Source organism: Rhodoplanes tepidamans (assembly GCF_030813915.1).
Classification (GTDB): domain Bacteria; phylum Pseudomonadota; class Alphaproteobacteria; order Rhizobiales; family Xanthobacteraceae; genus Rhodoplanes; species Rhodoplanes tepidamans.
Genome location: NZ_JAUSUJ010000002.1, coordinates 56740 through 170320, shown reverse-complemented (window position 1 = coordinate 170320; position 113581 = coordinate 56740). Strand labels below are relative to the sequence as shown.

Below are 113581 nucleotides of genomic sequence, written 5' to 3'. Positions count from 1 at the left end.
TTCATCCTGCAGGAGGTCTTCTCGCGCGCCGGCATCCGGGCCGATCTACGCTTCGTCAGCGACGGCGAGCAGATGCTCGACTATCTCTACCGGCGCGGCGCCTTCGCGGCGCCCGGTACCGCTCCGCCGCCGAGCCTGGTCCTGCTCGACCTCAACATGCCGCGGCTCGACGGCCGCAAGGTGATCCGCTTCGTGCGGGCCGACGAGACTCTCCGGCACCTGCCGGTGATCGCGCTGTCGACCTCGGAAAGCCCGAAGCACATCACCGAAGCCTACGCGATCGGCATCAACGCCTATCTGATCAAGCCCGCCAACATCCCCGACTACGTCGCCAAGATCTCCTCGCTCTGGGACTTCTGGATGTCGGCCGCGTCGCTCCCGTCCATGGAGGTCCGGCCGTGAGCGTCTCGACGCGGGCCATGCTGGTCGACGACGCCGAGATCGAGTTCCTGACGCTCGAACGCATGCTGCGCCGGCTGCCGGGGCCGAAGCGCGAGCTCGACTGGGTTCCGAACTACACGGCCGGGCTCGCCGCCATGGAGCGGGGCGAGCACGACATCTATTTCGTCGACATCCGGCTCGGACCGGACAGCGGCCTCGGCCTCATTCGCGAGGCCCGCAGGCGCGGCGTCCTGACGCCGATGATCGTCATGACCGGCTTCGGCAGCGACGAGGTGGATCGCGCCGCCACCGAAGCGGGCGCCAACGACTATCTGGTCAAGGGCGAGTTCGACCACGTGCTGCTGGAGCGTACGATCCGCTACGCCGAGCGCAACGCCCGCGACCTCGTCGAGCTCGACCGCCGCCTGGCGGAGAGCGAGGCGGCCCGGCGCGAGCTGAAGATCCAGACCGAGCGCCGGGCGCGCGCCGAGGCCGAGCTGTCCGAGGTCCTGCGCCGGATCGTCGGCGACCAGGAGACCGAGCGGCGGCGCGTCGCGCGCGAGCTGCACGACAGTCTCGGCCAGTCGCTCACGCTGCTGCAGCTCGGCCTCGACGCGATGGCGCGGACGCTCGCCGGCGGCGGCGACGTGCGCCGCGAGATCGGCTCGCTCAAGGATCTCAGCGTCCGCATCAGCGAGGAGGTGAACCGGCTCGCCTGGGAGCTCCGGCCGACGGCGCTCGACGATCTCGGCCTGCAGGAGGCGATCCGGCAGGTGCCGGCCGACTGGCAGTCGCGCTGCTCGCTCGCCTTCGAGACGCATCTCGCGCTCGACCGGCGGCTTCCGCCCGAGGTGGAGAGCGCCCTCTACCGCGTCCTGCAGGAGGCGATCACCAACGTCGTCCGCCATGCCGGCGCCAGCCGGATCGGGATCATCCTCGACGGGGCCGCCGACGCGGTCCGCCTGATCGTCGAGGACGACGGATGCGGATTCCCGGCCGACGACGCGGCGGCGGCGGACGCGCCGTCGCGGCGCCTCGGCCTGCTCGGGATGCGCGAGCGCCTGTCCTCGGTCGGCGGGTCGCTGGAGATCGAATCGAGCCGCGGCCGCGGCACCACGCTGTTCGCCCGCGTCCCGCTCCGGACCTGACCGGCCGCATCGGGCCCGGCATAGTCCTTCGGGACAGGATCCTCATCCCCGGGATGTAGGGGCCAAAGCCCCTACATCCGTCTGCCCCGTGTCCCTATGGTCGTCCGACACGCGGATGCAGGTGCCGGTCTCGCGTTCCGGTACCCGCTCCGGCGTCTCCCGGAGCAGGACATGGGTGGGGTCGCGCGAGTCCGGTGGACTCCAGAAACGCTGATCGTCGGCATCGCCGTGGTGATGCCCGACGGGACGCTGCGCGACCAGAACGCGGCGTGGCGATCGATGGACCGCCCGCGCGATCGCGGCGATCCGGCGATCGACCGCGACTCCGAGTTCCTGCGGACCGTCTGGATCGACCAGGCGCGGCACTTCCACGAGGTGATCGCCGGTCGATGCAAGCTGTTCACCTGCCTGGCGGAGGATCGGACCTCGGAGGGCCGGACCCTGCTCGTCGCGATGCCCCGCGGAGCGGAGCCCCCCCACCCGCTGACCCTGCTCCGGCTGAGCATGGCGGGCCTGCTCCCGATCGATCCGATCGGCGCCGAATCGGCGACGGCGAGCATCCCGGAGCCGCGGTTCGTGATGGACCTGATCGTCCGGACCATCGAGCAGACGATCCGGACCGCCATCTCGTCCCGTCCGGCCGTGGCGGAGGACCGCGTCTCGTCCGGTGTCGCGGACGGCACCGCGGTCGACGACGCCCACACGGCGATCCTGCGGTTCCTGACCCCGCGTCAGCGCGAGATTCTCCGCCTCATGGGGATCGGACGGTCCAATGCCGAGATCGCCGCCGAGCTCGGCATCTCGATGAACACGGTCAAGCTCCACGTCTCCGCGATTCTCCGCCGGCTCGACCTCGGAAACCGGATGCAGGCGATCGCGATCGGCGCCCGCATCTGCGACCGCCGCCTCGGCGACTCGTGACCGAATCGAACGGCGCGGGCCGGCATGCTGGATGCCGCCGCCCCCCGGCCCCGGCGTCTGCGCCGCCCGGACTTCGTGTCCCACGCCGAAATTTTAGAGGAATGGCGGTCCCGACAGGACTCGAACCTGTGACCTTCGGTTTAGGAAACCGCTGCTCTATCCGGCTGAGCTACGGGACCGACGGGACCCGACTAGCATAATCCTCGGCGACGTGCATCCTGTCGGCGGGGCGGCAGACCGGCGATGCCCGTCCGGTGCCGCCGTCCGCTCCCGCTGCGGCCATGGCACCTCTCCGGTCCCGCTCCCGACGGCGCGCCGTCCTGACGGCCGCGCTGCTCGCCGTGACGGCCCTGCCCGGATCGCCCGGCCCCGCGGCGGCACAGCCGGCCGGCGGGACGCCACCGCCCGGGGCCTCCATCGCACGCTCCGCCACCGCTGCGCCCGGGCCGCCCGCACCCGCCGCCCTGTCCTGCCCGCTCCGCACCGTCGCGACCGCTCTGGTCGCCGCGGTGCCGGACGGCCGGACGCTGCGGCTCGCCGACGGCCGCGAGGCCGTGCTGGCCGGGATCGAGGTGGCGCCGGCCGCCTCGGCCGCCGGGGCGGCGTCCCGCGACGCGCTCGCCGCGCTGGTCGCCGGACGCGAGGTCGACCTGCGGCAGGGCGTGCCCCTGCCCGACCGCTGGGGCCGCCTCGCCGCCTGGGCGAGCGTCGAGGAGGGCGCCCGCTCGCTCCAGCTCGTCCTGCTGGCGCAGGGACACGCCCGGGTGGCGGCCCGGGTCGAGGACCAGGCCTGCATGCCCGCCCTGCGGGCGGCCGAGCGGGCCGCCCGCGCCGCCCTTCTTGGCCTGTGGTCGGACCCCGTCTATGCTGTGCTCGCGGCCGAGCGGCCGGCCGAGATCCTGAAGCGGCGCGGAGAGTTCGCCGTGGTGGCCGGCCGCGTCGATTCGGTGCGCGAGAGCGGCGCCACCATCTACGTGAACTTCGGCCGCCGCTGGTCCGAGGCGTTCGCCGCCACGATCCCCAAGAGGATCGAGCGGGCGCTCGCCGCGGCCGGGCTCGATCCCGGGCGGCTCGCCGGCCGCCGGATCGAGGTGAGGGGAGTGGTCGAGCAGCGGGGTGGGCCGCGGATCGAGATCCTGCGGGCCGAGCAGCTCACGGTCGGGGGACGGCCGGACGAGACCCGCTGAGCGCGGCAGCGCCGCGTGTCGACGACGGACGCGGCATCGCCGCATGGTCCTGCGACGGGCGCGGCAGCGCGCGCCGGGGACCGACGAGCGTGGCACGGCCGTGCCACAGGGACGGGACGGTGGGAGCGGTCGAGGGGCGCGACGGGAAGCGGCTTCGGTGGCAGGACGCCAGGGTGCGTCTCGCCGCCGTGCTGCTGTTCGCGCTGGCGCTGCCCGGCTGCTCCTCCTGGGTCGCGACGCTCGACGACCAGACCGGCAGCGTCGCGGCGCCGCGGCGCGAGACCGCCGCGCCGCTCACCCCGGCGCAGCGCGAGCACCGGCGCATCCTCGCCTCCTATGGCGGCGCCTATCACGACGCCCGGCTGGAGGCGATGATCGCCGGCATGGTTGAGAAGCTGGTCGCCGCCTCCGAGCGGCCCGATCTCCGCTACCGGGTGACGATCCTCAACTCGCCGTCGATCAACGCCTTCGCGCTGCCGACCGGCGACCTCTACGTCACCCGCGGCCTGATCGGCCTCGCCAACGATTCGGCCGAGCTCGCCGCCGTGCTGGCGCACGAGATGGCGCACGTGCTGGCCCGCCACGCGGCCATCCGCGAGGACCAGGCCCGCCGCGTCGCCATGGCGAGCGCCGCCGCGGCCGACCCGACCGACACCACCGGCGCGCTGGCGCTGGCCAAGACCAAGCTCGCGCTGGCGAGCTTCTCGCGCGCCCAGGAGTTCGAGGCGGACGGCATCGGGGTGGGGATCGCGTCGCGCTCCGGCTACGACCCGCACGGCGCGCCCCGCATCCTCACCGCCATGGGCCGGTTCTCGGCGCTGCGCTCGGCGAGCGGCACCGATCCGCGCTCGCTCGACTTCCTGTCGTCGCATCCGGCGACGCCGGAGCGCATCGAGAACGCGCTCGCCAACGCCCGCCAGCACAATCCCGGCGAGCGCGACCGCGCCGCCTTCCTGGCCGCCGTCGACGGGCTCGTCTACGGCGAGGACCCGGTCGAGGGCTTCGTGCGCGGCCGCCGGTTCCTGCATCCCAAGCTCGGCTTCACCTTCACGGCGCCGGAGGGCTACACGCTCGAGAACACGGCCCAGGCGGTGATCGGCAGCCGCGACGGCGGCGACCAGGCGCTGCGGCTCGACATCGTGCGGCCGCCCGCGGACCAGAGCCTCACCGCCTATCTCAACGCCGGCTGGATCGAGAACATCGAGCCCGGCTCGGTGGAGGAGACGACGGCCGGCGGATTTCCGGCCGTGACGGCGACCGCCAAGGGCGATCCGTGGTGGTTCCGGATCGTGCTGGTGAAGAACGGCGCCGAGGTCTACCGCTTCGTCTTCGCGACCCGGTCGCGCAACGCCGAGATCGACCGCGGCTTCCGCGAGTCGGCCGGCTCGATCCGCCGGCTGTCGCTCGCCGAGGCGAGGAACGCCAAGCCGCTGCGGCTGCGCGTCGTCACGGTGCGGCCGGGCGACACGGTGGAGAAGCTCGCCGGCCGGATGGCGCTGATCGACCGTCAGGTCGAGCGCTTCCGGGTCCTCAACGGGCTCGGCCCGACCGACACGGTCCGGCCGGGCGACAGGATCAAGATCGTCGTCGAGTAGTCCGGCCGCCATCCGCGCGGCCGACGGATCGCAGGACCGGGTCGGCGCGTTGACGGCACCGGGAAGATCCTCTGCGGACGATCCCTCCGCGAGACCGAAATGCCCTCCGGGCGGCCCGGCGGAGCAGGTTTTTTCGTTTTTCGCGCCGTGAGTTGTCCAGAGAGAATGGATCTTCTAAGCAGGCGGACGAAACCGCCGGCCCGGCCCGCCTGCCGGGCCCGCGAGCCCGTCGAATTGTCCAGGTCGAACGCTTCAGTGGAGACATGCCATGGCCGAACCCGCGCTGAAACCGGTGCCGTCGTCCGAGCTGCGGACCGCGGGTCGCGGACGCGTCTACGATTCGATCACCGAGACCATCGGTGACACCCCGCTGGTGCGCCTGAACCGCCTGCCGCAGCTCCAGGGGGTCAAGGCCCACATCCTGGCCAAGCTGGAGTTCTTCAACCCGATCGCCAGCGTCAAGGACCGCATCGGCGTCGCGATGATCGACGCCCTCGAGGCCGAGGGCCGGCTCACCCCCGACTCGGTGCTGATCGAGCCGACCTCCGGCAATACCGGCATCGCGCTCGCCTTCGTGGCGGCGTCGCGCGGCTACCGGCTGATCCTGGTGATGCCGGAGTCGATGTCGATCGAGCGCCGCAAGATGCTGGCGCTGCTCGGCGCCGAGCTGGTGCTCACCCCGGCCGCCCAGGGCATGAGCGGCGCCGTCGCCCGCGCCGGCGAGCTGGCGCAGGAGATTCCGAACGCCATCATCCCGCAGCAGTTCAAGAACCCGGCCAATCCCGAGATCCACCGCCGCACCACGGCCGAGGAGGTGTGGAACGACACCCACGGCGCCATCGACGCCTTCGTGTCGGGCGTCGGCACCGGCGGTACCATCACGGGCGTCGGCCAGGTGCTCAAGAGCCGCAAGCCGTCGGTGAAGATCGTCGCGGTGGAGCCGGAGGACAGCCCGGTGCTGTCGGGCGGCAAGCCCGGCCCGCACAAGATCCAGGGCATCGGCGCCGGCTTCGTGCCCGACGTGCTCGACCGCGCCGTGATCGACGAGGTGGTGACGGTCGGCAACCAGGCCGCCTTCGAGACCGCCCGGGCGCTCGCCCGCTACGAGGGTATCCCGGCCGGCATCTCGTCCGGCGCCGCCGTCGCCGCCGCCCTCAAGATCGGCGCCCGGCCCGAGTTCGCCGGCAAGACCGTGGTCGCGGTGCTGCCGTCCTTCGCCGAGCGCTATCTCTCGACCGCGCTGTTCGAGGGGCTCTGACCGGCGGGCGCCGACCGGCCGCCGTCGCCGGCCGCGCCGGTTCGGCGCGGCTCCGACGGCGCCCTCTCCGGTGAGGACATTCTCGACGACGATACCCCCGACGCCGGCCGGTCCTCGCCCGAGGGCCGGCCGCTCCGCTGTCCGGGGTTCGACCGGTCGCGGCGGAGCGCGACGAGCTGCCAGACGCCGAGCGCCACCGCGGTCCCGGTGAACAGCACCTCGATGGCGACGAGCGGCCAGTCCATCGGGCCGGCGGCTCAGCCCCGGCGCGCCGGGTCGGAGGCCTCGGGCTTCGGCCTGTCCCGCTTCACCCCGCGCAGCTCGCGAATCGCGAACCAGAACACCACACCGAGCACCAGCACGAGCTCGATCAGCACCAGCGTGCCGGACCCGCCGTCGCCATCCATGACCGCCTCGCTTCCGTTCCGTCCGGCGTCTCAGCGGGCGCCGCGTATCGGCGCCAGACCGCCGTCGGGCGGCGTGCTGTCGTTGGCGGGCGCCCCGACGAATGCCGGCAGCGCCGTCGCATCGGCGCCTTCGCGCGGCGGTGCCGTGTCCGCTGCCGCGGCGGCGGCGCTTTCGGCGATGGCGAGATCGCTCGTGCGGTAGCCGATGCGCCAGCTCATGAACGCCCCGTAGCCGGCCAGCACGGCCAGCACGCCGGCGAGGTCGAAATACGAGAGCTGCTCCTCGCCGCCCAGCATGACGAAAAGCACCAAGGTCTTCACCGCCGCATAGGCGAGGAAGAACAGGATGACGGGCCGCATGATCTCGCCGAAGGCGGCGACCGAGCGCAGGCCCGGCTCGGCCGGCAGGATGCCGCGTGCCGCGGCGGCCGCGCGGGCCGCCAGGACCCTGCGCTTGTGGGCGAGCCCGGCGATCACGAAGCCCGCGGCCGCAGCGAAGAAGACGACGCCGATCCAGTACCTCATGCTGCGCTCCCGCTGTCTCGACTCGGGTGTCCGCGGCCAGCGCACCACACGGCTGGAGCGAAGGCAACTCACATGCACGCGTCCCTGCACGCGCCGGCATGGGCCATAAGGCCGCGCCCCGGCGTGGCCCGGCGGAGCCGGCCAACGCGCCGCCGAGCGCAGGACGGGCTTCGCGCTCTCCCTGATTGTTTTTGTTTTTTCTAGTTCTAGCATTCCTCCTGCGGGGGTCGCCTCCGCTGTGTCCGGTACGACCGAGCCCCCGCCCGTCCGGATCCTCGACCGACAGCGCTGGCGTTCCACAACGTTGGACATGAGGAGAGGAACATGACGAGATGGCTGCGGGGCCTCACCGTCGTCGTCGCCGTGCTGGCGGCCGGGACGCTGTCGTTCGACGCCGTCGCCCAGGGCGCGAAATCGAAGCAGAAGCAGCGCACCCCGACGATCAGCTTCCAGGAGGACATCGTCCCGATCCTGAAGGGGCGCTGCGTCGACTGCCACCAGCCGGGCGGCGCCGGCTTCGACACCTCGGGCCTCGACCTGCGCACTCATGCCGGCGTGATGAAGGGCACCAAGTTCGGCCCCATGGTGGTGGCCGGCGATCCCGAAGCGTCGAGCCTGATGGCGCTGCTCGACTGGCGGGTGAAGCCCGAGATCCGCATGCCGCACGGCATGAAGAAGCTCTCGACCTGCGACCGCGACGCGATCCGGCGCTGGATCCGCGAGGGCGCGCTGAACAACTAGGCCGCGTCACCCATCGACACCCGGGTTCCGTGGATCGCGAGGTCACGCCGGAGCGCAGCGGCGCCGCGACGACATGTCGGCACGCCCGGCCGGCCGCGCTCCGCGACGGCAGAGGAGGAAGAATCGCCGGCGCGGCGCGCGGCGCGGCATTTCGACCCGACGCGCTTGCGCGGATGCCGGCCGGTGCGCACCATCCGCGCACGGCCGGGCCGGCGCGGGCCCGGACGGCCAACCGAACGTTAACGGCGGCGGGCTAGGCTGGCCGCCCGGCAATCGCGGCGGCGGAGGGAAGGCGTGGCGTCGAACGAGACCGACCACCGCGGCTCGTCCGTCGCCCGGCTCCCCGCGCGCCTCGTCGCGCGGCTGATGGCGTGGCGGAACGACGACAGCGACCGCTCGGTGGCGCAGCGCTCGGCCGGCGCGGCGTTCCTGATCCGCGTCGCCAGCGCCGGCATCGTGTTCGTCACCCAGATCCTGCTGGCCCGCTGGATGGGCCGCTACGAGTTCGGCATCTATGTCGCCGTGTGGGCCTGGGTCAGCGTGCTCGGGCCGATCGGCCCGCTCGGCATCGCCTATTCGGCCCAGCGCTTCATCCCGCAATACCGCATGCGCGAGGACGGCGCCGGCCTGCGCGGCTTCCTGCGCGGCAGCCGCTGGCTCTGCCTCGCCTTCGGCACCGTGATCGGCGGCCTGCTCGCCGGCGGCGTCTGGCTGCTCGCCGGCCGGGTGCCGGCCGACCACGTCGTGCCGTTCCTGATCGCCGCCCTGATCCTGCCGGTGTTCACGCTCGGCTCCGCCCAGGACGGCATCGCCCGCTCGTTCGACTGGATCGACCTCGCGCTGGTGCCGGTCTACATCCTGCAGCCGGTGCTGATCCTCGCCGTCATGGGGGGGCTGTACGCCTCCGGCGGCCCGATGGACGCGGTGGCGGCGCTCGCCACCGCCTGCGCGGCCATGTGGCTGGTGACCCTGGTGCAGGCCGCGGTGATGAACCGGCGGCTGCGCCGTGCGGTACCGTCCGGGCCGCGCCGCTACGAGATCGGCGTCTGGCTGAGGACCGCGCTGCCGATCTTCCTGGCCGACAGCTTCTTCCTGATCCTGTTCTACGTCGACATGTTGATGCTGCAGCTCTATGTCGGCCCGCAGGAGATCGCCGTCTACTACGCCGCCAGCAAGACGCTGTCGCTCGTCCATTTCGTGTCGTTCGCGGTGGGCGCCGCGGTGGCGCACCGCTTCAGCGCCTATCACGTCGCCGGCGAGCGCGAGAAGCTGGAGAGCTTCATCGGCGACGCGGTGCGCTGGACGTTCTGGCCGACGCTCGCCTTCGGGGCCGTGCTGGTGGCGCTCGGCAAGCCGATCCTGATGCTGTTCGGTCCCGGCTTCGACGCCGGCTATCCGCTGATCTGGATCATCGTGACCGGGCTCGTGGCCCGCAGCGCCGTCGGCCCGGCGGAGCGGCTCCTCAACATGACCGGGCAGCAGCCGCTGTGCGCCGCCGTCTACGCGGCCGCACTCGTCGTCAACGTCACGCTGTGCGTGATCCTCATCCCGCGGCTCGGCATTCTCGGCGCCGCCTGGGCGACCGCGACCGCCGTGATGGTCGAGTCGGTCCTGCTGTTCACGGTGGTGAAGTGGCGCCTCGGCCTGCACGCCTTCGTCTGGCGCCCGCGGCGGCGCGGCTGACCATGGGACCGGACGGCAGCCCGTACCGGACCGCATGGGTGCCGCTCGCCGATCTCGCGGCGCGCCGCGATGCATGGGCGGCGCTGGCCGCCGGCGCCATCGTTCCGAACGTCTTCTATGCACCCGCCTTCGCTCTCGCGGCCACGCCGCTCCACGGCCGCGGGGTGGGCGCCATCGTGATACGCGACGCCGAAGACCGCCTCGTCGGCCTGTTCCCGATGCGGCTGTCGCGGACCCGCTGGGGCGTGCCGCTTCCTCTGATGGTCGGCTGGACGCATCCGTTCGCGCCGCTCGGCACCCCGCTGCTCGATCCGGGCGACCCGGCCGGCGTCGTCGGCGCGGCGGTCGACCACCTGGCCCGGGCACATCCCGGCGTGCCGCTGCTGCTTCCCTGCTGTCCGGCCGACGGCCCGGTCGCCGCCGCGCTCGACGCGGCGATCGCCCGGCGCGGCGGCCGCCAGGCGGCGTTCGGCGTCCATGCGCGGGCCGAGCTGAGGTCGCCGTCCGGGCCGGACGCGCCGCCCGCGATCCTCGATCCCCGTGCCAAGGAGCACGCCCGCCAGCGCCGCCGCCTCGCCGAGCGCGGCGCGCCGACCTTCGATCTCGCCCGCGGCCCGGCGGCGCGCGAGGCCTTGGCCGACTTCTTCGCCCTGGAGGCGCAGGGCTGGAAGGGGCGGGCCGGCACGGCCGCCGCGTCGCGGCCCGCCGAGCTGGCCATGATGACCGAGGCGGTGACGGGGCTCGCCGAGACGCCCGGCGCCGGCGCCCTGGTGGCGCGGCTGCGGCTCGACGGCCGGCCGATCGCCGCCGGCGTCGTGCTGACCAGCGGCCGCGCGGCGTGGTTCTGGAAGACCGCCTACGACGAGACGCTGGCGAAGTTCTCCCCCGGCGTCCTGCTGACGCTCGACCTCTCGGCGGCGCTGCTGCGCGAACCCGACATCGACGTGGTCGATTCCTGCGCGGTCGAGAACCATCCGATGATCGACCGCCTGTGGCCCGGGCGGCGGGCCCTGTCGGACCGGCTGATCGGCCAGTCGACCGGCCCCGGCTTCGCTCTCGCCTGCCGGCTGGAGACGCTGCGGCGCAGGCTGATCACGACAGCCAGGCAGGCCCGCGACCGGCTGCGGGGACGGTGAAGAACCCCCTCAGCGGATCGACAGCTGCGGCATCGGCATGCCCCAGCGGTGCGGCTGGCCCGGACCGGCCGCAGCCGGACCTCCGGCCGGGCCCGGACCCGCGTCGGCGCGCTTGTCGGGCGCCGCCATGATCAGGGCCCAGAACACCTTGTACTTGGTGCCGGGGGCGTAGACGGCGCCGATGCCCATGTGGGTCGCGCCCTTGGCCAGCATGTTGGCGCGGTGGGGCGGCGAGTCGCGCCAGCCCGAGAACGCCTCGGCCAGCGTGTGATAGCCGGCCGACACGTTCTCGACCGCCATGCTGGCGTCGAATCCCGAGGTCGAGATCCGGGTCTTGAAGTCGCGCCCGACATTGTGGTCGAGCTTGTTCTTCGCCGCCATCGCCTGCGCCTGCTCCTCGGCGAGCCGCATCAGGGTCGGGTCGAGCGACACGGCGCCGAGCCCGTTGTTGCGGCGATAGCCCGAGATCATCGAGGCCGCGGCGGCCGGATCGAGCTGACCGCCCTTGGCGAGGTTCTGGTAGAAACTCGGCTCGCCCGCCGGCGGATCGCGATCGCCGGCGCAGCCGGCGAGCAGGAGCGCACCGGCGCCGGCGCCGAGCGCGGCGAGCCGCAGGACGGCGCGCCGGTGCGGGCGGGCGGAGGCGGGGAACGGACAGGCGGACGTCATCGCTTCGCTTCCTCGAGCGCGGGCTCTTCGAGCAGGGGTGGACCCGGCACGCGCTCCTCGTGGATCGGATAGGGGATCTTGATGCCGGCCTCGCGGAACTTCTGCAGCACCGCGACGTGCAGGTCGCTCTTCACCGAGAGGCCGTTCTCGACATTGGAGAGGATGCAGCGCAACTCGAAGTCGAGGCCGATCTCGCCGAAGCCGAGCAGGAAGACGCCGGGCGGCGGCGCCTTCAGCACCAGCGGGTGGGCGCGGGCGCAGCCGGCGAGGATCTCGCGCACCTGCGCGACGTCGCTGTCGTAGGCGACCCGCACCTTCAGCGTGACGCGGCCGAGCGTGTTGGCGTGCGTCCAGTTCTTCACCGAGGAGGTGATGAACTCGGCGTTCGGGATGATCACGCTGGCGCGGTCGAAGGTCTCGATCTCGGTGGCTCGCACGCTGATCTTGCGCACGAAGCCCTCCTCGTTCTTGACCACCACCCAGTCGCCGACCCGGATCGGCCGCTCGGCGAGCAGGATCAGGCCGGAGACGAAGTTCTGCACGATCGACTGCAGGCCGAAGCCGATGCCGACCGACAGCGCGCCGGCGATCAGGGCGATCTTCTGCAGGTCGATGCCGATCGCGCCGAGCACCGCGGCGAGCACGCCGATCAGGCCGGCATATCCGAACAGCGCCGCGATCGAATGCTGCAGGCCGGGATCGAGCGCGGTGCGGGGCAGGAAGCTCGTCTGCAGCCAGCGCTGCGCGCCGCGCACCGCCAGCACGCCGATCAACAGGATCGCGATGGCGCCCAGGATGGTCTGGATCGAGATGGTGACGCCGCCGACCTGCCAGCCGAAGGCCGCTTCGGCGACGCGGCTCAGCACGTCGTCGGCGAACACGCCCCACGGACCGAGCACGGCCAGGATGACGAGGAGCAGCAGCGCGACCCGGATGATGCCGGAGAGCAGCGTCGAGATGAGATCGAGGCCGCGATGCGACAGGCCGAGCAGCGCCGCGACGGCGCGGCCGCGCTCGCTGGTGCTCGACAGCACTTGCCCGAACAGCGCGTCGACGAAGGCGTCGAGCACGATCAGCGCACCGGTGAGCGTCAGCACGATCACCAGCCGGCTCGCCACGAAAGCGGAGAGCGCGATGTAGCCCGTGGCCAGCGGAATCAGCATGCCGGCGACGAAGACGGCGAGCACGACCCGGATCCGGATGCCGCCCTGGCCGGGGCCGGGCTGCGCGTCGGCGACGACGCTGCTGCGGGCGGTGCGCCACATGAAGTGGAAGGCGATCGCCGCGGTGACGAGCGCCAGCAGGGCGCTGGTCGCGACCGTCAGGGCGATCGGCGCCGTCGTCGTCCTGTGCAGCAGATTGAGGAAGGCGGCGAGGCCGAGCATGCGGGCCGCCCAGGTGAGATGGCTGGTGGCGCGCGCCGCCTCGGCGTCCGACCAGGCGAACAGGCGCCGCCCCGGCTCGCCGGGCGCGAACAGCGCCAGGGCGACGGCGCGGCCGGTGCTGGCCGCCAGCACCGCGAGCGCGAGGCCGACTCCGATCGCCTTGATCCAGGCCGGCATCAGGCCGAAATTCTCCAGCACCAGCACGGTGACCAGCACGGCGGCCGGCATCGCCGCGGCATGCACGACGAGCACCAGCAGGGCCTGGAAGGCGCGGCCGAACGATGCCGCCAGGCCTTCCTCGACCAGGCGGTGGCGCAGCCAGCGGATCAGCAGCACGGCGGCGAGTGCGAACCCGGCGAGCGTCAGGAGCGCGCCGACCACGTTGGCGGCGCTGGCCGCATTGCTGGCATAGAGCCACCAGGCGCGGACGAGCTGGACGACGCGCCCGGTCTCGGACGGGATGCCGTCCGAGAGGTCCGACCAGAAGGTGCGGTTGAACAGGCCGGGGCTGCGGGCGAGCAGCTCCTTGGTGAACAGGCCGCGGCGCAGATCCGTCACCTTGGTCGAGGCGTCGTCGGCGCGCTGGATCAGCAGGCGGGCCTGCTTGAGCGCGGCGTCGACCTCGCTCTGGCGCTTCTGCAGCTTCGCGCGCTCGGCGGCGAGGCCGGCGTCCTCCTTGGGCTCGTCGCCCTCGGGCGCGTCGCCGAGCTGCTTGAGCTGGGCCGTGACCTGGTTGAGCTCGTCCTCGAGGGCCTGGGCGGCGTCGCGCAGGTCGGAGCGCATCGGGGTCAGCCGCCGGCGCATCTCGGCGAGCGTGTCCTCGAAATGGCTCTCGGCGGCGAGCGCCTTCTCGATCTCGTCGAGCGCGGCCCGGTTCGTCTCCAGGCTGGCGGCGGCCGGCGTGTCGGGCTTGGCGGCGGGCGGTGGCGTCGGCGCGGTCTTCTCCGCGCCGGCCGGTTTCTTCGCCGCCGCGGGCGGCGCCGTGCGGGTCGGCTGCTGTGGCTGCGGCTGGGATTGCTGCTGCTGCGGTTGCGCGGCCGTCTGGGCTGCCGCGTCGGGGCCGGCCGCGAGGGCGCCCATCAGCACGGCGGCGAGCATCAGCCACGCCGCCGTCATCGCCCGGCCGACGCCGAGTGTCCGGCGCCCCGGCCGTTCCGTCGATCGCATTCCCCGCCCCCGTTCGTCCCGTTCGTTCAGCGACGCCGCGCCCGTGCCCCGATCCGGACCGGCACCGGCTCCGCCGTGTCCGTCACCGGCGCCGCAGCCGCGCGGCCGGGGCCGCCCTCGCCGTCGCCGAGCCGCATGATCGCCGAGCCCATCACCCAGCTGCCCAGCGTGATGGCGAAGCCGAACAGCAGCAGCCCGACCGCCACCACGGGCGACTGGTCGCCGAGAATCAGCGAGCGCAGCCGGTGGGCGTCGAGCGCCAGCAGGCCGGCGACCGCCAGGACGGCGATCACGAGGCCGATCGCGAGGTTGATCGCGAGCAGGCGCAGCAAGGGCTGCCGCAGCAGCCGGACGATGTGCCGCTCGGAACGCACGGGCATGGTCGGGGTGGAATGCAGGGCCATCGTGGGGGTCCTCCGCCGGCGGCCCGCGCCGGCGGGCCCCGGTTCCTTATGGCCCAACCCGGAAAGCCGTGTCGAGCCGCCCGTCCGGGTGGACCGGATTCGCGGCCAAACCAAGGAGGCGGCCGGGCGGCGCCCGGCCGGGGACGCCGGCCGGGCACGCGCCGAGCCGCGTCCGCCCGGCCATGCGGCCGGAGGGCACGGGGTCCGGGAGACGTCGCGGAGGGGTCGTGAAGGAGGGGAGAGCGCGTGCCGGCCCGCGGACGCGGTCAGTTGCCGCCGCCGGAGAAGACGGCGCGCAGCTCGCGGTCGGGACCGAGGTCCTCGATGCTCTCGATGGCGAGCAGCTCGGCCAGCCGGGTGCGGGCCCGGTTGACGCGGCTCTTGATGGTGCCGACGGCGCAGCCGCAGATCTCGGCCGCCTCCTCGTAGGAGAAGCCGGAGGCGCCGACCAGCACCAGCGCCTCGCGCTGATCGGCCGGCAGCTTGTTGAGGGCCTCGCGGAACTCCTCGAACTCGACGCGGCTCGCCTGCTCGGGCTGGGTCTTCATCGAGTCGGCATAGGCACCGTCCGAATCCGGCACCTCGCGGCGCCGCTTGCGGTATTCCGAGCGGAACAGGTTGCGCAGGATGGTGAACAGCCACGCCGACATGTTGGTGCCGGGCTCGAACGAATCGAGATTGGCCCAGGCGCGCAGCAGCGTCTCCTGCACCAGGTCGTCGGCGCGGTCGACATTCGCCGAGAGCGAGATGGCGAAGGCGCGCAGTGACGGCACCGCCGCGAGCATCGCCTCGCGCACCGACGCGTCGTCACGCGACGTGACGCTTCCGGGGGCGCTCCGACTCATTCGCCGGCGTCCTTGTCGGCGATCTTGGCCCGCGCGGCCTGGCTGTCGAGATTCCGCAAGAGCTCGGCGAAGCGGTCGGGCACTCCCTGGTCGACGACATCGTCGTAGATGGCCCGGAGCTGCTGCCCGATCTTGGTCTGGATTTCCCGATTCAACGCCGGATCCGGCCTCGCCGAGGAAGACCTCACCTGGACCGCCGATTCCGGCCGCAAAGACTTTCTTTCTTTCATCACTTCCTCACACCGGCGCCCCGCGACCGGGACTGCCGGACCCCGCGAACTTTTGAACCAACTCCGGAAACCTGCCATAGTTCCGGGCTACGGAACTTTTATATCCGCGAGGCGTTCCCTCAGTCTCGCCACTCAGGCCCGGCCCCTGCCGGGCCCTCGACTTCAACATTCGGGAGTTCCAGCTTTGTCGTCGGCGCAAATGGTTGCTCACCATCTTCCGTATCTGCGCCGGTATGCGCGCGCGCTCACCGGCAGCCAAACCTCGGGAGACGCCTACGTCGCCGCCACGCTCGAGGCCATGATCAAGGAGCCGTCGATCATGGGCGACGGCGACAGGCCGAAGGTCGCCCTGTTCCGCTGCTTCACGGCGATCTGGAACTCGCTTCCGGTGAACGGGACCTCCGACCTCGCCGAGCCGGACAGCCCGGCCGAGCGGCGGCTCGGCCAGCTCACCCCCAAGGCCCGGCAGGCCTTCCTGCTGGTGTCGCTGGAAGGCTTCTCGGAGGAGGACGCCGCCGCGATCCTCGACATCGACCTGCCGCGCCTGCGCGCCCTGGTCGAGGAGGCCGGCCGCGAGCTCGCCGCCGAGATCGCCACCGACGTCCTCATCATCGAGGACGAGACCTTCATCGCCCTCGACCTCGAGGGGCTGGTCGAGAGCCTCGGCCACCATGTCGTCGGCATCGCCCGCACCCACAGCGAGGCGGTGCAGATCGCCCAGAAGAAGCGCCCCGGCCTGATCCTGGCCGACATCCAGCTCGCCGACGGCAGCTCCGGGCTCGACGCCGTCAACGAGCTGCTCGACACCTTCGAGGTGCCGGTGATCTTCATCACCGCGTATCCGGAGCGCTTCCTCACCGGCCAGCGGCCGGAGCCCGCCTTCCTGATCGCCAAGCCGTTCCAGCCCGCCACCGTCTCGGCCGTGGTCAGCCAGGCGCTGTTCTTCGAGCGCAACGCCACCCGGCGCGAGCGCCGCATCCCGGCCTGATCCAGAGCCCGTTCCCGTTCCGCCCGGGGGTGGCCGTGACCACGGCCGTCCCCCGGCGCGCGGAACGCCGGCCCCGAGGCTTGCGTCCGGCGGGGCGACCGTGCTCCGCTGGCGCATCCGCTGCTGGCGGCGCTGCTCGGTGGCGCGTGCGAGTGGGCGGCCGGCGCCGTCGGGACTCCCGGAATGAACCCTCCGGGGCCCCGGCCGCCACGAACAGGGCCGCGGTATGGTCCGCGGCTAGGCATCCCGTCCGGATTCGATGAAGACGCCCCTCACCGCCTCCTGCGCGCCGGCCCCGACCGCCGGACAGAGAAAAGGCGTGGTTGACGGAGTCAACCACGCCTTAAATGGCCGGCCGAGCACGGGGGGGGAGGGGGAATGGCGGCCGGTCACAGGGGAAACCGGCGACGGAGCGTTTGGTTCCAGGCTCCGTCGATTTTTTTTGAATTCTTTTTGGGCCCGGTTTCGGAGGCTGCCGTCGGGTGATGCCACCCGGCCTTTTGCAGGAGAAACCAACGGCCGCGCGACCGCGTTCCGCCTCCACGGGACATTTTGGCCGATCACGCCTGTTGCGGCTCCGTCCGGCCCCCAGGGCCTCCGCCGCCGCCAGGCGCTTGCCGGATATCAAGGCGGCGGCGGCGCGGACCGGCAGGATCGCATCGGCCCGAGGCCCCGGAGGGAGTGCAGGTAATGAGCGGCATCGTCGAACGGCTCGGCGTCGGGCCGGAGGGGCTGCCGGCTGCGGCCGACGGCGGGCCGACCGCTCTCGGCGCCCTGCAGCTCACGACCGAGGCGTTCATCGCCTTCAGCTTTCTCGGGATTCTGTTCGGCCTTGTGTGGATCGTGCGGCGCCGGCCGGACCTCGGCCGGGAGTATCGGGCGCTGATCTGGGCCGGTGGCCTGTTCCTGCTCGCGTCGAGCGCCGCCCATCTGCTGGCCGCCATCTCGGCGGTCCTGCCCTGGGCGTGGCCGGCCCGGATCGCCAGCGGCGCCGTGGCGGTTCTGGCCTCCGCCACCGTGGTGCTGCTGCTGCCGCTGCTGCCGCGACTGGCCCGCGCGCCCTCCACGGCCCAGCTCGCCCAGGCCAACGACAGCCTGCGCCGCGAGGTCGCCGGCCACGAGGTGACGCTGCGCGAGCTGGAGACCGTCCAGCGCGAGCTGGAGACCCGGGTGCACGATCGCACCCGCGAGCTCTCCACCGTCAAGGCGCGGCTGGAGACCGCCCTGCGGGGGGCCTATGTGCACGCCTTCTCCCAGGACCGCGAGCTCCGCTACGTCTGGGTCTACGATCCCGGCGGCCACGCCGTCGACGCCATGATCGGCCACACCGACGAGGAGATCTTCCCGGCCGGCGAGCGCGAGGTGATGGCCGCGGTCAAGCGGCGGGTGCTCGACACCGGAACGGCCGAGACCTGCGAGCTCTCCGCGGTGACGCCGCACGAGCGCGCTCTCTATACCGTGCACCTGGAGCCGTCGGTCGGGCTCGACGGCCGGATCGAGGGGCTGACCGGGGCGGCGATCGACATCTCGCGGCTGCGCTCGCTGGAGAGCGAGCAGCGCCGCCTCGCCGACGAGCTGCGCACCGCCCTGCAGCGCTACGAGATCGCGCTGCGCGGCTCGCACATGACGCTGTTCACCCAGGACCGCGAGCTGCGCTTCACATCGATCAGCAACCCGTTGTTCGGACGCGATGTTTCCGAGATCGTCGGACGCACCGACGAGGAGATCCTGCCGGCCGAGAGCCTCGCCCAGTTCGGCGCGCTGGCCCGCAACGCGCTCGCCACCGGCAAGGCGCAGGGCGGCGAGGTCAGCGTCAAGGAGGGCGGCGACACCCGCTGGTACGAGCTGCACGTCGAGCCGCTGCCGGACGCCGACGGCGCCATCACGGGGGTCGCCTGCGCGCTGTTCGACATCACCGAGCGCAAGACCGGCGAAAGCCATCTGCGCCTGCTGATGCGCGAACTGACGCATCGCTCCAAGAACCTGCTGGCCGTGATCCAGGCGATGGCGCGGCAGACCGCCCGCCACGCCGGCAGCATCGAGGCCTTCCTGGACGGCTTCGGGGCCCGCCTGCAGGCGCTCGCCACCTCGCACGACCTGCTGGTCCAGGAGGGCTGGTACGGCGCCTCGCTCGGCGACCTGACGCGGCGGCAGCTCTCCAAGTATCTCGACGGCGCCGCCAGCCGCGTCTCGGTGCAGGGGCCGGCCATCCATCTCAAGCCCGCCGCCGCCCAGAGCTACGGCCTCGCCCTGCACGAGCTCGCCATGAACGCCGAGCGCTACGGCGCCCTCTCGGTGCCGAGCGGCCGCGTCGACGTCGAATGGCACATGCGCCCCGCCACCGCCGAGACCGAGGAGGCGGTCGAGATCCTGTGGGCCGAGACCGGCGGGCCGGACGTGACGGCGCCGGCGAGCCGCGGCTTCGGCAGCCTGGTGGTCGAGAAGAACCTGGCCCGGGCGCTCGACGCCGAGGTGGAGCTCGACTTCGATCCCGGCGGAGTGCGCTGCCGCATGGTGATCCCGGCCACGCATCTTCTGGCGGCGCGCTGACCGCGCCGCCGGCGGAGCATCCCTCCCGGCCCGACGCCCCGCCCCGGGCGCGCCGCCGCAGGACTCCCTGCCGCAGGGCTCCCTGCCGCAACCTTCACGAATCGCCCCGTTGAACCTCACGCGGGCGTGAAGGAACCAAGGAGTTAAGAAGTCGTTATCAGGTCGGACCGTTCACGGGGGCGGTCTGTCGCACGGGGCCTTCTCGGCATATTGGGGCAAACCCATGTGCAAGACGAAAATCCTTTCTGTTGTCGGTGTTTCCGCGATCATCGCCTGGGCCGTCGTGACGGTCGGAGGGGAGCCGGTGTTCGGCGGAACCAGCGCCGAGGCGCAGGCCCGCACGGCCGCGCTGGCGGCGCCCATCGATCGCACACGGAAAAGTGATCGCCTCCCGACGGCCGCGACCACGCGCCCGGAGGCCAAGATCATCTCGACCGTCGAGGTGGTGGGCGTGCGTGACGCCGCCATCGTCTATCGCGACCGCGACGGCCGCGTCCTCTACAAGAGCGACCCGCTGACCAACGCCACCGTGGTGACCAAGGGCGTGGTGCTGCCCGAGGTGACGGTGCGCGAGACCCAGCAGAGCCCGGTCCGCCCGGTGGCGACCGACGCGATCCCGCCGCGTCCGGCCCTGCCGAACCAGCCGGCCGCCAGCTCGAACGCGCCGGCGAAGCCTGCCGCCGCGCCGGCCGGCCGGCCGCGCATCCCGGAAGGCTGCGACCCGGCCGCGAGCCCGATCGCCGCGCCGCAGCTCGCCCACATCCTCAGCAAGTGCCTGGTCGAGGCGCCGACCGCCACCAACGTGAAGCTCGCCGCGCTGATGTGAGCGTGAGGCACCTCACGGTTCGTGCCGGACGGATCTGATCTGAAGACAGCCGGGCGAAAGCCCGGCTGTCTCGCGTTTCGACGTGCCCGATGATCCGCGCACGGGCGATCGGGAGTCCTCCTCCTACGCTGTCCGGCAGATCGCGCGGTCCCGGCCTCTCCCCGCTGGGGAGAGGTGAAGGCCGTGCCACGGGCGAGTCTCAGAACTGATCACCAAACCGGATTACGCCTCCTGATCAGGTCGTCTGATCACGTCGTGGTTCCGACTTTCTGCGATCGCTTTAACGCATGCTTAATTTTCGTCGTTAACGGCACGGAACTCTTTCGCGAGTCGTCCGTTGTAGATGCGGCAGTCGGACTGCCGGGGAACAAGCAGGGGGGATGGACATGGCTCGCTCCGCGAAGCTTTCTCTCGTCATCGGCGCGGTCGCGGTTCTGGCCGGGGCCTCTCTCACGGCCGCCAGGGCCGAGCCGCTCTCGCTGTTCGCGCCGGACGGCTACCGCTCGTCGTCGATCGACCGCTACATCCGCGACGACCGCGTCGACCCGGCGCCGCGCGCCGGCGTGCCGGCGCATCTGCGCCGTCAGGTCGTCGCCTATTCGGGCCCCGAGGCGCCCGGCACCATCATCATCGACACGCCCAACACCTATCTCTACCTGGTGATGCCGGGCGGCAAGGCGATGCGCTACGGCATCGGCGTCGGCCGCGAGGGCTTCACCTGGTCGGGCGTCGAGCACGTCACCCGCATGGCCGAGTGGCCGGACTGGCATCCGCCGGCCGACATGCTGCGCCGCCAGCCCTACCTGCCGCGCTTCATGGCCGGCGGCCCCGGCAATCCGCTCGGCGCCCGCGCCATGTATCTGGGCAGCTCGGTGTATCGCATCCACGGCACCAACGCCCCCGAGACGATCGGCCAGCGCGTGTCGTCCGGCTGCATCCGGCTCGCCAACGAGGACGTGATCGACCTCTACGGCCGGGTGAAGACCGGCGCCAAGGTGGTGGTCATGCCGATGAGCTCGCGCGGCGTCGCCGGCATCTCGGCCCCGCCGGCCCGCACGGCGGACAGCCGGCTCGGCGGCCGCATCAACTGACGCGTTTCCACGGCGGCGGGATCTTCGGACCCCGCCGCTCTTCGTTTCGACTGCCGATTTCGATCAGCCCCTTTCGGCCCGCCCGGTTTCGGGTCCGCAGGCCGCGGCGACAGCGATGATCTCCAGGCTTTCCCCTCCGGCACGCGCGGTGCCGGCACACACGGTCCTGGCAGTCGCGGTCCTGGCGACCGCCCTCGCCTGGCCGATGGCCGCCGCCGCGCAGTCCTGGACGCCGGCGTCACCGGGCGGCGTCTTCGCCACCATCTTCGGAAGCGCCGGCCCGTTCGCGCCGCGCGACGCCCGTGCGGTCCCGGTGATGGCCTATGCACCGCCGGGCTCGCCGGGAGTCCCGGGCCTTCCGGGCACGCTGCCGCCGGGGGTGACGCCGCCCGAGGCGCCGCCGGCCGCCACGGCCTACTGCGTGCGGCTGTGCGACGGCCGCTTCTTCCCGCTCTCCGCGCCGGCCGCGATCTCGCCGGCGAAGCTGTGCAGCGCCTTCTGTCCGGCGAGCCGAACGAAGGTGTTCGAGGGCGCCGGCATCGACCAGGCGACGGCGCCGGACGGCAGCCGCTACGCGTCGCTGGCGACCGCGCATCTCTATCGCAAGGAGCTGGTCGCCGGCTGCACCTGCAACGGCCGCGACGCCTTCGGCCTCGCCAAGGTGGACATTGCGAACGATCCCACCCTGCGGGCCGGCGACGTGGTCGCCACCCGCGACGGCCTGAAGGTCTTCCAGGGCGCCGGCGGCACCCGGCACCGAGCCGCCGACTTCACGCCGATCCGCCGCTCGCCGCTCGTCTCCGACGACCTCCGCCGCAAGCTGCGCGGCCTGCGGGTCGCCAAGGATCTCGGCGCCCCGAAGCGGGGGCTGTGAGGCCACCGCGTGCCTGGCGAAGGCACAGCCTCTCGATCGTCGTCGCCCCCGCGCATGACGGTTTGCATGCGCGGCGCACGATGGGTGCATCCCATGGCGCCTTCGCGGAGCACGACGACGGAGAGGCTCCAGGCGCCTCTCGGCGCCCATGGGGTCGCGCCCGGCGACGACACCCTGGAGCGGCGACGCTCTGCTCGCCGCGTTTTCAATAAGTCATTCACCCTTTCCGGCCCTCCCGGCATCCGTGCCCGACCGTCCTTGACTCCCGTCGGGCTTTCCGGAATCGATAAGAACAAATAGAGAACACAGAGGGCCGATCGTGACCGTGCCGCCCCGCGATCCGGGCGAGATCCTGCGTGCGCTCCGCAGCCGGGTGGCCGCCCTCGAGGCGCACCGGCCGGCGCCCGACGCCGAATCGGTGCTCGCCTTCGGGGTGCCGGGGCTCGACCGCGCGCTCGGCGGCGGGCTGGCCCTCGGCGCCCTGCACGAGATCGTGCCGGCGGCGCCGCGCGACCTCGGCGCGGCGGCCGCGACCGTGCTGGCGCTCGCCGTGCACGCGCTCGGCCGCGTGCACCGCTTCGCCCGCCGCGAGGTGCTGTGGATCCAGCCGGAGCTCGCCGGCCGCGAGGCGGGGCGGCTCTACGGGCCGGGTGTCGCGGCGCTCGGCCTGTCGCCGGCCCGGCTGATCGAGCTGCGCCTCGCCAGCGAGCGCGACGGTGCCTTCGCCATGGAGGAGGCGCTGCAGTGCCGGGCGCTCGCCGTGGTGGTCGGCGAGTTTTCCGACGACCGCGTCCTCGATCTCGTCGCGCTGCGCCGCCTGTCGCTGGCCGCCGGGGCCGGCGGCGGGCTCGGCCTGCTGCTGCGCCATCGCGCCGCGGCGCTGGCGAGCCCGGCCGCGACCCGCCTCGCGATCGCCGCTGCGCCGGGCCTGCCCGACGGCCTCGGCGGCCTCGGCCAGCCGGCCATCCTCCTCTCCGTCCTGCGTAACCGCCGCGGCCCGACCGGCCGCTGGCTCCTCGTCTGGGATCACCATGAGCACGTCTTCCGCGAGCCCGCCCTGCGCGAAGCGCCGGTTCCTCTCCCTGTGGCTGAGGCGCCTGTCGACCGACCGCATTCTCCGGACGACGCGGCCGCCCGGACGCGCCGGGACCGGCGCCGGGCCGGATGAGCCTCTCGTCACCGCCGAGACGATCAAGTCGGCGCAGCGCATCGCCGCCCTCGACGACGCGGCGGCGCGGCTCGGGCTGACGATCGGCACCACCGTTGCGGACGCCCGCGCCCGCCATCCCGGCCTCGCCGTGGTGGAGCACGACCCGGCCGCCGACGCCGCGCTGCTCGAGGCCGTCGCCGAGGCGTGCGACCGCTTCACGCCCCTGGTGGCGCTCGATCCGCCCGACGGGCTTCTGCTCGACATCACCGGCTGCGCCCATCTGTTCGGCGGAGAGGCAGCGCTCGCCGCCGACCTGCACGGCCGCCTCGCCGCCGGCGGCCTGGTGGCCCGCATCGCCGTCGCCGACACGCCGGGCTGCGCCGCCGCGGTGGCGCGGCACGGAGCTGATCACATCGTCGTCGTCCCGCCCGGCGCCCAGGACGCGGCCCTCGCGCCGCGGCCGCTCGCGGCGCTGCGGCTGCCCCGGGCCATGGTCGTGTCGCTCGCCGAGGTCGGGCTGAAGCGCATCGCCGACGTCCTGAACATTCCGCGTGCGACCCTCGCGGCGCGCTTCGACGGGCTGCTGGAGAAGCTCGACGCGGCGCGCGGGCTCGCCGACGCGCCGATCTCGCCGCGCCGGCCGATGCCGGCCTGCGTCGCCGAGCGGCGCTTCGCCGAGCCCGTGCTGCTGGAGCGCGACGTGCTCGGCACCCTCCTGCGCCTCGCCGGCCGGCTCGCCCGCCTGCTGGAGACGCGCGGCGACGGCGCCCGCATCCTCGAGGCGGCGCTGTTCCGTACCGACGGCCGGGTGGTGCGGATCGCGGTCGGCACCGGTGCGCCGCTGACCGATCCCGAACGCATGGCGCGGCTGTTCGCCGACCGGCTCGCCGTCGGCGATCCGTGGGATCCGGGCTTCGGCTTCGACCTGGTGCGGCTCTCGGCGCTCGCCACCGAGCGCTGCGACCCGGTGCAGGGCGGGCTCGACGCCTCCGACGGCACGGCCGAGCTCACCCATCTGGTCGACCGGCTCTCGACCCGCTTCGGCGCCCGCCGCGTCACCCGCCAGGTGCTGCACGACGCGCACGTCCCCGAATTCGCCGCCGCCGCCCTGCCGGCCCAGGTGCTTCGCGTCGCGGGGGGGCGGCCCGGCGCCTTCACCGCTCCCTCCACGCGCCGGGAGAGGGTTTCGGAGCCCGCGGCTTTCACCGATCCGCCCGACACCCTCGTGCCCTGCCGCCCGCTGCGGCTGCTGGAAAGGCCCGAGCCCGTCGAGGCGATGGCCGAGGTGCCGGACGGGCCGCCGGTGCGGTTCCGCTGGCGCCGCGTGCTGCACGCCGTGGCGGCCGCCGAAGGGCCGGAGCGCATCGCGCTCGCCTGGTGGCGCGACGCCGACGGCACCGCGCTGACCCGCGACTACTTCCGGGTCGAGTGCCGCGACGGCTTTCGCGCCTGGCTGTTCCGCGAGGGGCTGTTCGGCCGCGAGACGCCGCGCCCGCGCTGGTTCCTGCACGGCCTGTTCGGGTGAGACGATGAGCCGCTCGTCACCGAGGCTATGCGGCGCCGGCGATCTTTTCGCGCGCCGCCTGCGCCAGGAAGGCCGAGCGAGTCAACCCGCGCGCGGATGCCGCATCGTCGATCTGATCGACCAAGCCTTTATCCAGCGACACGTTGATGCGCACGGTCCGGCCGGCATCACTCAAAAGCGGCACGGCGATCAGCAGCGCGCCGGCGGCGAGCGCCTCGCTCACGTCCGCATCCTCTCGCACCTCGTCAAGCGCACGCGCAGAAGGCACAGGTCGGCCCGCGCTTTCCAGCGCCTCCACGTGCTGACGCAAGGCCGCGGCCGCGTTGGCGGCGGCCTCGGCCAGCGTGTCGCCGGCCGAGAAGCAGCCTTCGACATCAGGGAACCAGACACCGAAGGCGCTGTCCGGATCTTTCTCGACGATCGCGACATACTGGGGAGTCATACTGCGCCTCTAGGGTCGCCATCCGGCCAGCTTGTAGATCCGCCGCACCAGACCGACCGGCAGATCCCGGCGCGGGTGCGTGACCGTGACGAGAACCGGTCGCTGCGGATGCTTGAAGGTGTGATGGTCACCATTCACACGCTCGAGAACCCAGCCGTCCTTCTCCAGCATCCTGATCAGCTTGCGGCTGTCTTTCTCCATCGGACCACGCTTCACGACGAGCCGACCGAGTATCGGTCTACACGCATCCGGAGCGAGGGGCGGCCGCACAAATATATACACACGATCCAAGCCCGGCAACGCCCATGACCGCCTATGCCGAGTTCGCCGCGACCACCAACTTCTCGTTCCTGCGCGGGGCGTCGCATCCGGAGGAGCTGGTGCAGCAGGCGAAGGCGCTCGGGCTCGCGGCGCTCGGGGTCGCCGACCGCAACTCGGTCGCCGGTGTGGTGCGGGCGCACGAGGCGGCGAAGGAGCACGGCGTGCGGCTCGCGGTCGGGGCGCGTCTGGCCTTCGCCGACGGCACGCCCGACATCCTGGCCTATCCGAAGGACCACGCCGCCTGGACCCGGCTGACCCGGCTGCTGACGCTCGGCAAGCGTCGCGCCGAAAAGGGGCAGTGCACGCTGGTCTTCGCCGATCTCTGCGCCCATGCGGAGGGGTTCAACCTGATCGTCCTGGCGGACGGGCGGCGGAGGATGACTCCACCCGCCGACTCCAAAGAGGAAAGACGCGCCCGCCAAGCACGGTCCTCACCCTCTCCCCTCGTGGGAGAGGGTGGCTCGGACCGAAGGTCCGAGACGGGTGAGGGGGCCCTCCACAATCTCCGAATTCGCGGGACGCCCCCTCACCCGCCTCGCTTCGCTCGGCACCCTCTCCCACGAGGGGAGAGGGTCGGCACGACCTCGGAGCTACGGAAAGCCATTCCTCTCCTCCTCCGCGACGCCGGCGCCCGCGTCTGGCTCGGAGCGCGGATGCTCTATCGCGGCGACGACGCGCGACGGCTGGCGCGGCTCGCCGCACTCGGCGCCGAGACCAGGACGCCGCTGATCGCGGTCGGCGACGTGCTGTTCCACGCGCCGGAGCGGCGCGCTTTGCAGGACGTGATCACCTGCGTGCGCGAGCACACGACCCTCGACGCCGCCGGCCGCCTGCTGGAGGCGAACGCCGAGCGCCATCTGAAAGCGCCGGACGAGATGGCCCGCCTGTTCCGCGCCGCGCCCGAGGCGGTGGCGCAGACGCTGATGTTCCTGGAGAACTGCCGCTTCTCGCTCGACGAGCTCGCCTACGACTACCCCGACGAAGTGCGCGAGGGTTTTTCGACCCCGCAGGAGGCGCTGGTCGCCTTCGCGGAGGAAGGCGCGGCGCGCCGTTATCCCGACGGCGTGCCCGCGAAAGTGCGGCACGCGCTCGACCACGAATACGCGCTGATCGGCGAGCTCCGCTATGCGCCGTACTTTCTCACCGTACACGACATCGTCCGCTTCGCTCGCTCGCGCGGGATTCTCTGCCAGGGCCGCGGCTCGGCGGCGAACTCGGCGGTCTGCTGGTGTCTCGGCATCACCGAGGTCGACCCGGAGCGCAACGATCTCCTGTTCGAGCGCTTCGTCTCGGCCGAGCGGCGCGAGCCGCCCGACATCGACGTCGACTTCGAGCACGAACGTCGCGAGGAGGTGATTCAGTACATCTACGGCCGCTACGGCCGCGCGCGCGCCGGCCTCGCCGCCACGGTGATCTGCTATCGCGGCCGCAGCGCCATCCGCGACGTCGGCAAGGTGTTCGGGCTCACCGAGGACGTGATCGGGTCGCTCGCCGGCACGCTGTGGGGCTTTTCGCGCGAATCGATCTCGGACCAGCATGCCCGCCGCACCGGGCTCGATCCCGCCGACACCCGGCTCGCGACGGTGCTCGCGCTGGCGCGCGAGCTGGTCGGCTTTCCGCGCCACCTCTCCCAGCACGTCGGCGGCTTCGTGATCACACGCGGCCGGCTCGACGAGCTGGTGCCGATCGAGAACGCCGCCATGGCGGACCGCACCGTCATCGAATGGGACAAGGACGACCTCGACACGCTGCGGATTCTCAAGATCGACGTGCTGGCGCTCGGCATGCTGACCTGCCTGCGGCGGGGACTGGATCTGCTGCAGCGGCATTATCCGCAGGCACGGACGCGGCCCCGACCTCCGACACCCTCTCCCCTCGCGGGAGAGGGTGGCTCGGACCGAAGGTCCGAGACGGGTGAGGGGGGCCTCCACGAGCTCCGAGTCTGCGGGACGCCCCCTCACCCGTCTCGCCGCTTTGCGGCGATCCACCCTCTCCCGCGAGGGGAGAGGGAAGAAGCGCCGTGCTTCGAGGAGCCGCCGAACGACACCCTCGACCTCTCCGTCATTCCGGCCGAGGAGGAGGCCGTCTATCGCATGCTGTCGCGGGCGGATTCGATCGGCGTGTTCCAGGTCGAGAGCCGCGCCCAGATGACCATGCTGCCGCGGCTGAAGCCGAAGACGTTCTACGACCTCGTCATCGAGGTGGCGATCGTGCGGCCCGGGCCGATCCAGGGCGACATGGTGCATCCGTATCTGCGCCGCCGGCAGGGCCTGGAGCCGGTGAGATTCCCGTCGCCGGCCCCGGAGCACGGGCCCGCCGACGAGCTGGCGCAGGTGCTGGGCAAGACGCTCGGCGTGCCGCTGTTCCAGGAGCAGGCGATGCGCATCGCCATCGTGGCGGCCGGCTTCACGCCCTCGGAGGCCGACCGGCTCCGCCGCGCCATGGCGACGTTCCGGCGGGTCGGCACCATCAAATACTTCCGGGCGAAGCTGATCGACGGCATGGCGGCGCGCGGCTATCCGCGCGACTTCGCCGAGCGCTGCTTCGATCAGATCGAGGGCTTCGGCGAGTACGGCTTCCCGGAGAGCCACGCGGCGAGCTTCGCACTCCTCGTCTATGCCTCGGCGTGGATCAAGTGCCGGTATCCGGACGTGTTCGCGGCGGCGCTGCTGAACAGCCAGCCGATGGGCTTCTACGCACCGGCCCAGATCGTCCGCGACGCGCAGGAGCACGGCATCACGGTGCAGCCGATCGACGTGAGCTTTTCCGGCTGGTACAACGGGCTGGAGGCGTTGCCCGATGAGACAGCCGCGTGTGCGGCAGCGACCGTGAGACACGTCCACCCCCGCCACGCCGACATGGCGGGCGACATCCGCTCCACCCATGCGGTGCGGCTCGGGTTTCGTCAGATCGCCGGCCTGAAGGAGAACGACGGACGGCTCATCGAAGCGGTCCGCGGCGAGGGCTTCGACTCGATCCGGGATCTGTGGCTGCGCACGAAGCTCTCGCCGGCCGTGCTGGAACGGCTCGCCGAGGCGGACGCGTTCCGCTCGCTCGGGCTCGACCGGCGGCAGGCGCTGTGGGCCGTGCGGGCGCTGCGCCGCGCCGGCGACAAGGACGACCTGCCGCTGTTCGCCCGCGTGGCGACGCCCGAGCGGGAGCCCGACGTGGCGCTGCCGCCGATGCGGCTCGGCGAGCACGTGGTGGCCGACTATCGCCACCTGCATCTGTCGCTGAAGGCGCATCCGGTGGCGTTCCTGCGCGGCGATCTCGACCGCCGCCGCATTCTCCGGAACGAGCGCCTCGCGACGCTGCCGTCGGGCCGGCGCGTCAGCGTCGCCGGGCTCGTGCTGGTGCGTCAGCGCCCCGGCACCGCGAAGGGCGTGATCTTCGCGACCATCGAGGACGAGACCGCCGTCGCCAACATCATCGTCTGGCCGCAGATGTTCGAGATGTTCCGGCCGATCGTGCTGGGCGCGCGCCTCGTCGCCGTCACGGGCCGGCTGCAGAACGAGCAGGGGGTGATCCACGTGGTCGCGGAGCGGCTCGACGACCTCACGCCGCTCTTGAAGACGCTCGCCGAGGAGGCTGGCTGCATCGAGACGCTGGCGCGCTGCGACGAGTTCAAGCGGCCGATCCCGGAGAACCGCCAGCCGGTGCGCGCCGGCACCTCGCTGGTCGCCCTCCTGCGCGAGACGCCGGATCTCGGCGACGAGCTGTCCCCCGCCGCCCGGGTCCGCAGCGTGATGCCGAAGGGACGGAATTTCCGGTGAGCCGCGGCGCCTTCCTTTCACCTCTCCCCGACGGGGAGAGGTCGACGCGCGGCGGGTGAGGGGGTGCCGAGGCCCATCGTCGAGGCATACGCCCCTCACCCCGGTCACGAGCTGCGCTCGCGACCGACCCTCTCCCCACGGGATAGGGTGAGAGATGGTGGCTCCGCCGAAACTGACAGCGATCCGTCAGAGGAGCCCGGTCATGACAGAGAAATTGAGAGCCCGAATGAGGCTCACCCCACGCAGCGCGAGGCCGGGAAGGCGTAGAGCCGGTTGTCGCCGATCAGATGGGCCGTGAAGCCCGTGCCGTCGAACACGGTGTCGAACGCCGCGTGGCGCACGTTGAGCCCGCCCGTGTAGGCCCCGAAGGCCGGCATCACCAAACGGTGGCCGTCGGTGGCGAAGCAGCGCCGCGTCAGGCTGCGGCCGCGCTGGACGACGCGGGCGCAGGGGTGCAGATGACCGGCGATCTCGCCGACCGTGCCGAGGCCGGCCGGCTCGTGCCGCAGCACCAGCGGACCGAACCGCAGCACGCGGGCGAACGCGCCGCCGACGTCGCGCCCCGGCTCGGGATCGTGATTGCCGGCGATCCACACCCAGTCGCGCCCGCGCTGGAGCGAGGCGAGATGCGCGCGGTCCTCCGGCGCGAGGCGCTCGGTGCCGGCGGTGTCGTGAAAGCTGTCGCCGAGCGCGACGACGACGGAGGGGCCGTAATAGGCGACCACCCAGGCGAGGCGCTCCAGCGTGTCGGCGGTGTCGAACGGCGGCAGCAGCGATCCCCGCGCCGCGCAGGCCGAGCCCTTTTCCAGATGCAGGTCGGCGACCAGCAGCATGCGCCGCTCCGGCCACCACAGCGCGCCCGACAGATCGGCGACGAGCTCGACACCGGCGACCACCAGCACGGCGCCGGCGACCGCACGCCCCGCCGACGCATCGTCGCCCGCGACGCCCCACCCGGCCGCACGGACGTCCATCATCGGAACGGCTCCGGCACCGCCGCAGTCCAGTCTCGCGATCGAGGTGACGGCCTTGCGTACGCGACGTCCCCTGCCCTCACCCCATCGCCTCCCTGACCAGATCCGCCTCGGCTTCCGCCAGCAGCGCCTCGGACGCTTCGCCGGCGACCCGTTCGCGGCCGATCTCCAGCATCACCGGAACAGCGAGCGGAGAGACGCGCGACAGCGGTTCGTGGACGATTCGCCCCCTCACCCGCGAGAGCAGCAAACCGAGCCGCCGGATGTCAAGCAGCCCGGTCGCGGCCTCGGCCCGCGCGGCGCGCAACAGCATGTGATCGGGCTGATGTCTTCGCAGCACGTCGTAGACCAGATCGGTCGAGATCGTCACCTGGCGCCGGCTCTTTTCCTCGCCGCCGCTGCGTCGCTCGATCAGGCCGGCGATCACGGCGCACTGGCGAAACGTGCGTTTCATCAGCGCCGATTCGGCGAGCCACGCCTCGAGATCGTCGCCCAGCATGTCCTCGTCGAACAGTTCCGACAGGCGCAACGCCCCACGCTTCACGGCGAAGGAGAGGTCGCCCAGCCCCCACACGGCGAGCGCATACTCGTTGGCGACGAAGCCGAGCGGCCTCTGCCGCGCCCGCTCCAGGCGCCGCGTCAGCAGCATGCCGAGCGTCTGATGCGCGAGCCGCCCCTCGAACGGATAGCAGACCAGATAATGCTTGTCGGAGCGCGGAAAGGTCTCGACCAGCAGCTCGCCGGGCTTCGGCAGGCGCGAGCGCGCCCGCTGCAGGTCGAGCCAGCCGTGCACCTGATCAGGAAGCCGCCGCCATGTCGACGGGGACGCCAGCATGTCGCGCACCCGCGCCGCCAGATAGGTCGACAGCGGAAACTTGCCGCCCGCATAGATCGGGACCTTCGGATCCTCCGCAGTCGCGCGCGACACGTAGGCGGAGTCCTCGGCCAGGGCCTCGTAGCGCAGCACCTCGCCGGCGAACAGGAAGGTGTCGCCCGGCACCAGCCCCTCGACGAAATACTCCTCCACCTCGCCGAGCAGTTTTCCGCCGCGCCCGATCGCGCCGGCCGGTCCGCGCGTCGCTGCACCGCGGGCCTTCACGAGCCGGATCTTGATCATCGGCTCCTCGACGATGGTGCCGACATTGAGCCGATAGCGCTGCGCGACGCGCGGATGGGTGACGCGCCAGCACCCGTCGGCACCCTTCCGGATCTTGGCGAAGCGCTCGTAGGCCTTCAGCGCGTAGCCGCCGGTGGCGACGAAGTCGAGCGCGCTGTCGAAGTCCCGGCGCGTCAGCGCGGCATAGGGCGCGGCCGCCCGCACCTCGTCGAACAGATCGTCGGCGAGGAACGGCGCCCCGCAGGCGCAGCCGAGCACGTGCTGGGCCAGCACGTCGAGCGCGCCGGTGCGCAGGGGCGGCGTGTCCTGCGCATTCTCCGCGACCGCGTCGATGGCGGCGCGGCACTCCAGGACCTCGAAGCGGTTGGCCGGCACCAGCACGGCGCGCGACGGCTCGTCGAGCCGGTGGTTGGCGCGGCCGATGCGCTGGGTCAGCCGCGACGCGCCCTTGGGCGCGCCGACATTGATCACCAGATCGACGTCGCCCCAGTCGATGCCGAGATCGAGCGACGAGGTGCACACCACGGCGCGCAGCCGGCCCTCGCCCATCGCGGCCTCGACCTTGCGGCGCTGGGCGACGTCGAGCGAGCCGTGATGGAGCGCGATGGCGTGGCCGTCCTCGTTGATGCGCCACAGCGCCTGGAACAGGAATTCGGCCTGGCTGCGCGTGTTGACGAACACCAGCGTGGTCCTGTGGCGGCCGATCAGGCCGTAGATCTCGGCGAGCGCATGGGCGGCCGAATGCCCCGCCCACGGCAGGTGCTCGGCCGTGTCCAGCATCTCGACGATCGGCGCCGCACCGGCCGCCGCCTGCACGATCTCGGCCTGCGCCACGCCGTCCCGCTGCGGCACCAGGAAGCGCGCCAGCTCTTCGGGGTCCGCGACCGTGGCCGAGAGACCGACCGTCGTGAGACCCGGCGCCGCGGCGAACAATCGCGACAGGCCGAGCGACAGGAGATCGCCGCGCTTGGACGTGACCAGCGCATGCAGCTCGTCGAGCACGACGCGGCGCAGGCTGCCGAACAGATAGGGCGCGTCGGCGCTGGCGAGCAGCAGCGCGAGCTGCTCCGGCGTGGTGAGCAGGATGTCGGGCGGATCGCGGCGCTGGCGGGACCGCCGGCTCTGCGGCGTGTCGCCGGTGCGCGTCTCGATGCGGACCGGCAGCCCCATCTCGGCCACGGGCCGCTCGAGGTTGCGGGCGATGTCGACGGCCAGCGCCTTGAGGGGTGAGATGTAGAGCGTGTGGAGGCCGCCGGGGCGGCGGTGCGCCGCTCCGAAGAGCCCCCCACCCCCGGCGGGCGGCTTCGCCCCGCGGCGACGCGTCTCGAACAGCTCCACCAGGGTCGGCAGGAAACCGGCCAGCGTCTTGCCGGCGCCGGTGGGGGCGATCAGCAGGGCCGAGCGGCCGGCCTGCGCGGCGGCCAGGAGGGCGAGCTGGTGCGGCCGCGGCGCCCAGCCGCGTCCCGCGAACCAGCGGGCGAAGGGCTCCGGCAGGTCCGGCGCGGGCGTTTCGAGGGGCGCGGGCTCGCTCACCCCGCCGTGGTAGCGCGCCGGGGCGGCCGATCCAAGCCGGCCGAAAACCTCGGATCATGGTTAACGGACGGTAAACGACTTTCCGCTACGGCTTGCCGACGACACCCGGAACCGGAGCCGGCCATGAATCGTCGCGACCGCCGGGCGGCGGCCAAGCAGGGCAATGCCGAGGCGATCTGCGCCGCCGCCGCGGCGCTCAAGGCCCAGGGTCGGTTGGAGGCCGCGGTCAAGCGGTACCGCGAAGCGATCGAGGTGGCGCCGCAGTCGGTGGTCGCCCACAACAACCTCGCCAATGTCCTGACCGAGCTCGGCCGCACCGACGAGGCGGTGGCGCATCTGCGCGCCGCTCTCGCCGCGGCACCGGCCGCGGTCCAGGTGCACAACAATCTCGGCAATGCGCTCAGGCGCCAGGGCGACACCGCCGCGGCGGTCGCCTACTACCGGCAGGCGATCGCCCACAAGCCGGACTTCGCCGAGGCGCACCTCAATCTCGGCTCGACACTCGCGGCCCTCGGCGACACCGCCGCGGCGCTCGCCCATCTCGACCGGGCCGTGGCTCTGCGGCCGTTCCATGCCGAGAGCCGGATCCGGCTCGGCCTCGCGCTCGTCGAGGCCGGCGACACCGCGGCGGCGCTCGGCTGCGCCGAGGTCGCGGCGCGCACCGCGCAGGAGCCCGGCTTTCCGCTGCGCCTGCTCGGCCTCCTGCTCGCCCGCTGCGGCGCCACCGAGCCGGCCCGCGCCTGCCTGGAGGCCGTGCTGGCGCGAGACCCGGAGGATCGCGATGGCACCCGCCTGCTGCTGGCCCGGCTGGGCGCGGTCCCCCTCCCCGAGCGGGCGAGCGACCGCCAGATCGAGTCGCTCTACGCCGCCCGGGCGGCGGGCTGGGACGCCGGGGCCGGACCACACGCCTACCGGGGCGCGGCGCTGGTCGCCGACGCGCTCGCCCGCACGAGCCCGGAGGGCCTGCTCGACATCGCCGACACGGGCTGCGGCACCGGCCTGGTCGGCGTGCTGGTGAAGCACCGGGCGCGGCGGCTCGACGGCGTCGACCTCTCCGCCCCGATGATCGCGCAGGCGCGCGCCAAGGCTCTCTACGACACGCTGCACCAGGGCGACCTGGTCGCCTTCCTGCTGGCGCGGCCGGCCGCGTTCGACGCGGTCACCTGTGCCGCCACCCTGATCCATTTCGGCGACCTCGCCCCCGCGCTCGCCGCCGCCGCGACCGCGCTGCGCGACGGCGGCGTGGTGGTCGCGACGCTGTTCCCGAACGCCGACGATCCGGACGCGGTCGCGGTCGGCAGCCTCGACGGCCTCGCCCAGGGCGGCTGCTTCGTGCACGGCCGCGCCTATGTGGAACGGACCGCTGCCGCGGCCGGCTTCGCGGTCGAGATCCTGGAGGAGGCCGTGCACGAGCACCAGGCCGGTCGCGACCGCACCGCGCTGGTCGTCGGGCTGCGACGCCGTTCACGCGACAGCTGACCGGCAGCCTTGCGGGCCGGCCCGTTCCCGGCCGCGACGCGCGGCGCTACGGTTCGCCCCTCACCATGGGCGGTCCGTCATGTCCCTCTACACGCTGCTGCGTCCGGCCCTGTTCCGGCTCGATCCCGAGCGGGCCCACCATCTCGCCATGGCGGCCGGCGCCCGCGCCGGCGCCGCGGCTCCGCTGATGCGCGCCGTCACGGCCGTGACGGATCCGCGGCTCGCGGTGACGATCGACGGCCTGCGCTTTCCGAGCCCGATCGGCCTCTCGGCCGGCTTCGACAAGAACGGCGAGGCGGTGAGCGCGCTGGCCGGGCTCGGCTTCGGCTTCGTCGAGATCGGCTCGGTGTCGGCCGAGCCCTCCGCCGGCAACCCGCCGCCCCGGCTGTTCCGCCTGCCGGCGGACCGCGCGCTCGTCGTCGCCTACGGGGTGCCCAACGAGGGCGCCGAGGCGGTGGCGCACCGGCTCGCCGGCACCCGCCTGCCGGTGCCGCTCGGCATCAACATCGTCGCCACCAACCGGGGCCGCGGCGCACCGCCGATCGGCGACGACGCACTGATCGCCGAGTACATGCGGGCCGCGACCGTGCTGGCCCCGGCCGCCGACTACCTGATGTTCAACCTGAGCTGCCCGAACACCACCGACGGCTGCGACTTTTTCGCCGACCCGGGCCGGCTCGACGCCTGGCTGACGGCGCTCGACGCGACGCCCTACGCGCCGCGGCCGTCGTTCCTCAAGGTGTCGCCGCTCGGCGGCGTCGCGATGATCGAGCAGCTCCTGGAGATCGTCGGGCGGCACACGAAAATCTCCGGCCTCATGTTCAACCTGCCGAGCGTCAAGCCGGCCGGCCTCGTCACGCCCGAGGCGGTGTGGAAGAGCTGGCCCGGCGCCGTCTCGGGGCCGCCCAGCGCCGCGCTGCTCGACCACTGCCTCGTCGAATGCTGGCGGCGCATGGACCGGAACCGCTTCGTGCTGTTCGCCTCGGGCGGCGTGTCCTCGGCCGCGGACGCCTATGCCAAGATCCGCAAGGGCGCCTCGCTGGTCGCGCTGCTGACCGCGCTGATCTACGAGGGCCCGGGCGTGGTGCGGCGCATCACCCGCGGGCTCCTCGACCTGCTGGACCGCGACGGCGTGAAGCACGTCTCCGAGGCGGTGGGCGTCGACGTGCGGTAGCCCGGCGGGTGACGGAACGAGCGTGGCGACGCGCCCGGGGTGAGGGTTTACGGCGCCGGCTGGATGGCTCGGCACCCCCTCACCCGGATCGCTTCGCGATCCGACCTCTCCCCGCAGGGGAGAGGTGAAGCGAGGTGGTGCCGTCCTCCTCTCGCATCGTTCGCCGCAATGCCTATCTTGCGAACATGCGTCCCGAAAACCTGCTCGTCCCGACGCCCGCCGGCCTGTGCTGTCCCGAGGGCGCCTTCCACATCGATCCCGTGCGGCCGGTCAAGCGGGCCCTGATCACGCATGCGCATTCCGACCACGCGCGGGCCGGGCACGGCGCCGTGCTGGCGACCGCCGAAACGCTCGACCTGATGCGGCTGCGCTACGGCGAGGGCTTCGCCGGCACGACCCAGGCGGTCGCCTACGGCGAGCGCCTCACGATCGACGGCACGACGGTGAGCTTCCACCCGGCCGGCCACGTGCTGGGCTCGGCCCAGATCCGCGTCGAGCGGAACGGGCTCGTGATCGTCGCCTCGGGCGACTACAAGGACGTGCCGGACCCGACCTGCGCGCCGTTCGAGCTGGTGCCGTGCGACGTGTTCATCAGCGAAGCGACGTTCGGCCTGCCGGTGTTCCGCCACGGCGACATCGCGACCGAGATCGGCAAGCTGATGCGCTCGCTGGCGCTGTTTCCGGACCGCGCGCATCTGGTCGGCGCCTATTCGCTCGGCAAGGCGCAGCGGCTGATCGCGCTCCTGCGCGCCGCCGGATACGACCGGCCGATCTTCCTGCACGGCGCCATGGAGGCGATCACCGGCTACTATGCGGTTCGCATGGATCTGGGCGATCTGCGGGCGGTGCGCGACGGGCAGAAGGCGGAGTTCGCCGGCGCCGTGGTGCTGTGCCCGCCCTCCGCGCTCGGCGACCGCTGGACGCGGCGCTTCCCCGATCCCATCGCGTGCTTCGCCTCGGGCTGGATGCGCATCCGGGCGCGGGCCCGCCAGCGCGGCGTCGAGCTGCCGCTGGTCGTCTCCGACCATTGCGACTGGGACGGGCTGACCCGCGTCATCCCGGCGACCGGCGCGCGCGAGATCTGGCTGACGCACGGGGCCGAGGAGGCGCTGGTGCACTGGTGCGCGACGCGAGGCCTGCGGGCGAAGCCGCTGCATCTGGTCGGCTACGGCGACGAGGAGGAGGTCGAGGTCCTGGAGGCGGCGACGGCGAGTTCTGATCAGGACGCGTCCGCTACGGACGAGTCCGCGGCGGGCGAGCCCGCATGAACCGCTTCGCCGCCCTGCTCGACCGCCTCGCCTACGAGCCCGGCCGCACCGCCAAGCTGCGGCAGATGACGGACTACTTCCGCACCACGCCGGATCCCGAGCGCGGCTTCGCGCTCGCCGCGCTCACCGGCGCGCTGTCGTTCCAGCACGCCAAGCCGGGCCTGATCAGGACCCTGATCGCCGAGCGCACCGACCCGGTGCTGTTCGAGATGTCCTACGACTATGTCGGCGACCTCTCCGAGACGGTCGCGCTGATGTGGCCCGCTCCGCCCTCCCCGCCCGACCCTCCCCCTCCGGGGAAGGGTGGAGAGGAGGCCGCCGCACCTCCATCCATCGGCCACGACAGCGCACATCTCACGCCTTCCCTCGCCGACGTGATCACGACGCTGCAGACGCTCGGCAAGACGGAGCTGCCGAGGACGCTCGCCCGCTGGCTCGACGGGCTCGACGAGACCGGGCGGTGGGCGCTGCTGAAGCTCGTCACCGGATCCTTGCGCATCGGCGTCTCGGCGCGGCTGGCCAAGACCGCGGTCGCGGCGCTCGGCGACAAGGAGCCGGACGAGATCGAGATTCTCTGGCCGGGTCTCGCGCCGCCCTACGAAGACCTGTTCGCCTGGATCGAGGGTCGCGCGGACAAGCCGGCGGCCGAGGATCCGGCGAGCTTCCGGCCGCCGATGCTGTCGCACGCCATCGGGGCCGACGACTTCAAGATCCTCGACCCGGCCGACTTCGTCGCCGAATGGAAATGGGACGGCATCCGGGTGCAGGCCGCGGCCGGCGTCTGTCCCGACGGGCGGCGTGTGGCGCGACTCTATTCGCGCACCGGGGAGGACATCTCGGCATCGTTCCCGGATCTGATCGAGGTCCTGAGCTTCGACGGCGCCATCGACGGCGAGCTGCTGGTCGTGCGCGACGGGCGCGTCCAATCGTTCAACGTGCTGCAGCAGCGGCTCAACCGCAAGGCCGTGACGGCGAAACTGATCGCCGCGTTTCCGGCCCACCTGCGCGCCTACGATCTGCTGGTCGAGGGCGACGAGGATCTCCGCGAGAAACCGCTCGCGGCGCGCCGCGCACGCCTCGCCGCGCTGGTCGAAAAGCTGTCCGAGCCGCGCATCGATCTCTCCGCAGAAATCCCGTTCGCCGACTGGGACGCGCTCGCCCATGCGCGCGCCAACCCGACCACAATCGGGGCCGGACCGGACGCCGAGGCGATCGAGGGCGTGATGCTGAAGCGCCGCGACGCGCCCTATCTGCCGGGCCGCCCCAAGGGACTCTGGTGGAAGTGGAAGCGCGACCCGTTCATCGTCGACGCCGTTCTGATGTATGCGCAGCGCGGCCACGGCAAGCGCTCCTCCTACTATTCCGACTACACGTTCGGCCTGTGGCGCACGGGCGAGGACGGCGAGGAGCTGGTGCCGGTGGGCAAGGCCTATTTCGGCTTCACCGACGAGGAGCTCTTGAAGATCGACCGGTTCGTGCGGCAGAACACCGTGAACCGCTTCGGCCCGGTGCGCGAGGTGACGCACGACGCGGAGACCGGCCTCGTATTCGAGGTGGCGTTCGAGGGGCTGCAGCGCTCGACCCGGCACCGCTCCGGCGTGGCGATGCGCTTCCCCCGCATCAGCCGGCTGCGCTTCGACAAGCCCCCCGGCGAAGCCGACCGGCTCGACACCCTGACGACGATGCTCGACGCCGCCGAGCAGACCCCCTCCTCCGGCGGCCGCGTGCTGGATCCCGGCTTGGCACGAACCGGGAAACGCAAGGGGGGATGAGAGCAGGCGCGCCGTTGGCGCGCACGGTCTCTCGATGGTCATCGTCCGCGAAGGCGGACGATCCAGTAGTCACCGGCTTTCGAGACGGACCCGAGGCGCTGCGGCGTGCTGGGTGCTCCGCCTTCGCGGAGCACGACCACCGAAAGGCTGCGGGTCTCGGCGGAGCGTTCCGGGATGACGGATCGAAATTTCCGCCCCCGTGTCGGATTCGGCTAGGCTCCGGCGTCCTTGGGCCACGGAGGGATCCCCGATGCTGTACGCCATCCTGTGCTACCACCAGGAAGACATCGTCTGCTCCTGGAGCAAGGAGGAGGACGACGCCGTGATGGCGCGGCTGGCGCCGATCCAGGAGCGGCTCGCCCGCCAGGGCAAGCTCGGGCCGGTGGCGCGGCTGATGCCGACCACGGCGGCCACCACGCTGCGCAAGGACCGCGATCCGCCGCTGGTCATCGACGGGCCGTTCGCCGAGACCAAGGAGCAGCTCCTCGGCTTCTATCTGGTCGACTGCGACTCGCTCGACGAGGCGCTCGCCATCGCGAAAGAGCTCGGCGAGGCCAATCCGGGCGGCTCCTACGAGCTGCGCCCGGTCGCCTTCTTCAACCCGGCGACGTCGCCCCCTGCGAAAGCGAGCGCCTGATGGACGTCGACTGGCTCGGCGCGACTCTCCAGGCGGCGCGACCGCAGGCGCTGGCTGCTCTGCTGCGCGCGTTCCGGGATCTCGACACGGCCGAGGAGGCGCTGCAGGAGGCCTGCCTGCGTGCCCTGAAGACGTGGCCGCAGAACGGCCCGCCGCGCGACGCCGCCGCCTGGCTGATCATGGTCGGCCGCAACGTCGCGATCGACACGGTGCGGCGCCGGAGGCGCGAGGCCCCGCTGCCCGACGAGGAGGTGCTGTCCGAGCGCGACGACGCCGAGGCGGTGCTCGCCGAGGAGCTCGACGAGAGTCACTACCGGGACGACATTCTTCGTCTGCTGTTCGTCTGTTGCCATCCCGATCTGCCCAATGCCCAGCAGATCGCGCTGGCGCTGCGCATCGTCTCCGGCCTGTCGGTGAAGGAGATCGCCCGCGCGTTCCTCACCACCGAGGCCGCCATGGAGCAGCGCATCACCCGCGCCAAGCGCAAGGTGGCGAGCGCCGACGTGCCGTTCGAGGCGCCGAGCCCGCCGGACCGCGCCGCCCGCGTGGCCACCGTCGCGGCGGCGATCTATCTGCTGTTCAACGAGGGCTATGCGGCGAGCGGCGGCGACGCCCATCTGCGGCTGCCGCTGTGCGACGAGGCGATCCGGCTGGCGCGGCTGCTGCTGCGCCTGTTCCCGACCGAGCCCGAGATCATGGGCCTGACGGCGCTGCTGCTGCTCCAGCACTCGCGCGCCGCCGCGAGGCTCGACGCGGCCGGCGACATCGTGCTGCTCGACGAACAGGACCGCGGCCGCTGGGATCGTCGGCTGATCGCCGAGGGACTCGCTTTGCTCGACAAGGCGATGCGGCATCGCCGCCCCGGCGCCTACCAGCTCCAGGCCGCGGTCGCGGCGCTGCATGCGCGCGCGGCCCGGCCGGAGGACACCGACTGGGCCCAGATCGAGCTCCTCTACGGCGCACTGGAGCGGCTGCAGCCCTCGCCCGTGGTGTCATTGAACCGCGCGGTGGCCACCTGGAAGGTGCGCGGACCGCAGCCCGCGCTCGATCTGATCGGCCCGCTGCGCGGCGCACTCTCCGGCTACTTCTACTTCCACGGACTGGAAGGCGCGCTGCTGGACAAGCTCGGGCGGACCGCCGAGGCGCGCGTCGCCTTCGACCGCGCCATCGCGCTCGCCCATTCGCCGGCCGAGGCGGCGCACATCCGCCGCCAGCTCGACCGGCTGAACGCGCCGGCCGCGACGACGCCGGCCGCGCCGCCCCACTGAAAATACCTCTCGTCGAAAAATTTCGGAGTCAGTGTCGGGACCGCGGCTCGCCGTCCGTCTTCATGGCGAGCAACGGACGGCGAGCGACGAAAGGGAGGACCCCGATGGACATGATGGGCAAGTATGTCGACAGCTACGTGCTGCCGGTTCCGAAGGCGAAGATCGACGACTATCGCGCCCTCGCGGCCAAGGCCGGCGCGATCTGGCGCGAGCACGGCGCGCTCGCCTATGTCGAATGCATCGCCGAAGACGTGAAGCCCGGCACCCACACCTCGTTTCCGCAGGCCGTGAAGCTCGGGCCGGACGAGACCGTGGTGTTCTCCTGGATCGTCTACGCGTCGCGGGCCGAGCGCGATCGCATCAACGCGGCCGTGATGAGCGATCCGCGCCTCGCCGACATGCCGAAGGACGGCATGCCGTTCGACGGCAAGCGGATGTTCTGGGGCGGCTTCGACGTGCTGGTCGAGGCGTGATGCGGCATTCGGCCCCCGCGGGCCTCACACAATCCACCGACGGGAGACTGCCATGAAGGTGATGGTCATCGTCAAGGCGAGCAAGGCGTCGGAAGCCGGCGAGATGCCGTCGACCGAGCTGCTCGCAGCGATGGGACAGTACAACGAGGCGCTGGTCGAGGCCGGCATCATGCTGGCCGGCGAGGGCCTGCATCCGACCGCGAAGGGCAAGCGCGTGCGCTTCGACGGGGCCACCCGCACCGTGATCGACGGCCCGTTCGCCGAGACCAAGGAGCTGATCGCCGGCTACTGGCTGTGGAACGTCGCCTCGATGGAGGAGGCGGTCGACTGGCTGAAGCGCTGCCCCAACCCGCACGACGAGGTCACAGAGGTCGAGATCCGGCCGGTGTTCGAGGCCGAGGATTTCGGCGAGGCCTTCACGCCGGAGCTGCGCGCCCAGGAGGAGCGCCTGCGCGAGAAGCTGGGCGGGTGAGGGGCCGCAGAGACCACTCCACACTCCGCTCATTCCCGCGAAAGCGGGAATCCAGGACGTCTCGCCGCGTCGCCCTAGGTCCCCGCCTTCGCGGGGACGAGCGGAGAAACGAAGGCGCGCTTCACTCCACCCTCGTCATGCCCGCGCTTGTCGCGGGCATCCACGGCCTTGCCGAAGGTCGGCTGCGAAGGACGTGGATGGCCGGGACGAGCCCGGCCATGACGGACCATGCGGCGGATACCTGTCTCGCGTGAATGATCAGAAATCGCAAAGCTGGAGCACCCCCGATGAGCACCATGATCTTCGTCAACCTGCCGGTCGCCGACCTGCCGCGGTCGATACGCTTCTTCGAGACGCTCGGCTACACGTTCAACAGGCAGTTCACCGACGACACGGCGGCCTGCCTGGTGATCTCCGACACCATCCACGCGATGCTGCTCACCCACGACAAGTTCAAGCAGTTCACCGACAAGGAGATCGCCGACGGCCACAAGTCCAAGGAGGTGCTGATCGCACTGTCGGCGGAGAGCCGCACCGCGGTCGACGCGCTGGTCGACACCGCCGTGACGGCCGGCGCCGGGGAGCCGCGTCCCGCCGCCGACTACGGTTTCATGTACTACCGCGCCTTCGACGATCTCGACGGCCACACCTGGGAGATCATGTGGATGGATCCGGCGCACCTGCAGCAGGCGCCGGCCGACGCCGCCGCCGCGGCCGCCTGATCCGCATGCCCCGCGTGGTCTTCACGCAGAACATCCAGCGCCATGTCGCCTGCCCCGAGACGGAGGTTCCGGGGCGGACGGTGCGCGAGGTGCTGGAGGCGGTGTTCGCCGAGAACCCGCAGGCGCGCGGCTACGTGCTCGACGACCAGGGGGCGCTGCGCCGCCACATGACCGTGTTCGTCGACGGCACCATGGTGCGCGACCGCCAGACGCTCGCCGAGCCGGTCGGCCCGGCCGGCACGATTCACGTCTTCCAGGCGCTCTCCGGAGGCTGATCGACGAGGTTCCGCGGACGCCCCTGGCTGTCATTCCGGGACGGCGCGCAGCGCCGGACCCGGAATCCAGCCACACCGACCGATTTCGCCGCTGGATTCCGGGTTCGGGTCTGCGACCCGCCCCGGAATGACCACCAACTGATCAGGGGGATTTGGTGACATGAGCGACACGCTTCTCGTTTCCACCCGCAAGGGGCTGTTCACGGTCGCCCGCACGGTGCAGGGATGGGACGTCGCCGACGTGGCGTTCCTCGGCGACAACGTCACGCTCACGATGACGGACCCGCGCGACGGCCGGCGTTACGCCGCGCTCGACCACGGCCATTTCGGCGTCAAGCTGCACCGCTCCACGGCCGCCGGCGGCTTCGAGGAGATCGCGACGCCGACCTATCCCGAGAAGCCGGAGGGTCACGAGGAGCTCGACATGTGGGGCCGACCGCTGCCGTGGAGCACGGTGCGGGTCTGGGCGCTGGTGCCGGGTGGCGCCGACGAGCCCGGCACCATCTGGTGCGGCACGCTGCCGGGCGGGCTGTTCAAGTCGAACGATCACGGCGCGAGCTGGTCGCTGGTGCGGGCGCTGTGGGACCATCCGCTGCGGCAGAAGTGGGGCGGCGGCGGCGCCGACCTGCCCGGCCTGCACTCGATCTGCGTCGATCCGCGCGATTCGCGGCGCGTGTCGATCGCGGTGTCGACCGGCGGCGTGTGGGCCACCGAGGACGGCGGCGAGAGCTGGGCGCTGCGCGGCGCCGGCATGCGGGCCGAGTACATGCCGCCCGAGCAGGCGGGCGATCCGATCGCCCAGGACGTCCACTGCCTGGTGCAGTGCCGCGCGGCGCCGGAGCGCATGTGGGTGCAGCACCACAACGGAATCTTCGTCTCCTCCGACGAAGGCCACAGCTTCACCGAGATCACCGCGGCCGGCCCGTCGACCTTCGGGTTCCCGGTCGCCGTGCACCCGGACGAGCCCGACACGGCGTGGTTCGTGCCGGAGATCAAGGACGAGAAGCGCATCCCCCGCGACGGGCGGCTGGTGGTGACGCGAACCCGCGACGGCGGCCGGAGCTTCGACGTGCTGACCGAGGGCCTGCCCCAGAAGCACGCCTACGACGTCGTCTACCGCCACGCCCTGGCGCTCGATCCCGGCGGCGAGCGGCTCGCGCTCGGCTCGACCACGGGCGGCCTGTGGGTGAGCGAGGACCAGGGCGACCGCTGGACCTGCGTCAGCCATACGCTGCCGCCCGTCTACGCCGTGCGGTTCGGCTGAGCGGCCGGCGTCGGGCGACTCCGCCCTGCGTCCTTCACCTCTCCCGGTTCCCGGGACGAGGTGAAGGCCCACGGGACGAGGTGAAGGCCCCTTCCCGCTCCGGCCCGCCCCTGTGGTAAGCTGCCGTCGCAACAGGCGCGGCACCAGCCCGGGGAAAGCAGGCCATGGCGATGCGGGATCCGGAGCGGCGGCCGTCGATCGATTACGGGGACGGCATGCAGCAGCGCTCTTCCGGCAGTCTCGAACGGTTCCTCGGCGGCTCGCCGGGCGCCGTGGCGGTGCGGCTCGTCCTGCTGTCGGTCCTGGTCGGCGTCATCATGTCGGCGATCGGGCTCGACCCATGGAACATCATCCAGAGCGTCGAGCGCCTGCTGCGCAGCATCTGGGACATGGGCTTCGACGCCGTGGTCTGGCTGTGGCGCTACTTCCTGCTGGGCGCCGTGCTGGTGATCCCGATCTGGCTGGTCCTGCGGCTCGCCAAGGGCGGCCGGTGACGCGGGCGGCGGGCCGCCGGAGGGTGGCCCGGAGAGCGGCCCTGGTGCGCCAGTCGAAACGCTTGGCAGACCCAGGCTAAAATTCCTATACTGGCGCTGTTCCCACGTGGCCCCGGCGTTCCGCAGGAGGTCCCATGCTGACCCATGCCCAAATCTGGACGGCGCTCGACCGGCTGGCGGCGCGCGCCGGCCTGTCGGCGTCCGGACTCGCCAAGCGGGCCGGACTCGACCCGACCACCTTCAACAAGTCGAAGCGCATCACCCCGGACGGCCGCGCCCGCTGGCCGTCGACCGAATCGGTGGCGAAGTCGCTCGCCGCGACCGGCACAACGGTGGAGGAGTTCGTCCGCCTCCTCGGCGACGGCGACTCGGCGGCCGAGCAGGCGGTGCCGCTGATCGGCTTCGCCGAAGCCGGCTCGGGCGGCTATTTCGACGACGGCGGCTTTCCGGTCGGCAAGGGCTGGGACGAGATCGCCTTCCCGGCGGTCGAGGACGAGCACGCCTACGCGCTCGAAATCTCGGGCGACTCGATGCAGCCGGCCTACCGGGACGGCACCGTCATCATCGTCTCCCCATCGGCGCCGATCCGGCGCGGCGACCGCGTCGTGGTGAAGACCCGCGAGGGCGAGGTGCTGGCCAAGGAGCTGCGCCGCAAGACCGCCAAGACGCTCGAGCTACGCTCGCTCAACCCCGAGCACGCGGACCGGGTGCTGCCGGCCGAGGACGTGCTGTGGGTCGCCCGCATCGTCTGGGCGAGCCAGTAGCCCGCCGCGGCACAGGGCCGCTTGTGGCGGACGCGCCGCATCCGGCCGTGGCCGGCCGTGGGCCGGATGCGGCGAGGGCCCGGGCAGGCGCCCCTGCCTGCTCACTGCACCGGCGGGCCGGCGCGGCAGGCCGCATAGCCCCAGGTGGGAATGTCGCATTTCGAGCAGCCGGCGAGGCCCAGCCCCAGGCCGACCACCAGCACGAGCAACACGGCACGCATAGACCTCGCAACTCCCTGCGAACCCGATCCGCGTCCCCGCAGCCGTCATAGGCCCGTCACACGCGCCCGCGCCATCCTCTTTACGTTGCGTTTACATTCGGATTACGGAGTGTTGCCGCCGCGCCGCACACGGCCTCACCGGTCAGCCGGTCAGCCGCCGGCGACCAGCACGGCACCGCGCCACAGATAGACGACGCCGATGGCGAGAATGATCCAGCGGGTCCAGTTGCGGAACCCGTGGTCGGTCATCCGCTCCAGCACCCGCACGGCGAGCGACGTGCCGGTGATGCTGAGCAAGAACGCCGGCGCGATCGCCCACCACGGCTCGATGGTGGCCTCGCCCGCGAACGAGGCGAAATAGGTCGCCCGCAGCACGTGGCTGAAGGTCTGGGTGACGGCCTTGGTCGCGACCGTGGTCCGGCGGTCGATCATGCTCTTCTGGAAGAACATGTCGAGGAACAGGCCGCCGACGCCGGACAGGAACTGGACGACCGTGGTGATCAGGCCGGCCACGAACGGCATGCCGCGCCACTCGATGTTGGGTCGCGCGTTCCTGGGCAGCAGCTCGACCAGGAAAGGGATGGCGCCGAGCGCGAGATAGACGGCCGCCTTGTCCGGGATGAAGGCGACGAGCCGCATCGCGACGAAGGCGACCAGCGCGCCGCCCGCGTACCACCAGAAGATCGGCCAGCGCACATGCGCCCGCCACATCACGGCGCGCCAGCCGTTCGCGGCGAACTGGATGATCGAGAACAGCACCATCGCGGTGGCGACGTCGTACAGCGTCAGCAGCACGCCGAGCAGGATCATCCCGCCCGCCATCCCGAAGATACCGGACACGAAGGACGAGACGACGATGGTGGCGCCGATCAGGGCGTAGGCGAGCACGGACATGCAGCCGGTCTCGTAGCACACGGCCGTGCCACCGCGCATCGTGGCGGTGGCCGGAACGGGTCGGGGCGTGCAGGGCACGACGGGGGGCACCGGGTCCGCCCGCGTCGCCCCGACCCGGCGGGACATGTCAGACGCCGTGACGGACGGCGGCGCCCTCGTGGTCCCGCACCCCCGGCCGGGGATGCGATCCCCGTCCGGGTGCCGGCGTCGTCGGCGGGTCCGCCCGTTCGGCCGCTCGTTCGGCCCGATGGTCGCCGGCGATCAGGGTGTAGAAGGTCGGCAGCACGAACAGGGTGAACAGCGTGCCGATCAGCATCCCGGTCACCACCACGATGCCGATCGCGAACCGGCTCGCCGCGCCGGCCCCGGTGGCGAACAGCAACGGCACCAGCCCGGCCACCATGGCGGCGGTGGTCATCAGCACCGGGCGCATCCGCACTCGCGCCGACTCGACGATGGCGCGGCGGGGATCGAGCCCGTCGCGATGCTGGATCTCGTTGGCGAACGCCACCATCAGAATGCCGTGCTTCGAGATCAGCCCGATCAGCGTGACGAGGCCGATCTGGGTGTAGATATTGAGGGTCGTGTAGCCGAGGTAGAGCGGAACGAGCGCCCCGCAGATCGCCAGCGGCACCGTCACCAGGATGACCAGCGGATCGCGGAAGCTCTCGTACTGGGCCGCCAGAACGAGAAAGATGACGATCAGCGCGAGGCCGAACGACACCGTCAGTCGGTTGCCCTCCTGCACGTACTGCCGGCTGTCGCCGAGCCAGTCGATGGTGATTCCGGGCGCCCGCGGCACCGCTTCCATGAAGGTGACCGCCTGCCCCATCGTCACGCCGCGTCGCAGCACCGCGGACAGCGTCGCCGCGTTCATCTGATTGAACTGCGGCAACCGGTTCGGGCTCGGCGTCACGTCGACGGACGCCACCGTGGACAACGGGATCATCGCCCCCGAACGGGTGCGGATCTGATAACGACCGAGGGCCTCCGGGGTCAGCCGGTCGGGCCGACGGACCTGCGGGACGACGTCGTAGGAGCGGCCGTGGTAGTTGAAGCGGTTGACGTAGTTCTCGCCGACCAGCACCGCCAGCGTGTCGGCGATGGCCTGCATGGTGACGCCGATCTCGCCGGCCTTGGCGGTGTCGATGCGCACCCGCGCGGTCGGGCTGTCGAAGGCGAGGTCGCTGTCCACGAAGGCGAACAGCCCGCTCCGTCGCGCCGCGTCCTTGAGGGCCTCCATCTGGTCGAAGACGACGTCGAAACCGGCCGGCGAGCGCAGCACCATCTGGAACGGCAGGCCGCCGGTCGAGGCCGGCAGCGCCGCCGGCTGGAACGGCGTGACCGAGGCGCCGTGGACGGCGCCGACCGCCCGGAACAGATGAGACTGGACCGCGTCGGACGAGCGCGACCGCTCGCTCCACTCCTTCAGGATGATGCCGCCGAAGGCGTTGTTCAGACCGTCGGTGCCGACCACGAAGAAGTTGCCGAGATACTCCGGCAACGACATGAAGATCCGCTGGACGGCGGCGGCCGCCGTCGCGGTGTAGTCGAGATTGGCGTATTGCGGCGCCCGCACGGCGGTGAACACGTAGCCCTGATCCTCGGGCGGCGAGAGCTCGCGCCGCGCGCCAAACAACAGCACCACGATGGCGGCCAGCATGGCGACGGCGATCACCAGCACCACCGGGCGCATCGCCAGGGTGCGCTCGAGCAGGCGGGCATAGCCGTTCGACGTCACCGTCAGGGCCCGCTCGATCGTCGCGGCGAAGCGCCCCTGCGACTGCTGCGCGCCGAGCAGCTCGGCGCTCATCATCGGCGACAGGGTGAGAGCCACGACGCCGGACACCACCACCGCGCCGGCCAGCGTGAAGGCGAACTCGCGGAACAGTCCGCCGGTCAGCCCGCCCATCAGGCCGATCGGCGCATAGACGGCCGCCAGCGTGATGGTCATGGCGATCACCGGCCCGACGATCTCGCGAGCGCCCGACAAGGCGGCGTCGAACGGCGACTCGCCGGCCTCGATGTGGCGGTGGATGTTCTCGACCACCACGATGGCGTCGTCGACGACGAGGCCGATCGCCAGCACCATGGCGAGCAGGGTCAGCAGATTGAGCGAGAAGCCGAAGGCCAGCATCAGGGCCGCCGATCCGACCAGCGACAGCGGGATGGTGACGACCGGGATGATCACGGCGCGCAGCGAGCCCAGGAACAGGAAGATCACCACCACGACGATGACGACCGCCTCGATCAGGGTGCGCCGCACCTCGTCGATCGAGGCGTGGACGAAGTGGGCGACGTCGAACTGGTTCTCCACCACGAGGCCGGGCGGCGCGACCTGCTGCATCTGCGGGATCAGCGCCTTGACGGCGGCGACGATCTCCAGCGGATTGCCGTCCGGGGTCGGCCAGATCTTCAGATAGACGGACCGGCGGCCGGCCGCCCAGCCGATGGTCTTGCGGTTCTGGCTGCCGATCTCGACGTCGGCGACGTCCGCGAGCCGGACTAGCCCGTCGCTGCCGGTCTTGATCACCATCCGGCGGAAGTCCTCGACCGAGCGGGCGTCGGTCGTGGCGCTGATGTTGCCGACCGACAGCTCGTTCTCGACCTGGCCGGGCGCCGCCTGCACGTTGTTGGCGCGCAGCGCGGCGGCGACGTCGGCCGCGGTCAGGCTGCGGCCGGCGAGCTTGACCGGATCGAGCCACACCCGCATGGCGAGCGCCTGGGCGCCGGCGAAGTCGGCCGAGGCGACGCCCTTGACCGAGGTCACCAGCGGCTGGCCGACTCTCGTGACGAAATCGGTGATCTGCGGAATCGTCAGCGTGTCGCTGATGAAGGCGACGTACTGCACCGCGGTGGCGCCGTCGGTGACCTTGGTGACGACCGGATCGAAGGCCCCCTGCGGCAGCCGGTACTTGACCTGCTGGACCTTGGCCAGCACTTCGGTCATCGCGCGGTCGGAATCCGCGTCGAGCACCAGCTTGGCCTTGATCAGGCTGAGGCCCATGGTCGAGCTGGAGGTCAGGTACTCGATGCCGCTCGCGGTGGCGATCGACTGGGCGATCGGCGTCGTCACGAAGCCCTGCATCACCTCCTGAGTGGCGCCCGGGAACATCGTCTCCACCGTGATGGTGGCGCTCTCGAGCTTGGGATACTGGCGGACCGGCAGCGAGACGAGCGCGGTGGCGCCGACCAGCAGCAGCAGCAGGCTGACGACGATCGACAGCACCGGCCGGCGAACGAACAGATCCGTGACGCTCATGACCGTCCCCTCCGACCCGCGGGGTCGCCCGCCGGGGCCGGTGCCGCCGCGGGGGGCGGATCGTCGCCCGTCGCCACCGTGACGGGCGCGCCCGGGCGGATGCGCAGCTGACCGCTGGTGACGACGACGTCGCCGGCCGACAGGCCGCGCTCCACCACGATGCGGGGGCCGACCTGCCGGCCGGTCACCACCGGCACCGGCACGGCGCGCCCCTCGCGCAACACCAGCACGCTGTCGCCCGAGGCGGTGGCCTGGATGGCGGTGGTCGGCACCAGGATGGTGTCGGGCCGCGGCGGCTGGGCGATCTCGACCGTGACGTAGAGGCCGGGGCGGAGCAGCCCGTCCGAATCCGACAGGGTGGCCTGCGCGGTCACGTTGCGGGTGTCGGTGCCGACCCGCGGCTCGATGGCGTTGATCACCGCCCGAAAGCGGCGATCCGGCCAGGCGTCGCTCACCACCTCGACGTCGCCGCCGACCCGCAGCTTGGCGAGATCCTGCTGGGGCACCGTGAAGTTCACATAGAGCCGGTCGAGCGCCACCAGGGTGGCGATCGGCTCGCCGGCATTGACGTACTGGCCGAGATTGACGCGGCGGATGCCGATGCGGCCGTCGAACGGCGCGCGGACGGTCTTCTGCACCAGACGGGCGTCGATCTGCGCGATGGCGGCGGTCGCCTCGGCCAGCTCGGCCTCGCGCTGCTGGAGCCGCTGGAGCGTCTCGGCGCCGGTCGGCGACAATTCCCGCGAGCGTTCGAGCTGATTTCGGGCGAAGCCGGCGCGTGCCACCGCGGCGTCGCGGTCGGCCCGCTCGATCGCATCGAACAGTTGCACCAGCGGCGCCCCTTCGGCCACCACGGCGCCCGCCTCGAACCGGATGGCGACGACCCGGCCGGCCACCTCGGGCGCCAGCACCACCTCCTGCACGGCCTGGAGCGAGCCGGTCGTCCGCAGCGAGAGCGGCAGCGTCTCGACCGCCACCGCCGCAGCCGCCACCGCGACCGGCGTGGGACCGCCGCCGCCGGTCGCGGCGAGCCGCACCGAGCGCCACAACGCGACGCCGCAGAACACGAGCGCCAGCACCAGCAGCGCCATCAACAGGGGCAGGACGCGACGAGACGTGGTGGTGGGCCGGGGGTCGAGCGTGCGCTCGCCCCCCGAGACATCGATGTGTGTCGACATGTCGGCCTCCGCGAACTCACCCACGGCCGGGCCGCGGGAGCTTGCACGAGCAAGCCGACACCACCTATAAGACCTCGAGTATAGTTGAGGTCAAGATGATACCGTCACCCCCGTCCAAGCGCGCCGAGCTGACCGTCGGCGAGGTCGCCAGACGCAGCGGCGTCGCCGTGTCGACGGTGCATTTCTACGAGGCCAAGGGGCTGATCCGGGGGTGGCGGACGGAGGGCAATCAGCGCCGCTATCCGCGCGCCGTGCTGCGGTTGATCGCCATCGTGCGGCTCGCCCAGCGCGCCGGCATCCCGCTCGCCACCGTCAAGGCCCATTTCGACGAGATCGCCACCGACCGCGCCATCACGCTGTCCGAATGGCGGCGGCTGTCGCTGTCCTGGCAGGACATCATCGAGGACCGCATCATCAGCCTGCAACAGCTCCGCGACGAGCTCGATCACTGCATCGGTTGCGGCTGCCTGTCGATCACCGAGTGTCCGATGCACAATCCCGAGGACTCCCTGGCGCGGGAGGGCGCCGGGCCGCGCCGGCTGATCACCAAGGCGCTCGCCCGGATGGCGAAGCGGACCGACGGCGCGGCCGATGCCGCTCCTCGGCGCTCCCGCCGACGCACCCGCGGCGACGCGCAGGACGGCTAGCGCCTCGTCCTGCCGACGCGGAGCCCGGTTCGCCGCCGCCGCGATGCGGCTCTGTAACGACGCTCGCGCGGTTCGATCCGGTCGGACCGGGCGCTCACGCGCTCCGCGCGAGCGCGCCGTCGATCATGTCGACCGTGTTCTTCAGGCCGTAGATGGCGACGAAGGAGCCGAAGCGCGGGCCCTTCTCCTGGCCGAGCAGCACCTGGTAGAGCAGGTTGAACCAGTCGAGCGAGACGCCCGGCTTGCCGTCCTTGCCCTTCTTCTTCTCGTCGAGGAACGGCGGCCGCCGGCCGACCTCGTAGACGACCTCCTGGATCGCCTCGGCGGTGGCGTCGTCGGGCAGCTGGGACAGCGCCTCGCGCAGATCCATCAGCGCGGCGCGCTCGGACTCCACCGGCTCGCGGAACCGTTTCGCGGGAAGCACGAAATCGCGAAAATAGTGGATCGCGTACTCGACCTCGCGCTGCAGCCGGGGGTGCGACTGCGGCGTCACGCCCGGCCAGTAGCGGCCGATGAAGCCCCACAGCGTGTCGGCGTTCTCGGCGTTCGAGGCCGACACGAGGTTCAGGAGCATCGTGAACGAGATCGGCACCGAGACGGCGGGCGGCGCCCCCGCATGGATGTGCCACACAGGGTTGGTCAGGCGCTGCTTGGCGTCCTGCCGTCCGTAGCCGTCGAGGAACTGGGCGTACTCGTCGACGGTGCGCGGGATCACGTCGAAGTACAGCCGCTTCGCCGCCTTCGGCTCGCGATACATGAACAGCGACAGGCTCTCCGGGCTCGCATAGCGCAGCCACTCGTCGATGGTCAGCCCGTTGCCCTTCGACTTCGAGATCTTCTGTCCCCTGTCGTCCAGGAAGAGCTCGTAGGTGAAGCCCTCGGGCGGGGTGCCGCCGAGCACCCGGCAGATCTCGCCCGACAGCTTCACCGAGTCGATCAGGTCCTTGCCGGCCATCTCGTAGTCGATGCCGAGCGCCGTCCAGCGCATCGCCCAGTCGGCCTTCCACTGGCACTTGACCATGCCGCGCGTGACCTGGGTGGTGACGCGCTCGCCCGTCTCGGGGTCCTCGTAGGTGACGGTGCCGCGCTTCGGGTCGCGGGCCACCATGGGCACCTGCAGGACGAGGCCGGTGCGCGGATCGACCGGCAGGAACGGCGAATAGGTGGCGCGCCGCTCCGGGCCGAGCGTCGGCAGGATGATCTCCATCACCCGGTCGTAGTGCTCGAGCATGGCGAGCAGCGTCGCGTCGAAGCGGCCAGCCTTGTAGTAGTCGGTCGACGAGGCGAACTCGTAGTCGAAGCCGAACGCGTCGAGGAAAGCCCGCAGCCGCGCGTTGTTGTGGGCCCCGAAGCTGTCGTGGGTGCCGAACGGGTCGGGCACGCGGGTCAGCGGCTTCCCGAGATGGGCGGCGACCAGATCCTTGTTGGGGATGTTGTCGGGCACCTTGCGCAGCCCGTCCATGTCGTCCGAGAAGGCGATCAGCCGGGTCCTCACCCGGTCCTCGGTCAGCACCCGGAACGCGTGGCGCACCATGGTGGTGCGCGCCACCTCGCCGAACGTGCCGATATGCGGCAGCCCGGACGGCCCGTAGCCGGTCTCGAAGATCACCTCGTCCTTGGGATGCGCCTTCAGCCGCGCGACGATCTTCCTCGCCTCCTCGAACGGCCAGGCCGTGGAGGATTCAGCGAGCGCGCGCAGGGCGGCGGGATCGAGATCGGCAACGGGATCGGACATGCGTGGTCTCCGGCAGGGCCGGGGCGCGCAAGCCGCGTCGGGGCGGCGCAGCGGAAAACCCGGCCCGCCTCGTCTAAGGACCGGGGCGGCCGGGGTCAAATGTTTGCGCGCCGCGAGGGCCTCAGCCGAGCGTGAACGCCTCGTGCACGGCCGATTGCAGTGCGCCGCCCGTCACGGCGCCGCCGCCCGCGACATAGATCCAGTCGCCGATCAGCGCCGCCCCGACGGCGTGGCGCGGCGTCGGCATCGGGGCGTGGCGCTGCCAGGCGTCGGTCGCCGGATCCCAGCTCTCCATCTGGCCGAACACCTTGCCCTGGACGATGCGGCCGCGCTCGATCAGCCCGGCCTCGCCGCCCATCGCGTAGAGCCGCCCGCGATAGACCACGAGCCCGTGGCCCGAACGGGCGGTCGGCAGCGGGCTGCGCTCCTCCCAGGTGTCGCGGTCGGGCAGGTACACGTGGTGGAGCGGCGTGTTGTACTCGAAGGTGTTGAAGCGGCCGCCGATCACGTGGATGCGGCCGTCATGGACGACGCAGCCGACATGGTCACGGGCGCCGGGCAGCGGCTTGCGCAGCGACCACCTGTCGGCCTGCGGATCGTAGACCTCGTGCCAGCCGATCGAGGCGCGCTCGGCGGTCGGCTCGGCGGCGCCGCCGATCAGGTGGATGCGGCCGTCCAGCACCACGGCGGCGGCGGCCCCGCGCGGCCGCGAGAGCGGGGCGATCGCGGTCCAGCGGTCGCTCGCGACGTCGTAAAAATAGGCGTTGGGGTCCGGGTTGCGGTTCTGCTCCAGGAAGCCGCCCAGCGCATAGACGCGGCCGGCATCGGCGCAGACCGCGACGTGGTTGGCGCCGCGCGGCAGCGGCGCCGCGTCATGCCAGCGGTCGGCGCCGGGGTCGTAGACGTGGTGGTAGGCACGGTCGACCCGCCCCTCGCCGTAGCCGCCGACGATGTGCATGCGGCCGCCCCAGGCGGTCGCCCAGGCCATCTCGCTGCGCGGGAGCGGCAGCGCCGCCCGCGGCTCCCAGCGGCCGACCGGACCCGCCGGCGCCGGGCTGTCGACCACCCGCTGCGCCTCCTGCTCGGGCGTCAGCGCCGCGACCGGCTCCCCGCCCTGCAGCCGCGAATAGGGCTTTTCGGCCGACGGCGCGTCCTTCAGCGGCGCGGCCGTGCCGTAGCCGTGACCGGCGTGCTGGGCGAGCGCCGGCGTCGCGGCGAGCGCGGCGGTTCCGGCCAGAAACATCCTGCGGTCCATGGGGGTCCTCCGAACGTCGTCGCGTCCGAGCGGCGAGGTTGGGGGACGAACGTGGCGGACCGCGGACCGGTTCGGCCTCAGAACGGGTTGACCGGAAAATACTTCAGCCAGAGGTCGGCGAACTTGCCCTTCTCCCACAGGCGGAACAGGGCCCAGTTCATGGCCAGGCGGAGCTGGTCGTTGCCCTTCTTCACCGCGATGCCGACGCCCTCGCCGAAATAGCGGCTCTCGACGAAGGGGCCGCCGACGAAGCTGCAGCAGCCGGCCGCCTCGGAGCCGTTGAGCCAGAAGGCGAGGGCGTAGCCGTCGCCGAACAGGAGGTCGACCTCGCCCTTCTGCAGCGCGGCGCGCGCCTCCTCGGGCGTCGGATAGGGCTTCAGCTCGGCCTCGGTGAACAGCGCCTTCAGATACGCCTCGTGGGCCGTGCCGGCGACCACGGCGATCTTCTTGCCCTCCACCCGCTCGGGCAGCAGCGTGTCGAGGCCGGCGCCGCGCCTGGCGGCGAAGCGGGCCACCGGGCGGTAGTAGGGATCGGAGAAGTCGACCTTCTTGCGCGTCTCGGCCGACACCGCCATCGAGGCGATGGCGGCGTCGCCGCGGTTCTCGGCGAGCGACTCGACCAGGGTGTCGAAGCGCCGCATCTGCATGGTGCAGGCGATCTTCAGCTCGTCGCAGATGGCGCGGGCGAGATCGACGTTGAAGCCGGCCGGGTTGCCGTCCGCCCCGGCATAGTTGAACGGCGGGTAGTCCACCTCGCTCATGAAGCGGATCAGGGTGAGGCGCAGGTCCGGCCGCTCGGGCCGCCGCTTGGGGTCCCAGAACCCCGGGATCGGCAGGCCGGGCGAGGCCGTCTGGGCCTGGGCCGGCGCCGGCGCGAGCGGCCCGCCGGGTCCGCCGACGATGCAGGACACGAGCGCGGCTGCAATCAGCGCGCGCCAGACGTCGCGCTTGCGCGCAGAGAGTCGCAACCAAGAGCTGTTTCGGGTAGTCTTCTGAGGCATCCGGCCGTCCGGGCTGTTTCCAGGCACGGGACGCGAAAACCGCACCCGGGCCGCGCCCTTATAGACGAAGTCCCGGGCCGGAGCAGCGGCGAAGTGGCGTTGCAGTGGCGTGCCGGCGGGGGCCGGCCCGGAGGCGTGATGCTCGATCGCGGCGACGACCCGCGACCGCGGGAAGGGAGTTCGGTCCGGCCGGTCGGCCAGATGGCGCCGGCCCCATTGGCGCCGGTCCCGTTGGCGCCAGTCCCATCGGCACCGGCGCGGGGACGACCGAACGACCTGGTCCGCCGCGTCCGCAGCCCCTGTCCCGAACTCGACTGCGTGCGCGACCGGCTTTCGCCCGCCGTGATCGCCTTCGCCGAGCGCCGGGCGCGCGAGATCGGCACGACGGCCGACCGGGTGCTGGTCGCGGCCGGGGTCCTGAGCGAGGACGACTATGTCCGGGCCCTCGCCCGCCACATCCAGGTGCCGTTCGCCCCGCTCGGCGGGCTGCCGCGCGGCGCCTCTCCGCTCGACGACGATGCCCTGGTCGACGCGGCCGCCGCCGGCATGATGCCGATCCGCGGCGACGGCGCGCTCGAGGCCGTGGTGGTTCCGCGCGGCGCCGCGGCCCGCCGGCTGGTCGAGCTCGCCGGCTCGCCCGCCGCCCCGCGCGGCCTCCGGCTGACCACGGGCGAGCGTCTGCGCGGCTACGTCCTGCGCCACGCCGCGCCGGCGCTCGGGCGACGTGCGGCCTTCGGGCTCGCGACCGAGCGCCCCGACGTCTCGGCGGCGCCGCGGCCGTGGCGGCCGGTCCGGCTCGTCGCCGCCGCGGCGGCGCTGGCCGGTCCCGCGCTGGCCTGTCCCGACATCGCCGCGACCGTGCTCGGGATCCTGCTGGCGCTGGTGTTCCTGGCCTGGACGGCGCTGCGCCTTCTCGCCGTCGCGCTGCCGGCGCCGGTCGCGCCGCGCCTCGCGCGACAGCCGGACGGCACGCTGCCGCTCTACACCGTCGTGGTCGCGCTTCATCGCGAGGCGGCCACCGTGCCCCAGATCGTCGCGGCGCTCGACGGGCTCGACTGGCCGCCCGAGAAGCTGCAGGTCATCGTCGCGCTGGAGGCCGACGACCGCGAGACGCAGGCCGCCTTCGCGGCGCAGTGCCTCGGCCCGCACTGGGAGATCCTGGTCGTCCCCGACATGGGACCGCGGACGAAGCCGAAGGCGCTGAACGCCGCGCTCCCCTTCGCGCGCGGCGCTTTCCTCGCCGTCTACGACGCCGAGGACCGGCCCGAGCCCGACCAGCTCCGCCGCGCCGCGGCGGCCTTCGCGGCCGGTGGCGAGCGGCTCGCCTGCGTGCAGGCGCGGCTCTCCATCGACAACACCGGCGACGGCCTGCTCACCGCGCTGTTCACGGCCGAGTATGCCGGGCTGTTCGACGTGTTCCTGCCGGTGCTGGCGCGGCTGCGCCTGCCGCTGCCGCTCGGCGGCTCGTCGAACCACTTCCGCACCGCCGCACTGCGGGCGGCCGGCGGCTGGGACGCCTACAATCTCACCGAGGACGCCGATCTCGGCATGCGGCTGGCGCGCTGCGGCTTCCGCATCGACGTGATCGCCTCGACCACGCAGGAGGAGGCGCCGGCGCGGCTGGCGCCGTGGCTGCGCCAGCGCACCCGCTGGTTCCAGGGCTGGATCCAGACCTGGCTGGTGCACATGCGCACGCCGCGACGGACGCTGCGCGATCTCGGCCCCGCCGGCTTCGTGACGCTGCAGCTGGTGGTCGGCGGCACCGTGCTGGCCGCCCTGGTGCATCCGGTGTTCTCGGCGCTGCTGATCGGCAAGCTCGCCGGCGAAGGGCTGCCGCCCCTCGACGATCTCGGCACCGTGCTGCTCGCCGGCCTCTATGGCAGCACCTTCGTGGCCGGATGGGCCGCCTCGATGCTGCTCGGCCTGTCCGGCCTCGCCCGACGGCGCCTGCTCGGCACCGCCTGGGTGCTGCTGCTGGTGCCGGTCCACTGGCTGCTGTTGTCGCTCGCGGCGTGGCGGGCGCTCATAAAATTCTTTCGCGATCCGTACCGCTGGGACAAGACCGAGCACGGCCTGGCGCGGACCTCGCGCAGCGCGCCTCAGCGCGGCGCCGTGCCGGAGGAATCGACCGGGCGCGGGGCCCGCCGCGGCTTGAAGAAGCCCGAGGTCGAGCCGGCGACCAGCCAGTAGGCGAGGCCCGCCGCGAGGCCGGCGGCGACCAGGCTGATCGGCGTCGAGAGCGCCCGCATGCCGCCTTCCGTCGCCGCCAGCGACCAGCCGATCCCGGCGGCGAGCCCGCCATTGGCGGCATGAAAGATACACGAGCGCACCGCGAACACCTCGGCGATCAGCACGCCGACCGCGGCGACGGCGAGCGCATAGGTCGCGGTGGCCGCCAGCATCATCATCAGTTCGGGGGCGGCGGTGACGAGAGCGATGAAGAAGTCGCCCTGCCGCTCCGGATCGGCGGCGGCGAGCGTCTGCACGGCGCCCCAGTTCGCCGCGACGACGACGGCGATCGCCACCATCAGGGCGATCAGCCCGCCGAGCGGAACCAGGAGAAAGCGCAGAAGCAGGCGGCCGACGTCGTCCATGGGATGATCACACTCCCGAGCATCATGCGTCGACCGGTGCGACGGGCCTGAACCCTCTCCCCTCGCGGGAGAGGGTGGATCGCCACGGAGCGGCGAGACGGGTGAGGGGGGCCTCCACAAGCTCTGAGCCCGTGGCTCGCTCCCTCACCCGCCCGAGCTTCGCTCGGGCACCCTCTCCCGCGAGGGGAGAGGGAAAAGGACGGGCGAGCCCTCTCACTCCGTCATCGCCATGGCGCGCAGCGCCATGCGCTCGCGCGCCGAGAGCTTCTCGGTCGCGCTCTTGAGCTGGCCGCAGGCGGCGAAGATGTCGCGGCCGCGCGGGGTGCGCACCGGCGACGAGTAGCCGGCATCGAACACGAACTCGGAGAACTTTTCGATCTGGTCCCAGTCCGAGCATTCGTATTTGGTGCCGGGCCAGGGATTGAACGGGATCAGGTTGATCTTGGCCGGGACGCCCTTGAGGAGCTTCACCAGGGCGCGGGCGTCGGCGAGCGAGTCGTTGACGCCCTTCAGCATCACGTACTCGAACGTGATGCGCCGCGCATTGTTGAGGCCCGGATAGGCGCGGCACGCCTCCATCAGCTGCGCGATCGGATACTTGCGGTTCAGCGGCACCAGCTCGTCGCGGATGTCGTCGCGCACGGCGTGCAACGACACCGCCAGCATCACGCCGATCTCGTCGCCGGCCCGCACGATGTTCGGCACCACGCCCGAGGTCGACAGCGTGATGCGGCGCTTGGAGATGCCGATCCCCTCGCCGTCGGCGACGATCAGCAGGGCGTCGCGCACCGCCTCGAAATTGTAGAGCGGCTCGCCCATGCCCATCATCACGATGTTGCTGATGAAGCGGCCGCCGTCGGTGGGCACCAGCCCGTCGGTCGGCGGCGTGCCGCCCGGCCAGTCGCCCAGGCGATCCTTCGCCACCAGCACCTGGCCGACGATCTCGCCGGCCGTGAGGTTGCGCACCAGGCGCTGGGTGCCGGTGTGGCAGAACGCGCAGGTGAGCGTGCAGCCGACCTGGCTGGAGACGCACAGGGTGCCGCGGTCGGTCTCCGGGATGTAGACGCATTCGACCTCGTGCGGCGTTCGGGATGCGCCGGCGCCCGGCAGGCGCAGCAGCCATTTGCGGGTGCCGTCGGTCGACACCTGCTCGGCCACCACCTCGGGCCGCGCCAGGGTGAAATGCGTGGCGAGCGACGTGCGCAGATCCTTCGACACGTTGGTCATCGCGTCGAAGTCCCGGGCGCCGTGCACGTAGATCCACTGCCAGAGCTGCTGGACCCGCATCCGGGCCTGCCCGGCCGGCACCCCGATGCCGACCAGCGCGTCGCGCAATTCGGTGCGCGAGAGGCCGACCAGCGACGGCCGGTCCGGCGCCACGTAGGTCTCCAGCGCGGTTTTCTCCAGCGCGGCCAGAGGCATGGTGGCGGGGGCGGAGGCCGTGGCGGGGGTCGTGTCGAGCGAAGCAGTCATGGTCTCTTCGGGCGGTTCTTTGCGGGCGTCGCCCGGATTTTTCGGGATGTCGGACACGGGCGCAGGGCCCCGGCCGCCCCGTTATGTAGGCGCTCGCGTCGAAGATGTCCAAACAGGCGCTGGACTTGGCCCGCCCCAAGGACCTGGAGCCGCACCGCCGTTCACCCCCTCATGGTGAGGAGCGCCGAAGGCGCGTCTCGAACCATGAGGCCGCCCTCGCCCTTCGAGACGGCTGCTTCGCAGCCTCCTCAGGACGAGGGCGGAAGGGAAGGAGTTCACTCGAGTTCGCCCCAAGACGACAGCCGTGCTGCAGGTCACCTTCCTTTCGGCGTTCCCCCGATCCCCTCCAGCGCCGCCATGGCGTCGTCCGGCAGTGTCAGCGCCGCGGCGGCGAGGTTTTCGTGCAGGTGGGCGAGCGACGCGGTGCCGGGGATCAGGAGAATGTTCGGCGACCGGCGCAGCAGCCACGCCAGCGCCACCTGCATGGGCGTCGCGCCGAGCGTCTTCGCGACAGCGTCGAGCGTCGAGGACTGCAGCGGCGAAAAGCCGCCGAGCGGGAAGAACGGCACATAGGGAATGCCGTCGCGGGCGAGCGCGTCGATCAGGGCATCGTCGGCGCGGTGCGCGAGGTTGTACTGGTTCTGCACGCAGACGATCGGGACGATCTTCTGCCCGTCGGCGACCTGCTTGGCGGTGACGTTGCTCAGCCCGATGTGGCGGATCAGGCCCTTCTCGCGCAGCTCGGCCAGCACCGTGAGCTGCGGCTCCAGCGAGCCCTCGGCCGGGCCGTGGACATCGAGCATGCTGCGGAAATTGACCACCTCCAGCACGTCGAGGCCGAGATTCTTCAGGTTGTCGTGCACGGCCTGGGTCAGCTCGGCCGGCGACATGGCCGGGATCCAGGAGCCGTCGGCACCGCGCCGGGCGCTGACCTTGGTGACGATGACGAGATCGTCCGGATAGGGATGCAGGGCCTCGCGGATCAGGATGTTGACGACGTGCGGGCCGTAGAAGTCCGAGGTGTCGATGTGGTTGACGCCCTGGGCCACCGCAGCGCGCAGCACCGCCCGGGCGGCGTCGCGGTCCTTGGGCGGGCCGAACACGCCGGGCCCGGCGAGCTGCATGGCGCCGTAGCCGAGCCGCCGGACGGTGCGGTGGCCGAGCGTGTGGGCGCCGGACGGGTCGAGGGTCGCCATGGTCGATCTCCTGTGTGGGTCGCCACACAACTACGCTTCGGCGGGGTGTGCGAGAACCCGGATCGATTCGCACGGGCCGTGCGGAATTCCGAACAGTCGGCGTAAAGCCGTCCGACCGCGGCGATCACACAATGTCGTGGTTTCAGACGATCAGCTGAACGTCCGCGGCGCCGCCGAGATCACCTCGCCGCCGGCCGTGGTGACCTTCAGCACGGCGAGGCCGCGCTGGTTGGTGCCGTCCTGGCGGAACCGGAACACCCCGTCGATGCCGGCGAAGCCGGACGGGTTGGTCAGCATCTCGTCGGTGATGCGGCCGCCGCCCTGCGCCTTCAGGAGCGCGGCGACCAGCGCGACGGCGTCGTAGGCGAGCGTCGCGGTGCGCACCGGATCCTGGCCGTAGCGGATGCGGTAGCGGCCGGCGAAGCCGCGGAAGCCGGCCGAGTCGGGGGCCGCGAACCAGCCGCCGTCCATGGCCGGGTCGGAGAACACCCGCTGGTCGTCCCACAGGCCGGTGCCGATCAGCTGCAGGCGCTTCGGGTCGACGCCGGCGCCCTGCAGGGCCTGGACGCCCCGCGGCAGCGCGTCGCCCGAATCGGCGAGGAACAGCGCGTCGGAGCGGCTCGCCACGTCGGCGACCTGGCGGGCCGGCGCCTGCAGGCTGGCATCACCCGGCTTGTAGCGCTCGATCGCGGTGACGCGGCCGCCGCGGCGCGACACCGCCTGCTTGAACGCGGCCTCGACGACGCTGCCATAGGGGTTGTCGGGCAGGAAGGCCGCGAAGGAGCGCTTGCCCTGCTGGGCGGCGTACTCGACGATGCGGTCGACGTCGGATTCGGGCAGGAAGCTCAGGAGATAGACGCCGCGCGAGGCGACGTTCGAATCGGTCGAGAAGGCGATCATCGGCACGCGCCCGCGCGCCACCTGGGCGGCGGCGCCGACCGCATGGGCGAACAGCGGCCCGAGGATCACGGCCGCTCCCTCCTCCAGGGCCTGGCGGGCGGCGGCCTGCGCCCCCTGGGCCGTGCCGGCGTCGTCCTTCACATCCAGCATGACGTCCGGATTGTTGAACTCGGCGAGCGCCAGCTCGGCGGCGTTCTTCATCGACTGGGCGGCCGCCCCGGCATTGCCGCCGGCCGACAGCGGCAGGATCAGGGTGACGCGGGTCTGGCCGGGAGCCGCCGGCGTGGCCGGCCCGCCGCCGGGCGGCGGCAGCGGCTCGGCCGAGACGCCCGGCGTCTCGCCGGGGGCGGGCGGCGGCATGTCGCCCGGTCCGCGGCCGCTCCCGCCGAGGTCGATGCCGGCACAGCCGGCCATCAGCACCGTGGTGCCGAGGCCCAGCCCCCGCACCACTCCGCGTCGCGTCGGATTCTTCGAGGCTGCCATGACCGGAACTCCCCCGCGCGACGGCGCAGGCATGAAAAGACGTTTGCCAACAGCGCCACAGCCCAACCGCCGGGTCAATCCTTCGAGGCGCGCGAAGGGGGTTTCGACACCCGGTCCGCACCGAAATCCGGCTCCCCCGCGTCGCCAACATGCTCTAGAACCGCGTCATGAGCGACGATGCGACCGATGATCCCGGCACGGCCGACGCGCCCGGTTCCGATCCGGCGATCGCCGGCGACGGGGAGCGCAGCTTCGTGCTGTTCGGCGCGGCGCGGCGGGCGCCGCCGCTGCCGGGCGGGCTGCACGTGGTCGCGACCCCGATCGGCCATCTCGAGGACGTGTCGCTGCGGGTGCTGGCGACCCTGGCGGCCGCCGACCTGATCGCCTGCGAGGACACGCGGGTGACCCGCAAGCTGCTCGCCCGCTACGGCATCGCCCGGCCGCTGACCGCCTATCACGAGCACAATGCCGCCCAGGCGCGGCCGAAGATCCTCGCCCGGCTCGCCACCGGCGAGGCGGTGGCGCTGGTATCGGATGCCGGCACGCCGCTGGTCTCCGATCCCGGCTTCCGGCTGGTGCGGGAGGCCCGCGAGGCGGGCTTCGCGGTGACGGCCGTGCCCGGCCCGTCCGCCGTGCTGACGGCACTGACGATCGCCGGCCTGCCGACCGACCGGTTCTTCTTCGAGGGGTTCCTGCCGCCGCGCGGCGGCCCGCGAAAGAGCCGGATCGCCGAGATCGCCGGCATCCCGGCCACCCTGGTGCTGTTCGAGACCGGCCCGCGGCTCGCCGATGCGCTCGCCGATCTCGCCGCCGGGCTGGGCCCGCGCGAGGCGGCGGTGTGCCGCGAGCTGACCAAGCTGCACGAGGAGGTGCGGCGCGGCGACCTCGCGGAGCTCGCGGCCGTCTATGCCGCCGGCGCCGAGACCCGCGGCGAGGTGGTGCTGGTGATCGGCCCGCCTTCCGCCGACGCGCATGTCTCGCCCGCGGAGATCGACGACAAGCTGGTCGCGGCGATGCGCACGGCTTCGCTCAAGGATGCGGTCGCGGCCGTGGCGGCGGCGACCGGAGAGCCGCGCCGCACCGTCTACCAGCGGGCGCTGGCGCTCGGCCGGGAGGCCTCGGATGAGCCGTGACGACGACAGGCCGGCCCGCAAGCCGGCGCGGGCGGTGCCGACCGGGACCGGCCCGGGCGAGCTGCGGGCGACCCGCCGGCTGAAAGGCCCGGGCGAGATCGCCGAGGCGCCGGCGCCCGGCGGGGTCGCGGCCGCCGGCCCGGCGGCCACGCCGGACGAGGTGCCGCTCACGCCGAAGGGGCGCGTCGCGCGGGCGCCGACGGCCCCCCCGGCGCCGGCCCGGCAGGCCGCCCAGAAGCTCGGCCTGTCGGCCGAGAGCCGGGCCGCCGCCTATCTGATGGCCAAGGGCTACCGGATCGTCGCCCGCCGCTACAAGACGCCGGTCGGCGAGATCGACATCGTGGCGCAGCGGCTCGGCACCGTGGTGTTCGCCGAGGTGAAGGCGCGCGGCTCGCTCGACGCGGCGGCCGAGTCGGTGTCGCCGCGCCAGCGCGCCCGCATCATCGACGCGGCGCAGCACTGGCTGGCGGCGCACCCGAAGGCCGCCGGCCTGCCGCTGCGCTTCGACGTGATCCTGATCGCGCCGGGCCGCCTGCCCCGCCACCTGCCGGGCGCCTTCGACGCGAGCGACTGACCCGCGCCGGGCTCGGTCCGGCCGATCACGCGGCGCGGGTCTGCTCCTGGCGGAGCCGGCCGAAGAAGTCCTCGACGGCGCGGGCGAGCGCCTCGGTGTCGCGCGACAGGCCTCCGATCTTGTCGAGCACGCCCGCCGCCGAGCGGCTGGTCTCGTCAATCGCCCCGGTGACGCCGGCGATGTTGCCGACCAGGCCGGTATTGCCGTGGGCGGCGAGCTGGGCGCTCTGCGAGATTTCGCGCGAGGCGATGTCCTGCTGCTCGACCGCGGTGGCGATCGTGCTCGTCACCTCGGAAATCTGCCGCATGGCGGCGCCGATCTCGCCGACCGCGGTCGCGGCGCTGCGGGTCGACGACTGGATCGCGGCGACCTGCTCGGAGATCTCGGTGGTGGCCTTGGCGGTCTGGCCGGCGAGCGACTTGACCTCCTGGGCGACGACCGCGAAGCCCTTGCCGGCCTCGCCGGCGCGGGCCGCCTCGATGGTGGCGTTGAGGGCGAGCAGGTTGGTCTGCGCCGCGATCGCCTGGATCAGCTGCATGACGTCGCCGATCCGCACGCTGGCGGCCGCCAGCCCCTCGATCTCGCCGATCGAGCGCTCGGTCCGGGCGGTGGCGTCGGCGACGATCGTCGTCGCCTGGCCGACCTGCCGGCCGATCTCGCCGACCGAGCTGGTCAGCTCCTCGGCAGCGGCCGCGACGGTCTGGATGCTGCCCGAGGCCTGCTCGGTCGCCTGCGACGCCGAGGCGGCCTCGCGGGCGGCGTCGGCCGCCATGCCGGTGATCGATTCGGCGGCGCTGCGCATCGCGGTGGCATCGTCCGCCACCGACTTCAGAATGTGCGCGACCGAGCCGTGGAAGGCCTCGATCGCCTCCTCGACGCGCCGGTTGCGTCCGGCCATCACCTCGGTCTGCGCCTTGACGGCGATGCCGAGCTCCTTGTTGCGGGCCATCGCGGCGCTGAACACGCCGACCGCGCGGGCGAGCGCCCCGATCTCGTCCTGCCGGTCCGTGAACGGGATGTCGCCGGAATGGCGATCCTCGGCCACCGCCTCGATGGTCCGGGTCATGGCCGAGAGCGGCCGCGCCACGGCGCGCCAGATCACCAGCATGCCGATCCCGGCGAGGACGAGGGCGAACACCGCGATCATGTCCTGGAGCAGCTGGCTGTTCGCGGTCGCGGCCTCGAGGTCGCGGGCGCGGTCGGCGCGGACCGCGTAGACCTTGCCGAGCTCCTCGAGATCCTTGTTGAGGGCGGAGCGCACCGCCCGGTTGGCGTCGTTGTCGCCCCATTCGCGCCCCGCCGCCGGCGAGATCTCGTTGGCCCGCCGCACCAGCTCGGCGCGGAACTCGCGGAACTGCTGGACCCGCTTGGCCAGGGTCTCGAACTGGGCGGCGTCGTCGACCCGGACGATGCCGCGCCACTCCTTCATCACGCCGTCGATGCGGTCGTTGAACCGGAGCAGGCCCTCGCCGTAGCGCTTCACCACCTTGGGGTCGGTCGACATGTAGATGCCGCGCGACTCCATCACCACGGCGTAGACGAGTCCGTTGACCCGCTCGATGTTGCGGGCGCCGCGCGCGGCGGCGTCCATCTCGGCGGCGAGCTGGGTCTGCAGGGACGCGCTGCGGTTGCCGACGAAGGCGAGCGCCGCGAGGGCGACGCCGAGAACGGCAAAGATGGTGTAGAGCTTCGCAGCGATGGACACTCGCGCAAACGCATGCAACACGGAACCGGCCTCCGGAATGGATTTAGACGAACTGTCCACATCCTGCCCACCGGCCGTTAAGTAACCGTTGTCCTGCTCTTAGAATTGGCACCCGAAGATGAAATATCGCGTCGCCGTTCAGATGGATCCGATCGAGAGGATCAATATTCGGGGCGATTCCACCTTCGCCCTGCTGCTTGAAGCGCAGGCGCGCGGCCACGAACTAGCCTATTTCACACCAGAACGACTTATACTTCGCGATGGAGATGTGTTCGCGCGGACTAATCCTTTGTCCGTAAGGGACGAGCCCGGCAACCACTTCACGCTCGGCGAGGAGCGCCGCGAGCCGCTGTCCGCCTACGACGTGATCCTGATGCGGCAGGATCCGCCCTTCGACCTCGCCTACATCACGGCGACCCACCTGCTCGAGCGGGTGCACCCCCGGACCTTCGTGGTCAACGACCCGGCGCATGTGCGCAACGCCCCCGAGAAGGTGTTCGTCACCGAGTTCCCCGACCTGATGCCGCCGACGCTGGTCACCCGCGACCGCGCCGAGATCCAGGCGTTCCGGGCCGAGCACGGCGACATCGTGATGAAGCCGCTGTACGGGCACGGCGGCGGCGCGGTGTTCCGGGTGACCCGCGACGACCTCAATTTCGGCTCGCTCTACGACATGTTCTCGGTCACCTACCGGGAGCCCTGGGTGATCCAGAGATTCCTCCCGGCGGTCGCCAAGGGCGACAAGCGCATCATCCTGGTCGACGGGGTGTTCGCCGGCGCCGTCAACCGGGTGCCGGCGGCCGACGACCTGCGCTCCAACATGGTGCGCGGCGGCGCCGCCCAGGCGACCGAGCTGACGCCGCGCGAGCGCGAGATCTGCGAGCGCATCGGCCCGGCGCTGCGGGTGCGCGGCCTGCTGTTCGTCGGCATCGACGTGATCGACGGCTGTCTCACCGAGATCAACGTCACCTCGCCGACCGGCATCCGCGCCATCAAGAATCTGGGCGGCCCCGACATCGCCGCGCTGATCTGGGACACGATCGCCAAGAAGCGGGGCGGCTGAGGCCGGCGCTTACGACGACGCCGAGAACCTGTGCCGCACTCGGCCAGGCCCGAGAGCGGTGGCCCCATCGCCCTTCGTGGCTCGCCTTCAGGCGAGCACCTGCAGGGTGACGGAGAGCCGGCCCGGGATTCCCTTCACCTCGCCGAGAACAGGTCCGGCTTCGCCGCCTCGCGGCCGAAGGCGAGGCGATACCAGGCGCGCGGCGAGCCCTTGACGGTGTCCAGCAGGGTCTCGATGTCGCAGGCGGAGGCCTGCGCCTCGAGCCGTGCCTTGCGGGCCTGCTGCAGCTCGAGTTGAAGCGTGCCGACGTCGATCATGAGGGGCGCTCCGGGTCACCAGGGATGGTGTCGTATTCATAATGGACCCCGTATGTTCTGTAAATGTTTTCTGTTTGCTACCTCGAAGTGTGTCCGGTTGTAGCAATTCCGCAAACGTTCTCAACATTACCGCACCATCGCACCGAAGCAGGCCGTTCGGGCGCGTCGCGGGAGCTCACCGCGGCGACGCGGGACCTGCCTTCAGCCGGGCGATCGCGGCCCGGATCGGCGCGAACGGGCCGTAGGTGTGCTGCTGCTCGGAGAAGCCGTCGGCATAGGGCCCGTAGGGGGTGTCCACCGGCTTCGCGAGGAGGTCGGGAAAATCCTTGTCCAGGCCGGCCCGGCGCGGGCGCGGCTGCGAGATCATGTAGGCGGCGACGTCCCAGGCGTCCTCGACGGACAGGCGCGGATCCAGATAGTCGGTGCCGTGCGGCATGTTGAAGTGGAGGAAGTTGGCCGCCGTGATCAGCCGCGCCATGCCGGCACCGTCGTTGAAGCTGTCCGGCCCCCACAGCGGCGGCACCATGTAGCCGAGGTCGGTGGTCGGCAGGCTGCGGCGAAGCCCCTGGCCGTCGGTGTTGTGGCAGTCGAGGCAGGCGCGGGCATAGACCGCCTTGCCGCGCACCGGATCGGCGGCGCGGTCGAGCTCCGGCATCGCGCCGGCGCCGAGCCCGGACACCGGCCTGTCCGGCGGGTAGCCGATCGAGAGGAACCGGACATAGGCGACGAAGGCCTTCATCTCCGGCGAATCCGCCGGCAGCGGCCGGCCGTTCATGCTGCGGGTCATGCAGCTGTCGATGCGGTCTTCGATCGTGATCTCGGCCCCGGCACGGGCGCTGTACTGCGGGAAGCGGGCGAACAGGCCGTAGATCGGCAGGCCGAACTTCTTGGTGCCGGCGTGCAGATGGCAGTTGCCGCAGGCGAGATTGTTGCCGGCGAAGCGCTTGGTCGGGTCCGCGACCTCCGGCCCGATATGGGCGTAGGTCGCAATGACGAGGTCGCGGCCGCGCCGCACCAGCCGGCCGGTCTCGTCGTCCGGCAAGGCCCCGGTCTCGGGGACGGTCAGGATCCGGTCCGGCCCCGGCGGCGGGGCGGTCTGCGCGAGCGCGAGCCCGGCGACCGTGAGAGCGACGAGCGGCAGCGACAGCACGACGAGACGGCGCATCGGGGGCTCCGGGGGTTCGGCCGGACGGGGACGGGGCCGGTGCGCCAGTGTGGCCGATCGCGGTGACGAAAGCATCAACGACGGCGGCGCCGCCGTCACAGCGGCGGCTCGTAGGCCTCCGCCTTGCAGGCGATGCTGGCCTCCTCCAGGTCGAGCTCGCGCTCGATGCGGCGCCGCGATTCGTCGGTGATCTCGCCGTCGCGCTCCAGCTTGTGGAGATGCACGCGCTCGGCCTCGATCAGCTCCAGCCTGAGCCGGGCGCCGAGCTTGGCGGCGGCGAAGTCGGCGTCGGCGTCGAGGCTGCGCGGCACCACCCGGGCCCGCTGCTCGTTGCGGGCCTCCAGCAGGGCCGAGACGTCCTCGTCGATCGGCAGGTCGCCGCGGTCGGTCAGCGCCGCGAGGCGCTCGCGGGCGGCGTCCGAGGCCGAGTGGCGGGCCCGCAGCTCCTGCTCGCGGATGACCCGGTTCTCGGCCGTGCCGATGGCGGCGAGCCCGAGCCAGCGCATGACGCGCGGCATCATCAGGCCCTGCCCCACCAGGGTCATGACGATCACGCCGAACGTCACGACGACGATGAAGTCGCGATACGGGAACGGGTCGCCGTTCTGCAGCACGAAGGGCAGCGCCAGGGCGGCGGCGAGCGAGACGACGCCGCGCACGCCGACGAAGGCGATCATGAAGGGGCGCTGCCAGACCGGCGCCGGATCGCGCGCCTGCAGCGGCGGAATCAGCCAGCGCGGCAGGTAGATGGCCGGGAACACCCAGACGAAGCGGGCGACGATGCAGATCGCCGTGGTGACCAGGATGCCGACCAGGATCTCGGTCGGCGAATGCGACTGGATGCGCTCGATCAGGGTGCGGGCCTGCATGCCGGTGATCAGGAAGATGAATCCCTCGATCAGGTAGACCAGCAGGTCCCAGAAGAAGATGCCCTGCAGCCGGGTCGCCGAGGAGATCAGCAGCGGGCCGTTCCAGCTCACATAGAGCCCGGCCGCCACGGTGGCGAGCACGCCGGAGCCGCCGAGATGCTCGGGCACCCAGTAGCAGAGATAGGGCGTCATCATCGACAGGGTGATCTCGACCCGCGGATCGCGCGCCCAGTGGCGCAGCCGCAGGCTGATCCAGCCGACCGCGATGCCCCAGCCGATCTCGCCGACCACGATGGCCGCGAAGGTGCCGGCGGCCTCCGGGAACGAGAAGGCGCCGGTGCTCACCGCCGCCACCGCGAACCGGTAGAGGATGAGGGCGGTCGCGTCGTTGGCGAGGCCCTCGCCCTCCAGCACCACGACGACGCGGCGCGGCAGGCCGAGCCGGCGGGCCAGCGCGAGCGGCGCGACGACGTCGGGCGGCGACACGATGGCGCCGAGCACGAAGGCGACCGGCCACGGCAGGCCGATGATGTAGTGGGCGCCGGCCGCCACCGCGACCGTGGTGAACACGACGCAGCCGAAGGCCAGCAGCGAGATCGAGCGCAGGTTGAAGCGGAACTCGCGCCAGCTCATGGCGACGCCGGCCAGATAAATCAGCGGCGGCAGCACGACCAGCAGCACGAACTCGGGGGCGAGCTCGATCGGCGGCAGGCCCGGCACGAAGGCGACGGCGACGCCGGCGATCACCAGGATGATCGAGGGCGCGACGTTCAGGCGGCGGGCCAGCACGGCGACCGCGACCAGGACAGCCAACAGGAGCAGGAAGGTCTGGATGATCGCGGTCATGGCGCGGAAACTGGTCGAGTTCTGCCGGCGGTGCAAGGACGCCGCCGCATCGGGACGCTAGGATGTTCGGATGAGCCTTACCATCGCACCGAGACGCTGGTTTCGCCGCCCCGCCGGCCTGCGCGGCTGGCTGGCGCTGGCCGCCGTCGCGGTCCTGGCGCTGCTGCTGCTCCCCTATCTGCTGACGCCGTTCTACCTGGCCGGGCGGCCGGTCTCGACCCTGATGCTCGGCCGCTGGCTGACCGGGCAGCGGGTGGAGCGCACGTGGGTGCCGCTCGCCGACATCGCGCCGGTGCTGCCCGTGACCGTGATCGCCTCCGAGGATGCGCGGTTCTGCCGGCACCGTGGCGTCGACCTCGCCGAGATCCGCGACGCCATCGAGGACGACGGCCTCCTGGGAGCGCGCGGCGCCTCCACCCTCTCGCAACAGCTCGCCAAGAACCTGTTCCTGTGGCCGGGCCGCAGCTTCGTGCGCAAGGCGCTGGAGGCGCCGCTGGCGATCTGGCTCGACCTGGTGCTCGGCAAGCGGCGGGTGATGGAGATCTATCTCAACGTCGCCGAATGGGGCCCGAACGGCGAGTTCGGTGCCGAGGCCGGGGCGTGGCGGGCGTTCGGCCGCTCGGCCCGCGATCTCTCGGCCGGGCAGGCCGCCCTGATGGCCGCGATGCTGCCCGACCCGCACCGGCGCAACGCGGCGAGGCCCGGTCCCGGGATGCGCCGCCTCGCCGGCATCCACGAGCGCCGCGCCTCGCGGGCGCTGGCGAGCTGCGTGGTGGCGCGGCGGAGGTGAGCGCCGCTGGAGATACGGCGAGGCACTCGGCCCTTACCCTCTCCCCTCGCGGGAGAGGGTGCACGCGCGCAGCGCGGGCGGGTGAGGGGGCGTACCGCAAACTCCGAGTCTGCGGAGACCCCCCTCACCCGTCTCGGTCTCGCTTCGCTCGCCCGAGCCACCCTCTCCCGCGAGGGGAGAGGGAAGAAAGCGCCGTGTCGAACGCCGTCACTCCGTCCCCGCCGCGGGCGGCGCCCGCATGCCGGCGGTGAGGAACGGCATCGCGTATCTCAGCGCGCCCGCGCTGTCGGAGAGGCTGACGCCGGGACCGAACAGATGCTGCAGGCGGCCGTTGTCGGCGCGGATGTACATCATGGCGCCGTAGACGCAGGCGATGCGCCAGAACAGCTCGTCCTTCGACAGGTCCGGACAGGCGGCGGCCGCCGCCTCGACGAAGCAGCGGCCGACCGAATCGTAGACGCCGAAGACGATGCGGCGGACCTCCGGGTTCGGATCGGTGGACGATCGCCCCGCCAGGAGATTGAAGCGGTGCCCCTCCTCGGTCGCGCCGAGGCGGAGCGTCGGGCCGATGAAGGCCTCCAGCACGTCGGCGATGTCGGGCCGGCCGCCGGCGGCGGCCACGCACTCCGCCAGCAGGCGCTCGCGCTCGGCGTTGACGCCGTCGAGCCGGCGCTTGAACACGGCCTCGAGCAGCGCCTCCTTGGAGCCGAAATGGTAGTGCGCCGCCGCGGCGTTGGAGCGGGCCGCCTCGGCGATGTCGCGGGTCGAGACATTGGCGTAGCCGCGCTCGGCGAACAGCCGCTCGGCGGCGTCGAGCAGGCGCTCGCGGGTCTCGTCGCCCGGGACGGTGGAACGGCGGCGGCGGGAGGCGGGGCTGTTCAAGAGTTCTCTCGGTTCATCAGAATGTTACATTTATACTCAAGCACATGCTTCAAGCAACTGCTTGACCTTCTGGGCGGAGCGTGGTGTCGTGCATCACCCTCCCGACATTGGCCGGCGGCACCGCCGCCGTCGAGCGTTCCGCCATGCCCCAGCGCATCATCGACCTTTCGATCAGCATCGACGCGGACGTGCCGAGCGATCCGCCGATGGCGCGGCCGAAGGTCGCCTATCTGCACCACGGCCAGACCTTCGACCGCCTCCTGCCGTTCTTCCCCGGCCTGACGCCCGACCGGCTGCCGGACGGCGCCGCCTGGGCGATCGAGAAGGTGGAGCTGACCACCCACAACGGCACGCATCTCGACGCCCCGTGGCACTTCCACCCGACCATGAACCATGCGCTCGTCCCGGGCGGCGAGCGCGCCGCCACCATCGACGAGATCCCGCTGGAGTGGTGCTTCAAGCCCGGCGTGAAGCTCGACTTCCGGCACCTTCCCGACGGCGCCGTGGCGACGGCGGCCGACGTCGAGGCCGAGCTCGCCCGCATCGGCCACATCCTGCAGCCGCTCGACATCGTGCTGGTCAACACCGCGGCGGGCGGGCGATTCGGCACGGACGGCTATCTCGACGCCGGCTGCGGCATGGGCCGGGAGGCGACCCTGTGGCTCACCTCGCGCGGCGTGCGCGTGGTCGGCACCGACGCGTGGTCGTGGGACGCGCCGTTCGCGGCGACGGCGAAGCGCTTCGCCGAGACCGGCGACGCGGCGCTGATCTGGGAGGGCCACAAGGCCGGCCGCGAGATCGGCTACTGCCACCTGGAGAAGCTGCACAATCTGGAGCTGCTCCCGGCCATCGGATTCACGGTCGCCTGCTTCCCGGTGAAGATCCGCGGCGCCTCGGCCGGCTGGACCCGCGCCGTGGCCATCCTCGACGCCTGACGGAGACCCCGACACGCCGGTGCGCCGCCCCCGGCGCTCGACCGCGCCGGCCGGACACCAAGGTCATCTCACGACAAGCAAGAAGGACGATCATGGGACGAACGCTGCACTCCAAGAGCCTCGCCGCCCTCGCGCTCGGGCTCGCCGCCGCCGCGACCGCACCCGCCCAGGCCCAGGCCCAGGCCCAGACCCAGAGCTGGGCGACGCGCCCGATCGAGCTGATCGTGCCGTGGACGGCCGGCGGCGGCGTCGACATCGTCGCCCGCGCCATGGCCCAGGCCATGACCGGCGATCTCGGCCAGAACGTCTTCGTCACCAACCGCGAGGGCGCCGGCGGCACGCTCGGCTTCCGGGCCCTGCTCGCCGCGACGCCGGACGGCCACGTGCTCGCCGCCGGCCCGGCGACGCCGGTCACCAACGCGCCCTATCTGGTGAAGGGCGTCACCTACGATCCCGACTCGTTCGAGTACATCTGCCAGTATTTCGAGAACGTCTTCGCCCTGGTGGTGCGGGCCGACTCGCCCTACGCGACCGCCAAGGACCTGATCGCGGCGGCCCAGACGGACCCGAATCCGCTCACCTATGGCAGCCCGGGCGTCGGCTCGATCGGCCATCTGTCGGCCGAGAACGCGGCGGCGGCGCTGAAGATGAAGGTCCAGCACGTGCCGTTCCGCGGCGACGCGGCCGGCCTGCCGGTGCTGCTCAAGGGCGACATCGACTTCCTGGTGCCGGCCGTGTCCTCGGTGCGGGGCCAGAACGTGCGGGTGCTCGCGGTGTTCTCGGAGGAGCGCCAGCCGAGCCTGCCCGACGTGCCGACCGCCAAGGAGCTCGGCGTCGAACGCTCGCTGTCGCAGGGCCTGAACGGCCTGTTCGCCCCGAAGGGCATCCCGGCGCCCGTCAAGGCGTCGCTGGAGAAGGCCTGCGCGGCGGCGATCAAGTCCGAGCCCGTCACGGCGGCGCTCAAGAACACCGGCCAGGTCGCCGCCTATCTGGACAGCGCCGCCTTCCGGGCCCGCATCCTCGACGACTACAAGCTGAAGGGCGAGCTGATCCGCCGGCTCGGTCTCGAGGGCAAGTGAGCCATGGCGGACGGCAAAACCTCCGGCGCGACGGGCAGGCGGCCCGTCGTCGTCACCTGCGCGCTCACCGGCGGCGGCGACACGGTGGGCAAGAACCCGGCCGTGCCGGTGACGCCCGAGCAGATCGCCGTCTCGGCGATCGACGCGGCCAGGGCCGGCGCCGCCATCGTGCACATCCATGTGCGCGATCCGGCGACCGGACGGCCGGCGACCGAGCTCGCGCTCTACCGCGAGGTGGTCGAGCGCATCCGCGACGCCGACCCGGACGTGATTCTCAACATCACGACCGGGGCCGGGGCCCGTTTCATTCCGTCCGACGCCGACCCCAAGGTCGGTGCGCCGGGCTCGACGCTGGCGCCGCCGGACTACCGGGTCCGCCACATCGAGGCGCTGAAGCCGGAAATCTGCACGCTCGACATCACCACGATGAATTTCGGCGAGTTCGTCTTCGTCAACACGCCGGCGCATCTGCGGGTGATGGGCCGCGCCGTGGCGGCCGCCGGCGTGCTGCCCGAGCTCGAATGCTTCGACAGCGGCAACATCCGGCTGGCGCTGCGGCTGATCGAGGAGGGCGTGCTGAAGACGCCCGCCATGTTCCAGATCTGCCTCGGCGTGCCGTGGGGCGCCCCCGCCACCCCCGAAGCCATGCTGTTCATGCGCGACATGCTGCCGCCCGGCTGCGTGTGGACCGGCTTCGGCATCGGTCCGGCCCAGTTCCCGATGGTCGCCCAGGCGCTCCTGCTCGGCGGCCATGTCCGGGTCGGGCTCGAGGACAACCTCCACATCGAGAAGGGCGTGCTCGCCCCGAGCAACGCCGCCCTGGTCGAGAAGGCGGTGCGGATCGTCCGGGCGCTCGACGCCGAGCCGGCGACCCCGGCCCAGGCCCGGCGCATCCTGCGATTGCCGCGAGAGCCGGCATGACATGCTCGGTTGCCGCAATGTTCCCCGCGGCGACCGAAACCATACCGGCGCTCGGCCGCCCGCCGGCCGCGAGATCGCCGCGCAGTTTTGCGGGACTCGCTCTAGCCAGCCCGGGGCGCATGCTCTATAAGCCCCACTTTCCGGAAAACCGGGCTTCGGCGCGCCCTCGCTGCCGGCCCCTGTCGAGGAGACCGCACCCATGGCCGTGCCGAAACGAAAGACCTCGCCCTCCCGCCGCGGCATGCGCCGCTCGGCCGACGCCATCAAGGCGCCGACCTATGTGGAGGACAAGGACTCGGGCGAGCTGCGCCGCCCGCACCACGTCGATCTGAAGACCGGCATGTATCGCGGCCGGCAGATCTTCACCAAGAAGTCCGAGGACTGAGCGACCGCGCGGTGGCCCTGGGCCGCCGTCGCCGCTCGACCCGCCCGCTGCGGCTTCCGGCCGCGGCCGACGTCCGGTGCGCGCGGCGCCCGGGCGTTTTCGGCGTTTCGGGCGCGACTCCCGGTTCGTCACTGGACGGACATGGCGGACCTGTTTAAGAGCGCAGGCGTTTCCCGGATCGCATCCGTTTCGAGGACCTGTCGATGTTCGTGCTCGGCTTTCCGCTGCTCCTGGTCCCCTTCGCGATCTACAACATCGTCGCCTTCCTGCTGCGCGGCTTCGTCTGGACCGACCCGGTGTTCCAGGTCCGGATGATCTCCCAGGCGGAGTTCTCGCTGAGCTGGGGCGACCTCCTGGTGATCGTCGGGCTCGCCTTCCTGTTCCTGGAGATCGTCAAGGCGACCCGCATGTCGCGGCGGAGCGTGGTCGACCACCTGCTGTCGCTGCTCCTCTTCATCGCCATGCTGGTCGAGTTCCTGCTGGTGCCGGAGACGGCGACCGCGACCTTCTTCCTGCTGCTCGCCATCGTCTTCGTCGACGTCATCGCCGGCTTCGTGGTGTCGCTGCGCACCGCCCAGCGCGACGTCTCGTTCGAGAGCGTCGCCCGCGGCTCGGAGTAGATCAGGCGGCCGGGGCGCGGGGCTTCGCCTTCGCCGCGGCACGCGCCGTCGCGCGGTCGCCGGCGATCTCGCGCAGCTTGAACACCATGATGATCCCGAGCATCGCCAGGCTGATGCCGTTGGCGAGCACGATCACCGGGTCGCCCTGCAGCAGGCCGTAGACCACCCACAGCGCGATCCCGGCCGAGAGGATGGAGAACATCTTCAGCGACAGGTCGCCGGTCCGGCCGGTCTGCCAGCACTTCTTCACCTGCGGCACGTAGGACACGGTGGTGCAGAAGGCCGCGAGCAGGCCGATCGCGGTGGCGAGGTGTTGCGAGGCGAAGCCGGTCATGCCGGCTCAATCGCCCGGTCGCGAGGCCGGTTCCGGCCCGCACCGGACGACGCCGCAACCGCCGCGCCATGGGACCGCGCCACGGGCCGTGGTAGCTTCGCGTCCCGCACCTCGACCCTTCTTCAGAACCCCATGATCTATCTCGCCGGCCCGGACGTCTTCCTGCCCGACGCCGCCGACATCGGCCGGCGCAAGCTGGCGCTGTGCACCGCCGCCGGGCTCGAGGGGTTCTTTCCGCTGGAGGACGGCCTCGGCGCGGAACCCGGCTCCCGGGCCATCTTCGACGCCAATCTCGCCCTGATGGAACGGGCCGAGGCGATCATCGCCAACCTCACGCCGTTCCGGGGCCCGAGCGCCGATCCCGGCACCGTGTTCGAGCTCGGCTACATGGCGGGACGCGGAACGTTCTGCGTCGGCTACTCCAACGACCCGCGGCCCTATGCGGACCGGGTCCGCGCGTCGGCCCATGATCGCGGCCACCGGATCGAAGACTTCGGCCTCGCCGACAACCTGATGATCGTCCACGCCCTGGACGCGTTCGGCGCGCCGGTCGTCGTGCCCGAGGCGCCCCCGGCGGACCCGTGGCACGATCTCACGGCGTTCGAGGCCTGCGTGCGGCTGGTGGCGGCGTGGACGAAGGGACGTCGAGGCCAATAGAGCGCGGGTGGTCTATCGCGAGTATCGTCATGGCCGGGCGTCCTGTCCGCTGCCGTCCACGGGCGCCCGCGGCGCTCGGAAAACGTGGATGGCCGCGACAAGCGCGGCCATGGCGACTCGGAGTTCCACGCGGCCTGGAGAACGCTCGCGCGCTACGCCGCCAGATCCGCCACCACGGCGTCGAGCACCGGAAAGCCGGAGCGGGTGACGCGGAGGCGGCCGGTCGGCGTCGTCTCGACGAAGCCGTAGGACTTGAGGTCGGCCACCCGGGCCGGGTCGATCGGGCGGCCGGCGATGCGGGCGAAGCGGGCCGGGTCGATGCCCTCGGTCAGCCGCAGGCCCATCAGCAGGAACTCGTCGGCCTGCTCGGCGCGCGTCACCGTCTCGTCGACGACGAGGCCGTGGCCGGCGGCCTCGACCCGGGCGAGCCAGTCCTCCGGGCGCTTCTCGGTCGCGGTGGCGACGCGGCGTCCGCCGACGTCGAGGCGGCCATGGGCGCCGGGCCCGACTCCGGCATATTCGCCGTACCGCCAGTAGACCAGGTTGTGCCGGCATTCGGCGCCGGGGCGGGCGTGGTTCGACACCTCGTAGGCCGGCAGGCCGGCGGCGGCGCAGACCTCCTGGGTGACGTCGAACAGGTGCCGCGCGATGGTGTCGCCCGGGACGCTGAGCTTGCCGGCGCTCTCCAGCGCGGCGAACGGCGTGTCGGGCTCGATGGTGAGCTGGTAGAGCGACAGGTGCTCGGCCGCCTCGTCGATGGCGCGTCGCAGCTCCGACGTCCAGGCCGCGATGCCCTGGCCGGGCCGCGCATAGATCAGGTCGAACGAGTAGCGATCGAAGATCTTTCGCGCCGTCGCGACGGCCGCCATGGCTTCGGCGGCCGTGTGAAGGCGGCCCAGTGCCTTCAGTGAATCATCGTCCAATGCCTGCACGCCGAGCGAAACCCGGTTCACACCGGCCGTGCGAAAACCCCGGAAGCGCTCGGCCTCGACCGAGGTCGGGTTGGCCTCGAGCGAGACCTCGGCGCCTAGCGCCATGGTCCAGTGCCGCGCGATGGCGTCCAGCACGGTCCCGACCGTCTCGGGCTTCATCAGCGAGGGCGTGCCGCCGCCGAAGAAGACGGTCGAGACGGTGCGACGGCCGATCCGCGCCGCCGTCGTGGCGATCTCGGCCGCGAAGGCGCGGGCGAAGCGCTCCTGCTCGACCGCGACGTGGCGGACATGGCTGTTGAAGTCGCAATAGGGGCACTTCGACAGGCAGAACGGCCAGTGGACATAGACCCCGAAAGGCGTGTCCTCGCGGGTGTCGGCCGGAGCGAGATCGAGCACGTCAGCGTCGCTCAAGGCACGCCTCCGCCAGCATCAGGAAAGCCCGCGCCCGGTGCGACAGGCCCTTTCCCCGCGGCGGCAGCCCGTGCTTCTCCTCGGCCGGCATCTCGCCGAAGGTCCGCTCGTGCCCGTCCGGCAGGAACATCGGATCATAGCCGAAACCGAGAGTTCCGCGCGGCGGCCAGACCAGGATTCCGTGCACCCGGGCGAGAAAGTCCTCGCGGTGGCCGTCCGGCCAGGCGATGCACAGGGCCGAGACGAAATGGGCGCGCCGCTGCGCCGGCGCCACCGCGCCGCGCTCCACGAGCCGGGCGTGGATGTCCGCCATCGCCCGGGGAAAATCCTTGTCGGGGCCGGCCCAGCGGGCCGAGTGGATGCCGGGGGCGCCGTCGAGCGCGTCGACCACGAGGCCGGAGTCGTCCGAGAAGGCCGGCAGCCCGGTCGCGGCGGCGGCGGCCGCCGCCTTGATGTGGGCGTTCTCGACGAAGGTGGTGCCGGTCTCCTCGGGCTCGCCCAGCCCGAGCTCGCCGGCCGACACGGCCTCGATCCCCCAGGGGGCGAGGAGCTCGCGCATCTCGCGCAGCTTGCCGGCATTGTGGGTCGCGACGACCAGCCGGCCGGTCAGCGGACGATGCGCGGTCTCGCTCACATCACCGCCATTTTCTGCAGTTCGACGAGCCGCCCGACACCCTTGCGGGCGAGCGCCAGGAGCGCCAGGAACTGCTCCTCGCTGAACGGCACCTTCTCGGCCGTGCCCTGGATCTCGACGATGCCGCCATTGCCGGTGAGCACGAAATTGGCGTCGGTGTCGGCGTCGGAATCCTCGGCATAGTCGAGGTCGAGCACGGCGACGCCGCCGTGCACGCCGCACGACACCGCGGCGACATGGTCGCGCAGCACCTCGCCGCGCAGCATGTCGCGCGCCTTCATCCAGGCGAGGCAGTCGTGCAGGGCCACCCAGGCGCCCGTGATCGAGGCCGTGCGGGTGCCGCCGTCGGCCTGGATGACGTCGCAGTCGATGGTGATCTGGCGCTCGCCGAGCGCCTCGAGGTCGACCACGGCGCGCAGGCTGCGGCCGATCAGGCGCTGGATCTCGACGGTGCGGCCGGTCTGCTTGCCGGCCGAGGATTCGCGCCGGGTGCGCTCCGAGGTGGCGCGCGGCAACATGCCGTACTCGGCCGTGACCCAGCCGCGCGCCTGGCCCTTGAGCCAGGGCGGCAGGCGCTCCTCCAGCGTCGCCGTCACCAGAACATGGGTGTCGCCGAACTTCACGAAGCAGGAGCCCTCGGCATATTTGACGACCGCACGTTCGAGCGAGACGGCACGCAGCTCGTCGGGCTGGCGGTGGCTCGGACGCATCGAAGACTCCCCGGGGCGAAAAATGCTGTTGACGAAGCGATCGGCCGGCGCGGCGGGTGCCGCGGGCCGGGGGATCGGCGGCTCGCTTTTAGGTCGCCGGGCCCGGGGCGGCAAGGCCTGCTTGTGCAGGGCCGCACCATCGATCGTCAGATCGCCTTGCGCTCGGCCGGGGCGAGGGACAATTCTCTTCGCGTCGCAACCGCTCGCACGAGACGAGGCCTTGTCCCAGGATCTCCCGATCGGCGCCAGCCCCAGCCTGGTCCAGCTCAACGAGCGGTCCCGCGAGATCTTTCGCGGGATCGTCGACAGCTATCTCGCGACGGGCGAGCCGGTGGGGTCGCGCAACCTGTCCCGGCTGATCCCGATGACGCTGTCGCCGGCCTCGGTGCGCAACGTCATGCAGGACCTCGAGCAGGCCGGCCTGATCTACGCCCCGCACACCTCGGCCGGGCGGCTGCCGACCGAGTTCGGCCTGCGCTTCTTCGTCGACGCCCTGATGCAGGTCGGCGACCTGCCGGAGGACGAGCGCCGCTCGATCGAGGCCCAGGTGGCGGGCGCCGGCCGCTCGATGGAGAACGTCCTCACCGAGGCGTCGACCATGCTCTCTGGCCTCACCCGCGCGGCCGGGGTGGTGCTCACCGCCAAGTCCAACGCCCGGCTCAAGCACATCGAGTTCGTCCGCCTGGAGCCGACCCGGGCGCTCGTCGTGCTGGTCGCCGAGGACGGCCAGGTGGAGAACCGGGTGGTCGAGCTGCCGCCCGGGCTGCCGAGCTCCGCCCTGGTCGAGGCGACCAACTTCCTCAACCGCCACATTCGCGGCCAGACGCTGCTCGACGCCAAGGCGGCGCTGGAGACGGCGCTCGCCGCCGGACGGGCCGAGCTCGACGCCCTCACCCAGAAGATCGTCGCGGCCGGGCTCGCCAGCTGGTCGGGCGGCGACGGCGACGAGCGGCGGCTGATCGTGCGGGGCCACGCCCATCTCTTGGAGGACCTGCACGCGCTGGAGGATCTCGAGCGGGTCCGCCAGCTCTTCGACGAGCTGGAGACCCAGCGCGGCCTGGTCGACCTGCTCGGCCGGGCCGAATCGGCCGAGGGCGTGCGCATCTTCATCGGCTCGGAGAACAAGCTGTTCTCGCTGTCCGGCTCGTCCACCATCATCGCCCCCTACCGGGACGGAGCCGGCCGCATCGTCGGGGTGATCGGGGTGATCGGCCCGACCCGGCTCAACTATGCCCGCGTCGTGCCGATGGTCGACTACACGGCCCGGGTGGTCGGCCGCCTGCTCGGGGGGTGACATCCGCGCCGCGGCGGCGGACCTTCGCTGCGCCCGAACTGCTTGATTTTCCGGGCGGGCCGACCGATATGCGGAGGCGAAAACAGAAACCACGGACAGACGGACGGACCGCCATGACCGACGACAAGGCCGGCGCCACGCCCGCCCAAGAGGCGCGCGTGGCTGAGGCGCGCGCAAGCGCGGCCGCATACGCAAGCGCCTCCGAAACCCCCACGACGACGGCAGCCCCGGCCGCCGATCCGCCGCCGGCGGAGCCGGCCGTGGACGTCGCGGCCCTGGCCAAGGAGGTGGCGGAGTCGAAGGACCGGCTGCTGCGGACCCTCGCCGAAATGGAGAACCTGCGCCGGCGCACCGAGCGCGAGGTGGCGGATGCCCGCGCCTACGGCATCTCCGGCTTCGCCCGCGACATGCTGGCGGTCGCCGACAACCTGCGTCGCGCCCTGGAGGCGATGGGAGCCGAGGCACGCGAAGGCCTGGCGGCTCCGGTCGTCGCCTTCATCGAAGGCGTCGAGCTGACCGAGCGCGAGCTCCTGAAGGCATTCGAGCGCAACGGGGTGAAGAAGTTCGATCCGGCCGGGCAGAGGTTCGATCCCAACGTGCATCAGGCCATGTTCGAGATCCCGGACCCGACCCAGCCCAACGGCACCGTCGTCCAGGTGGTCCAGTCCGGCTACATGATCGGCGAGCGCGTACTGCGCCCGGCGCTGGTCGGCGTCTCCAAGGGCGGCCCGAAGCCGGCCCCGGCCGGAGCGCCGGCCGCCGAGAGCGCCGGCGCGGCCGGCGACGGCCCGGCCGGCGAGCCGGGCGGACCGAAGGCGGGCGGCGCGGCGTAGCGCCGGCACGCCTCCTCCGGGTTCCGGACTGCCGATGCGGCCGCGCGGCCGCATCGGGGTCGCACGGTGCCGGCGCTACGCCGCGGCGGGCCGCAGCTCGCGCGGCTCCAGCTCTCCGAGAACCGTCGCCGCTTCGGCGGGACCGGCCGCGGCGGTCGCGGCCTGCCCGCTCCCGCCGCCCTTCTCAAGGCGGTCGAAGGCGATCCGGGCCTCGTTGTAGCCGCGGTCGAAGGTCGCGAGATCCTCGCGGAAATAGGCGAAGTAGCCGCGGTCCACGTCGATCTCGATCGGCACCACGTCGACCTCGCGGAAGGCGAGCGTCCTGGCCTCGCCGCTGTCACGGTCCTTCACGGTGACGGTGCAGCCGTCGCGCGCCAGCGTGTTGACGAACTCGATCGCCGCGACCTGCGGGCTGCAGCTGGCGTTCCACCACAGCTCCGTCTTGAAGTCCTCGACCTCGAAGTAGTTCGACGGGAAGTCCTTGCGCTGGGTCGCCACCGGCCGCGGCATCAGGACCGTGTCGACCATGGTGAGCTCGCTGAGGATCACGCTGCGCACATAGGCGCCGTCGAGCCGGTCGGCATAGCCGCCGCGGCCGACATTGCTGTGGGCGCCGTAGAGGGTCAGCCACAGCGCGTCTTCGATGTCCTGGGCCGTGATCCCGTCGACGACCTTGCGGGTCAGCGTCCGCCGGCGCGGTCGTGTGGCGGCCGTGCTCGTGCGCCCCGCCTTGATGCGGACCATCCGCTCCTCCTCGGCGGAGAGCAGGGTCCGGGCCGCCGTGTTGGCGTGCAGGTACTCGGTCCCGGTCTCGGCCAGAAACGAGTTGAAGCAGATGCCGATCTCGGGCTCGGCCGTGAACGCCGCCGCCATGTCGGCGAAGGTCTGCGGGGATCGCGTCGGCACCATCAGCTGGGCCGGGAAGATCAGGTCGAGCCACGCGTCGGGATAGATCGCGTCGGTGCCGAACAGCGGCGTCGTGAAGAAGCGCGCGACATACTCCCGATGGGCCCAGCGGAACACGTCCGGCACCGCCATCGTGGCCATCAGCCACGCGTTGAGACCGCCGAGCGATTTCGGGAACGGCTCGGCCTTGGCGATCATCGCCTCGACCTCGCGCCGCAGCCGTCCGGGCTGCGGATCGCGCGCGTTGGCGCGGCGCGCCTCGAGCCAGCGCCACGTCCAGTAGATCATCCCCGACGTGCAGGTGACGATCCGCGGCGTGATGCCGTGGTCGAGTGCCGCCTGAAGGAAGCCCGCCCCGAAGGCGTTCGAGCCGCCGAGCCCGGTGAGGGCGAATGCCACGTCCGTCGGACGCCGGGCGTATTCGCCCGAACCGCCGACGATGCTGGTCCTCGCATCCATGGTGATGGTCCTGCCGACGACCGGCCGTCTCGCGGCCCGGACGGGCACACGGCTCGCGATCGTCACGATGGTCTGGCCAGTCGCCCGGCACGGCGCCGGACTTCTTGCGGGCCGCGCCGGCGGCCGGACAGAGCGTCGCCCGGCGGCGCGCGCCGCGGCGTATCGCATGTCGAGTCGAACCGAGGTCGAAACACAATCGATTGGTCGGGAGCCCGCCGGTTCGCGACCGCAGATTGCGCAGCCGTGCTCACTCGGGACGTTGACGTCGATCAACGCGGGCCGCGTTGCTTCCCGGACGCGTCGATCACAGATCCGAGATCGAAAGGATTATCTTTCAGTCGACGACAATCCGGCCACGAAAGCTCCTAGCCGCGCGGATTGACGCCGTCGCGGACGGCGCGGAACCGCGGGAAGGCGTCGGACCAGGCGTCGTTGCGGGCGACGCCGAGGATGCGCAGATAGGCGCCGGCGCCGAACCGCACCCACTGCACCAGCTTGATCGGCGTGTCGGTCTTGGGGTCCTTGGCCTCGGCCATCACCTGGTGGGTCTGGGCGGCGCCGCCGCCGAGCCGCAGCATCTCGGCATTGACGACCCGCACGTCCTTGTAGCCCCCGAAGCCCGACAGGAGATTGCGGGCGAACGTGTCGCGCGCCGTGTTCTCCTCCGGCCCGCCGCGGCCGACCGAGACCAGCAGCAAGGGCTGCTCGGCGGCGTCGAGCGTGTCCTTCGGACCTTCGGTCAGCACCGCGCCGGCGCTGCCGATCACCCGGATGGGCCGCATGCCGGAGAGCTCGTCGAGCCGGATCGGCAGCAGGCTCATCTGCTCCTCGATGGGCACCGCCTCGCGCACCGCGAGGGACGCCAGCATGGTCCTGACGGCGGCGTCCGAATAGCTGCCGGCGGCGTCCTCCGGCACCTGGACGATCACCAGGGCGGCGCCCTCCCCGGCGGGCGCCAGCAGGATCCACTTGCGCACCTTCTTGCCGTCGGCCTCCTGGCGGCCGGCCACCAGGGTGCCCTTGCCGCCGGCCGGGAAGCTCTCGCGGCGCTCCTCGGAGATGCCCTGCTTCTTGAGGCGGTCGCGGCTGATCTGCTTGGCCGTCTCGCCGAGGCTCTGGCCGGTGACCTCGAGCAGCAGCACCGAGGCGCCCGTGTCCTTGTCCTCGAAGCCGGGAAAGCGGTCGCTCGCCTCCAGGCCGGCCACCGGGGCGAGCCCGATCTTGATGCCGGGCGGATAGACCGGCTCGGCGGCGCCGGCCGGCGCCGCGACGGCGAGCAGGGTGAGCGCCAGGCCCAGAACGGCGGCGCGCAGGACGGTCGGACGGCGCTCTCGGATCATGACTCTTCCCTCGTCCGGGCGGCGAAGCCGTCCGGGTGCCGAACAGATGTCAGCGCAATGCGGCACGGTTCGGGCAGGACCGGCGCGGCGGCGCCGGGTTCGGCCGGGCGGCCAAGGGGTCCGAGGGCCGTCGAGAAGCGGCGAGATCAGGCCGGCGCGGCGGCACGGCGGCGGCGCGGGTGGTCCGGGACGGGGGCCGCGGGCGCCTGCGGCATCAGGTCGTAGCGGCGGCCGTTCGGCATCACCACATAGCGCGACACCACCCGGAGCGTGCCGTGCCGGTCGGGCTCGCCCTCGAGGACGAAGCGGGTGCCGACCGGAAACCGGCGGGGCAGGCGCTGCTTGGGGGTCATGGCAGGCTCCGAACGAGGATTCATTCGCGGTGGGCGGGCGGCGCCGGAGGAGTGCGGTCCCGTCCGATCCGTCCGAAACGCCAGTCTGCCCCGCGGCGAACGGATCGAGGGCCGGCTTCGCAGCGGGCCGGCCGGCATGCTAGGAAGGCGAGATGACAGAGGCATGTCGCCGATGAGCGCCACCCTGACGACGCCCCAGAGCCGCACGCCCGACCTGACCGCCGTGATGGGCGAGATCGGGCGGCGGGCGCGCGCCGCCGCCCGGGTGGTCGCTCAGGCCTCGCCGGCCGAGAAGGCCGACGCCCTCGCCGCCATGGCCGAGGCGCTGCGCGCCGCCGCGCCCGAAATCCTCGCCGCCAATGCCGAGGACGTCACCGAGGCGCGCAGCCGCGGCGCGACCGCGGCCCTGATCGACCGGCTCAAGCTCGACGACCGGCGCATCGCCGCCATGGCCGATGGCATAGAGGTGGTCGCCGCCCTGCCCGACCCGGTCGGCGCCGTGATGGATGCCTGGACCCGGCCGAACGGCATGCGGATCGAGCGCGTGCGGGTGCCCCTCGGCGTGATCGGCGTCATCTACGAGAGCCGGCCGAACGTGACGGCCGACGCCGGCGCGCTGTGCCTGAAGGCCGGCAACGCCGTGATCCTGCGCGGCGGCTCCGACAGCTTCCGGTCGTCGCGGGCCATCCACGCGGCGCTGGCCGAGGGCCTGCGCACCGCCGAGCTGCCCGCCGACGCGATCCAGCTCGTCCCGACCCGCGATCGCACCGCGGTCGGCCTGATGCTCGGCGGTCTCGACGGCAATATCGACGTGATCGTGCCGCGCGGCGGCAAGGACCTGGTGGCGCGCGTGCAGACCGAGGCGCGGGTGCCGGTGTTCTCGCATCTGGACGGCAACTGCCACGTCTATGTCGACGCCGCCGCCGACCTCGACATGGCGAAGACCATCCTGCTCAACGCCAAGCTGCGGCGCACCGGCGTGTGCGGCGCCGCCGAGACCCTGCTCGTCGACCGCGCCGTCGCCGCGACCCATCTGGCGCCGCTGGTGACGATGCTGCTGGACGCCGGCTGCGCGGTGCGCGGCGACGCCGAGACCCGGACCGTCGACCCGCGGGTCACGCCGGCGACCGAGGAGGACTGGTCGACCGAGTATCTGGACGCCGTCATCGCCGCCAAGGTGGTCGACGGGGTCGCCGAGGCGATCCGCCACATAAACCAGTACGGCTCGCACCACACCGACGCGATCGTGACCTCGGACCCGGCGGCCGCCGAACGGTTCCTGGCCGAGGTCGATTCGGCCATCGTCCTGCACAACGCCTCGACCCAGTTCGCCGACGGCGGCGAGTTCGGGTTCGGGGCCGAGATCGGAATCGCCACCGGCCGGCTGCATGCCCGCGGCCCGGTCGGCGTCGAGCAGCTCACCACGTTCAAGTACCGCATCCGCGGCTCCGGCCAGACCCGTCCATAGGGTCGACCGATCCTCCCGGCCGGGAGGAAGAGCGAGCGGGGCCGGAGGGATCCTCGAATTCCATGCCCATGGCGTACGATTCGCTCCGGTCCGTTCCGGCGCGGGAGGACACGGCGCTCCGGCGCCGCGACTACCGCGTGCCGCCCCATGCACCGGGGATGCGGATCGGCCTGTTCGGCGGCACCTTCGACCCGCCGCACGAGGCCCATCTCGCCGCCTGCCTCCTGGCGATGCGGCGGCTGCAGCTCGACCGCGTCTGGTGGCTGGTCACGCCCGGCAACCCGCTGAAGAACACGGCCGGACTCGCCCCGCTGGCCGAACGCATCGCCGCCGCCCGCACGCTCGCCCGCCATCCGCGAATCGCCGTCACCGGCGTCGAGGCCGCGGTCGGGGTGCGCTACACCTACGACACCGTGCGATACTTGGTGACGCGCTGCCCTGGCGTGCGCTTCGTCTGGATCATGGGGGCCGACAACCTGCGCAGCTTCCACCGGTGGAACAACTGGCGCGGCATCGCCTCCCTGGTGCCGATCGTGGTGGTCGACCGGCTCGGCCCGAGCCTCTATGCCAGCGCCGGCGTCGCCGGCCGCGCCCTCGACTTCGCGCGGATCAAGGAGGAGAAGGCGGTCCGCCTGCCCTTCCTGAAGCCGCCGGCCTGGGCCTTCCTGCACGGGCTGAAGTCGCCGCTGTCCTCGACCCAGCTGCGCGCCAAGCGGCGGACGCCGCCATGGGGCGACCCCGACCCGGTGCCGGAAGACCACGATCCGGACGCCGCCGCCGAGCCCGCCGCGCCGGTGCCGGTTGTGGCGCGGGCGCACGAGCCCGAAAGAAACCTCCGCCGCGGCGTCGGGGGTGGTTGAATCCGTTTACCCCGACCACTTATCTTGTGACTCGTCCGGGCGAAGCGGCCCGGGTCTTGCTGGAAGGAAGGTCCCCTGACGACATCTGCGCGCTCGCGGGCGAGCGCCCAACGAAAGCCCGCCACGGTCTCCGGCCTGGTCGCCCAGAATGCGATCGCTCAGAACGCGATCGCTCGAGACGAAACCGCCCGAGACGAAATCGCCTCCGATGCGGTTCCCTTGCAGCCGGCATCGCCGCGCCCCGACGCCGACGAGACGCTGCGCCTGGTGCTCGCGCGCCTGGACGACATGAAGGCCGAAGACCCCGCCATCATCGACCTGCGCGACAAGTCGACGATCGCCGACATCATGGTGATCGCCACCGGCCGCTCGAACCGCCATGTCGGCTCGATCGCCGACCGGGTGGTCGAGGACCTGCACAAGGCCGGCCTCAGGACCAAGGTCGAGGGGATGCCGCACTGCGACTGGGTCCTGATCGACGCCGGCGACGTGATCGTCCACGTGTTCCGCCCGGAGGTCCGCAGCTTCTACGCGCTCGAGAAGATGTGGGCGCCGCGGGACGCGGGCACGCGCCGCGCGAGCTGACCGGGCGGAGGCGGCCATGCGGCTCGTGGTCGCCGCCGTCGGCCGCATGAAATCCGGCGGCGAGCGGGACCTCGCGGACCGCTATCTCGACCGGCTGGTGAAGAGCGGCCGGGCCATCGGACTGCGCGGAGTCGAGGTGGTCGAGCTCCGCGAGAGCCGGGCCCAGGAGGCCGACCGCCGCCGCCTGGAAGAGGCGATCGCGCTCGCCAACGTGATCCCGGACGGCGCCGCCGTCGTGGCGCTCGACGAGCGCGGCCAGAACCTGGACAGCGCCGCGATCGCAGGCGAGATCAGGGTGTGGCGTGATTCGGGCCGCGACGCCGCCGTGTTCGTCGTCGGCGGCGCCGACGGGCTCGGCGACGAGCTCCGGCGCCGCGCCGACCTCGTCCTGTCGTTCGGGGCGGCGACCTGGCCGCATCAGCTCGTCCGGGTGATGCTGCTGGAGCAACTCTATCGCGCATCGACGATTCTGTCGGGACATCCGTATCATCGGGCCTGAATCCATCCAGCCGAGCCGAAAGCATGGACGCGAATTCATCCGCCCCGGCCCGCGGGGACGCGAAGCCGCCCCAATCGGCCGGTAGACGCGTCGTCTTCCCGTGTTCCGCGACCGACGGTCACCCGCGCAACCGATGACGCCGAGCCTGCCCTCCCGTCCCGCGCACGCCGCGCTCTCGCTGGCCCTGGCGCTGGCCTGCGCGGTCGCGCCGGCAGCGCCGGTGGCGGCGCAGTCCGAGCGGGCGCGCGGTCCCGCCACGCTCGACACCATCCGCCAGCGCGACCAGGAGCTCGAGGCCATCAAGGCCGAGCAGAAGCGCGCCGCCGACACCGAGAAGGCGCTGCGCACCGAGATCGACCGGCTCGGCGAGGACCGCCGCAAGCTGAACCAGACCATGATCGACACCGCCGCACGGGTGCGCGGCGCCGAGCAGGCGATCGCCGCCATCGAGGCGCGGCTCGATCTGCTCGAGTCGACCGAGCACGGCATCAACGGCTCGCTGGAGGGGCGGCGCGCCGTCATCGCCCAGGTGCTCGCCGCCCTGCAGCGGCTCGGCCGGCGGCCGCCGCCCGCCCTGCTGGTGTCGCCCGAGGACGCGCTGAGGTCGGTGCGCACCGCCATCCTGCTCGGCGCCGTGCTGCCCGAGCTGAAGACCGAGGCCGAGGCGCTCGCCACCGACCTGGCCGACCTGGTGCGGGTGCGCCGCGAGAGCGCCACCGAGCACGCCAAGCGGGCCAACGATCTCGCCGTTCTGTCGGAGGAGCGCACCCGCCTCGGCCTGCTGATCGAGGAGCGCCAGCGCCGTCTCGGCGAGGTCGAGAAGGAGCTGGAGACGGCGCGCCGCCGCGCCCTGCAGCTCGCCCTGCAGGCCGACAACCTGAAGGACCTGATCGCCCGGCTCGAGCAGAATCTCGACCACGCGGCGCGCGCCGCGCGCGCCCAGGCCGAGCGCCAGGCGGCGACCGAGGCGCGGCGCGACTTCGCCGCCCTGAAGGATCCGGGCCGGCTCGCCCCGGCGATCGCCTTCGCCTCGGCCAAGGGCACGCTGCCGCTGCCCGTCAACGGCATGCGGCTGCGCGAGTTCGGCGCCTCCGACACCCACGGCGGCACCGAGAAGGGGCTGTCGATTACCGCGCGCCCCGGCGCCCAGGTGACGGCGCCCTGCGACGGCTGGGTGGTGTATGCCGCCCCGTACCGTTCCTATGGGCAACTCTTGATCCTGAACGCCGGCGGCGGATATCATGTGCTGCTGGCGGGCATGGAACGGATCACGGTCGATCTCGGCCAATTCGTCCTGACCGGAGAACCCGTAGGGACGATGGGAAGCAGCGGCCCGGCGATGGCGAGCGCTGCCACGGGATCGACACAACCCGTCCTCTACGTGGAGTTCCGGAAAGACGGCCTCCCCGTCGATCCGTCCCCCTGGTGGGCAACCAACGAGAGCGAGAAGGTCCGCGGATGATGCGAAAGACTTCACTGGTTCTGCTCGGGGCCGCGGCCGGCGCCGCCCTGACGGTGCTCGCGACGCAGCCGCCGACCGGCCTCGCCAATGGTCTCCTGTGGTCGAGCGCCAACGCCGCCTCGTCCGACACCTATCGCCAGCTCAATCTGTTCGGCGACATCTTCGAGCGCGTGCGCTCGCACTATGTCGAGAAGCCCGACGACTCCAAGCTCGTCGAGTCGGCCATCAACGGCATGCTGTCCGGGCTCGATCCGCATTCGAGCTACATGGACCCGAAGAGCTTCCGCGACATGCAGGTGCAGACGCGCGGCGAGTTCGGCGGCCTCGGCATCGAGGTCACCATGGAGGACGGGCTCGTCAAGGTCGTCGCCCCGATCGACGACACCCCGGCCGCCAAGGCGGGCATCCGCGCCAACGACGTGATCACGCATCTCGACGGCGAGGCCGTGCAGGGCATGACCCTGAACCAGGCGGTCGAGAAGATGCGCGGCCCGGTCAACACCAAGATCAACCTCAAGGTGATGCGCAAGGGCGCCGAGAAGCCGCTCGAGATCGCCATCACCCGCGACATCATCCGGGTCCGCTCGGTGCGCAGCCGCATCGAGGGCCAGGACGTCGGCTACATCCGCATCACCCAGTTCAACGAGCAGACCACCGAGGGCCTCAAGAAGGCGCTCGGCGACCTCGCCAACCAGATCCCGGCCGACAAGCTGCGCGGCTTCGTCATCGACCTGCGCAACAATCCGGGCGGCCTGCTCGACCAGGCCATCTCGGTGTCGGACGCCTTCCTGGACCGCGGCGAGATCGTCTCCACCCGCGGCCGCGATCCCGACGAGACCCAGCGCTTCAACGCCCGTCCGGGCGACCTGACCAAGGGCAAGCCGGTGATCATCCTGGTCAACGGCGGCTCGGCCTCGGCCTCCGAGATCGTCGCCGGCGCCCTGCAGGACCACAAGCGCGCGACCCTGATCGGCACGCGCTCGTTCGGCAAGGGCTCGGTGCAGACCATCATCCCGCTCGGCGCCGGCAACGGCGCGCTGCGGCTGACCACGGCGCGCTACTACACGCCGGCCGGCCGCTCGATCCAGGCCAAGGGCATCGTGCCGGACATCGAGGTGCTGCAGGACGTGCCGGACGAGGTGAAGTCGCGCGCCGAGATGCGCGGCGAGTCCTCGCTGCGCGGCCACCTCAAGGCGGACGGCGAGGAGCAGGCCGGATCGCAGTCCTACGTGCCGCCGGAGGCGAAGGACGACAAGGCGCTCAACATGGCGCTCGACCTGATGCGCGGCACCCAGGTGAACGCCGCCTTCCCGCCCGGCGCCAAGTCGGCCGCCGTGCCGAACTGAGCCGGCGACGCATCACCGGACCTTCGAAGGGGCGGCCGCAGGGCCGCCCCTTCTCGTTTCCGGCCTTCTCGTTTCGGCGATCCCGCACCCCGGCGGATCCGTGCCGCACCCGGCGCGATCCCGCCCGGCAATTCGCGCCGGCTCCGCCGCGAATCGCGCGTGCTACACTCGCGCGCGTGATTCGCGAGGAGTCCGCGGTGGCCGGCGACGATCTGGAGAAGCCGCTCGGCATGGCCGAGCCCGAGCACAGGCGCAAGCGCCGCCACATCCCGATCGGCATGCCGATCACGGCGCTGCTGGTGCTGTGCATTCTCGGCTTCGTCGGCTGGGCCATGATGGTCGACGACCCGCTCGGCGGCGAGCCCGTCGCGGTGGTGACGCTGCCGCCCGGGACGATTCCGGCGGCCCCGACCGGCAGTCCGCCGGCGGCGGCTGGAGCCGAGACGCCGGCCAAGCCGGCGGGCGACGCGGCCGCCGCGGCGCCGGGCACGGCATCGGGCGGCCAGACCATCACGATCATCGACGGCTCGACCGGCAAGCGCCAGCAGGTGACGATCCCGCCCGGCGCCGGCGACGACGGCAAAGGCGCCGCGAAGGGCGAGACCAAGGGCGAGACCAAGCCCGACGCGAAGACCAGCGGCGTCAAGGTCGCGGCGGTCGAGCCGCATCTGCTGGAGGCGACCCGCCACGGCCATGTGCCGCGGATCGGCCTCGACGGCGCCCGCCCCTCGGTCGCCTATGCCCGCAAGGCGCCGGCGGCGAGCGAGACCAGCGTGCGGGTAGCCCTGCTGGTCGGCGGCCTCGGCGTCAGCGGCAGCGCCACGGCCGAGGCGATGAAGGCGCTGCCCGGCGTGGTCAGCCTCGCCTTCGTGCCCTATGGCAGCGAGGTCGCCCGGCTCGCCGCGGCGGCGCGCGGCGCCGGCCACGAGATCCTGCTGCAGCTGCCGATGGAGCCGTTCGAGTATCCGGACAACGACCCCGGCCCGCAGACCCTGCTCACCTCGCTCACCCCGGAGCAGAACATCGACCGGATGCAGTGGGCGATGAGCCGCATCCAGGGCTATGTCGGGATCCTCAACTACATGGGCGGCCGCTTCACCTCGACCGAGACGGCGATCGGCCCGGTGCTGCGCGAGGTGGCGAAGCGCGGCCTCGTCTATGTCGACGACGGCACCTCGCCGCGCAGCCTCGCCGGCCAGTTCGCCGGCGCCAACAACCTGCCCTTCGCCAAGGCCGCCGTGGTGATCGACGCTGTGCCGTCCAACGCCGAGATCGACCGGGCGCTCGCCCGGCTGGAGGCGACGGCGCGCGAGACCGGCAGCGCCGTCGGCGTCGCCCGCGCCCTGCCGCTGTCGATCGAGCGCCTCACCCAGTGGATCAAGCAGGCCGAGGGCCGCGGCATCGTCGTGGTGCCGATCACGGCGATCGCCACCCGGGCCAAGGCGAGCTAGGCGCGCCGGCGACGGGCGCCTTCGGACGCTCGGATTTTCTGTCCGGCGGCTGCCGCCCCGGCGCGAAACCGGCTATGGTTGCGCCGCCTCGTCGGCGCCCGCCGACCCGCTTCGGATGTCCCGGAGTCCCGCCATGAACCTCGTCCTCCGTCTCGCCGCCGTCGCGATGCTGGCCGGTTCGCTGCCGGCCGCCGCCGACGACTTTCCCACCCGCCCGGTCACCATGGTGGTGCCGTTCGCCGCGGGCGGCACCTCCGACGTGATCGCCCGCGTCGTCTCCGAGCAGATGGGCCAGGTGCTCGGCCAGCGCCTGATCAACGAGAACGTCCCCGGTGCCGGCGGCACCACGGCGCTCGCCCGCGTCGCCCGTGCGGTCCCCGACGGCTACATGATCGCCATCGGCAATGTCGGCACCAACGCGGCCGCCTACGCGATCTATCCGGAGATCAAGTACACGGCGGACGACTTCGTGCCGATCGGCCTCGCCGCCAAGACCGTGCCGGTGATCGCCGTCCGCAAGGACTTTCCGGCGACCGACCTGAAGAGCTTCATCGCCCACGCCAAGGCCAATCCGGGCAAAGTCAATCTCGGCCATGCCGGAGTCGGCTCGTCGAACTATCTCATCTGCAAGACCTTCATGGCGGCGGCCGGGATCGACGTGACGCTGGTCAGCTATCGCGGCGCGGCGCCCGCCCTCAACGACCTGATGGGCGGCCAGGTCGATGGCGTCTGCGACGCCGCGGCCTCGGTCTCCGGCGCGATCCAGAACGGGCTGGTGCGCGGGCTCGTCGTCTCGGCGCCGCATCGCATGCGCACGATTCCCGACGTGCCGACCGCGGCGGAGGCCGGCCTGCCCGAGTGGCAGCAGCAGGGCTGGAACGCGCTGTTCGCCCCCAAGGGCACGCCGCAGGCCGCGATCGACAAGCTCAACGCCGCGCTGCGCAAGGCGGTGGCGAGCGACGCGCTGCAGAAGCGCATGGACGATCTCGGCTCGATCCCGGCGACCGAGGAGGAGATGAGCCCGGCCGCCGCCGGCCGGCTGGTCGCCGCCGAGATCGAGAAGTACCGCAAGGTGCTGGGCCCGCCGCAGTGAGCGTCCGCCCGGCCAGACCGTGAGCCAGGAATGACCCGCTTCGAAGACCTTCCCTATCGTCCCTGCGTCGGCGTGATGGTGCTCAACCGCGACGGCCTCGCCTTCGTCGGCCGCCGCACCGAGGGGCCCGAGCACGTCGACGACGTGCACGCCTGGCAGATGCCGCAGGGCGGCGTCGATCCCGGCGAGGACCCGTGGCCGGCGGCGCTGCGCGAGCTGTGGGAGGAGACCTCGATCCGCTCGGTCGAGAAGCTCGGCGAGATCGAGGAGTGGCTCGCCTACGACATCCCGCGCGACATCGTCGGCCAGGCCTGGAAGGGCCGCTACCGCGGCCAGACGCAGAAATGGTACGCGCTGCGCTTCACCGGCGACGAGAGCGAGATCAACATCGCCGCGCCGGGCGGCGGCGCCCACGACCCCGAGTTCGCGGATTGGCGGTGGGAGCCGATCGAGAACCTGCCGGGCCTGATCATCCCGTTCAAGCGGCCCGTCTACGAGCGCGTGGTCGCCGAGTTCGCAAAGCTCATCCGGTGAACTATTAGCTTCCGAGTCCGGGAGTTAATAGTGGCCTCACCGCAAAAGACGCGCAGCCTTGGCTAACCGCTCAATCGCTGTTCCGGCCTCTTGTGGATAATCGTCCTTTTTATCCGATGTTTCTACAACGCGCGATACCCGAAGTATCGCATCTGAAATAAACTTTTTATCGTTCCGTGATAGGTTACTAATGACTTCAGACACAAACCTTTCTAGAGTGACACAAAGACGGAGCGGATAATACTTAGTTTTTTCGTCATCAATTTGTGTTTCTAGTATTTTTACCGCATATTCTACATCCCCCCGGTACTTTGGGGTCAACCCATTATCCATTAAGTATTCGAGGCGCACAACAGATTCAAAGTGATCTATCTGGAAAGCCTTGAAACCAGCTATACGCTCCCCAGCCTCGCGTGCGAGCTTTATGCAGCTGTCCGTCAAATCGCGTTCTCGTTTATGCCAGCGAGCGATTGCATACTGTAGCCAGAAATACGGATTTTGACGAAAGAAATTCATGTTTTTAACCTGATCATAAAACCCGATGATCTCATCATCAACACTGGATGGTGAAAATAGTTCCTTTATTCGCCCGTGCTGCATGCACGCACGATACAGCGAATCATAAACGCGATGGCTCGATAGTTCATAAGAACGTTTGGCTACCCTCAACAAGGCGTCGCGCACTTCGTTCGGATCAAAGAGTCGTGTTGTATAGTATTGGGCCATCGCGGGAGACAAACTGAGATGCCCGAACTCGTCGAACCGCATGATTGCCTTAATTTCGTTGCGCCTGAAAAATCCTGAATAGAATGGCTCGCCGCTGAGGAAGGCATCCTCCATTTCGCCCAGGGTAAGATTTGCCTGCAACAGTTTTATTATACAGCATATAAGTATAAATCGTCTGCCTTGCGTGTCCATCTCTGCACTATTGAAAACCTGCCGTATCCGATTTTCGATATACTTCGAGTCCAACAGATATAAGAGGACATCCCGCATCATTCGTCGACATCGAGTAACTACTATGTTTTCGATATCGACCACCGTTGCATTCACCTTAAAGGCACCACGGAGTTCCCCGGTGAGCAGCGCTCGGGACAGTCCAGCAATCTCTGCGTTTGAGAGAGTGTTGATGTTATACTCGTGCTCGGCAATAGACCTAGAGTTTGCGCGGGACACCGTTGCTCTGTTGAGCTCGTGAAGATGGGTAGAGGATGACAGCAACAGGGACACGTCTGTTTTATACTGCTCAAGTATATACCGTATTTCACTTATGTACAATTCGTAATTATCGAATATTATAATTATATTTTTAGTCGAATTTAATAAAACAGACTCTATCTCTTCCAACAGGAATTCAGAGACTTTCTCAACAAGCCAGACATCGAAATTAGTACGATCTAATTCACAGCACAGCTGTTGCACAAACACCGATTTTCCAGACGCAAGATCTCCATGAACATAGCCTATTGCAGGTTTTTTACTAATTTTTCCCAAAAAGCTCCTGACTCCGTCTCGCTCAACGGAATAGACCGAGCCCGAGGCTTCTGAGTCCTGCAAAAGATGCAATTGAGGCTTAAATACACCATAAACATACAGATCATAACGGTCCCTGTCTGTAATCCTGTCGAATGGGTTCGGCTGAATCGTAAATTTCCGGAGACAATAGTAGTTTTTCTTTGTCAATACTGGCTGATGTGTCAATTTTTGCTTCTCGATTTCCTTGGCAAACTTTTCGACGCCTATTGGAGCGACCAGTCCATACTTACTCAAAGAATATATTTCTTCTTCATCGGCTGCCGGCCCAATCACAAGAACTGTTTTTTCTTCTACTTCCCGAACATCCTTAAGCAGCTTGGCTACATCAATATCGGCCATACTGTAGCCAACAAAGACTACTGCGCCGCTAGTGCGAAGTTCGTTTCTAAAGCTAGCAAAATAGGGGCGCTGCGAGAATCTCTCAGCGATGTAGCTACTCTCTGTCAGCCGAATGAGCGAATCGAAGTCAAGGCAGCCCATCTCGCTAAAGTTCCCATTCAAATGTACTACGCTAACCTTATCTCTCTCATAAGGATCGGCATCTTTCGCAGCGTTTAGCGACCTGAACGGCTTCCCTGCGGAGTTTAGGCATTTCTCTATTAGGTCATCATAATTCGTTGTGTATATTCGCTTCCAAGGAAGCGAAATAACACTCTTATGAAAAGACGCATAGCTCTTTACAGAGAATTCGCGTTTCAGCTCAGCGTATGCACGAGCCGCGCCAAAACGCCCATCTCGCATGTATCTCTCTGCCGCAGTACGGTAGTCTTTAAATGGCTTGCCTAACTCAGAAGCATTAAAGTACTTCAAGAGGCTATCAACGTTTGGGACGGCGCGGTTATTCTCATTCACAGCGCCAATGGTGAAGCCTGATCCAACAAACAGAATCGAACGACCATCAAGCGCCATAGATATCAGCTCGTCCAATGTCATTTGTGGCTCCTTAGGAAACGTACTTTGCTCCAACCAATTCCTGCGCAATCCATTATTGCAGCACGCGCGATTGCTGCAATAGACCAAATCACAACGGCTATGTGATATATCTCTTTCAGGTTCAGCGCCCACGACCCAGAGTTCGCGGATTGGCGGTGGGAGCCGATCGAGAACCTGCCGGGCCTGATCATCCCGTTCAAGCGCCCCGTCTACGAGCGGGTGGTCGCCGAGTTCGCACGCTTCGCCGGCCGCTGAACGCGGCTGGCCGGGGACGACACGGCCGTGTATGTAGAGTCCTGCCGGTAACCGGGGGGAGATCGTCGTCCGATGCGCTATCGCCTGTCGCCTTCGCCGAACGTGAGCGCCCGCTCGTTCGGCGACGAGATCGTCGCTGCCAACTTCGTGACCGGCGTCTATTACAGCCTGCTCGGCTCGGCAATGCAGATGTGGGACGGGCTGGTCGCCGGCGTTCCCTGCGACCGCGTCGTCGCCCAGGTCGGCGCGCTCAGCGACGCCGCGCCCGAGGCGTTCGCACAGGCCGCCCGCAGCTTCGTCGACGCGCTCGTCGCCGAGAAGCTGATCGTCCCGATCGAGGACGGCACCGCTCCGGCCCCGGCCTGGTCGCCGGTGCCGCCCGCCGAGGGGCGCTACGCCGTGCCGTTGCTCGAGCGCTTCGACGACATGGAAGACCTGCTGCTGCTCGATCCGGTCCACGACGTCGAGGAGATGGGCTGGCCGCACGCCGACCCGTCGCGGGCCTGACGCCGCCTCCGATGGACCTGCGCGACCTGGTGCGGGATGCGCTCGCCGCCGTCGAAGACGCCGCCGGGCGAGAGCGCCGGCCGCTGTCTGCCGTCGCCTTCGGGGATCTGGCGGTGACGCTCCGGGTCGACGGGCGCGGGCGCATCCCGGCCCTTCTCGACATGATCCGGGTGCGCCTCGACGCCCCGCCGCCGGACGCCGCCGTGATCGACGTGATCGGCGCGCTCGACGGCTTCGGCGCGCTGCTGCCGCCGCCGGACAGGCGCGCCGGCACCGTGCTGCGCGCCAACCCCGACGTCTACTATCTGTGGCGCGACGAGGCGGGCGGCTATCTGACGGGGATCGACCGCCGCACGCGGCGCGGCCTCGTCTGGTTCACGTGCCCGGACCGCATCGCCTCCTGGCACGTCGCCCGCCCGCTCCTGCATGCCGTCCACGGCCTCGCGCTGGGCGGGCCGTGGACTCCGATCCACGCCGCCGCGGTGGCGCGCGGCGGCCGCGCCGTGCTCATCTGCGGCATGAGCGGCGCCGGCAAGACCAGCATGGCGCTCGCCTGTGCGGCTGCCGGCTGGGACTATCTCGGCGACGACGCCGTGATGGTGCGGGCCGATCCGCCGCGCGTCGCCGCCCTGTACGCCTCGGCGCGGCTGCGCCGGGACACGTTCCACCTGTTCCCGGCCGCGATGGAGGCTTCGCGCGGCATCTCCGACGACGCCGGCGAGCTGAAGGCCGAGGTCGACATGTCCCGGCTGCGGCCGCTCGCCGAGCCGCAGGCCGAGATCGCCGCCGTGGTGGTGCCGCAGCCGGACGGCCTGCCCTGCGGGCTCGCACCGCTGCGCCCGTCCGACACGCTGCGCAGGCTGATGGACGCGACCCGGCAGAGCATTCTCGGCGACGAGCCGGCGGTCTTCGCCAAGCTGGCCTCGCTGGTCGCCGGCGTTCCATGCTACGCGCTCGGCCGGTGCCGCGACCCCGCGAGGCTCGACGCGACGCTCGCCGGCCTGATCGAGGGAGAGGTGCCGTGCCGCTCAGCGTGATCGTTCCGGTCTACAACGGGGCGCCGTGGCTCGCCGCCACGCTCGACAGCGCGCTCGCCCAGTCGCTGCCGGCCGACGAGATCGTCATCGTCGACGACGGCTCGACCGACGCCTCGCCCGACATCCTGCGCGCCTTCGGAGACCGGCTCCGGGTCATCCGGCAGCCCAATGCCGGCGTGGCCGCCGCCCGCAACGCCGGGCTCGCGCAGGCCCGCGGCGACCTGATCTGCTTCCTGGACCAGGACGACCTGTGGCCGGCGGACCGCAACCGCCTTCTGGTCGAGGCACTCGCCGCCGACCCGGCGGCCGATCTCGCCGCCGGCCGCGTCGAGATCCTGTGGGAGCGCGCCGAACCGCCGACCCGGCCGGAGGAGACCGACACGCTGCATCGCCAGACCCTGCTCGGCTCGCTGTGCGTCCGCCGCTCCGTGTTCGAGCGTCTCGGCCCGCTCAGCACCGCGGTCGGCTACGGCGACGACCTCGACTTCGCGATGCTCCGGCGCGAGGCCGGCCTGCGCACCGTCATGCTCGACGCGGTCACGCTGATCTACCGGATTCACGACACCAACACCTCGATCGACCGCGAAGTCTCCAAGGACATCATCCTCAACGTGCTGCAGCGGTCGCTGCGCCGGCGGCGCGGCGCATGAGGCACGGGACATGAGGCATGGCGCATGAGAATCAGCACCGTCGTGCCGCTGTACAACGCGGCTCCCTTTGTCGGTGAGGCGCTCGACAGCATCCTGGCCCAGACCCGGCCGATCGACGAGATCGTCGTGGTCGACGACGGCTCCACCGACGGCGGCGCCGATCTGGTGGCGCGCCACGTCCCCGCGGTGCGGCTGCTGCGGCAGGACAATGCCGGCCCCGGCGCCGCCGTGAACCGCGGCATCGCCGCGGCGACCGGCGACGTGCTCGCCTTCCTGGACGCCGACGATCTGTGGCTGCCGGACCGCGTCGCGCTCGGCGCCGCGGCGCTCGCCGCCGATCCGGACCTCGACGGCGTGTTCGGCCACATCACCCAGTTCCGCCACGCCGACATGGCCGCCGCCGCGCTCGCCGACGGCGTCCCGCAGCCCGGCCTCTGCCGCGACACGCTGCTGATCCGCCGTGACGCCTTCGCGCGCTTCGGCTTGTTCGACGAGGGCCTGCGCACCGCCGACTTCATCCCGTGGTTCTCGCGCGCCATGACGCTCGGGCTGCGCATCGTCACCCGGCCCGAGGTGATGGCGCGCCGACGCCTGCACGCGAGCAACACCGGCATCCTGCGTCGCCACGAGCAGCAGCAGGAAAATCTCGCGGGCCTCAAGCGGGCGCTCGATCTGCGCCGGCAGCGGAAGCAGCCGCCGGGCTGACGCGGTCGCATCGGTCCGAAGCCTCGATCAGGACGCGGCGCACGTGCAGGCCGAGCGGCCGCCGGTCGTCGCCGCCGACCGTCTCGGCCGGGATGCAGGGCTTTTCGATGGCGATCCGGAGCGCGCAGGCGTGGCCGGCCGGAAGACCGGTCGGCAGTGTCAGCGCGATGGTCGGCCCGGGGTCGGTCCGGCCGAGGATCAGGTCCTCGGCGGCGCCGCCGTCGAGACCGACGCGGCCACGAAACTCTCCGCGCCCCGGCGCCACCATCGCGATCTCGATCCGCAGGACCGCCCCGGCCGCCACGGCGCGGGCGGTCCGCCAGCGCAGCACCGCCTCGGGCCCGAAGGTCCAGCAGCCGGTCGGCTCCGGCGTCGACCAGCCGTGCCACAGCGCCTCCGCGTCGCCGCTCTCGCTGCTCAGATCGAGTGGCGCAGCGGCGAGATCGCGCACCGGCGGATCGACCGTCAGGGCCTCGACGAACAGGCCGAGCGCCCGCGAGTCGCCGTTGAGGCCGAGCCCCGCCGGCGTGGGTCGCGAGGCCACGTGGAGCCGCAGCACGGCGGTGTCGCCGCGCCAGACGTGACCGGGCAGCGCGATCTCGCGCGACACCGGGTCGGGACCGGCGGCCGACCAGCTCAGCCGCCCGAGCCGCCGCAGCCCGGCATAGACCTCGACGTCCTGAGCGGGCGTCGCCTCGCCGCGCAGTGGATGCGCCCGCAGCGCGACGGCGGACGGCCGCGGCCGCTCCGGCGCATGGATCGCGAAGCTGACGAACCGCCCGGTGCTCCAGCGGCCGGTGACGTCGGGCGCCGACCACCCGTGCAGCAGCGTGATCCGCTCCGCCGGCGGCACCGCCGCGAAGCGCCGGCGCAGAAGACCGAGCTCGGCGAGCAGATCCGGAACCACGGCCGCGGCGGGGCGGCCGAGATCGCGCTTGCTCCGGCGGCGGCGCCGCTGCAGCGACAGGACGAGCTCGTCGAGGCCGGTCAGGGTGGCCGGATCGCGCCGCGACAGCCGCGCCTCGCGCCGCTGCAGCAGCGAGGCGCCGCGACCGAGGCTGCGGCGAATCTCGTCGGGCATCGCGACGCCGACGACACGGTGCATCTCGGCGAGCGCGGCGCCGATCAGCGCCTCGAAGCGATAGTGCCGCGCCATCGCGGCCAGCCGCCGCCAGTCGAAGGCATCGCCGGTGCGGCGGAGAATCTTCGCGGTGTCGACCAGCCAGCCGTAATGGGGATCGTGCGCGAAGGCGGTGCCGTGGACGATCGCGTGGAAGACGAGGTGCTCCGGCGCGGCCGCAAGGCACTCGCGGCCGCAGAACCGCACCGGCCGCGCGCCGGCGATCACCTCGGCGCTCAGCTCCTCGGCGGCGACCTCGCGCAGCAGGCGCCAGTGCAGGTCGACCGTCGCGATGCTGGCCGGCCGCCGGAACAGGGTGAGGCCGTGGATCAGGTCGAGATCGGCGGCGACGAGCCGCGGCGGCTCGACGATGCCGGCGGCGACGAGCCGCTCCACCGCCTCGAGGGCGCGCCCGCGCGGCACCATCACGTCGCAGTCCGACATGGCGCGCAGACCCGGATCGTCGTCGACCGCGGTGGCGATCGCGGCGCCCTTCAGCAGCACGCCTCGGATACCGGCGCCGATCAGCACGTCGAGCACCCCGGCGCAGGAGGCGATCAGGTACTGGTTGCGAATCCACTGATGCCGGGCCGCGCCCTTGAGCCGGGCCGCCAGCGTGCGGTCGCGGATCGCCGCGCCGACGTTCCAGAAGATCTGCGGGAACAGCGCCGAGTCGGTGCCGCGGACGGCGTCGAAGTCGTCGATGCCGCGCCACCACGCATCGAGCGCCTGCGCGGCCAGCTCGCGGTCGGGCGACAGGGCGGCAGACAACAGCAGATGCTGCTGCGGACCCAGCCCGAAGTCCACGGCGCCTCCCCCCACCACGGTCACGTCACGCCGGCACCGCCGTCGCCGTCGCGAGCAGGGCCCGCCCCTTGGCGGTCGGCCGCACCGGGGCAGCGTCGCGCGTCGCGGCCCCGGCGCCAATCTCGACCAGGCCGTCGATCAGCGCGTCCTCCCAGATCGACAGGCGCGGACAGCTCGTCCGCCATGCCTCCATGGCCTCGCCGTAGGTGCGTGGACGCTCGTCGAGCCAGGCGAGGAACTGGAGGGTGAGAGGCGTGGCAGGGGTTGTCATACGAAGTGACTCCGTCCGCGGCGGTCCCTGGCTCCACTGACCGGCACAATGGTAAACGCCGCCGTTAACCGTCCGGCCGCCTGAAAGCCTGCACGTTTCGACGCCATCCGGACAGCAGCCGGCCCGATCACGTCCGCTGCTGTCGCGAATCCGAACAAAGTTCCGTTAGGAGTTTAATCGAAGTCTTCGCGTCCCGAAACAAGGCGCGTGGAGCCGATGACCAGCACGTATACGACGAACCACCCCGAGCAGCAGGCCGATCCGGCCCGAACGCAGGCCGTCGGCGGCGCGGTGGTCCCGGTCGCGGCCGGCCTCGCCGGCCTGATCACGGCCATGTCGGCGGTCGCCGTCACGGCGCTCCTGTCGCACGGCGCCACGACGACCGCGTGGATCGTCGTGGCGTTCGGCGCGGTCGCCCTCGCCTCGATCGCCGCGGCGGTCGTGCAGGCCCGCCGTTCGCTCCCGGCTCCGATCGCGCGCCCGGCCGCCGGCGTGCCGGAGACGACCGTCCCGGACGCCGTGCTCGACGCCGCCACGGCGGCGGCCGCGCGCGAGCGGATGCAGGACGCGATCCGCGCCGAGCGGCAGATGCTCGCCACCGTGGTCAACAACCTGCAGCACGCGGTCGTCGGCATCGACGCGTCGATGCGGCTCGTGCTGTGCAACGACCGCTATCTCGACCTGTACGGCCTGCCGCGCGAGGCGGCCGAGCCCGGGCTGCCGCTCGAGGCCCTGCTGCGCCGCAAGGCGCGCGCCGGCACGGCGCCCGGCGACGCCGAGGCCTTCATCCGCTGGGTCGCCGCACGCAAGACGGCGACCGCGGAGGTGGAGCTGGCGGACGGCCGCGTCATCCGCATCACCAACCGGCCGCTCGCGGTCGGCGGATGGGTGTCGACCCACGAGGACGTCACCGAGCAGCGCCGGGCCGAGACCGCGCTTCTGCTGCGCGCCGAGCTTCTCGCCGGGGTGCTCGACGGCCTGCCGGACGCGATCCTGGTCAAGGACGCCCGCGACCTGCGCTACGTGCTGGCGAACCGCGCCGCGGAGGCGCTGCTGGGCTTGCCCCGCAGCGCGATCGTCGGCAAGACCGCCCGGCAGATCTTCCCGGATGCGACCGCCGCGCTGATCGCGGCCGACGACCGCGACGTCATCACCACGCGCGAGCCCACGCTGGTGACCGAGCGCGCCATCGAGACGCCGGCGGCGGGGCCGCGCATCGTCTCGGCCCGCTGCGTCCCGGTGCGCGACCGCACCGGCGAGCTGCAGTTCCTGCTGACCGCGATCGAGGACCGCAGCGGCCGCGTGCGACCGCTGACCCGCCCCCTGCGCCTCGCCAGCTGACCGACTGCGGGCGAGCGGCACGATGCCGCCCGCGGCTCACGCCGGGGCGAGGTCGCCCAGGAAGCTCGCCGCGACGGACAGACGCGACAGCGTCAGGCCGGACGCGGCGACCTCGTGCACGGCGGCGCGCACCCGCTCGACGGCGCTGCCGCGCGCCTTGACCCAGGCGGCGACGGCCGGCTCGCCGAAGCCGCCGCCGGCCAGCACCTCGGCCGTGATGCGGCGCGCCGCGTCGCCGATCTGGTCGAGGGCACGGTCGAGCGCGAGACGGTCGAAGTAGTCGGCGATCACGATCTTGCGGGCCGCCGCCGAGAGCCGGTCGACGTCGAAATACGCCGCGACCGCGAACCATGTCGCCGCCGCCTCTTCGACCGGGCGACCGATCTGGTCGGCGACCCGAATCGCGTCGAGGGCCCCCCCGATCTGCGGCAGATCGGCGAGTCGGCGGGCGAGATCCGCCGGCACGCCGGCCGCCGTCAGCTCCGCCGTGCGGGACTCGCGCGCCGTCCGCGCCGCTCCGGGCAGCACGCGGTCGAGCGCCGTCTCGATGGCGGCGATGCCGTCGCGATGCCGCTGGACGATCCCGGCGAGGCCGCCCGACAGATCGAGCCGGCGCAGCACCCAGACCATGCGGTCGAGCAGCAGGTTCTGCACGTCCTCCAGCAAGGCGAGCTGGAGATCGCCGTCGATGCGGTTGTCGAGCGCCTCGATGGCGGTGTTGAGCGCCACCATGTCGAAGGAATCGCGCACAGCCGCGAAGGCCGCGGCGATGCGGTCGGCGGTGGCGCCGGTCTGGTCGGCGATGCGGACGATCAGGGTCGGGCCGCCGCGGTTGATCATCGAGTTGGCGAGCTGGGTCACGATGATGTCGCGCCGCAGGCGGTGCTCTTCCAGCGCGTCCGGGAACCGCTCGGCGATCGCGGCGGGGAAGTAGCGGCCGAGCTCGCGCGACAGATAGGCGTCGTCGGGAATCGACGACTCCAGCAGGTCGTGCGACAGCGACAGCTTGGCGTAGGCGAGCAGCACCGCGAGCTCGGGCCGCGTCAGCGGCGCGCCGCGGGTCCGGCGCTCGGCGATCTCGACGTCGTCGGGCAGGAACTCGACGGCGCGGTCGAGCATACCGCGGCGCTCCAGCGTCTGCATCAGCCGCTGCTGGAAGCCGAGATCCTCGAGGCCGCGCCGCTGCGCCAGCGACAGCGCCTGGGTCTGCTGGTAGTTGTTGCGCAGCACGACGCGGCCGACGTCGTCGGTCAGCGAGGCGAGCAGCGTGTCGCGCGCGGCGCGGTCGATGCGGCCGTCGCGCAGCGGCCGGCCGAGCGCGATCTTCAGGTTCACCTCGACATCGGAGGTGTTGACGCCGGCCGAGTTGTCGATCGCGTCGGTGTTGAGGCGGACGCCGGCGAGCGCCGCGCTGATGCGGCCGCGCTGGGTCATGCCGAGGTTGGCGCCCTCGCCCACCACCTTGCAGCGCAACTCGGGGCCGGTGATGCGGATCGCGTCGTTGGCGCGGTCGCCGGCCTGCTCGTTGGTCTCCTCGGGCGACCGGACATAGGTGCCGATGCCGCCGAAGAACAACAGGTCGACGGGCGCCTTCAGGATGGCGCTCATCAGCTCGGTCGGGGTGACGCGCTCCTTCGCCAGCCCGATCGCGGCCTGCGCCTCGGGCGACAGAACGATCTCCTTGGCGGTGCGCGAGAAGACGCCGCCGCCGCGCGAGATCAGCCCGCGGTCGTAGTCCTGCCAGGTCGACCGCGGCAGGGCGAACAGCCGGGTCCGCTCGTCGAAGCTGCGCTCCGGGTCCGGATCCGGATCGATGAAGATGTCGCGGTGATCGAACGCCGCGATCAGCCGGGTGGTGCGCTCGCGCAGCATGCCGTTGCCGAACACGTCGCCCGACATGTCGCCGACGCCGACCGCCGTGAACGGGACGCGGCCGATGTCGACGTTCATCTCGCGGAAGTGGCGCTTCACGGCTTCCCAGGCGCCGCGCGCCGTGATGCCCATCTGCTTGTGGTCGTAGCCGGCCGAGCCGCCCGACGCGAAGGCGTCGTCGAGCCAGAAGCCGCGTCCCTGCGCGATGCCGTTGGCGATGTCCGAGAAGGTCGCCGTGCCCTTGTCGGCGGCGACCACCAGATAGGGATCGTCGCCGTCGTGCCGCACCGTGTCGGCGGGAACGACCTTGCCGTCCGGCGCGATCGTATCGGTGAGGTCGAGCAGCGCACCCATAAACAGCCTGTAGGCGGCGACGCCTTCGGCCTGCACGGCCTCGCGATTGCCGGCCGGAAGCTGCTTCGGCACGAAGCCGCCCTTGGCGCCGACCGGCACGATGACGGCGTTCTTCACCTGCTGGGCCTTGACCAGGCCGAGGATCTCGGTGCGGAAGTCCTGCGGCCGGTCCGACCAGCGGATGCCGCCGCGCGCCACCTTGCCGAAGCGCAGATGCACGGCCTCGAGCCGCGGCGAGTAGACGAACACCTCGTAGAGCGGCCGCGGCAGCGGCAGATCGTCGATGCGACGGCTGTCGAACTTGATCGCCATCACGGCCTTGGGCAGGCCGTCGCGGTCGAGCTGATAGAAGCTCGTGCGCACCGCGGAGAGCACGAGATTGACGAAGCGCCGCACGATGCGGTCCTCGTCGAGGCTCTCCACCTGCTCCAGCGCCGTCTCGATCTCGTGCACGATCTCGGTCTGGCGGTCGGCCCGGGCATCCTCCGACAGGCCGGTGCGCGGCTCGAAGCGCGCGTGGAACAGCGTCACGATCTTCTCGGCGAGCGCCGAATGGCGCACCAGCGTCGCCCACATGTAGTCCTGCGACCAGCGCGCTCCGAACTGGCGCAGCGCCCGCGACAGCATGCGCAGCAGCGCGATCTCGCGCCACGGCAGCGCCGCCGTCAGGGCGAGGGCGTTGTAGCCGTCGTCCTCGGCGACGCCGCGCATCGCCATCAGGAACACGGCCTCGAGCCTGCGGCCGAGCACGTCGAGATCGACGGCGCCGCCGTCGAGCCGCTCCAGCAGCATGTCGTGCAGCCACACGTGAGCGCCCGCCTGCGGGCCGGCGCCGGCCGGCGGCTCGACCCGGAACGTGCTCTCCTCGACCACGCGGAAGCCCATGTGCTCCAGCACCGGCACCCGCTCGGACAGCGGGATCGGCCGGCCCTGGCTCCACACCTTCAGGCGGGCGCAGACCGGCGGGTCGGCGGCGTTGCGGTAGAAGTCGACGCCGAGCGGCCGGTCGGGGGTGAGCCGCTCCAGGATCCGGATGTCCGCGACCGCCGCCGTGGGGGAGAAGGCGGTGCGGTAGGCGCGCGAGAAGGCGGCGGCGTACTTCTCCCGCAGCGCCGCCGCGCGGGCGGGGTCCAGGGTCGCCGCGAGCACCGCGGCGAGCCGGTCCTGCCAGGTCAGCACGATCGAGCAGACGGCCTCCTCCAGCGCGGCGCGGGACGGGCGCGGCGTCTCGCCGGCGAAGCGGCCGATGATGTAGTGGACGCGCACCAGCGGCCCGTCCGGGAACCACGGCGAGAAGGTGACGACGCGACCCGCGTAGACGGCGGCCAGATGCTCGGCGATCGCCCCGCGCACCGTCGAGTCGTAGCGGTCGCGCGGCACGTAGACGATCACCGAGACGAAGCGGTCGAAGCGGTCGAGCCGCGGCAGCACGCGGACGCGCGGACGCTCGCCGAGATGCATGACGATCAGCGCGAAACGGTAGAGCGTGTCCTCGTCGACCTGGAACAGCTCGTCGCGCGGATAGGTCTCCAGCACATGGGCGAGTGCCCGGCCCGAATGGCTCCCGGGCGCGAAGCCGGCGCGTGCCAGCACGGCGTCGACCTTGCGGCGCAGATACGGGATGCTGCGGGCCGAACGCGTGTAGGCCGTGGCCGTGAACAGGCCGAGCAGGCGCAGCTCGCCGACGACGCGGCCGGCCGCGTCGAAGCGCTTGATGCCGACATAGTCCATGTGGACCGGGCGATGCACGCGCGAGCGCGCGTTCGCCTTGGTGATGATCAGGGCCTTCGGCTCCTGCAGGAACTCCATCACCTCGGGCGTCATGGTGACGTAGTCGCGGCCGCGCCGCAGCACCCGCACGTTCTCCTGGCGCAGGATGCCGAGCGCGTCGGACGCCTCGGCGCCGGTCTCCACCGCGGCGCCTTCGTCGCCGGCGATCGCGTAGGTGCGCAGGCCCAGGAAGGTGAAATTGTCGTCGCCGAGCCAGCGCAGGAACGCCACCGTCTCGGCGACCTCGCCGTTGGGCAGCGCCGGCGGGTCGCGCTCGAGCGTGGCGATCACCTCGTCGAGCCGGGCCCGCATCGCCCGCCAGTCCTCGACCGCGAGCCGCACGTCGGCGAGCGTCGCGGCGAGCGCGGCGGTCACCTCGTCGCGGCGGCCGGCGTCGACGATCCGGTCGACATGGATGTGGATCAGGCTTTCCCTGGCCCGCGTCTCCCCGGCGGCGGCCGGAGCCCACGACACCAGACGGCCCGCGGCGTCGCGCTCGACGGCGAGGATCGGGTGAGCGACCAGCAGCGGATCGAGCCCGCTCTCGCGCAGCGCGCCGAGCACCGAATCGAGCAGGAACGGCATGTCGTCGTTGACGATCTCGACGACCGACACGGGCGCCGGCGCGGCGACGCCGTCCGGCGTCACGATCCGGATGCGGGGGGTGCGCGGCGGCCGCTCCGCCATGAAGGCGAGGGCGCCGCGCGTGAGGATCGCGAGCTCGGCCCCGTCGTAGCCGGCCAGGTCCTCGGCGGCGACCTCCCCGTAGAGGGCGCCGACCAGCCCGGCCTCCGGCCGCTCCTCCGGCCGTCCCTGTCGTGTGACCAGGATCGCCTCGGCTTCGGCGATCACTCGTTTCGCGCGCGATTCGTCGGGTCCCGGCCCCGCCGTTTCCGCGTCCATGGCGTGCTCCTCGCTGCACCTCCGGTGCTCGCCACCGAGCCCGGGGCTTGCTCTATTTTAGAGCAACCGATTGCGGCAGGCAGCGGCCGAGGGGCCGCGGAGCGGACCTGCGCCCGCCGCGGACCGGCGGACCGAGCTTGGCACGCATATTCACGCGCCCACGAGGAGGCGAGCATGACCGAGACCACGCGCAACGCGAGCGACGACGACCCGCCGATCGCCCTCGACCTGCCGGCCGTCCCGCCGAGCGCCGCCATGGCGGACTATCTCTCGAAGTGCGACGAGAAGCTCGGCTTCGTGCCCAACGTCCTGAAGGCCTACAGGTTCGACATGGCCAAGCTGGAGGCCTTCGTCGCCCTGCACGACGACCTGATGCGGGCACCGTCCGGCCTGACCCGGCTGGAGCGCGAGATGATCGCGGTCGCGGTGTCGTCGCAGAACCGCTGCTACTACTGCCTGGTCGCCCACGGGGCGGCGGTGCGGACGCTGTCGGGCGATCCGCTGCTCGGCGAGCAGCTGGTGACCAACTACCGGGCCGCCCGATTGTCGCCTCGCCATCGCGCCATGCTGGACTTCGCCGTGACGCTGACGGCGACGCCGTGGACCGTGGAGGACGAAGACCGCGCCCGGCTGCGCGCCGCCGGCTTCGCGGACCGCGACATCTGGGACATCGCCGCGGTCGCGGCGTTCTTCAACATGACCAACCGCATCGCCGCGGCGACCGACATGCGGCCGAATCCCGAGTATCACGGCCAGGCACGCTGACGGCCACGCGCCCGCCGCTCCGCCCGCGAAGCTGCCCCCGACCGAAAGGCCCGATCACCGCATGCGTCTCGCTCTCGTGCTGCTCCTCGCGCTGCTCGTCGCCGCGCCCGTCCCGCTGCGTGCCCAGGGCACCGACGTCACCCCGAGCACCGGCGAGATCGACGCCGCCGCGATCACGGGCCGGCACGGCATGGTGGCGAGCCAGGAGGCGCAGGCGAGCCGCATCGGCGCCGCCGTGCTGGCCCGCGGCGGCAACGCCGTCGACGCCGCGGTCGCCACCGCCTTCGCGCTCGCCGTGACGCTGCCGCGCGCCGGCAATCTCGGCGGCGGCGGCTTCCTGGTGCTGCACCGCGCCTCGGGCGAGGCCGTGACCGTCGACTTCCGCGAGACCGCGCCGGCGGCCGCGACCGCGACCATGTTCCTGGACGCCAAGGGCGACGCCGATCCGGAGCTGTCGCGGTTCAGCGCCCGCGCCATCGCGGTGCCGGGCAGCGTCGCCGGCCTCGCGCTGGCGCACGAGCGCTACGGCTCGGGGCGGCTGCCGCTCGCCGCACTGATCGCGCCGGCGATCGCCCTCGCCCGCGACGGCGTGCCGGTGACGGGCGACCTGTTCGAGACCCTGACGCTCGCCGAGCGCCGGCTCGGCCGCTGGCCCTCCTCGACCCGGGTGTTCCTGCCCGGCGGCCGCCCGCCGGCGGACGGCGACCTCCTGCGGCAGCCCGATCTCGCCGCGACGCTGGAGCGAATCGCGGCGGACGGGCCGGACGGCTTCTATCGCGGGCCGGTGGCGGAGAAGATCGTCGCGACGGTGCAGGGCGCGGGCGGGCTCCTCACCCTGGCGGACCTGGCCGGCTACCGCGCCGTGGTGCGGCCGCCGGTGCGCGGCACCTATCGGGGCTTCGGCATCGTCGCGATGCCGCCACCCTCGTCGGGCGGCGTCCATCTCGTCGAGATGCTGAACATCCTCGAAGGCTTCGACCTGAAGAGCCGCGGCGCCGGGTCGCCGGCCGCGTTCCACCTCCAGATCGAGGCCATGAAGCTCGCCTATGCGGACCGCGCCGCCTTCCTGGGGGACGCCGACCAGGTCGACGTGCCGCTGGCGAAGCTGCTGTCCAAGGACTACGCGGCGGAGCTGCGCCGGAGCATCGACCCGGGCAGGGCCCGGCCATCGGCGGAGATTCGCCCGGACAGCCCGGCGCTGGGCGGCGGCGGGGCGAACACCACGCATCTTTCGGTGGTCGACCGCGACGGCAACGCCGTGGCGCTGACCACCTCGCTCAACTTCAACTACGGCATGGGACTCACCGCCGACGGCACCGGCGTGCTGCTCAACAACACCATGGACGACTTCTCGGCCAAGCCCGGCGCCCCCAACGCCTTCGGCCTGGTCGGCAGTGCCGCCAACGCGCCGGCGCCCGGCAAGCGGCCGCTCTCCTCGATGACGCCGGCGATCGTCGTCAAGGACGGCCGCGCGGTGCTGGTCACCGGCGCGCCGGGCGGCAGCCGCATCATCTCGACGGTGCTGCAGGTGATCCTGAACCGGATCGACTTCGGCCTGTCGCCGGCCCTCGCGGTCGCGGCACCGCGGGTCCATCACCAGTGGCGGCCCGACGAGGTCCTGCTGGAGCGCGCCGTGCCCGAGGCCACGGCCCGGGCCCTGGCGGCGATGGGCCACCCGGTGCGGGTCGGCCCCACGGCGGGCTCGGCCCATACCGTGGTGGTGACGCCGGACGGAATGGTCGGGGTCGCGGACCGCCGCGCCCGCGGCGCCGGCGCGGCGGGCGATTGACCGTTGCGTGGTGAAAGCAGCTCGCGGGTCAGCTCGACCGGCGACGGGTCTCGATCAGGCGGCCGAGCCGGCGGCGAGCGAGCGCCTGCCGGGGCGGACGAGCGTTGATGCGGATCGACAGGCCGCTGCGATAGGCCGGAACGAAGAGCGGAGCGATCTTGAAGCGGCCGGCGATCGGATCGGAGGAGCCGGACGAACCCGCCAGGGAGCGCAATACCCGCCGAAACATTGCAATCGTCCTGAAAAACGCAGACCGCTGCACGCACCCGAGTGAATCGCACCCGGGGAAATTGGAGCGGGCGAAGGGATTCGAACCCTCGACCCCAACCTTGGCAAGGTTGTGCTCTACCCCTGAGCTACACCCGCATCCGTGGGCGGCAGCGCCGCCGGAGCGCTTCTCTACCCAAACTCGGATCGCTTGGCAACCGTCCCGACGCACCGAATTCCGGCCCTCCCTCCGGGCGGCCGGCCGCGGTTCGGCGGGGTTGACGCCGGGGGGCCCGCCGGGGTCCATTGCGGCCGCCCGACGGACCGCCGCCCCGACATGCCATGACGACCGCACCGACATCGCCCGCCGCCGCCACCCCGGCCGACCTGTTCGCCTGCCTGGACCGGCTCGGCGTGCCGCACCGCACCGTGACGCATCCGCCGGTCTTCACGGTCGAGGAATCGCAGGGGCTGCGCGGCACGATCCCGGGCGGGCACACGAAAAACTTGTTTCTCAAGGACAAGCGGGGCACGCTGTTCCTGGTGGTGGCGCTGGAGGACGCCGTGATCGACCTCAAGGGCCTGCACCGGCGGCTGGACGCCGCGCGTTTCTCGTTCGGCTCGGCCGAGCTGCTGCGCGAGGCGCTCGGGGTCGAGCCCGGCTCGGTGACGCCCTTCGCCGCCATCAACGACACCGCCGGGCGGGTGACCGTCGTGCTGGACGAGCCGATGCTGGCGCACGACCCGCTCAACTATCATCCGCTGGTCAACACCATGACGACGGCGATCGCGCCCGGGGACCTGCTGCGGTTCCTGCGCCACACGGGCCACGAGCCGCGTCTCGTCACCGTCTCCGACGAGGCCCCGGCACGGAGCGGCGACTCGCCCGATTGACGTCACGATTGCAATGAGTTCCCTGCTTCCCCATCTGTTCGATCGGTGGGGCGCGGCGGCACCCCGACAAAGGACACTCCAGATGTTTCAGGACGGCGGAGCGGCGGTCGCCGCGGACGGGCTCATCAAGGACACCACGACCCAGGGCTTCGTGAAGGACGTGATCGAGGAATCGCGCCGGCAGCCCGTGCTGGTCGATTTCTGGGCGCCGTGGTGCCAGCCCTGCAAGCAGCTCACCCCGGTGCTGGAGAAGGTGGTCAAGGCGGCACGCGGCAAGGTGAAGCTCGTCAAGATGAACATCGACGAGCACCGCGCCATCCCGACCCAGATGGGCATCCAGTCGATTCCCGCCGTGGTCGCCTTCGTGGACGGCCGCCCGGCCGACGGCTTCATGGGGGCGCTGCCGGAGCAGCAGGTGCTCGCCTTCCTGGACCGGCTGACCCGCGGCCGTGGCGCCCCCGAGGGCGACCCGGTCCAGCAGGCCATCGAGGCCGCCGACGCCGCCCTGGTCGAGGGCGACGCCACCTCGGCGGCGCAGATCTACGCCGAGGTGCTGCAGCACGATCCCGAGAACGTCCACGCCATGGCCGGCCTGGTGCGCTGCCAGGTCGAGACCGGCGCGCTGGATCAGGCCAGGCAGACGCTCGCCATGATCCCGGAGGCGAAGCGGCGCGAGGCGCCGGTGGCCGCCGCCGCCGCCGCCCTCGAGGTGGCCGAGCAGGCCGCCGCGCTCGGTCCGCTGGTCGAGCTGGAGAAGAAGGTCGCGGCCGATCCGCTCGACCACCAGGCGCGCTTCGACCTCGCGCTGGCGCTGGCCGCCAAGGGCCGCAAGGCCGAGACGGTCGACCACCTGCTGGAGATCGTACGGCGCGACCGCAAGTGGAACGAGGACGGCGCCCGCAAGCAGCTCGTCCAGCTGTTCGAGGCCTGGGGCCCCACCGACGAGGCGACCGTGTCGGGCCGCCGCCGCCTGTCGTCCATCCTGTTCGCCTGAGACGGCCCGGTCCGCTCGCCGGACCAGGCCCGGAGACCGGCCATGCCGATGAATGCGGTGTATCGCGGCCCGGCGGATCTGCCGTCGACCCTCCCGGTGTTCCCGCTGCCGGGCGCCCTCCTGCTGCCGCGCGGCCAGATGCCGCTCAACATCTTCGAGCCGCGCTATCTCGCCATGGTGGACGACGCCCTCCGGAACGGCCACCGGCTGATCGGCATGATCCAGCCGGACAGCGCCCATCCGGGCCCGGAAGACAGGCCGACCCTGTTCAAGGTCGGCTGCGTCGGCCGCATCACCCAGTTCGCCGAGGCCGGCGACGGCCGCTATCTCCTGCAGCTCACCGGCGTGTCGCGGTTCCGGGTGGAGCACGAGCTCTCGGTCGACACCCCCTATCGCCAGTGCCTCGTCACCTACGGCCCGTTCGCCGACGACTTCGTCGCCCGCAAGGGCGAGAAGGCGGTCGACCGCGAGGCGCTCCTGCGGGCGCTGCGCGACTTCCTCGAGGCCAACAAGCTGAAGGCCGACTGGGAGGGCATCGAGAACGCCCCCAACGAGGCGCTGGTCAACGCGCTGGCGATGATGTCGCCCTACGGGCCGGCCGAGAAGCAGGCCCTGCTGGAGGCGCCCGACCTCAAGACCCGGGCCGAGATCCTGGTCGCCGTCACCGAGATCGAGCTCGCCAAGAGCCGCACGCCCGGCGACGCCCCGCTGCAGTGAGGCGGGCCCGCCCGGAGACACGGAACGGAACCGGGTGCGGCTCGGACCGTTGGCGCTGCGCGGTCCCTGAGAGTATGGTGCCCCGCCCGGCCGGACGGCCGGCCCGTTCCGCCGTCGACGACGGACGTTCCGCCAACGGATGCATCGCATGACCTCGACGCCTCCCGACCGCGCGGCCGGCGCGGTCGACCCGAAACTCCTCGAAATCCTCGTCTGCCCGCTCACCAAGGGCCCGCTCGAATACGACGCCGAGCGCCAGGAGCTGGTGTCCCGCGCCGCCCGCCTCGCCTATCCGATCCGCGACGGCATCCCGATCATGCTGGTCGACGAGGCCCGCCGCCTCGACTGAGGCGCGGCCGTGCCCTTCCCCGCGCCTGATCGTTCCGGGCGGCGCCGGTGCCGCGCCCGGCCGGTCCGTCGCAACGCCGGAGCCTGAGCAGACCATGCTGACCATCTGGGGCCGCACGACCTCGTCCAACGTGCAGAAGGTGATGTGGGCGATCGGCGAGCTGGGGCTCGAGCACCAGCGCATCGATCTCGGCGGCCCGTTCGGCGGCAACAAGGATCCCGACTATCTGGCCCTGAACCCCAACGGACTGATCCCGACGCTGCGCGAGGACGACGGCTTCGTGCTGTGGGAGTCGAACACCATCGTCCGTTATCTCGCGGCCACCTACGGGCCGGGCCCGCTGGAGCCGGCCGACGCGCGCGGCCGCGCCCGCGCCGGGCAGTGGATGGACTGGCAGCTCAGCGTCGCCGGACCCGCCATCTTCCCGGTGTTCTGGGGCCTGGTGCGCACTCCGCCGGAACAGCGCGACGCGGCGGCGATCGCGGCCGGCAAGGAGAAGTGCATCGCGGCGATGACGGTCGCCGACGCGGCGCTGGCGACCTCGACCTATCTGGCCGGCGACGCCTTCTCCTACGGCGACATCCCGCTCGCCATCATGGCGCGGCGCTTCCTC

103 protein-coding genes, 2 tRNA genes and 1 pseudogene (2 of these 106 running past the window's edge) are annotated in these 113581 nt (G+C 71.5%); 66 read left to right on the top strand and 40 right to left on the bottom strand.

The window, feature by feature from the left end; all coding sequences use genetic code 11:
• The 3 genes from J2S22_RS03480 to J2S22_RS03470 form a co-directional block, all read left to right on the top strand.
• Window positions 1-402, top strand: partial view of a response regulator gene (locus J2S22_RS03480; RefSeq protein ID WP_272775829.1) — the 3' portion only. 63 nt of this gene lie to the left of the window's left edge; only the last 402 of its 465 coding nucleotides appear in the window; the start codon falls outside the window, past its left edge; the stop codon is at window positions 400-402.
• Entirely contained in the window at window positions 399-1529 is a 1131-nt protein-coding gene (locus J2S22_RS03475; RefSeq protein ID WP_272775830.1) for a hybrid sensor histidine kinase/response regulator, read from the top strand. Before J2S22_RS03480 ends, J2S22_RS03475 begins: the two co-directional genes overlap by 4 nt.
• Before the next feature lie 171 nt (window positions 1530-1700).
• The gene (locus tag J2S22_RS03470; protein WP_272775831.1) at window positions 1701-2450 is read left to right on the top strand and encodes a helix-turn-helix transcriptional regulator; all 750 of its coding nucleotides are present in this window, start codon (window positions 1701-1703) and stop codon (window positions 2448-2450) included.
• A gap of 102 nt (window positions 2451-2552) precedes the next feature.
• Here the strand turns inward: J2S22_RS03470 and J2S22_RS03465 are convergent.
• A tRNA-Arg gene (locus J2S22_RS03465) sits at window positions 2553-2629 on the bottom strand.
• 102 nt (window positions 2630-2731) lie between these two features.
• Here J2S22_RS03465 and J2S22_RS03460 point away from each other — a divergent pair.
• From J2S22_RS03460 to cysK, 3 genes are all read left to right on the top strand, one after another.
• Window positions 2732-3637: a thermonuclease family protein gene (locus J2S22_RS03460; RefSeq protein ID WP_272775832.1), complete on the top strand. Its 906-nt coding sequence runs from the start codon at window positions 2732-2734 to the stop codon at window positions 3635-3637.
• A gap of 173 nt (window positions 3638-3810) precedes the next feature.
• Complete coding sequence (locus J2S22_RS03455) at window positions 3811-5232, top strand: M48 family metalloprotease (protein WP_272775833.1); 1422 nt, start codon at window positions 3811-3813, stop codon at window positions 5230-5232.
• 268 nt (window positions 5233-5500) lie between these two features.
• Window positions 5501-6490 (top strand): cysteine synthase A, encoded by a 990-nt coding sequence (cysK, locus tag J2S22_RS03450; protein WP_272775834.1) that lies wholly within the window; start codon window positions 5501-5503, stop codon window positions 6488-6490.
• A gap of 257 nt (window positions 6491-6747) precedes the next feature.
• Here cysK and J2S22_RS03445 read toward each other — a convergent pair whose 3' ends face one another.
• Together J2S22_RS03445 and J2S22_RS03440 are read right to left on the bottom strand one after the other, a co-directional pair.
• Window positions 6748-6897, bottom strand: a complete 150-nt coding sequence (locus tag J2S22_RS03445) for a hypothetical protein (RefSeq protein ID WP_272775835.1) — start codon at window positions 6895-6897, stop codon at window positions 6748-6750.
• A gap of 30 nt (window positions 6898-6927) precedes the next feature.
• Window positions 6928-7422: a hypothetical protein gene (locus tag J2S22_RS03440; RefSeq protein WP_272775836.1), complete on the bottom strand. Its 495-nt coding sequence runs from the start codon at window positions 7420-7422 to the stop codon at window positions 6928-6930.
• Window positions 7423-7746: 324 nt separating this feature from the next.
• On the opposite strand from J2S22_RS03440, the gene J2S22_RS03435 reads away from it, so the two are divergent.
• The 3 genes from J2S22_RS03435 to J2S22_RS03425 all read left to right on the top strand — a co-directional run bounded on the left by J2S22_RS03435 (window position 7747) and on the right by J2S22_RS03425 (window position 10982).
• A complete protein-coding gene (locus J2S22_RS03435; protein WP_272775837.1) occupies window positions 7747-8163 on the top strand; it encodes a c-type cytochrome domain-containing protein in 417 nt (138 codons plus the stop codon).
• Window positions 8164-8457: 294 nt separating this feature from the next.
• On the top strand, window positions 8458-9846 hold the full coding sequence (locus J2S22_RS03430; protein ID WP_272775838.1) for a lipopolysaccharide biosynthesis protein: 1389 nt from the start codon (window positions 8458-8460) through the stop codon (window positions 9844-9846).
• Window positions 9847-9884: 38 nt separating this feature from the next.
• The gene (locus tag J2S22_RS03425; protein ID WP_272840525.1) at window positions 9885-10982 is read left to right on the top strand and encodes a GNAT family N-acetyltransferase; all 1098 of its coding nucleotides are present in this window, start codon (window positions 9885-9887) and stop codon (window positions 10980-10982) included.
• A gap of 9 nt (window positions 10983-10991) precedes the next feature.
• Here J2S22_RS03425 and J2S22_RS03420 read toward each other — a convergent pair whose 3' ends face one another.
• From J2S22_RS03420 to J2S22_RS03400, 5 genes are all read right to left on the bottom strand, one after another.
• The gene (locus tag J2S22_RS03420) at window positions 10992-11651 is read right to left on the bottom strand and encodes a CAP domain-containing protein (RefSeq protein ID WP_307155792.1); all 660 of its coding nucleotides are present in this window, start codon (window positions 11649-11651) and stop codon (window positions 10992-10994) included.
• Entirely contained in the window at window positions 11648-14203 is a 2556-nt protein-coding gene (locus J2S22_RS03415; protein ID WP_272775840.1) for a DUF3772 domain-containing protein, read from the bottom strand. The genes J2S22_RS03420 and J2S22_RS03415 overlap by 4 nt, the downstream gene beginning before the upstream one ends.
• A 26-nt stretch (window positions 14204-14229) precedes the next feature.
• Complete coding sequence (locus J2S22_RS03410; protein ID WP_272775841.1) at window positions 14230-14607, bottom strand: hypothetical protein; 378 nt, start codon at window positions 14605-14607, stop codon at window positions 14230-14232.
• Window positions 14608-14873: 266 nt separating this feature from the next.
• Entirely contained in the window at window positions 14874-15452 is a 579-nt protein-coding gene (locus tag J2S22_RS03405; RefSeq protein WP_272775842.1) for a sigma-70 family RNA polymerase sigma factor, read from the bottom strand.
• Window positions 15449-15682, bottom strand: coding sequence for a NepR family anti-sigma factor (locus J2S22_RS03400; RefSeq protein WP_272775843.1), 234 nt, complete (start codon window positions 15680-15682; stop codon window positions 15449-15451). Before J2S22_RS03400 ends, J2S22_RS03405 begins: the two co-directional genes overlap by 4 nt.
• A gap of 184 nt (window positions 15683-15866) precedes the next feature.
• Between J2S22_RS03400 and J2S22_RS03395 the strand changes: the two genes are divergently transcribed.
• The 7 genes from J2S22_RS03395 to J2S22_RS03365 all read left to right on the top strand — a co-directional run bounded on the left by J2S22_RS03395 (window position 15867) and on the right by J2S22_RS03365 (window position 24686).
• Window positions 15867-16670: a response regulator gene (locus J2S22_RS03395; protein WP_272775844.1), complete on the top strand. Its 804-nt coding sequence runs from the start codon at window positions 15867-15869 to the stop codon at window positions 16668-16670.
• A gap of 690 nt (window positions 16671-17360) precedes the next feature.
• Window positions 17361-19220, top strand: a complete 1860-nt coding sequence (locus J2S22_RS03390; RefSeq protein WP_272775845.1) for a PAS domain-containing HWE histidine kinase family protein — start codon at window positions 17361-17363, stop codon at window positions 19218-19220.
• Window positions 19221-19443: 223 nt separating this feature from the next.
• Window positions 19444-20046, top strand: a complete 603-nt coding sequence (locus tag J2S22_RS03385) for a hypothetical protein (RefSeq protein WP_272775846.1) — start codon at window positions 19444-19446, stop codon at window positions 20044-20046.
• 386 nt (window positions 20047-20432) lie between these two features.
• Complete coding sequence (locus J2S22_RS03380) at window positions 20433-21137, top strand: L,D-transpeptidase (protein WP_307155791.1); 705 nt, start codon at window positions 20433-20435, stop codon at window positions 21135-21137.
• A gap of 148 nt (window positions 21138-21285) precedes the next feature.
• Window positions 21286-22011 (top strand): DUF2865 domain-containing protein, encoded by a 726-nt coding sequence (locus J2S22_RS03375; protein ID WP_272840526.1) that lies wholly within the window; start codon window positions 21286-21288, stop codon window positions 22009-22011.
• A 319-nt stretch (window positions 22012-22330) separates the two neighbouring features.
• A complete protein-coding gene (locus J2S22_RS03370; protein ID WP_272775849.1) occupies window positions 22331-23179 on the top strand; it encodes a hypothetical protein in 849 nt (282 codons plus the stop codon).
• Window positions 23094-24686, top strand: a complete 1593-nt coding sequence (locus J2S22_RS03365; protein WP_307155800.1) for a Y-family DNA polymerase — start codon at window positions 23094-23096, stop codon at window positions 24684-24686. The genes J2S22_RS03370 and J2S22_RS03365 overlap by 86 nt, the downstream gene beginning before the upstream one ends.
• A gap of 25 nt (window positions 24687-24711) precedes the next feature.
• Here the strand turns inward: J2S22_RS03365 and J2S22_RS03360 are convergent, their stop codons facing one another.
• Window positions 24712-25128 carry a type II toxin-antitoxin system HicB family antitoxin gene (locus J2S22_RS03360; RefSeq protein ID WP_272775850.1) on the bottom strand — a complete coding sequence of 139 codons (417 nt, stop codon included), beginning with the start codon at window positions 25126-25128 and terminating at the stop codon, window positions 24712-24714.
• A gap of 9 nt (window positions 25129-25137) precedes the next feature.
• Window positions 25138-25329 (bottom strand): type II toxin-antitoxin system HicA family toxin, encoded by a 192-nt coding sequence (locus J2S22_RS03355; protein ID WP_272775851.1) that lies wholly within the window; start codon window positions 25327-25329, stop codon window positions 25138-25140.
• Window positions 25330-25433: 104 nt separating this feature from the next.
• Between J2S22_RS03355 and J2S22_RS03350 the strand changes: the two genes are divergently transcribed.
• Entirely contained in the window at window positions 25434-29222 is a 3789-nt protein-coding gene (locus tag J2S22_RS03350) for a helix-hairpin-helix domain-containing protein (RefSeq protein ID WP_307155790.1), read from the top strand.
• A gap of 233 nt (window positions 29223-29455) precedes the next feature.
• Here the strand turns inward: J2S22_RS03350 and pdeM are convergent, their stop codons facing one another.
• Window positions 29456-30199 (bottom strand): ligase-associated DNA damage response endonuclease PdeM, encoded by a 744-nt coding sequence (pdeM, locus tag J2S22_RS03345; protein ID WP_272778749.1) that lies wholly within the window; start codon window positions 30197-30199, stop codon window positions 29456-29458.
• 76 nt (window positions 30200-30275) lie between these two features.
• Window positions 30276-32846: a ligase-associated DNA damage response DEXH box helicase gene (locus tag J2S22_RS03340; protein ID WP_272778748.1), complete on the bottom strand. Its 2571-nt coding sequence runs from the start codon at window positions 32844-32846 to the stop codon at window positions 30276-30278.
• 123 nt (window positions 32847-32969) lie between these two features.
• Between J2S22_RS03340 and J2S22_RS03335 the strand changes: the two genes are divergently transcribed.
• The 13 genes from J2S22_RS03335 to J2S22_RS03275 all read left to right on the top strand — a co-directional run bounded on the left by J2S22_RS03335 (window position 32970) and on the right by J2S22_RS03275 (window position 44908).
• On the top strand, window positions 32970-34325 hold the full coding sequence (locus J2S22_RS03335) for a tetratricopeptide repeat protein (RefSeq protein ID WP_272778747.1): 1356 nt from the start codon (window positions 32970-32972) through the stop codon (window positions 34323-34325).
• A 79-nt stretch (window positions 34326-34404) separates the two neighbouring features.
• Entirely contained in the window at window positions 34405-35499 is a 1095-nt protein-coding gene (locus J2S22_RS03330; protein WP_272778746.1) for a quinone-dependent dihydroorotate dehydrogenase, read from the top strand.
• A gap of 185 nt (window positions 35500-35684) precedes the next feature.
• Window positions 35685-36767: a ligase-associated DNA damage response exonuclease gene (locus tag J2S22_RS03325; RefSeq protein WP_272778745.1), complete on the top strand. Its 1083-nt coding sequence runs from the start codon at window positions 35685-35687 to the stop codon at window positions 36765-36767.
• Window positions 36764-38539 (top strand): cisplatin damage response ATP-dependent DNA ligase, encoded by a 1776-nt coding sequence (locus J2S22_RS03320; RefSeq protein ID WP_272778744.1) that lies wholly within the window; start codon window positions 36764-36766, stop codon window positions 38537-38539. Before J2S22_RS03325 ends, J2S22_RS03320 begins: the two co-directional genes overlap by 4 nt.
• 250 nt (window positions 38540-38789) lie before the next feature.
• The gene (locus J2S22_RS03315) at window positions 38790-39176 is read left to right on the top strand and encodes a YciI family protein (RefSeq protein WP_272778743.1); all 387 of its coding nucleotides are present in this window, start codon (window positions 38790-38792) and stop codon (window positions 39174-39176) included.
• Complete coding sequence (locus J2S22_RS03310) at window positions 39176-40444, top strand: RNA polymerase sigma factor (protein WP_370878171.1); 1269 nt, start codon at window positions 39176-39178, stop codon at window positions 40442-40444. Before J2S22_RS03315 ends, J2S22_RS03310 begins: the two co-directional genes overlap by 1 nt.
• Window positions 40445-40548: 104 nt before the next feature.
• Window positions 40549-40917, top strand: coding sequence for a DUF1428 domain-containing protein (locus tag J2S22_RS03305; RefSeq protein ID WP_272778742.1), 369 nt, complete (start codon window positions 40549-40551; stop codon window positions 40915-40917).
• A gap of 52 nt (window positions 40918-40969) precedes the next feature.
• Window positions 40970-41389 (top strand): YciI family protein, encoded by a 420-nt coding sequence (locus J2S22_RS03300; protein ID WP_272778741.1) that lies wholly within the window; start codon window positions 40970-40972, stop codon window positions 41387-41389.
• A 287-nt stretch (window positions 41390-41676) separates the two neighbouring features.
• On the top strand, window positions 41677-42111 hold the full coding sequence (locus J2S22_RS03295) for a VOC family protein (protein WP_272778740.1): 435 nt from the start codon (window positions 41677-41679) through the stop codon (window positions 42109-42111).
• Between the two features lie 5 nt (window positions 42112-42116).
• Window positions 42117-42386, top strand: a complete 270-nt coding sequence (locus J2S22_RS03290; RefSeq protein ID WP_272778739.1) for a MoaD/ThiS family protein — start codon at window positions 42117-42119, stop codon at window positions 42384-42386.
• A gap of 160 nt (window positions 42387-42546) precedes the next feature.
• Window positions 42547-43650, top strand: coding sequence for a WD40/YVTN/BNR-like repeat-containing protein (locus J2S22_RS03285; RefSeq protein WP_272778738.1), 1104 nt, complete (start codon window positions 42547-42549; stop codon window positions 43648-43650).
• 170 nt (window positions 43651-43820) lie between these two features.
• Window positions 43821-44144 carry a DUF6460 domain-containing protein gene (locus tag J2S22_RS03280; RefSeq protein WP_370878177.1) on the top strand — a complete coding sequence of 108 codons (324 nt, stop codon included), beginning with the start codon at window positions 43821-43823 and terminating at the stop codon, window positions 44142-44144.
• Window positions 44145-44278: 134 nt separating this feature from the next.
• On the top strand, window positions 44279-44908 hold the full coding sequence (locus J2S22_RS03275; RefSeq protein WP_272778737.1) for a S24 family peptidase: 630 nt from the start codon (window positions 44279-44281) through the stop codon (window positions 44906-44908).
• 371 nt (window positions 44909-45279) lie between these two features.
• On the opposite strand, the gene J2S22_RS03270 is transcribed toward J2S22_RS03275, so the two are convergent.
• From J2S22_RS03270 to J2S22_RS03260, 3 genes are all read right to left on the bottom strand, one after another.
• On the bottom strand, window positions 45280-46023 hold the full coding sequence (locus tag J2S22_RS03270; protein ID WP_272778736.1) for a sulfite exporter TauE/SafE family protein: 744 nt from the start codon (window positions 46021-46023) through the stop codon (window positions 45280-45282).
• A gap of 127 nt (window positions 46024-46150) precedes the next feature.
• Entirely contained in the window at window positions 46151-49285 is a 3135-nt protein-coding gene (locus J2S22_RS03265) for an efflux RND transporter permease subunit (protein WP_272778735.1), read from the bottom strand.
• The gene (locus J2S22_RS03260) at window positions 49282-50463 is read right to left on the bottom strand and encodes an efflux RND transporter periplasmic adaptor subunit (RefSeq protein ID WP_272778734.1); all 1182 of its coding nucleotides are present in this window, start codon (window positions 50461-50463) and stop codon (window positions 49282-49284) included. The genes J2S22_RS03265 and J2S22_RS03260 overlap by 4 nt, the downstream gene beginning before the upstream one ends.
• A 95-nt stretch (window positions 50464-50558) precedes the next feature.
• Here J2S22_RS03260 and soxR point away from each other — a divergent pair, with 95 nt between their 5' ends.
• Complete coding sequence (gene soxR / locus J2S22_RS03255) at window positions 50559-51110, top strand: redox-sensitive transcriptional activator SoxR (protein ID WP_272778733.1); 552 nt, start codon at window positions 50559-50561, stop codon at window positions 51108-51110.
• A gap of 94 nt (window positions 51111-51204) precedes the next feature.
• On the opposite strand, the gene J2S22_RS03250 is transcribed toward soxR, so the two are convergent.
• The 3 genes from J2S22_RS03250 to J2S22_RS03240 form a co-directional block, all read right to left on the bottom strand.
• Window positions 51205-52845 (bottom strand): lysine--tRNA ligase, encoded by a 1641-nt coding sequence (locus tag J2S22_RS03250; protein ID WP_272778732.1) that lies wholly within the window; start codon window positions 52843-52845, stop codon window positions 51205-51207.
• A gap of 121 nt (window positions 52846-52966) precedes the next feature.
• Complete coding sequence (locus J2S22_RS03245) at window positions 52967-54100, bottom strand: Kelch repeat-containing protein (RefSeq protein WP_272778731.1); 1134 nt, start codon at window positions 54098-54100, stop codon at window positions 52967-52969.
• A gap of 77 nt (window positions 54101-54177) precedes the next feature.
• Window positions 54178-55101, bottom strand: a complete 924-nt coding sequence (locus J2S22_RS03240) for an ABC transporter substrate-binding protein (RefSeq protein WP_370878170.1) — start codon at window positions 55099-55101, stop codon at window positions 54178-54180.
• A 318-nt stretch (window positions 55102-55419) separates the two neighbouring features.
• Here J2S22_RS03240 and J2S22_RS03235 point away from each other — a divergent pair, with 318 nt between their 5' ends.
• Window positions 55420-57291, top strand: coding sequence for a glycosyltransferase family 2 protein (locus J2S22_RS03235; RefSeq protein WP_272778729.1), 1872 nt, complete (start codon window positions 55420-55422; stop codon window positions 57289-57291).
• Here J2S22_RS03235 and J2S22_RS03230 read toward each other — a convergent pair.
• The 4 genes from J2S22_RS03230 to J2S22_RS03215 form a co-directional block, all read right to left on the bottom strand.
• Window positions 57201-57695, bottom strand: coding sequence for a hypothetical protein (locus J2S22_RS03230; RefSeq protein ID WP_272778728.1), 495 nt, complete (start codon window positions 57693-57695; stop codon window positions 57201-57203). The two genes, J2S22_RS03235 and J2S22_RS03230, sit on opposite strands and share 91 nt — an antisense overlap.
• 213 nt (window positions 57696-57908) lie before the next feature.
• Window positions 57909-59117, bottom strand: coding sequence for a dual-specificity RNA methyltransferase RlmN (gene rlmN, locus J2S22_RS03225; RefSeq protein ID WP_272778770.1), 1209 nt, complete (start codon window positions 59115-59117; stop codon window positions 57909-57911).
• 365 nt (window positions 59118-59482) lie between these two features.
• Entirely contained in the window at window positions 59483-60364 is an 882-nt protein-coding gene (locus J2S22_RS03220; protein WP_272778727.1) for an aldo/keto reductase family oxidoreductase, read from the bottom strand.
• A gap of 150 nt (window positions 60365-60514) precedes the next feature.
• Complete coding sequence (locus tag J2S22_RS03215; protein WP_272778726.1) at window positions 60515-61747, bottom strand: penicillin-binding protein activator; 1233 nt, start codon at window positions 61745-61747, stop codon at window positions 60515-60517.
• A 167-nt stretch (window positions 61748-61914) separates the two neighbouring features.
• Here J2S22_RS03215 and rsmI point away from each other — a divergent pair, with 167 nt between their 5' ends.
• Both rsmI and J2S22_RS03205 read left to right on the top strand, forming a co-directional pair.
• On the top strand, window positions 61915-62880 hold the full coding sequence (gene rsmI, locus J2S22_RS03210) for a 16S rRNA (cytidine(1402)-2'-O)-methyltransferase (RefSeq protein WP_272778725.1): 966 nt from the start codon (window positions 61915-61917) through the stop codon (window positions 62878-62880).
• A gap of 160 nt (window positions 62881-63040) precedes the next feature.
• Complete coding sequence (locus tag J2S22_RS03205) at window positions 63041-63454, top strand: YraN family protein (RefSeq protein WP_272778769.1); 414 nt, start codon at window positions 63041-63043, stop codon at window positions 63452-63454.
• Between the two features lie 25 nt (window positions 63455-63479).
• On the opposite strand, the gene J2S22_RS03200 is transcribed toward J2S22_RS03205, so the two are convergent.
• Window positions 63480-65159 (bottom strand): methyl-accepting chemotaxis protein, encoded by a 1680-nt coding sequence (locus J2S22_RS03200; protein ID WP_272778724.1) that lies wholly within the window; start codon window positions 65157-65159, stop codon window positions 63480-63482.
• Between the two features lie 118 nt (window positions 65160-65277).
• Between J2S22_RS03200 and gshB the strand changes: the two genes are divergently transcribed.
• On the top strand, window positions 65278-66222 hold the full coding sequence (gshB, locus tag J2S22_RS03195; RefSeq protein WP_272778723.1) for a glutathione synthase: 945 nt from the start codon (window positions 65278-65280) through the stop codon (window positions 66220-66222).
• 134 nt (window positions 66223-66356) lie between these two features.
• On the opposite strand, the gene J2S22_RS03190 is transcribed toward gshB, so the two are convergent.
• The 3 genes from J2S22_RS03190 to J2S22_RS03180 all read right to left on the bottom strand — a co-directional run bounded on the left by J2S22_RS03190 (window position 66357) and on the right by J2S22_RS03180 (window position 69419).
• Complete coding sequence (locus J2S22_RS03190) at window positions 66357-66539, bottom strand: hypothetical protein (RefSeq protein ID WP_272778722.1); 183 nt, start codon at window positions 66537-66539, stop codon at window positions 66357-66359.
• A 175-nt stretch (window positions 66540-66714) separates the two neighbouring features.
• A complete protein-coding gene (locus tag J2S22_RS03185) occupies window positions 66715-67704 on the bottom strand; it encodes a c-type cytochrome (RefSeq protein ID WP_272778721.1) in 990 nt (329 codons plus the stop codon).
• Between the two features lie 95 nt (window positions 67705-67799).
• Window positions 67800-69419, bottom strand: a complete 1620-nt coding sequence (locus J2S22_RS03180; protein ID WP_272778720.1) for a Na+/H+ antiporter — start codon at window positions 69417-69419, stop codon at window positions 67800-67802.
• A gap of 118 nt (window positions 69420-69537) precedes the next feature.
• On the opposite strand from J2S22_RS03180, the gene J2S22_RS03175 reads away from it, so the two are divergent.
• The gene (locus tag J2S22_RS03175) at window positions 69538-70209 is read left to right on the top strand and encodes a transglycosylase domain-containing protein (RefSeq protein WP_370878176.1); all 672 of its coding nucleotides are present in this window, start codon (window positions 69538-69540) and stop codon (window positions 70207-70209) included.
• Window positions 70210-70416: 207 nt separating this feature from the next.
• Here J2S22_RS03175 and J2S22_RS03170 read toward each other — a convergent pair whose 3' ends face one another.
• On the bottom strand, window positions 70417-71091 hold the full coding sequence (locus tag J2S22_RS03170) for a TetR/AcrR family transcriptional regulator (RefSeq protein ID WP_272775162.1): 675 nt from the start codon (window positions 71089-71091) through the stop codon (window positions 70417-70419).
• A gap of 143 nt (window positions 71092-71234) precedes the next feature.
• Here J2S22_RS03170 and J2S22_RS03165 point away from each other — a divergent pair, with 143 nt between their 5' ends.
• From J2S22_RS03165 to J2S22_RS03145, 5 genes are all read left to right on the top strand, one after another.
• On the top strand, window positions 71235-72026 hold the full coding sequence (locus tag J2S22_RS03165) for a cyclase family protein (protein WP_272775161.1): 792 nt from the start codon (window positions 71235-71237) through the stop codon (window positions 72024-72026).
• 92 nt (window positions 72027-72118) lie between these two features.
• On the top strand, window positions 72119-73105 hold the full coding sequence (locus tag J2S22_RS03160) for a tripartite tricarboxylate transporter substrate binding protein (RefSeq protein WP_272775160.1): 987 nt from the start codon (window positions 72119-72121) through the stop codon (window positions 73103-73105).
• 3 nt (window positions 73106-73108) lie between these two features.
• The gene (locus tag J2S22_RS03155) at window positions 73109-74026 is read left to right on the top strand and encodes a beta-keto acid cleavage family enzyme (protein ID WP_272775159.1); all 918 of its coding nucleotides are present in this window, start codon (window positions 73109-73111) and stop codon (window positions 74024-74026) included.
• Window positions 74027-74225: 199 nt separating this feature from the next.
• Window positions 74226-74411, top strand: coding sequence for a 50S ribosomal protein L32 (rpmF, locus tag J2S22_RS03150; protein WP_111359959.1), 186 nt, complete (start codon window positions 74226-74228; stop codon window positions 74409-74411).
• A 203-nt stretch (window positions 74412-74614) separates the two neighbouring features.
• Complete coding sequence (locus J2S22_RS03145) at window positions 74615-75031, top strand: hypothetical protein (protein WP_272775158.1); 417 nt, start codon at window positions 74615-74617, stop codon at window positions 75029-75031.
• Window position 75032: 1 nt separating this feature from the next.
• On the opposite strand, the gene J2S22_RS03140 is transcribed toward J2S22_RS03145, so the two are convergent.
• Complete coding sequence (locus tag J2S22_RS03140) at window positions 75033-75365, bottom strand: SemiSWEET family sugar transporter (RefSeq protein WP_272775157.1); 333 nt, start codon at window positions 75363-75365, stop codon at window positions 75033-75035.
• 132 nt (window positions 75366-75497) lie between these two features.
• On the opposite strand from J2S22_RS03140, the gene J2S22_RS03135 reads away from it, so the two are divergent.
• Window positions 75498-76022, top strand: coding sequence for a nucleoside 2-deoxyribosyltransferase (locus J2S22_RS03135; RefSeq protein WP_272775156.1), 525 nt, complete (start codon window positions 75498-75500; stop codon window positions 76020-76022).
• 152 nt (window positions 76023-76174) lie between these two features.
• Here the strand turns inward: J2S22_RS03135 and hemW are convergent, their stop codons facing one another.
• The 3 genes from hemW to rph are packed head-to-tail and all read right to left on the bottom strand — an operon-like array spanning window position 76175 to window position 78709.
• The gene (hemW, locus tag J2S22_RS03130; RefSeq protein ID WP_272775155.1) at window positions 76175-77365 is read right to left on the bottom strand and encodes a radical SAM family heme chaperone HemW; all 1191 of its coding nucleotides are present in this window, start codon (window positions 77363-77365) and stop codon (window positions 76175-76177) included.
• Window positions 77352-77999: an RdgB/HAM1 family non-canonical purine NTP pyrophosphatase gene (gene rdgB, locus J2S22_RS03125; RefSeq protein ID WP_272775154.1), complete on the bottom strand. Its 648-nt coding sequence runs from the start codon at window positions 77997-77999 to the stop codon at window positions 77352-77354. Before rdgB ends, hemW begins: the two co-directional genes overlap by 14 nt.
• The gene (gene rph, locus J2S22_RS03120) at window positions 77996-78709 is read right to left on the bottom strand and encodes a ribonuclease PH (protein WP_272775153.1); all 714 of its coding nucleotides are present in this window, start codon (window positions 78707-78709) and stop codon (window positions 77996-77998) included. The genes rdgB and rph overlap by 4 nt, the downstream gene beginning before the upstream one ends.
• Window positions 78710-78929: 220 nt before the next feature.
• On the opposite strand from rph, the gene hrcA reads away from it, so the two are divergent.
• Both hrcA and grpE read left to right on the top strand, forming a co-directional pair.
• Entirely contained in the window at window positions 78930-80003 is a 1074-nt protein-coding gene (hrcA, locus tag J2S22_RS03115; RefSeq protein ID WP_272775152.1) for a heat-inducible transcriptional repressor HrcA, read from the top strand.
• A gap of 113 nt (window positions 80004-80116) precedes the next feature.
• Window positions 80117-80836 (top strand): nucleotide exchange factor GrpE, encoded by a 720-nt coding sequence (grpE, locus tag J2S22_RS03110; RefSeq protein ID WP_272775151.1) that lies wholly within the window; start codon window positions 80117-80119, stop codon window positions 80834-80836.
• Between the two features lie 75 nt (window positions 80837-80911).
• Here the strand turns inward: grpE and J2S22_RS03105 are convergent, their stop codons facing one another.
• From J2S22_RS03105 to J2S22_RS03095, 3 genes are all read right to left on the bottom strand, one after another.
• Entirely contained in the window at window positions 80912-82201 is a 1290-nt protein-coding gene (locus J2S22_RS03105) for a hypothetical protein (protein WP_272775150.1), read from the bottom strand.
• A gap of 365 nt (window positions 82202-82566) precedes the next feature.
• On the bottom strand, window positions 82567-83541 hold the full coding sequence (locus tag J2S22_RS03100) for a hypothetical protein (RefSeq protein WP_272775149.1): 975 nt from the start codon (window positions 83539-83541) through the stop codon (window positions 82567-82569).
• Between the two features lie 146 nt (window positions 83542-83687).
• Window positions 83688-83894, bottom strand: a complete 207-nt coding sequence (locus tag J2S22_RS03095; protein ID WP_272775148.1) for a hypothetical protein — start codon at window positions 83892-83894, stop codon at window positions 83688-83690.
• A gap of 163 nt (window positions 83895-84057) precedes the next feature.
• Here J2S22_RS03095 and J2S22_RS03090 point away from each other — a divergent pair, with 163 nt between their 5' ends.
• The 9 genes from J2S22_RS03090 (at window position 84058) to J2S22_RS03050 (ending at window position 93192) form a co-directional block, all read left to right on the top strand.
• Window positions 84058-85362: a glutamate-5-semialdehyde dehydrogenase gene (locus J2S22_RS03090; RefSeq protein ID WP_370878169.1), complete on the top strand. Its 1305-nt coding sequence runs from the start codon at window positions 84058-84060 to the stop codon at window positions 85360-85362.
• Window positions 85363-85430: 68 nt separating this feature from the next.
• Window positions 85431-86222: a nicotinate-nucleotide adenylyltransferase gene (locus tag J2S22_RS03085; RefSeq protein ID WP_307155788.1), complete on the top strand. Its 792-nt coding sequence runs from the start codon at window positions 85431-85433 to the stop codon at window positions 86220-86222.
• Window positions 86223-86441: 219 nt separating this feature from the next.
• Window positions 86442-86807 (top strand): ribosome silencing factor, encoded by a 366-nt coding sequence (gene rsfS, locus J2S22_RS03080; RefSeq protein WP_272775146.1) that lies wholly within the window; start codon window positions 86442-86444, stop codon window positions 86805-86807.
• A gap of 16 nt (window positions 86808-86823) precedes the next feature.
• Window positions 86824-87306: a 23S rRNA (pseudouridine(1915)-N(3))-methyltransferase RlmH gene (gene rlmH / locus J2S22_RS03075; protein ID WP_272775145.1), complete on the top strand. Its 483-nt coding sequence runs from the start codon at window positions 86824-86826 to the stop codon at window positions 87304-87306.
• 133 nt (window positions 87307-87439) lie between these two features.
• Window positions 87440-88768 (top strand): murein hydrolase activator EnvC family protein, encoded by a 1329-nt coding sequence (locus tag J2S22_RS03070; protein ID WP_272775144.1) that lies wholly within the window; start codon window positions 87440-87442, stop codon window positions 88766-88768.
• On the top strand, window positions 88765-90114 hold the full coding sequence (locus tag J2S22_RS03065; RefSeq protein ID WP_272775143.1) for a S41 family peptidase: 1350 nt from the start codon (window positions 88765-88767) through the stop codon (window positions 90112-90114). Before J2S22_RS03070 ends, J2S22_RS03065 begins: the two co-directional genes overlap by 4 nt.
• 197 nt (window positions 90115-90311) lie before the next feature.
• Window positions 90312-91565 carry a divergent polysaccharide deacetylase family protein gene (locus J2S22_RS03060; protein ID WP_272775142.1) on the top strand — a complete coding sequence of 418 codons (1254 nt, stop codon included), beginning with the start codon at window positions 90312-90314 and terminating at the stop codon, window positions 91563-91565.
• Window positions 91566-91698: 133 nt separating this feature from the next.
• The gene (locus J2S22_RS03055; protein WP_272775141.1) at window positions 91699-92658 is read left to right on the top strand and encodes a tripartite tricarboxylate transporter substrate-binding protein; all 960 of its coding nucleotides are present in this window, start codon (window positions 91699-91701) and stop codon (window positions 92656-92658) included.
• 30 nt (window positions 92659-92688) lie between these two features.
• Window positions 92689-93192 carry an RNA pyrophosphohydrolase gene (locus J2S22_RS03050; protein WP_272775140.1) on the top strand — a complete coding sequence of 168 codons (504 nt, stop codon included), beginning with the start codon at window positions 92689-92691 and terminating at the stop codon, window positions 93190-93192.
• A gap of 36 nt (window positions 93193-93228) precedes the next feature.
• On the opposite strand, the gene J2S22_RS03045 is transcribed toward J2S22_RS03050, so the two are convergent.
• Entirely contained in the window at window positions 93229-95661 is a 2433-nt protein-coding gene (locus J2S22_RS03045; RefSeq protein ID WP_272775139.1) for an SIR2 family protein, read from the bottom strand.
• A 123-nt stretch (window positions 95662-95784) separates the two neighbouring features.
• Between J2S22_RS03045 and J2S22_RS03040 the strand changes: the two are divergent.
• From J2S22_RS03040 to J2S22_RS03020, 5 genes and pseudogenes are all read left to right on the top strand, one after another.
• A pseudogene (locus J2S22_RS03040) lies at window positions 95785-95916 on the top strand (RNA pyrophosphohydrolase); the annotation flags it as partial.
• 72 nt (window positions 95917-95988) lie between these two features.
• Entirely contained in the window at window positions 95989-96423 is a 435-nt protein-coding gene (locus tag J2S22_RS03035; protein ID WP_272775138.1) for a hypothetical protein, read from the top strand.
• Between the two features lie 11 nt (window positions 96424-96434).
• Window positions 96435-97460, top strand: coding sequence for a hypothetical protein (locus J2S22_RS03030; RefSeq protein WP_272775137.1), 1026 nt, complete (start codon window positions 96435-96437; stop codon window positions 97458-97460).
• The gene (locus J2S22_RS03025) at window positions 97445-98110 is read left to right on the top strand and encodes a glycosyltransferase family 2 protein (protein ID WP_272775136.1); all 666 of its coding nucleotides are present in this window, start codon (window positions 97445-97447) and stop codon (window positions 98108-98110) included. Before J2S22_RS03030 ends, J2S22_RS03025 begins: the two co-directional genes overlap by 16 nt.
• A 24-nt stretch (window positions 98111-98134) precedes the next feature.
• Window positions 98135-98815 (top strand): glycosyltransferase family 2 protein, encoded by a 681-nt coding sequence (locus J2S22_RS03020; protein WP_272775135.1) that lies wholly within the window; start codon window positions 98135-98137, stop codon window positions 98813-98815.
• Here J2S22_RS03020 and J2S22_RS03015 read toward each other — a convergent pair.
• Entirely contained in the window at window positions 98766-100742 is a 1977-nt protein-coding gene (locus J2S22_RS03015; protein ID WP_272775134.1) for a nucleotidyltransferase family protein, read from the bottom strand. The two genes, J2S22_RS03020 and J2S22_RS03015, sit on opposite strands and share 50 nt — an antisense overlap.
• A 25-nt stretch (window positions 100743-100767) precedes the next feature.
• A complete protein-coding gene (locus J2S22_RS03010) occupies window positions 100768-101013 on the bottom strand; it encodes a hypothetical protein (RefSeq protein WP_272775133.1) in 246 nt (81 codons plus the stop codon).
• Window positions 101014-101229: 216 nt separating this feature from the next.
• Between J2S22_RS03010 and J2S22_RS03005 the strand changes: the two genes are divergently transcribed.
• On the top strand, window positions 101230-102354 hold the full coding sequence (locus tag J2S22_RS03005) for a PAS-domain containing protein (RefSeq protein ID WP_272775132.1): 1125 nt from the start codon (window positions 101230-101232) through the stop codon (window positions 102352-102354).
• Window positions 102355-102390: 36 nt separating this feature from the next.
• Here the strand turns inward: J2S22_RS03005 and J2S22_RS03000 are convergent, their stop codons facing one another.
• A complete protein-coding gene (locus J2S22_RS03000) occupies window positions 102391-107253 on the bottom strand; it encodes an NAD-glutamate dehydrogenase (RefSeq protein ID WP_272775131.1) in 4863 nt (1620 codons plus the stop codon).
• A gap of 174 nt (window positions 107254-107427) precedes the next feature.
• Between J2S22_RS03000 and J2S22_RS02995 the strand changes: the two genes are divergently transcribed.
• Entirely contained in the window at window positions 107428-108018 is a 591-nt protein-coding gene (locus J2S22_RS02995; RefSeq protein WP_370878168.1) for a peroxidase-related enzyme, read from the top strand.
• Window positions 108019-108079: 61 nt separating this feature from the next.
• Window positions 108080-109807 (top strand): gamma-glutamyltransferase, encoded by a 1728-nt coding sequence (gene ggt / locus J2S22_RS02990; RefSeq protein WP_272775130.1) that lies wholly within the window; start codon window positions 108080-108082, stop codon window positions 109805-109807.
• Window positions 109808-109835: 28 nt separating this feature from the next.
• On the opposite strand, the gene J2S22_RS02985 is transcribed toward ggt, so the two are convergent.
• Both J2S22_RS02985 and J2S22_RS02980 read right to left on the bottom strand, forming a co-directional pair.
• Window positions 109836-110036 (bottom strand): hypothetical protein, encoded by a 201-nt coding sequence (locus J2S22_RS02985; RefSeq protein ID WP_272775129.1) that lies wholly within the window; start codon window positions 110034-110036, stop codon window positions 109836-109838.
• A gap of 62 nt (window positions 110037-110098) precedes the next feature.
• Window positions 110099-110173 (bottom strand) — tRNA-Gly (locus J2S22_RS02980).
• A 183-nt stretch (window positions 110174-110356) separates the two neighbouring features.
• Here J2S22_RS02980 and J2S22_RS02975 point away from each other — a divergent pair.
• The 5 genes from J2S22_RS02975 to J2S22_RS02955 all read left to right on the top strand — a co-directional run.
• Entirely contained in the window at window positions 110357-110908 is a 552-nt protein-coding gene (locus J2S22_RS02975) for a prolyl-tRNA synthetase associated domain-containing protein (protein WP_272775128.1), read from the top strand.
• Between the two features lie 82 nt (window positions 110909-110990).
• Window positions 110991-111902 (top strand): thioredoxin family protein, encoded by a 912-nt coding sequence (locus J2S22_RS02970; RefSeq protein WP_272775127.1) that lies wholly within the window; start codon window positions 110991-110993, stop codon window positions 111900-111902.
• A 42-nt stretch (window positions 111903-111944) separates the two neighbouring features.
• Entirely contained in the window at window positions 111945-112619 is a 675-nt protein-coding gene (locus tag J2S22_RS02965; protein ID WP_272775126.1) for an LON peptidase substrate-binding domain-containing protein, read from the top strand.
• A gap of 148 nt (window positions 112620-112767) precedes the next feature.
• Window positions 112768-112968 (top strand): Trm112 family protein, encoded by a 201-nt coding sequence (locus J2S22_RS02960; RefSeq protein WP_272775125.1) that lies wholly within the window; start codon window positions 112768-112770, stop codon window positions 112966-112968.
• A 94-nt stretch (window positions 112969-113062) separates the two neighbouring features.
• Window positions 113063-113581 carry the 5' portion of a glutathione S-transferase family protein gene (locus J2S22_RS02955; RefSeq protein WP_272775124.1) on the top strand. It continues 108 nt past the right edge of the window, so 519 of the gene's 627 nt are visible here — the first part of the coding sequence; it begins with the start codon at window positions 113063-113065; the stop codon falls past the right edge of the window.

Coding starts and splice junctions, on each gene's coding strand:
- J2S22_RS03470 (WP_272775831.1), top strand. CDS start 1,701: ATGGGTGGGGTCGCGCGAGTCCGGTGGACTCCAGAAACGCTGATCGTC.
- J2S22_RS03460 (WP_272775832.1), top strand. CDS start 2,732: ATGGCACCTCTCCGGTCCCGCTCCCGACGGCGCGCCGTCCTGACGGCC.
- cysK (WP_272775834.1), top strand. CDS start 5,501: ATGGCCGAACCCGCGCTGAAACCGGTGCCGTCGTCCGAGCTGCGGACC.
- J2S22_RS03445 (WP_272775835.1), bottom strand. CDS start 6,897: ATGGATGGCGACGGCGGGTCCGGCACGCTGGTGCTGATCGAGCTCGTG.
- J2S22_RS03440 (WP_272775836.1), bottom strand. CDS start 7,422: ATGAGGTACTGGATCGGCGTCGTCTTCTTCGCTGCGGCCGCGGGCTTC.
- J2S22_RS03435 (WP_272775837.1), top strand. CDS start 7,747: ATGACGAGATGGCTGCGGGGCCTCACCGTCGTCGTCGCCGTGCTGGCG.
- J2S22_RS03420 (WP_307155792.1), bottom strand. CDS start 11,651: ATGACGTCCGCCTGTCCGTTCCCCGCCTCCGCCCGCCCGCACCGGCGC.
- J2S22_RS03415 (WP_272775840.1), bottom strand. CDS start 14,203: ATGCGATCGACGGAACGGCCGGGGCGCCGGACACTCGGCGTCGGCCGG.
- J2S22_RS03410 (WP_272775841.1), bottom strand. CDS start 14,607: ATGGCCCTGCATTCCACCCCGACCATGCCCGTGCGTTCCGAGCGGCAC.
- J2S22_RS03405 (WP_272775842.1), bottom strand. CDS start 15,452: ATGAGTCGGAGCGCCCCCGGAAGCGTCACGTCGCGTGACGACGCGTCG.
- J2S22_RS03400 (WP_272775843.1), bottom strand. CDS start 15,682: ATGAAAGAAAGAAAGTCTTTGCGGCCGGAATCGGCGGTCCAGGTGAGG.
- J2S22_RS03390 (WP_272775845.1), top strand. CDS start 17,361: ATGAGCGGCATCGTCGAACGGCTCGGCGTCGGGCCGGAGGGGCTGCCG.
- J2S22_RS03385 (WP_272775846.1), top strand. CDS start 19,444: ATGTGCAAGACGAAAATCCTTTCTGTTGTCGGTGTTTCCGCGATCATC.
- J2S22_RS03380 (WP_307155791.1), top strand. CDS start 20,433: ATGGCTCGCTCCGCGAAGCTTTCTCTCGTCATCGGCGCGGTCGCGGTT.
- J2S22_RS03360 (WP_272775850.1), bottom strand. CDS start 25,128: ATGACTCCCCAGTATGTCGCGATCGTCGAGAAAGATCCGGACAGCGCC.
- J2S22_RS03355 (WP_272775851.1), bottom strand. CDS start 25,329: ATGGAGAAAGACAGCCGCAAGCTGATCAGGATGCTGGAGAAGGACGGC.
- J2S22_RS03350 (WP_307155790.1), top strand. CDS start 25,434: ATGACCGCCTATGCCGAGTTCGCCGCGACCACCAACTTCTCGTTCCTG.
- pdeM (WP_272778749.1), bottom strand. CDS start 30,199: ATGATGGACGTCCGTGCGGCCGGGTGGGGCGTCGCGGGCGACGATGCG.
- J2S22_RS03335 (WP_272778747.1), top strand. CDS start 32,970: ATGAATCGTCGCGACCGCCGGGCGGCGGCCAAGCAGGGCAATGCCGAG.
- J2S22_RS03330 (WP_272778746.1), top strand. CDS start 34,405: ATGTCCCTCTACACGCTGCTGCGTCCGGCCCTGTTCCGGCTCGATCCC.
- J2S22_RS03325 (WP_272778745.1), top strand. CDS start 35,685: ATGCGTCCCGAAAACCTGCTCGTCCCGACGCCCGCCGGCCTGTGCTGT.
- J2S22_RS03320 (WP_272778744.1), top strand. CDS start 36,764: ATGAACCGCTTCGCCGCCCTGCTCGACCGCCTCGCCTACGAGCCCGGC.
- J2S22_RS03315 (WP_272778743.1), top strand. CDS start 38,790: ATGCTGTACGCCATCCTGTGCTACCACCAGGAAGACATCGTCTGCTCC.
- J2S22_RS03310 (WP_370878171.1), top strand. CDS start 39,176: ATGGACGTCGACTGGCTCGGCGCGACTCTCCAGGCGGCGCGACCGCAG.
- J2S22_RS03305 (WP_272778742.1), top strand. CDS start 40,549: ATGGACATGATGGGCAAGTATGTCGACAGCTACGTGCTGCCGGTTCCG.
- J2S22_RS03300 (WP_272778741.1), top strand. CDS start 40,970: ATGAAGGTGATGGTCATCGTCAAGGCGAGCAAGGCGTCGGAAGCCGGC.
- J2S22_RS03295 (WP_272778740.1), top strand. CDS start 41,677: ATGAGCACCATGATCTTCGTCAACCTGCCGGTCGCCGACCTGCCGCGG.
- J2S22_RS03290 (WP_272778739.1), top strand. CDS start 42,117: ATGCCCCGCGTGGTCTTCACGCAGAACATCCAGCGCCATGTCGCCTGC.
- J2S22_RS03285 (WP_272778738.1), top strand. CDS start 42,547: ATGAGCGACACGCTTCTCGTTTCCACCCGCAAGGGGCTGTTCACGGTC.
- J2S22_RS03280 (WP_370878177.1), top strand. CDS start 43,821: ATGCGGGATCCGGAGCGGCGGCCGTCGATCGATTACGGGGACGGCATG.
- J2S22_RS03275 (WP_272778737.1), top strand. CDS start 44,279: ATGCTGACCCATGCCCAAATCTGGACGGCGCTCGACCGGCTGGCGGCG.
- J2S22_RS03270 (WP_272778736.1), bottom strand. CDS start 46,023: ATGTCCGTGCTCGCCTACGCCCTGATCGGCGCCACCATCGTCGTCTCG.
- J2S22_RS03265 (WP_272778735.1), bottom strand. CDS start 49,285: ATGAGCGTCACGGATCTGTTCGTTCGCCGGCCGGTGCTGTCGATCGTC.
- J2S22_RS03260 (WP_272778734.1), bottom strand. CDS start 50,463: ATGTCGACACACATCGATGTCTCGGGGGGCGAGCGCACGCTCGACCCC.
- soxR (WP_272778733.1), top strand. CDS start 50,559: ATGATACCGTCACCCCCGTCCAAGCGCGCCGAGCTGACCGTCGGCGAG.
- J2S22_RS03250 (WP_272778732.1), bottom strand. CDS start 52,845: ATGTCCGATCCCGTTGCCGATCTCGATCCCGCCGCCCTGCGCGCGCTC.
- J2S22_RS03245 (WP_272778731.1), bottom strand. CDS start 54,100: ATGGACCGCAGGATGTTTCTGGCCGGAACCGCCGCGCTCGCCGCGACG.
- J2S22_RS03240 (WP_370878170.1), bottom strand. CDS start 55,101: ATGCCTCAGAAGACTACCCGAAACAGCTCTTGGTTGCGACTCTCTGCG.
- J2S22_RS03230 (WP_272778728.1), bottom strand. CDS start 57,695: ATGGACGACGTCGGCCGCCTGCTTCTGCGCTTTCTCCTGGTTCCGCTC.
- rlmN (WP_272778770.1), bottom strand. CDS start 59,117: ATGCCTCTGGCCGCGCTGGAGAAAACCGCGCTGGAGACCTACGTGGCG.
- J2S22_RS03220 (WP_272778727.1), bottom strand. CDS start 60,364: ATGGCGACCCTCGACCCGTCCGGCGCCCACACGCTCGGCCACCGCACC.
- J2S22_RS03215 (WP_272778726.1), bottom strand. CDS start 61,747: ATGGCAGCCTCGAAGAATCCGACGCGACGCGGAGTGGTGCGGGGGCTG.
- rsmI (WP_272778725.1), top strand. CDS start 61,915: ATGAGCGACGATGCGACCGATGATCCCGGCACGGCCGACGCGCCCGGT.
- gshB (WP_272778723.1), top strand. CDS start 65,278: ATGAAATATCGCGTCGCCGTTCAGATGGATCCGATCGAGAGGATCAAT.
- J2S22_RS03190 (WP_272778722.1), bottom strand. CDS start 66,539: ATGATCGACGTCGGCACGCTTCAACTCGAGCTGCAGCAGGCCCGCAAG.
- J2S22_RS03185 (WP_272778721.1), bottom strand. CDS start 67,704: ATGCGCCGTCTCGTCGTGCTGTCGCTGCCGCTCGTCGCTCTCACGGTC.
- J2S22_RS03180 (WP_272778720.1), bottom strand. CDS start 69,419: ATGACCGCGATCATCCAGACCTTCCTGCTCCTGTTGGCTGTCCTGGTC.
- J2S22_RS03165 (WP_272775161.1), top strand. CDS start 71,235: ATGCCCCAGCGCATCATCGACCTTTCGATCAGCATCGACGCGGACGTG.
- J2S22_RS03160 (WP_272775160.1), top strand. CDS start 72,119: ATGGGACGAACGCTGCACTCCAAGAGCCTCGCCGCCCTCGCGCTCGGG.
- J2S22_RS03155 (WP_272775159.1), top strand. CDS start 73,109: ATGGCGGACGGCAAAACCTCCGGCGCGACGGGCAGGCGGCCCGTCGTC.
- rpmF (WP_111359959.1), top strand. CDS start 74,226: ATGGCCGTGCCGAAACGAAAGACCTCGCCCTCCCGCCGCGGCATGCGC.
- J2S22_RS03145 (WP_272775158.1), top strand. CDS start 74,615: ATGTTCGTGCTCGGCTTTCCGCTGCTCCTGGTCCCCTTCGCGATCTAC.
- J2S22_RS03140 (WP_272775157.1), bottom strand. CDS start 75,365: ATGACCGGCTTCGCCTCGCAACACCTCGCCACCGCGATCGGCCTGCTC.
- J2S22_RS03135 (WP_272775156.1), top strand. CDS start 75,498: ATGATCTATCTCGCCGGCCCGGACGTCTTCCTGCCCGACGCCGCCGAC.
- rph (WP_272775153.1), bottom strand. CDS start 78,709: ATGCGTCCGAGCCACCGCCAGCCCGACGAGCTGCGTGCCGTCTCGCTC.
- grpE (WP_272775151.1), top strand. CDS start 80,117: ATGACCGACGACAAGGCCGGCGCCACGCCCGCCCAAGAGGCGCGCGTG.
- J2S22_RS03105 (WP_272775150.1), bottom strand. CDS start 82,201: ATGGATGCGAGGACCAGCATCGTCGGCGGTTCGGGCGAATACGCCCGG.
- J2S22_RS03100 (WP_272775149.1), bottom strand. CDS start 83,541: ATGATCCGAGAGCGCCGTCCGACCGTCCTGCGCGCCGCCGTTCTGGGC.
- J2S22_RS03095 (WP_272775148.1), bottom strand. CDS start 83,894: ATGACCCCCAAGCAGCGCCTGCCCCGCCGGTTTCCGGTCGGCACCCGC.
- J2S22_RS03090 (WP_370878169.1), top strand. CDS start 84,058: ATGTCGCCGATGAGCGCCACCCTGACGACGCCCCAGAGCCGCACGCCC.
- J2S22_RS03085 (WP_307155788.1), top strand. CDS start 85,431: ATGGCGTACGATTCGCTCCGGTCCGTTCCGGCGCGGGAGGACACGGCG.
- rlmH (WP_272775145.1), top strand. CDS start 86,824: ATGCGGCTCGTGGTCGCCGCCGTCGGCCGCATGAAATCCGGCGGCGAG.
- J2S22_RS03070 (WP_272775144.1), top strand. CDS start 87,440: ATGACGCCGAGCCTGCCCTCCCGTCCCGCGCACGCCGCGCTCTCGCTG.
- J2S22_RS03065 (WP_272775143.1), top strand. CDS start 88,765: ATGATGCGAAAGACTTCACTGGTTCTGCTCGGGGCCGCGGCCGGCGCC.
- J2S22_RS03055 (WP_272775141.1), top strand. CDS start 91,699: ATGAACCTCGTCCTCCGTCTCGCCGCCGTCGCGATGCTGGCCGGTTCG.
- J2S22_RS03050 (WP_272775140.1), top strand. CDS start 92,689: ATGACCCGCTTCGAAGACCTTCCCTATCGTCCCTGCGTCGGCGTGATG.
- J2S22_RS03045 (WP_272775139.1), bottom strand. CDS start 95,661: ATGACATTGGACGAGCTGATATCTATGGCGCTTGATGGTCGTTCGATT.
- J2S22_RS03035 (WP_272775138.1), top strand. CDS start 95,989: ATGCGCTATCGCCTGTCGCCTTCGCCGAACGTGAGCGCCCGCTCGTTC.
- J2S22_RS03030 (WP_272775137.1), top strand. CDS start 96,435: ATGGACCTGCGCGACCTGGTGCGGGATGCGCTCGCCGCCGTCGAAGAC.
- J2S22_RS03020 (WP_272775135.1), top strand. CDS start 98,135: ATGAGAATCAGCACCGTCGTGCCGCTGTACAACGCGGCTCCCTTTGTC.
- J2S22_RS03010 (WP_272775133.1), bottom strand. CDS start 101,013: ATGACAACCCCTGCCACGCCTCTCACCCTCCAGTTCCTCGCCTGGCTC.
- J2S22_RS03005 (WP_272775132.1), top strand. CDS start 101,230: ATGACCAGCACGTATACGACGAACCACCCCGAGCAGCAGGCCGATCCG.
- J2S22_RS03000 (WP_272775131.1), bottom strand. CDS start 107,253: ATGGACGCGGAAACGGCGGGGCCGGGACCCGACGAATCGCGCGCGAAA.
- J2S22_RS02995 (WP_370878168.1), top strand. CDS start 107,428: ATGACCGAGACCACGCGCAACGCGAGCGACGACGACCCGCCGATCGCC.
- ggt (WP_272775130.1), top strand. CDS start 108,080: ATGCGTCTCGCTCTCGTGCTGCTCCTCGCGCTGCTCGTCGCCGCGCCC.
- J2S22_RS02985 (WP_272775129.1), bottom strand. CDS start 110,036: ATGTTTCGGCGGGTATTGCGCTCCCTGGCGGGTTCGTCCGGCTCCTCC.
- J2S22_RS02975 (WP_272775128.1), top strand. CDS start 110,357: ATGACGACCGCACCGACATCGCCCGCCGCCGCCACCCCGGCCGACCTG.
- J2S22_RS02970 (WP_272775127.1), top strand. CDS start 110,991: ATGTTTCAGGACGGCGGAGCGGCGGTCGCCGCGGACGGGCTCATCAAG.
- J2S22_RS02965 (WP_272775126.1), top strand. CDS start 111,945: ATGCCGATGAATGCGGTGTATCGCGGCCCGGCGGATCTGCCGTCGACC.
- J2S22_RS02960 (WP_272775125.1), top strand. CDS start 112,768: ATGACCTCGACGCCTCCCGACCGCGCGGCCGGCGCGGTCGACCCGAAA.